This is a genomic window from Rhodopirellula halodulae (assembly GCF_020966775.1).
Taxonomy (GTDB): Bacteria; Planctomycetota; Planctomycetia; order Pirellulales; family Pirellulaceae; genus Rhodopirellula; species Rhodopirellula halodulae.
Map to the genome: position 1 here is coordinate 57,672 of NZ_JAJKFV010000011.1, position 115,343 is coordinate 173,014.

The window sequence follows — 115,343 nt, forward strand, 5'->3', positions numbered from 1 at the left end:
AGCGTGGTCTGCTGATCGCCGATACCAAATTCGAATTCGGCGTGGTGGACGGTGAGTTGATTTTGATCGACGAAGTGTTGACGCCGGACAGCTCGCGTTTCTGGGCAGCGGACGAGTACGAGCCAGGCCACTCCCAGCGTTCGTTTGACAAGCAATTCGTTCGTGAATGGCTTCAAGCGTCCGACTGGGACCGCAACAGTCCACCGCCGCCATTACCCGAATCAATCGCTCGTCAAACCGCGGAACGTTACCGCGAAGGTTACGAACGGTTGACGGGTCAATCATTTGCTTGATCGTCCTCCGTGTTGATCTGCAAACGCTCTCGTCGATTGCCCGCTGCTTTTCCGCCACTCGCTCTTTGATCCTTTTTCCTTCGGTCACGTGACATGAATGCTCCCCCCGTCATCGAACGCATTGTCAATTTATTGGATCCCAACGGCGACATTCTGCTGGGGACATCACGCGAGGACGCGGAAGCGGCGATCCGAAGTGGTGATGCCGAAGCGGTGGGAAAAATCCGAGGTCAGTTTGCGATCTTGCAATCGGAAGGCAAGACCGTCCACATGGCTCGGTCCATTGGTCGTCCCATGCGATACTTCCTCGCGAAACGTGCGGCCGGTCCTTGTTTGATTGTTGCCGAACGCATCGACGAAATCTTTGAGCAACTTCGTACCGAGGGGTTGGAAGATCAATTCCATCCTTCGTACACGCGGATGGTTCCGGCTCATCATTTGATGAAACTGCAACTGACCGGATGCCCCGATCCCAATCCGACATTGCATCGGTTCTTTGACCCGAAGTCCAACACACTGCCGGCCAGCGTCGAAGCGATCGGAACTCGCTACATCGAAACGCTGGTTCGAGTTTGCTCCGATTGGCTGGACACGATTCCATCCGACGCCCCGATCGGCGTCATGTTTAGTGGCGGCATCGACAGCGGTGCGGTGCTGATTTCGATGATCCATGCACTGAAAGAACGCGGACAAACCCCTCAGCGTCTGAAAGCGTTTGTGTTGTCGGTGCAAGAGAACGCGGCTTCGACTGAAACCGATTTTGCTCAGGCGAGCGAGTTCCTGTCGGCGATTGGAATGCCGATGTTGTTGGAAGTGATCTCCGTTCCCAAAGAGCAAATCGATTGGCGTTCAGCGATCGAAGCCACCGAAGACTACAAGCCTTTGGATATCCAAAGCGCGACCATGGGACTTGCACTTTGTCGCGGGATTCGTCAGCGGTATCCCGATTGGAAGTACTTGGTCGATGGTGACGGCGGCGACGAGAATTTCAAGGATTATCCGATCGAGGAGAACCCGGAGCTGACCATTCGCAGCGTGCTGAATAACCAAATGCTGTACCAGGAAGGCTGGGGCGTGGACGCCGTCAAACACTCGCTGGTCTACAGCGGTGGACAGAGTCGTGGCCACGTGCGAACCAGTGCTCCCGCCAGGCAACTGGGCTTCCTTGGTTTCAGCCCGATGGCGCTCCCTGAACTGATCGAAGTCGCGGAGGGAACTCCGTTCATCGAAATGACCGACTGGAGCCACGAAAAACTGTATGACCTAAAGGGTCAGATCGTGGGGGCTGGTGTGGAAGCGGTCACCGGAATGAAGATGCCCATCAACCCGAAACGACGTTTTCAACATGGGGCGGGCGGCACGGATACCTTCGAAGCGTTGTTTCCAACGCACGAAATGGAATACCGTCAGTACTTCAGCGACGCGTTCTCAACCGGCAAATTGTCGGAACGCATCGCGTCGAAGTGAGGTGTCGAATCAGGAGCCAACGCAAACGCGGTTGACGACTTGTCGGCCGCCGGCGACGGGGCGGATGGCTTCTTGTGCCAATTGCTTGTGATAGAAGCTGCGAACGCGGCCGGTCAAACAAATCTCGTGGTCGCTCTCATCGACTCGAAGAAATCGCAACTCGGCAACGTTGCTTTCTGCGAGTGCTTTGATGACTTCGGTCGCTTGGTCGGTGGCATTCATTTGATCCACACGACCGGAAAAATCGGTGTGGACCGAAGCGGAGTGATCAGCGAGCGGTTCTGCGGTGAATGTTGGTTGCGTGGTGGATCGCATAAAGGTCCCAATTCCTTTCAGGTAGTCGTGATGGCCGGGACAGGTTTGCCCTGCTCAAACTCCGTCCCCTCTAATATTTCCGATGTTTGGGAATCGAGCCACGCCAATTTCGACATTTTTTTGGTGTTAGCGGGGCGGCACATGTCAAACCACGAAGACTAGGGCCAATAGGTCGCCACAGAACCTCATTTGGCGGAAACCCCGCAGTTTCACTGAAGTTTGCTTCGTGCGGATGATTCACCCCAATTCGCATCGGCGAAGCTTTGACTCCCCGGCAAGCATTCGCCGACCTCCCAAAAAGGGGGTGTTTCTTTCGGGTTTTCGCTGACCCGCATCAGACATGACCTAGGTTTGAGTCTCGGGAGGTTCGTGAACCAGACGAACCAACACCTTTCCAGGCATCGCCCCAACCAATTTGGAATCACTCCGAACTGGAAAATGGCTCGGATGGAAATTGGAACTCGAGAGGAGGACGCGTGAGGACACGGATCCGGAATCACTCGTCAATCAAAGCAATTCAAACAACCTTTCAGTGTGATTCTCAGCGGGGATGGATACGTGATTCTCGATATCATCATTGCAGCGAGCAGCGGTGGCGCCGGCATGACCTGTGGATGGGTGATGCATGCGATGTACAACCAGCAACAATTGTCGGGCGGTTCCGATACGGTTGCTTCGCCTTCGGGCACTTCAACTCCCGCGGCAAAATCTCAGGCTCCAGACGCATCCGTTGAGACGGTGACCGAGGATGCGCCAGATGCGGACAAGGTCATGGCAGTGGCCGATCGAGTTCGCCAGTTCACACATGGCATCGCAGCAGACGTCGACGCTCACCAAAGCCGCGTTGAGAACTTGAGCACGACGTTGCACGAGAGCGATCTTTCCAACTCCCCACCGGCGATCGTGGATGCCGTGGATCAGATGTTGGCAGCCAACGAAGTGATGCGTAGCCAACTGGCAGAAGCCCAACAGCGCATTCGCGAACAATCGCAACAACTTCAAACAGCTGAACAGAAAGCCCAGACCGACGCCCTCACGCAAATCTACAACCGGGGCGCGTTTGATGAACATCTTCAACGACGTCACTCTTTGGGACCGGCTCGTGCCGGCGTGCTGGCGGTATTGGATGTGGACCACTTCAAGAAGTTCAACGACACGCATGGACACCGTGCGGGAGATGAAGTGCTGCGTGTGGTGGCTCAATTGTTGGAAGCTCGCTTGCAACCGCATGGCATGGTGGCTCGATTTGGTGGCGAGGAATTCGTCATCCTGCTGCATGACAAAACGTTGGCAGAAGCAGTGGAGCTGATCGAACAAACTCGCGTCGCGATCGGAACACGTGAAGTCCGATTCGAAGGCAAGTGCCTGAAGGTTCACGCCAGCATCGGCATTGGTTGCTTGGAAGCGGACCAAGCGTCCAGCGAATGGTTGCAACGCGTTGACGAAGCACTCTACCGTTCGAAAGAAGTCGGACGGGATTGTGCTCACTACATCGAGAACGGACGCTTCGTTCGTGCGGGTCAATCGTCGGAAGACGTCGCCGACGATTCAGCCGAGCCACAAGTGACCGCGAAAGCTCAATCGGAGTCGCCGGCCAAGCAACCCATCCGTCGCAGCAAACCGATCGAGGACAAAGCTCCCGTTCCGATTCAACGATCGACCGAGGAAACATTGGCCAACGAAGTGGAAGAACTGGCACGCGAAACACGTTCCACCGTCGAAGCAGAAGAGGCTCCTTCCCCACGCGAGACCGTGACGCAGGCGACTCCCGAACCCAAGCCAACTTTGGTGGAAGAGGAAGTCCCCGTCGAAGAAGAGTTGGTCACCGAACCACCGAAGGCTCTGAGCTACTTGCCGGATTTGGCAACGATGGTCGACTACGTCGAAGAGATGCAATCCACTCCGAGCCGCAACAATATTCCCAATCAACTGATGAGCATCCGTTTGTCAGGCCAACCCAGCGGTGCAACGATGCGGTCGTTGTTGCAACTGGTTCGGGCCGCGACGCGGAACCAAGATCACATCGGATGCTTGGACCAATCCACCTTGGTGGTTTGCATGCCGCAACTGGACTCCGACGATGCCGTCGAACGAGCCAACCAGATTTGTGCATCCGCGGGATCCATCGGTGTATCACTGGCCGCTGCGGAGAAATCCAATGAGGGCGAAAAGCTCTCGGTCGGTGTGCTGCAAATGACCCAATCGATGAAGTCGATGTCGGTGTGCGAAAAGTCACTCAAACAGGTTTGTGCCATCGCTGGATTGGCCGCTCGCCAGAGTGCGAAAGACAGCCAGTACCCGGTGCTTGCTCACCAATTCGCATCCGCCTGACGAACAACTCGGTCGCCCCGATCCAACGAAGCGACCTGCCGATCAAACGCAACGCCGTCTCGGGTTCCATCGACCTGAGGCGGCGTTTCTTTTTGGTGATGCCAAAGGATCTTTCGATCGCACGAGAGATCTTCGCGGGGCCGCGTCCCAACTTTTTCCGGGGCGGAACAGCGTGAAACGAACTCGGCGAATCGCATGAAACTTTGATCGCCAAGGAATCGGCGAATTCCGCGGAATTTGCCTCAAGAATTGGGCTTGAGATTGCCTCCTCGGATTGCGTAACCCCAAAGGACCGTCGATCGGTTCGGCGGGAACGGAATCACGCCCACGGGAGCCAGCGATCATGCCTTACGGAGTCTATCTGTCGGCTGCGGGTGCGCAAGCTCAAAACCATCGCTTGCAACAAATCAGCCACAACCTGGCCAACGTCGAAACACCGGGATTCAAACCCAAAGCAACCATCCTGCAGGCACGTTTCTCGGAGATGATCGAAGAGGGCATGGTCTCGCCCGGTCTGGGAGGAGCCGACGACATCGGCGGCGGCGTGACCATCCAACCCGAACAGACTCAATTCGAAATCGGTGCGATCCGAACCACCGGTCGAGAAACCGATTTTGCATTGCACGACAAGAAAAGCTTTTTCGTTTTGCAACGCGGTGACGAACAACTGCTCACCCGCGCCGGCGATTTCCTGTTCGACTCCACCGGCACTTTGGTCAACTCAGGCGGTGACGCGGTCGTTGGCAAGAACGGACGTCCGATCCAGATCGATCCGAGGTTGCCATTCAATGTCGGCGCCGAAGGCACCATCACTCAGGCGGGTGCGACACAGCAATTGATGCTTGCACAACCGCGAAGCTATGGCGATCTGGCCAACGTCGGTGGCAATCTATTTCGCCCCTTGGCCGAGTACGACATGGCACCCGATGGTCAACGCAACGTCGTCGCGGGATCTCTCGAACAGTCCGCCGTCAGTCCCACCGGCACGATGATGGAAATGATTGAGACATCCCGAGCCTATGAAGCCAACATCCAAATGATCAAGAACCAAGACAGCGTGCTTGGATCCTTGATCGGTCGCGTTCTGCAGAGCTAATCGCGAATTCGTTCATCGCTCTCCTTGAAGGAAACATTGCATGAGTGTTCAAACGCTGTACACCGCCGCCACCGGCATGGAGGCGATGCAGACCAAGTTGGACGTGATCGCCAACAACCTGGCCAACATCAACACGACCGGGTTCAAGAAAGACCGTGCCAACTTCGAAGACCTGCTGTATCGCACCGAAGTCTATCCGGGTGTCCAAGACGCAACGCAAACCCCCACCGCGGTTGGCACGCAAGTTGGATTGGGCGTTCGTGTGACCAGCACGCAAACCGATCAACGCCAAGGCACATTGCAACAAACCGGACGAGACCTAGACGTTGCGATTCAGGGCGGTGGTTACTTCCGCGTGGTGGATCCATCCAGCCAAGAGACGATGTACACGCGAGCGGGCAACCTCGACATCAATGCCAACGGTCAATTGGTGATGGGCAGTGCCAGCGTGGGACGCTTGCTCGATCCTCCGATCACCATCCCGCAAGACGCCACCGCGGTGGTTATCAACAGCAACGGTGAAGTCATGGTGCGACAGCCAGGTCAAACGGAACTGACCAACCAGGGCCAAATTCAGTTGGCACAGTTCATCAACCCCGACGGTTTGCTGAAGAACGGCGAGAACATGTATTCCGTCACCGACGCATCCGGTCCGGAACAAATCAACAACCCCGGAACGGATGGGATGGGCGTTCTGCGACAGGGCAACCTGGAAGCGTCCAACGTCGAACCGGTCCAAGAATTGATTGACCTGATCACGACCCAACGGGCGTTCGAACTGAATAGCCAAGCCGTCCAGGCGGGCGACCAAGTCATGCAAAACATCTCGCAACTTCGTCGATTCTAGTCAGCCTCTCGCGAACTCTAATCAGTGAACCTGATCACATTGCATTATCGACCGAACGTTTCATCCGCCTCCTTCGCGAGGTGGATGATTGCGTGCGTGGTGTGCACCTGCGTGCTGACAGGTTTCGTTTCAAGTTCACGTTCGCTGGTTGCTCAGGATCATGTCGCGGAAAACGCGGGTTCCATCGCCGGCGCCGCCATGCGAACGCCGCTGTATGGGTCCGATCCAAAGTTCAATCGCAATCCAGACCGCAAGATCCAAACGGCCTCGCACACACAGTCCATCGATGCGGACTCTCGGTGGCAGTTTGTTGTGATCGAAAACGCATTCACTGACTCAACGATCATTCGTTTGGAAGACGTGATTCGTCCGATGCACAACCACACCGCCTCGTGGTCTCGGTTGTCCAAAGCAACCATCGGTTTGATGCCGCTGGATGGATCGCCAGCCAAGATTTCACGGGACCGATTGGCGGATCTGATTGTCTCCGCGGAAGCGACGGCTTCACGCATTCGAATTTTGGGTGACGAAACAATCGTCGTTCGACCAAGCGATCCGGCGACCTCCACCTCGCCCCAAGCGATCCAGACGCATGCCGGATCGTACGATACGGCGTCGGTCAACCGTTTGCCTCAACCCGCCACCACGACCGGCGTTTCGCACGCGGTGCACAGTGTGGGAATGGATTCGGATCAAGGCGTCTTATCAAACACCTTTGGATCCAACGATGCACTCGACATCGAAACTCGCGAGCGCATTGAACAGTGGGTCCGCTGGGCCATTCAAAACCATTATCGCGAATTGGACGCCGCGTTTGTCTTGGAACCCGAACTGAACGTTCATGAAATCGGTTCGCTTTCGGACATGCAAGGCATTCGCGAAGTGCGTTTTGTGGATCCGATTCCGGTGTGGTCACCCACCGACGGAGCCTCGGTGACCTGTCGTTTGCATTTGGACGCGCGAGCAGCCTCGCCCAACTGCCAGGGCGTCGTGCGAGTTAGGTTCACTCCCAAACCTCCCATCGTGATGGCTCGACAACCATTGCAGCGTGGTCACCGAGTCGGTCCGGGAGACGTGCATTTGCAACCTTCACCCGACATGGAACTCAGCAACGACTTGGTAGCTGACCTCAATGAAGTCATCGGAATGGAAGTCGTTGGCCTGATTCGGTCGGGCATTCCGTTGCGGCCTCAAGACTTCGCGGCGCCACGGTTGGTTCGTCGCGGGGATTTGGTGGAGGTCCAAGTCACCGGCGGTGGCATTCGGGTGACGACATCAGCGAAAGCCTTGGGCGATGGAGCACAGAACGAATTGATCGAGATCGAAACGCTGACGCCTAAACGTCGCTTGCTCGCCAAAGTCGTCGAACCTTCCATTGTCGAAATCGTGACGCAGCCCAACCGCGTCCCCACCACCAAGACCACTCGTAAATGGCAGCCCACACGATGACGCAGTGGAACCGCACTCGCCCGAACGTCCGGTTCGCCATCGTGATCGTCGGCTGTTTGTCCTTCGACATGGCCTGCACCGATGCGTTGGCGCAGAACTCGTCGTTGCTACATGGAACACCGGCGTGGATGCCCAATGCACCTTCGCGTCCGATGCCACATGCCGGTGTCGGTCCGATTGCGCCCGTCAACAATGACACGCGATCGGTTCCTGGAGTCGGCCCCAACAACGCGGTCATGCCGCCCGAGTTCCTGCCACCGGGAACTCCCCAGCGCGCCCCCGCCTCCGCTCCGTTTGCCTTTCCAGACCAATCCAACGGTTCGCAACGCGGTGCCGCCGCCAATACAACGGGCCTGGATAACAACGGATCGCCGGACGTCGCTGGCGTGGACGCGTACTCAACACCGATGACTGACCCACCCGCCGTTGGATTGACGGGCGTGAGTTGGACCTATCAACCCGCACCGCCGATGCGTTCTTTTCGTGTGCAAGACATCGTCACCATTCGCGTCGATGAAATCACTCGCATGATGGCCGAGGGCGAAACGGAAAAGCGTCGCGTTTCTTCGTTCCAAGCCACGTTGGCGGAATGGGTGCGTTTGACGAGCGGCGGCTTGATTCCTGACCCGCAAACCGAGGGCGACCCGACCGTGGATGCGCAGAGCACCGCTAATTCGCGAGCGGAGGCATCGGTGGAGGCTCGCGAATCGATGTCGTTCAACATTGCGGCTCGTATCGTCGACATTCGCCCCAACGGCAACCTGGTGCTAGAAGCCCGCAAACACTTTCGCGTGAACGACAACCTTTGGGAAACATCGTTGTCGGGCATCTGCCGGGCTCAAGACATCGCACCAGACAATGTCGTGCTCAGCAGGGATCTGATCGATCTCGAAATCAACAAACAAGATCGGGGCCAGATGCGAGACGGCTACAGTCGTGGATGGTTCCAACGTGCCTTTGATCGGTTGAAACCTTTCTGATGAAATTCGCAATGACCCACCGATCGATTTTCGCAACCGCCGCTTTGCTGCTTGTGAGTTGCTTCGCGCATGCGGCGCCGGTGTACGCTGGCGGTTTGAAACTTGGTGACCTGTGTCGTTTGAAAGGCCAAGAAACCAACACCCTGCAAGGCCTCGGGTTGGTCGTTGGTTTGCAAGGCACCGGCGATGGCGACGCCGCGCCCAAGGGCCGAGCGCTCGCACGCATGATGCAACTGATGGGCGGACCGATGGCCATGGACGCCGCGGGACGTCTGAACATCGAAGACGTGGGCGATGCCAAGAACGTCGCCATGGTGTTTGTGAGCGCGACGATCCCAACCGTGGGTGCTCAGCAGGGTGATGCTCTTGATGTCACGATCAACGCAATCAGTGCCAAGAGCTTAGAAGGCGGTTACTTGATGTTGACGCCGATGCTGGGTCCACGTGCCGACAACCCAACCGTTTACGGCATGGCGGAAGGCCGAATCTCCGTCTCGCCGGACGCTCCGGCAACCACGGCCACCATCCAAGGTGGTTTAAAAATGGAAACCACCGTTCGTGCTTCGTACGTTCAAAACGACCGCATCACGTTGGTGATCGATCGTGATTTCGCAGACTTCAATACGGCACACCGAATCGAAGAAGAAATTAATAGCCTGACCTCATTCGCGATGGGCGATCGCAGTGTGTCTCGGCTGGCGAGTCCCAATCGAGACAACAACCTTTCCTCCAACGCAACCTCGCTCGCTAGGGCAATAGACCAGCTACACGTGGAGGTCATGGTGCCGCCGCTGTACCGGAACAACCCGATTAAGTTCATTGCGTTTTTGCTAGATATTCAAATCCCACTTGCCAAACACGGCAAACGCGTGGTCATCAACGAGGCGGCCGGGGTGGTCGTGATCGGTGAAGACGTTGAAATCGCACCGGTCTTGGTCACCCATCGCAATTTGCGAATCGAAGCGGGTGGCGGGGGCCGATTTGTGGAGGTTGGACCTGATGGCACTCCCGAAGCCGCGAAACTGAAAAGTTTGGCAGATGCTTTGGGAGCCTTGGACGTCCCCACGGAAGATTTGATCGCCATTATCAAAACGCTGAAAGCGAAAGGTGACTTGTACGGCGAAGTCATTTTTCGGTAGAGACCATCGGGTCGTCACGATGACGATCCACGGTCCATCGCCGTCCTCCCCTCAACCCGCTTGCCAAAGTGGGTCCCTTCCCAAGAGGCCGCCCGCCATGTCCGCCCTGTCGTCCCTGCAGTCCTCATCGCTGCCATCGTCTGCGTACCAACCGCCGATGCCATCCGCCACATCGCCGTTGTCCGCAGCGAAGCGGAGCTCCGGACTGTCGAACTTTGAATTGTTGTCGCAGGCATCCGATGCGGAAACGGACACAGGCGAAGAACCACTCAAAGAAGCCTTCAGTGAATTCGTCGGTCAAACCTTGTTTGGCAGTCTGCTATCCACCATGCGTCAGTCCGTCGGAAAACCCGCTTACTTTCACGGCGGGCGAACAGAAGAAGTCTTTCAACAGCAAATGGACCAACACCTGGTTGAATCCATCTCGGAAGCCTCTGCCGAAACCGTCGCCGAACCCATGTTCGAGCTGTTCCAGATGCAACGTCGAGCCTAGTTCGCACATCCCTTTCACACTTTCCTCAAAACAATGACCAACGCCATGTCCGCTCCAAACACCGGGGAACATCCCACCTGGGCACAACGGGTTGCTGATTACGTCGATGAGTTGGTGGAAATCACCGAAGCGATGGATCTGATCTTGGACGAAACCCGCGTCCGCACGGTCAATCTCAAACCTGATGAAGTGGATGAGTCGACCCAGCAGCTCGCTGCGGCCATCACACAACTGGAAGCCATGGTCGAACGTCGCGACACGTTGCTTCGCGATCCAGAAGCACCACCGACGGGTTTGAGCTTGTCCGAGAAGCTATTGTCGTCGCGGCGGATCGAAGACGCTCGGCTGGCACGTCGCTGCGGAGAAGCCGCCGAGATGATCAAAACGACTCACCAGCGTGCCAATGCATTGTTTGTGTGCCAGTACCACCTGACGCAATTCCAATCCGAAATGCTGGATCGCTTGGCGGGAGTCGCCTCGCCCGCGACCTACGGCAACCCCAACGCAAAAACCGGCCAGCAGCCAAAACGCGGCGGTGGCGAATTGTTCAACGAAGCCGCCTGATCTGCGGCATGTGAGCTCAGGTCTGCCGGATTACGAAATTCCGGTGCACGAAAACCCGGCGAACGAATCACTGCGAGCAACCCAAAGCCGCATGGCCAAAATCGCGTCCGCGGTTCGGCCCTGGAAAACCGGTTCTCCGTCGATTCATCCGCTTCCCGGGCATCGAATCGACGCACGGGTTGCCACTTGAACCACAGCGAATTGCCAGATCGAATTGACATGGTGACTCTGCGGAAGCTACACCAGTGACGCAGAATTTCCCAAATAGGTAAAACGATGGTGGTAACGCGATCTTCGCGACCATCACCCCACATTGATTTTTTTGTTGAAAGGATTCCCGCGTGTTTGTTGCTGCTTCGACCCGATGCTGGCCAGACCTTGAATTGCAGGCCTCGATCGAACTGCTTCAGGATTTGGATTTCACTGCCGTTGAAATCGCGATTCATGAGTCGGCGGACCATTGCCGGCCGAGTGATGTGTTGACGGACGAGGACCGCGGCATTCAGTTGCTGCGTCACACTCACCGCTTAGAAATCAGTGGCTACAGCGTTGAACTTGGCTCGACCGGCGATCAGCACTACTCCGATTTCGAAGGCATCTGCCGCATCGCCAAAGCGACCAAGGTCGTCAATATCACCGTGCCTTCCAGCGAAAAAGGCACGCCATTCAACGAAGAAGTCGAACACCTGCGACGATTGGTCGACATCGCCGAGAGCGAAGGCGTGCGGGTCAGCGTGCGTTGCATGCTGGGTTGCTTGAGCGAAGACCCAGACACTTTGTTGGTGTTGTGCAACAACGTGGATGGATTGGGTGTCACACTCGACCCCAGCGTGCCAGTGGTGGCTTCGCATGAGAATCCGACCTCGGGCAAATCCAGCGGCGTCAGCAAGAGCTTCGACCAGATTTTGAAATTCGTCCACAACGTCCATTTGCGTGACACTCGCAAAGACGCCTTTCAAGTCAGCGTCGGTCAAGGCGAGATCGATTACGGCAAATTGGTCACGCAGCTCGAGCGAGAGAAGTACAACCGAGCTTTGACCGTGGACATGACACCGATGACGGAACATGACCATCGCGTCGAACTGCGGAAGCTGCGACGTCTGCTTGAAACGCTGATCTGATTTCACTCAGCATCGTCTCTCGAATCCAAAGCCTCTTGCATCCCAAGCCTTTTTCGTTCAGGGCATCGCCGTTGACTGATTGTGCCATCACGTTGCCGGTCGATGCCGAGAGAATGGCAGAGCGATTGACGGAGCAATTGTTGCCGACGGATTCGCGACCGCTTTCACCCTCGCAGCTTCCCTCGTGGCAACTGCATTCCAAGTGGAATGCAAACGATCAACGGCGATCCAACATGGCGCCGCATTTGGCTTATGGTCGCCATCGGGGCCCCCACCGATTTCGTTCGCGTCACGCGGCGGTCGCGGTTTGCTTGTACCAAGACGCCAATTCGCGTTGGACAACGCCGCTAACCCGTCGTCCCACGACGCTGCGTCATCACGGTGGTCAGATTTGTTTCCCTGGTGGACGGATCGAAAAAGGCGAAACGCCAGCCGACGCGGCGCTGCGAGAGTTCGAAGAGGAACTTGGCGGACGCCCCGAGGTGCACCACTGCTGTGGCAATCTGCCGCGGCAATACGTTTACGCCAGCGACAATCTGGTGACTCCCATCGTGTTTCTGATCCAGCCGCCGCGAAAAGATTGGCAGCCGGATCCAGTGGAGGTGGACGAGGTGATCGCGTTTCCGGTCCAAACCGTTTTGCAACAGCAGCAGCCTCCCATTCGGCAGTCAGCCGCCGAAGAGTCGTGTCAATTTGACATGATCCAGCAAACCAAACGCCTTCATTCGGCAGTTCACCCGGACCAGATTGCCGGCACGCTCCGCTTCGCCGCCCCCGCATTTCGCCAGGGTTCTGTGCGGGTTTGGGGGGCAACCGCCATCATCCTTCAGCAGTTGGCGCAGGCTTTGCGTCCGGCTTTGCGTCCGGGTTATGTGCCCACAAGGGTCTCGTCCGAGTCGCAGTGCAATCCACCAACCACCGGTGGCGAGTGACCTCGCGAAAAAGACATTGAATAGACAGAAGACCTTTGTGAAGCAGATCTTCAAATCCTCCCGCAGGCAAATTGACAGTTTGCCGACGGGTTTTAAAATCACCCCTCCAACAACACCGTAACGTTAAGGACATTGGCCATGGCCTCAGAAGCAGTCAAAGAATTCAACGACGACAATTTCGATTCCGAAGTCCTTCAAAGCGACAGCCCCGTGCTGGTCGACTTCTGGGCTCCATGGTGTGGTCCTTGCCGTCAAATCGCTCCGATGATCGACGAACTGGCCTCGGAAAATCCCGGCGTCAAGATTGGCAAAGTCAACATCGACGATAACCCCGGTGCCGCTCAAAAATTCGGCATCAACAGCATCCCAACTTTGTTGCTGTTCAAGAACGGCGAAATCGCTGACACCTTCGTCGGCGTCCGCCCCAAAGCCGCTTTGCAAGACGCGTTGACCGCCGTCAGCTGAGCCCGCTGAAGTGATGCAGTTGCACCTCGCGTTTCGATGAACCGCGAGGTTTTTTCATGCACCGACGAAAGCTCTCTGAACTCACGCCAAGATGTCGTGCACCAATTCACCGTGCACGTCGGTTAGCCGATAATCACGACCTTGGAATCGATAGGTCAATCGTTTGTGATCAAAACCCAGAAGATGCAAGATCGTGGCGTGCAAATCGTGGACATGCACCGGATTCTCCGCCACATCGAAACCAAGCTCGTCGGTTTGACCATAAGCCAGTCCGGCCTTCAGTCCACCGCCCGCCATCCACATGCTGAATGAATTGGGGTGATGGTCGCGGCCATCGTTGCCACCTTGGACCATGGGTGTCCGGCCAAACTCACCACCCCATATCACCAACGTTTCATCCAGCATGCCTTGTTGCTTGAGATCTTGAACCAGTGCCGCACAAGCTTGATCCGTGTCCGAGCAATTTTGTTTTAGGCCACCAGTGAGCCCACCGTGCTGATCCCATGACTCATGGAACAACTGCACGAATCGCACACCGCGTTGGACCAGCCGACGAGCCAACAGACAGTTGTTTGCGAAAGACATCTTGCCGGGTTCCGCCCCGTACAACTTCAAGATGTGTTCCGGTTCATCGGATAACGACATCGCCTCCGGAGCACTCGACTGCATTCGATAGGCCATTTCATAGCCGTTGATCCGAGTCGCGATTTCCGGATCACCAACCACATCCAAACGTTGGCGATTCAACTCGTTGACGGCCTTCAAGGATTCTCGCTGTGACCAGTCGGTCATTCCGGGAGGGTTGGACAGATACAGCACCGGATCGCCGCTGCTGCGGAACTCAACACCGGAATGCAGAGTCGGCAAAAAACCCGAATTCCAATTTCCGGCACCCGCACTGGGTCCTTTCTTTCCACTGTTGAAAACGACGTACGCGGGCAGATCCTTGGATTCGCTCCCCAGTCCGTAGGTCACCCACGACCCCATGCTGGGACGCCCGAATTGCTGCGAACCCGTGCTCATCATCAATTGAGCAGGCGCGTGATTGAAGGCATCCGTCTTCATCGAACGAATCAAACAAATGTCGTCCAGAACGCCCGCCGTATGAGGCAGCAACTCGCTGATCGGTGTTCCGGCGGATCCCTTTTTCTCGAACTTGAACTTCGGGCCGAGCAACTTTGAATTGGGATTGATGAATGCCGCTCGATACCCGTCCAACAATTCAGATGGCGGCAGCGTTCCATCCAGCCGCTCCAGCTCTGGCTTGTGGTCAAACATTTCAAACTGACTGGGACCGCCACCCATGAACAGCAAGATCACATTCTTGATCTTGGCGGGGAAGTGAGGACTCTTCGGAGCCATCGGATCCACCGACGATCGGTCTTCCGCGAAGCTTAGATCGCCGGCGTCTGCCAACAGCGATGTCAAAGCAATGTGCCCCAAACCAATCCCGCATTGCTGCAAGAACCAGCGGCGTCGAATGAAGTTCATTGCGTTGCTTGGCTGCTGGATCATGGCCGGGTCGATGGGTTTGAGTTGATTGGAAGATCCGAGTGTCTTTTGACGGGATGCTGTTGCTGAGCGAATCATGATTTCGTAATCGTTTCGTCCAAGTTCAACAGCGTGCGAGCCACCGTCATCCAAGCGGCCAACTCCTCAGCGGAATGCCCCGTCAATTGCAAGCAGGCTTTTTGGGGCACACCCAACAACTGCGTCAAATCCATGTTGCCGTCGCCGATGTGTTGACGTTGTTTCCGCAGCAAATCGATCAACACAAGAGACTCGGCTTCGTCGGGAATTCGTCCTGTGCACAACCGAAACGCGAATTGCAACCGACCTTGATCATCCGCGTCCGCCTCTCGCAAAATCCTGGCGGCCAATGCTCGTGCAGCATCCACGAATTGTGGTTCATTCATCAGCACCAACGATTGCAGCGGTGTGTTGCTCCGCTCGCGTCGCACGCAAGCCGCGTCGCCCTTGGGTGCGTCAAAGACCTGCAGCGGTGGATAAGGAATGCTTCGGTATTGATGCACGTACAAACTTCGCCGGTATTGGTCGCTCCCCGTCGAGGTGTCCCAAATTTTGGGGCCGTAGCTGGTCGGTGGTTGAAACAGAAACTCCGGTGCCGGCGGATAAACACTGGGGCCGCCCACGGACGTGTTCAACAAACCGCTGACAAACAGTGCCGTGTCGCGAACCATCTCGGCTTCCATTCGATGACGAGGGCCGCGAGCCAACCGTTCGTTGTCAGGATCGTCCAACCAATCGGATTGCGGCACAACGGACGACTGACGATAAGTCGCGGAATCAACGATCAAGCGATGAATGTGTTTCAAGCTCCAATTGTTCTGCATCAATTCCATGGCGAGGTAATCGAGCAATTGAGGATGGCTGGGGGCAGCGGATTGAAAACCAAAGTCCTCCGGTGTCGACACCAGTCCTCGCCCGAAGTAAGCCTGCCAGATTCGATTGACGATGACGCGTGCTGTGGTCGGTGAGTCCTCCGATACCAACCACTTGGCAAATCGCAAACGGTCCGGGGTGTCGTTTTTCGGCATCGCATGCAGGAACTCGGGAGCGTCCGCTTCCACACGGTCCGTGGGAGATAGAAAGTCGCCACGAGCGAACACGAACGTCTCTCGCGGATGGTTGATCGACTGAGCCACCAACTGTGTGGTGGTTTCTGGAAAACGTTGCCAAGCCGATTCGATCCGCTGGTTGAGGGCGGACAGGTCCTTTGCCCTTGTCGAATCGGGGTTCGCTTTGACAAACGATTGCCGCCACGCGTCGAACGCGATCTGCGATTGTTCCGCCGTCCAATTTGCAGGATCCATCGCCAGGATGGGTTCGGCGGAAGTCGGCACCGTTTCCTTTGGCAATGTCGCCGAATCCGTGATGCTGACCTTGTAGCGTCCAATCAGAAAGTTTTGGTTGTCGTCGCTGTTCCAACCACCATGTTTCTGAACCAACGTGAATGTGATCTCGGCATCGTCTTCGATCACCACCGGTTCGGCGGGCAAGAAGATGATGTGGCGGGCTTGATTGCTGCGGCCTGGTCCCAGGTCCGTCGTCCACGCGGTGGACTCGTCACCATCGATGGCGTATTCCGGTGGCCCGACAACACGCTTGTCTTTTTCCGGTTCACGATTTCGGTATTGTGGTTTCAACAGGCTTTCGGATGCGTTGGCATCGCTGATCGCTCGATGAAACTTCAACTCCACGGCCGGTTTGGGCTTGCCGTCGGCGTCCTTCGAAGTTGGCTGCACGCGAAGCTTGAACTCCGACAAAGCTCCCGTTCCATCGATGCTTCGCCCCGGACCGCCACGAGGAAGTTGCGGATGCATCATCGCGTCCAAACGCACCGCCGTGATGGTCCCGACTCTCATCGACAAGCTGAAATCGTTGCTGGCCTTGGTCGGGGCATAGCTTTCGCTGACCACCGAACCATCCTCGAGGACGTTGAACTTTTGGCCTTCAAACGGAACGGTCGTTGGGTGCAATGTTTGCCAATTGACATCGTTCCCCTCGAACGACATCGCCCAAGTCTGCACCTCGCTCCGCCACTCGGGGTTTTGACGCTGGAACTCCTCTTTGGCTGACTGAATTTCATCCAGCACTTGGTCTCGCAAAGTTGCTTGCTCAGGCGTGAACACCGTGATGCACGCTTCGTGAAAATCATTCAGCGCCGCGAACATCGAATAGTATTCGTGATGGCTGATGGGATCGTATTTGTGAGTGTGACACTGGGCGCACTGCGTGGTGATCCCCAAGATTGATTTGCCGATCGCATCCATCCGATCAAACATTCCTTCGACGCGAAATTGTTCGGGATCCGCGCCGCCTTCTTCGTTGGTCATGGAGTTCCGCAGAAAACCAGTCGCCACGCGTTGGCTCTGGGTGGCTCCTGGTAACAGATCACCGGCGATTTGTTCGATCACAAATTGGTTGTACGGCAGGTCACGATTCATCGCGTCGATCACCCAATCGCGATAGAACCAGACGTTCCGCTGCATGTCTTTTTCATAGCCAGCGGAGTCCGCATAGCGAGCCGCATCCAACCACCAACGTCCCCAACGTTCACCGAAAGCGACGGAACGCATCAACGAATCGACTTGTTGATCAAGCACATGCGCCGGGTTCTCCGCGTGTTCAACCGCGTCCAATGCCGACAACGTTGGCGGCAACCCGGTGAGATCCAAATGCAAGCGGCGAGTCAGCGTTGCTGGATCAGCAACCTTGTTCGGCGAGTCACCGTGGGCTTCCAATCGAGCCAAGACAAACCGGTCAATGTCATTGCGACACCATGGATCGTTTTCGACCTTGGGCACATCGGGAAAGCGAGGTGCCACATAGGCCCAGTGTTCTTCGTATGCGGCGCCTTGCTGGATCCATTGCTCGATGGCGGTTCGCTCTTCATCACTGATTGTTTTGCCGGTTCCGGGAGGTGGCATCACGAGTTCTGGATCGTCGCTGGTGATGCGAGCAATCAATTCGCTCGCGTCCACCTCGCCGGGCACGATCGCTCCTGCGTCCAGTGCGTCCTCTCGACGATCCAAACGCAGTCCGGCTTCACGGGTTGATTCGTCGGGTCCGTGACAGAGAAAGCATTTGTCCGACAGAACGCCTCGTATGTCGCGATTGAACGAAACCTGTTGGGTTGCCGAAGTTTCCTGGGCGTGCAAAACCTCTGCCGGACCAGATAGGAAACAGCCGCACAACAAGACGAGCCATCGCGGAAGCAGCGAGGAACACAGTTCACGAAACAACAAACGATCAGCCATGGGCGTCAGGTGGAGAAAGCAGTCGGATCACAACGATTGTCGCCGCGAGGCACGTTGCAAATCGGAGAGGTGTGATTGGTCGATCCGCATTGCATGGTCGGCCAATGGAAGTGAGGCGAGGGTGCCAATGTCTGCACCGGCAGGACTCTCATTGTATCAGCCCGCCATAGCGGTCGCCAAAACGATCCCCCACGAAACGCAGCGGTCAGACGCATCGGATCCGGTTATGACGTTCCGACATCACGATTGCGAAACGGCCAGATCTCGCAACACTGCAGCGTAGCACCGCCTTCGCCAGGAACACCATTCATGACGCTTTCGTATTCCGGCACCACTCCCACGGACGTCGATCCTGAAGAACTCAGCGTGTTCTTTGTGTACGGGACGCTGTGCCGCGGACAATGCCGCGAGCGTTGCTGGCCAATCGAACCTTTGGCCGTGCATCCGGCGTGGGTGACCGGAACGCTCTACGGCCGCGACGACTACCCGGCGATGACGGCGGGTGACCAGCGGGTGGGCGGCGAATGCTGGTTCTATCACCGGACCGACGCGAATCGGGTAACGAAAGTGCTGGACGAGATCGAGGTGACCAATCAACCCGGCCAACCCAATCTGTATGACCGTGTGCGAGTCACCGCAACGCTGCTTCACTCGGACAAGTTGCTTCACTCGGACATGCGGCTCGCCGGTCAACGTGACTTGCCTGGCCGCCAAGCACCGGGCACTTGGTCGGCATCCACCTACCATTATTCGACCGATCCCATGCGCGACGGGTTCAGCGAGATCTGTCCTGGGGAAACTCCGTGGGGAAATTTGGCGGTTTGGCCGCCAGAAAAATGGCGAATCGAGCGTGACATTTGAACCTCGTTTGGGTTCCAACCGAAGTACATGCGGCGAACTCGGTGGTTTGGGGCGGTCGAACGTCGCCAATGCGTCTTCGACGACCCTCCAAGGCGGTGAAGGCTGCGACGACCACCCCAAGTGGTTGAGGCAGGCTGTGAACCTTTGGAAATCAAGGTTGCCGTTTTTTCGCCACACTCCTACCATCCAACCGGACGGACACGCGCAGCCTCCCTGAATGCCCTATTTTGGTAGGCAAGCATTCCTTCCGCCTCTGTCGGTTTTTCCCTCTACCCGATCGTGCTCTATGTCGTTTCGTCAAAAACTCTCCGTCGCTTTGCTCGCGACGGTTTGCATCGGCTCCCCCCAACTGAACAGCCTCAGCTTCGCCCAAGAACAAGCGGACCGCGCTGCCACCCAGCAATCTCCGCCACCGCAACCCACCTCGCGCGACAAGGTGATCGCGAAGCTGATTTCGAATTTGATGCCGACTCAGCACGTGTCGGGAAAACAACTCAACGACGAGATCAGCCAACGAGCACTCGATCTGTTCTTGGAATCCTTCGACCCGATGAAGCTCTACTTTTTGCAGAGCGACGTCGACGAATTCAAACGTTACTCCAACGTCATCGACGACCAAGTTCGCTTGGGCGATTTGAGTCTGGCTTACTACATCTATGGTCGGTTCACACAACGAGTCGACGAGCGGGTGGCCGTTGTCATGGAGCTCCTCGACGGCGAGTTTGACTTCACCCGTGACGAACAAATCATCATCGACCGCGACGCCACCCAGTACGCACGCAATGCCGACGAAGCACGCGATCGCTGGCGTCGACAAATCAAACTGGCTTTGCTTGACCTCCGGAACGAGAAGTCGGACAAGGACGAAGACGCAGAGAACGCTGAGCCAGAAAAATCGATGGACGACATCATGGCGGAAGCGAAAGACCAACTGCGTCGTCGCTACGCTCGTTACGCTCGCCGTTGGAAGCAAACCAGCTCTGACGATTTGCTGGAGCTGTTTCTGACCTCGGTCACCAACGGCTACGACCCGCACTCAACCTACATGTCGCCGGCAACCCTGGAAGACTTCGCCATCAGCATGCGTTTGAACCTCGATGGCATCGGGGCGTCACTCGGCGAGAAGGATGGCACCACAGTTGTTCGCCAAATCATTCCCGGCGGTGCTGCGGATTCACATGGCAAACTCAAACCCGATGACGTGATCGTCGCCGTCGGCCAAGACCTCGAAGGCCCGATGGTCGACATCATCGAAATGCCACTGAAAGAGGTCGTCAAACTCATTCGTGGTCGTGCGGGCAGCACCGTTCGATTGGCGGTTCGTCCCGGTGGCACCGGCAACGAAGAGATCCTGAAGATCGTTCGCGCCCGAATCGAACTTGAAGACTCGGCCGCTCGTGGCGAAATCATCGAACACGAATTGCCCGGCCAAGGCAAAGTCAAACTGGGTTACATCAACCTGCCCAGTTTCTACATGGACATGGAAGCCGCTCGCCGCAACGAACGCGATTACCGCAGCAGCACCCGTGACGTGGAACGCATTCTGTATGACTTCAAAGAACAAAACGTCGGCGGCGTGGTGTTGGACCTGTCGCGCAACGGCGGTGGCAGCCTCACGGAAGCCATCAGCCTGACCGGTTTGTTCATCGATCGCGGTCCAGTCGTTCAAGTCAAGAACTCGGACGGTTCGGTTCAGCAATACTCGGACGATCAAGGCGGCACCGTTTGGGACGGTCCCTTGGTTGTGGTGACCAGCAAGCTCAGTGCCAGTGCCAGTGAGATCTTCGCCGGTGCAATTCAGGATTATCATCGCGGCATCATCGTCGGTGACCCCGCCACCCACGGCAAAGGCACCGTGCAAACGTTGCGTGATCTCGGCCAGGACTTGTTCGGCAGCAACACCGAGAACTACGGTGCCCTGAAAGTCACCCTGCAGCAGTTCTATCTGCCCGATGGGGAAAGCACCCAGTTGCGTGGTGTGGAAGCGGATCTGGTTTTGCCGAGCATGACCAGCAAGCTTCCCGTCGCTGAAGGTGACTTGGAATACGCCTTGGAATTCGACAAGGTGCCACTGGCGAAACACAACCTGTACGCGATGACGCCCGACAGCCTGATCAATCAGCTTCGAATCAACTCGGCCAATCGCGTTCAGCAAGACAAAGAATTCGCCGAGCTCATGCGTCGCATCGAACTGTACGTTCGCGAAAAAGACCAGAAGAGCATTTCGCTGAATGAAGAGGACTTCCTCCGTCGTCGAGCCGAACGGGAAGCACAAACCGAAGCCGAAGAGGAAGAACTCGACGAGGTGCTCAACAACGACGAGATCTTCCGCGACACGTATTACAACAAAGAGGTCATGAACGTGGCCCACGAGTACGTGAACGGATTGCGATCACAGAACTTGGCTGTTGCAAAATAGCCGAGCTGGTATCCTGGGCCACGCAAGACGAGTGGGCGGGGTGATCGCTGGCACGGTTCGCGGTTCCCGCGTTTCCGGCTGGAGGAAAGTCCGGGCTCCGCAGGGCAGGATGGTCGATAACGTCGACCGGTCGTGAGGCCAGGGAAAGTGCAACAGAGAGCAGACCGCCGAACGGTGGCGTCCACGTGACGCCACGCGTGGTGAGGGTGAAACGGTGCGGTAAGAGCGCACCAGCGATCAAGGTGACTTGATCGGCTCGGTAAACCCCATCCGGAGCTAGACCAAACAGGATGCAATCGAGGCGGCCCGCCTCGTCATCGACATCCGGGTAGGTCGCGGTGGAGGCGACGAGCAATCGTCGTGCACAGATAAATGGTCACCGTCGATGCCTCGCATCGGCACAGAACCCGGCTTACAAGCCCACTCGTTTTGCTCTCCCATGGACGGATCGCTGCCCAGCAAACTCCGTCGTCACCAACTGAATCACAATATCTCCGGGCCAATACGACGGTCGGCTCCACGACCACCCTTGCACGATGGCGATCTCGAATCCCAACGAACGTTACCTGCGTCAGTCCCAGTACGCCGCCATCGGCGATGAAGGCCAATCCAAGATCCAAGCTTCACGAGTTGCGGTGCTCGGGTGCGGTGCTTTGGGTTCGGTTGCGTCCGAGTTGCTCGCGCGAGCGGGCGTTGGTTACCTGCGGCTAATCGATCGTGACTTAATCGAATGGAGCAACCTTCAGCGACAAAGTCTCTACACCGAATCGGATGCCCAACAAGCGTTGGCAAAAGCGGAAGCCGCCGCCTCGCATCTGCGACAGATCAACTCGTCCATCACCATCGAAGAAATCGTCGCCGACGTTCAACCGAACAACATTGATCAGTTGCTCGATGAAGTCGACTTGGTCATCGACGCGGCGGATAACTTCACGCTTCGATTGCTGCTGAACGACTGGTCTCTGTCGAAACGAACCCCCTGGGTCCACGGCGGATGCGTGGGCGCGACCGGGCAAGTTCGATTTTTCAACGGGACATCGCCTTGTTTTCGTTGTTTGGTTCCGGACGCTCCCAATCCCGGCGACGTGGCCACCTGCGACACAGCCGGGGTGATCGGTCCGGCAACGCATTTGATTGCCAGCCTGCAATCCGCCGAAGCACTGAAGTTCCTATCGGGTGCCGCTCAGGCGACCAACAGCAAGGTTCTCTCAGTGGACTTGTGGCGGAATCAATTTCGAGCATTCGCGATTGACGAAGGATTGTCGTCGCAGTGCCCCGCCTGCTACGGTGGTCGATACGACTTTTTAAACTCAGCCGAGGCTGGGACGTCCCAAGGCGAAACACTTTGTGGTCGCAACGCGGTCCAAATTCCCGGCGGAACCAGAAAGATTGACTTAGCGAAAATGGTGGAACGTTGGACCGCGATCGCTCCCGTGCAATCGACGCGTTTTTTCACGCGTTTGAAACTCCCCGACGACCAAACACTCACGCTTTTCCGAGACGGCCGAGCGGTGATCAGCGGTGTTCGAGACATCCCGCACGCACGCTCAATCTACGATCGCTACGTCGGGTCGTAGCCCGCAACGCCCCACACAAATCCCGTAGCGTAATTCGTCAAGAATTTCGTTCGCCACCCGCTCAGCACCGCTCACGCTGGCACACTCGCCTGGCGAGTCCAAGCCTACGATTGTTCGGGAGCGGGGTATTTGATCGCGTTGCGGATCATCTTGGCCTTCAATGTGGTTGCCAAGTCGATGTCCAACTTATTGGCGATCGCAAGCAGATACGCCAAACAATCCGCGACTTCTTCGCCGACGTCGTGACGTTTCTGCGGATCATTCATCACACCGGCGGCTTCTTCAGGAGTCAGCCACTGGAAATGCTCCATCAGCTCCGCAGTCTCGATCGCCAGTGACATCACCAAGTTCTTTGGTTGGTGAAACTCGTGCCAGTTCCGCTCATCCACAAATTGATGAACCACGGCTTTCAGTTCCTCCACCGTGACCACGTCATCGCGTCTCCCCTCATTCGCTTTCGCGCTTTCGGCTGGGCGATCACTCGCTGAGTCGCTCACGCCAACTCCAAACGGTCATCGGCCACGCGAACGACTTTGGCTTGGATCAAATCATCCTCACGCAACGCGTCGGCGTCTTCAGCTCGTTCGGGAATATCAATCGTCGCGGGAGCGTAACGGCAAGTCGTTCCTTGCAATCGCCCGTCCGAGCCGACTTCTTCAACCAACAACTCCAACTGCGAACCGACCAACGAATCGTAGTAGTCACGACGCAGTTCAGATTCGACCTCGCCCAATCGATCGACACGTTCGGAGATCAACGATTTGTCGAGCTGATCATTACGCTCGGCGGCGGGCGTGCCTTTCCGAGCGGAATACGGGAACGCGTGAATTTTGGAAAATCCCGCTTCCCGACAAGTGCGGAGCGTTTGCTCGAACTCTTCTTCGGTTTCCCCCGGGAATCCAGCGATGATGTCGGTCGTGATGGCGGGTCGATCGAGAGATTCACGCAGCAAACGACAACGATCCAAGAACATTTTGGTGCCCCACCGACGTCGCATGCGACGCAGCACCGAATCGCTTCCGGATTGCAAACACAGGTGCAAGTGCGGCACAACCTTTTCCGGATACTCCGCCATTACCCCAATCAGTTCCCGGGTGACTTCGGTGGCTTCGATGCTGCTCATTCGAATTCGGAACTTGCCCGGGATCTCGCACAGATCGCGAACCAAATGAGCCAATCGCACCCATTCTTCGCGAGGTTTATTGCGGTTCCAGTCGACGCCGTAATGTCCAAGGTGAATTCCCGTCAAAACGACTTCGCGGTGACCGGCGTCCACTAAACGAGTCACCTCGTCGACGATTTCCTGGCTGGGTCGTGAATGCAGTTTGGGCCGGACCATGGGAATGATGCAGTAGCTGCAACGGAGCAAACATCCGTCTTGGACTTTCACGTAGGCACGTTTGCGTCCGGCAAAGCCAGACAGTCCCGTCGGCACATCGATGACGCCGAAGCGGCCCATCAAATCACCCAGTTCTCGCTTGTCCGTCAGCACCTCCACCACACCGGGCAAAGCACCAACCTCCTCAGGAGCCCGCGTGGCGTAGCATCCCATCACGACGATACGAGCGTCCGGGTTCTCGCGGTGCAGACGACGCACGACTTGGCGGCTTTTGGAATCACCGGTTTCCGTCACCGTGCACGTATTGACGATGCACAGATCGGCGGACTCGCCTTCGCCGGCGTCCTCGTAGCCAATGGTTTGCAACCCTTGGCGAACCAATTCCGTTTCATATTGGTTGACCTTGCAGCCCAAGGTCCGAGTTCGAAGTTTCGCCGTCATCAGAAAGAAGTGCTCGTGGGGAAATGCCCGTGGGTTTCGAGCAATCCAACTCAATGGGGTGAAAAGGACGGAAACGGCCGAGTCCGAATCGGGCGGAACGACACCGCAACGGGAAGATGCGATGCGACCAACACCGCGGCGATCGCGATCAAGACATCCAAGATCGCGGAGCCTCGCCGCCTCGTCCGAGAATGCGTTTATCCGCGGGCGGGTTCGATGGTTGCTGACATGCTGCCTTTGCAACGATCCAAACGTTCGTCTTTGCCAAAGGCATGAATTTGGTCGCGTTTCAGTTCAGCCAATTCCAACGTGGTGGTCATACAAATCGCTCGGCCGCTTTTGTCAACCTCTTTGGCGATCTGATACCCCTTTTCGATCGGCATCCGAAACAACTGCTTCATCATTGAAATCACGTAGTCATAGCTGTGGTCGGTGTCGTCCCACAAAATGACGTGATAGGGCGGTTGCCGCTTAGGTTTGCGATCGCTGCGTTGTTGTTCTTCCGGAGCAACCTCGGGTTCAGCGACGGCGGCGGAATGGTCGGACATGCTTCCAAAAACTCCTGTGAAAGCTGGGGCAATCGACGGCGATTCTCAACGCCGCTCAGTGGTCCTGTTTTGACTGTTGAAGTGCTATTGTAGAGGCGTCCAGATGGACCTGTTAGTCCTCAAATACGGATTTTTCCGCATTCGACGGCACGCTGAACCTTTCTTTTTCGCAATGCAAATCGATGGCCCAACCCGAACAATCTGCCACCTCGTCCGCCGCTCAACTGCCCTCGGAAGTTCAATCTCACTTGGATGCAAACCGAGAGCGTCATCAGGAGGAATTGGTCGATTGGCTGAAAATCCCCAGCATCAGCAGCGACTCATCACGTCGCGATGACGTGCACGAAGCGGCAGCTTGGCTCCAGCGAAAATTTGAAGACGCTGGCCTGAGCACCGAACTGATCGCCACCGACGGGTTCCCGCTGCTGGTCGCGTCCACGCCGCCGGTCGACGGAGCCCCCGTCGCCCTGGTCTACGGTCACTACGACGTGCAGCCGCCCGAGCCACTGGATCTATGGACCACGCCTCCGTTTGAGCCATCGATCCGCGACGGCAAGATCTTCGCCCGAGGTGCGACGGACGACAAAGGCCAAGTCCTGACACACATCCACAGCGTTTGTGATTGGGTCGCCAGCGGGCAGTCCTTGCCGCTACAGATCAAATTCTTGATCGAAGGCGAGGAAGAGGTCGGCAGCCAGAACCTGGAGGAACGACTGCCGGATCTGGCGGACAAACTGGCGTGCGACGTGGTCGTCATCAGCGACAGCAGCCAATACGCACCGGGTCGCCCCGCGATCACGTGCGGACTGCGCGGAATTGCCACGTACGAATTGTTCTTGGACGGACCGTCACACGACCTGCACAGCGGCAGCTTCGGCGGCGCGGTGGCCAACCCTGCCATGGCGTTGTGCCAGATGCTCGCCAGCATGAAGAACGCCGATGGCAGCATCGCGGTCGAAGGCATCTACGACGACGTTGCGGCCATTCCCGACATTGAACGCGAAGCGTGGAAAAAACTGGGTGCCGATGACGCTGAATTTGCCAACAGTGTCGGAGCATCGGAACTGCATGGCGAAACCGGCTTCACCACCGACGAACGCCGCTGGGCTCGTCCATCGCTGGACATCAACGGCCTGACCTCAGGCCATCAAGGCGAAGGCGTCAAAACCGTTCTGCCGGCGAAAGCGTCGGCGAAGTTCAGTTTCCGATTGGTCCCCGACCAAGATCCCAAACGATTGACCAAGCTTTTGGAATCACACTTCGAGAAACATTGCCCGCCGGGAATCCACTGGACGCTGAAACCAGATCACGGGGCCGGGGCGATGCTGGCCGATGCCAACAGTCGCTTTGCCAAAGCCGCCAGCGTCGCGATCGAGCAAGCCTTCGGAACGGCCCCCGTCATGATCCGCGAAGGAGGCTCGATTCCGATTTTGGCTCGTTTCCAAGAAGTCTTGAAATGCGATTGCTTGCTGCTCGGATGGGGTCAAGGCGACGATGCCGCTCACAGCCCGAACGAAAAGTTCTCGCTCGATGACTTCCATCGCGGCATCCAAGCCTCCGCGTCCCTCTGGCAATCCATCGCGTCGGTTTGACTTGCCGCCAAACCAACGCGAAATGTTCAAAACATGGAATGATTGCGGCCCGGCTCCGCCGGGCGTTGGCCACTGACCGTGACTCGACTGACGAGTCAATCGATCAATAGTCCGTCGCGGCACCACCGGTTTCGGCGATCGAAACCGTGCTGCCTTTGACCGCTTGTCGAACCTCACGCGTCTCGACTTCCTTCTTTAGTCGAGCGATCGCTTCCTTGATCGGCATCGATCCCAAGTCACCTTCGATCCGGTCACGCAGCGCCACCTGTCCGGTCTCGGCTTCCTTGGGACCAACCACGGCCATGTAGTTGACCAGGTCAATTTGGGCGTTGCGAATCTTCGCTTGCACCTTGCCGTCGCTGGCGTCCACCGTGACTTTCAATCCCGCCTCGTCCAGTTCCTTCGCCACCGCGGTCGCGTACTCCAAGGATTTGTCCGACAGCGGCAACACGCGAACTTGCTCGGGTGACAACCACATCGGGAACGCACCCGCGAAATGCTCGATCAGCATCCCGGTGAATCGTTCCAGCGAACCAAACGGAGCCCGGTGAATCATGACCGGACGGTGCGTCGCGTTGTCGTTGCCCTTGTATTCCAATTTGAAACGTTCGGGCAGGTTGTAATCCAACTGGACCGTTCCCAACTGCCACGAACGTCCGATGCAGTCACGGACCATGAAGTCCGCTTTGGGCCCATAGAACGCGGCTTCCCCGGGCTCTTCGTTGAACGACAAACCGGATTGCTGCAACACGCCGCGAAGCGCTCCTTCGGCGTGATCCCAATTCTCTTCACTGCCGACGTACTTGCTGCTGTCCGGATCACGCAGCGACAACTGAACGCGGTAATCGTCCAACCCAACCGACTCCAACACGAACTTGGTCAGCTCGATCGTCGCGCGGAATTCTTCTTCGACCTGATCCGCGGTGCAGAAAATGTGCGCGTCATCTTGCGTCAGACCACGCACCCGCATCATGCCGTTCAGCTCGCCGGTTTGCTCGTGGCGATAAACCGTTCCGAACTCGAACAAACGCAGCGGTAACTGACGATAGGATCGTGGCTGGGCGCCAAAGATTTGACAGTGGTGCGGGCAATTCATCGGCTTGAGCAAATATCGCTCGTGATTCAGCTGCCACTGATGCAGCACATCTTTCTTCGCGTCGTTGGAAGCGGATGGCTTGTAATCGGGAAGCTTGACGCCAAAGACTTCGGCAGCCGCGATCAGTTTGTCTTCATCGTCCTTGGACAATCCGCCTTGATCCAATCGCGTGCTCCACGCATCCAACAGCCCGCCAACTTCGCTACCAAACAGCGGTGCGAATTGACTGTCGCGATAATACGGGAAGTGACCACTGGTTTCGTACATCTCCACACGGCCAATGTGTGGGCTGTAAACCGGATCGTAACCGCGTGACAGCAATTCGCGTCGCAAGAAGTCTTCCAACGTCACACGAACGCGGGCACCTTTGGGGAGCCACAGACACAAGCCTTGTCCGACCTCGGGATTGATTGCAAAAAGACCATGTTGCTTGCCCAGCACACGGTGGTCGCGGCGTTTGGCTTCTTCGAGTTGCTCCAAGTAGCTCGACAGTTCTTTCTTGTCAAAGAACGCAGTGCCGTAGACACGTTGCAACTGACGACCAGATGCGTCGCCTTTCCAGTAGGCACCGGCCACGCTGAGCAGCTTGATCGCTTTGATCATGCCCGCATGTGGGATGTGAGGTCCACGGCAAAGGTCAACAAACTCGCCTTGACGATAGAAGCTGACGGTCGCCTGATCGCCCAAACCGGTTTCGATGTGCTCGACCTTCAGATCTTGGTCGAGGTCATCACATAACTTTCGAGCTTCGTCCCGTTCCAAGATGAAGCGTTCGAAAGGCTCTTTCGCTTTGATGATCTTTTTGATCTCAGCTTCGATCTTCGGGAAATCATCTTCGCTGAGTTTCTCCGGCATATCGAAGTCGTAATAGAACCCGCCCGAGGTCGTCGGACCGAACGCGAGCGACACGCCTTTGTAGAGACGCATGATCGCGCGAGCCATCACGTGAGCAGCGGAGTGTCGCAGGACATCGAGGGCGGACTCGTCTCGCGTGGTCAGCAAACGAAGCGGAACCACATTGTCTTCATCGGCGATTTCGCCGAGAGGACGGAACGAGTCAACAATGGTGCCCTCCACTTCCGCGGCGACCACGCTGCGAGCGAGACCTTCACTGATCTCTTTCGCGACATCCATCGCGGTGGCGTCAGCGGGCTGGGTTTTCAGCGAACCATCCGGCAAACGGACTTGAACTTCTGCGGCTGAGGAAGAAACGGGGGACGGGGTGGAATCAGCGGACATCAGACAATTTTCTTTCTGAACAGAGATGCGTCGCGAGATACGAAGTCGCGAATCAATGCCAAGAATAGCGGTTCAGGGGGGGACAGCAGAAGTTCAGTTCATGTTCGCGAGAACATTCTCTACCCGAGTTTCATAGCCACTTCACGCGGTCCCATTCCGGGTAAACCTCGCGATTTCCGAGGCGAAACGCCGTTCCGTGTTGCATGACGCGAATTCGTTGGCGGGGGATCTCAGTTGCGACGTTGTGGGTGGTCGATCAAAATACAGGTCCCACCGCCGATTCCCGCCTCGCCTTTACGGCACACTCCAGCCTCCCGATGCTTGTGCAACCTTTCTTGTTTCACCGCAGCGATTTTGTCTCGCCCCAAACGCAACTCTCGCAACCCATTGTTGTCGTGGCGGTCTGGATGGCGATCTTGTTTGCCGCAGGATCTTCGGTTTCCGCCGACGAGCTTTCGTTTCAGGAAGACGTTCGGCCGATTTTGTCGAATCACTGCTTCGCCTGCCACGGCCCCGACGAGACCAACAATGCCGCGGGTTTTCGCCTGGATGTGGAAGGCGAAGCCGACCTGGATGAGGTGCTGGTGCGGATCGAAACCGACGATCCGGACATGATCATGCCGCCGGAGGAGATGCACAAACCTTTGAAACCGGAACAAGTCGCGGTTTTGAAACAGTGGATCGAAGCCGGGGCCCCCTACGAAAAACATTGGGCGTTTGTGACTCCCGCGTCGCCGGAGTTTCCCGACAGCTTGCACGAGAACTGGGAACGCCCGATCGACCGATTCGTGCGTTCAAAGATGGAATCGAAAGGACTGTCGCCGCGTCCACGCGCCGATCGCCGAACTCTGATCCGCCGAGTCGCATTGGACCTGACCGGGCTGCCGCCGACGACCGATGAAATCAACGCCTTCCTGAACGACACGTCCGAAACCGCCTACGAAGACTTGGTCGATCGAATGATGGCCAAGCCCGCTTATGGCGAGCACATGGCACGGTATTGGTTGGACTTGGTTCGCTTTGCCGACACGAACGGCATGCACCATGACCACTACCGAGAGATGACGCCCTATCGCGATTGGGTGATCCGATCGTTCAACAAGAACTTGCCCTTCGATCAATTCATCGTCGATCAAATCGCGGGCGACCTGCACGAAGACCCCAGCATCGATCAGTTGATCGCCTCCGGGTTCAATCGTTTGCACTTGATCATCGACCGCGGAACGGCGTTGCCCGAAGAGAGCTTCGTTAAAAATGTGGTCGATCGAGTCAGCGCCGTTGGCACCGCGTTCATGGGGCTGACGCTGCAGTGCGCGGTCTGCCACGACCACAAATACGATCCGATTTCGCAGAAAGATTTTTATTCGCTGTACGCGTTCTTCAACAACTTTGACGGAGCCCCAGAAACGGGCGGCCGGCGAGGCACCGATTTCCGCCGGGGATTGCAAGCTCCTTACATCGAGTTCCCAAACGAAGAACAAGCCGCCGAACTCGAGCGTCTCGACGCGGAACTGGCTCGGTTGCAATCCGAAGTGAACGAACTGAAGCAACCATCGCCCAAGGCTCCTGAGTCCACGCAGGCAGAATCCACCAAGGCCGAAGCAACCGATGCTTCTGCGCAGGAATCCGAATCAGAAAAAACGCTGGCCAACGAACCAACGCTCACCGAGGAAGAACGCAAACAACGTTTGCAGCAGGCTCAAAACCAAATCGCGAAATTGACGAAGCAGCGTGATAGCATTGTGGTGAATGTGCCAGCCACGCTGGTGATGCGAGAACGCTCGGACATTCGTCCCGCTCACATTCTGATTCGCGGTGCCTACGACGCGCCCGGCGAACCGGTCACTCGTGCGACGCCGTCGTTTTTGCCGCCGATGCCCAACGCCGAGGAGGGCCAAAAGGATCGCATGGACCTGGCTCGCTGGATGGTAGATCCATCCAATCCGTTGACGTCGCGTGTTGCCGTCAATCGTTTCTGGCAACAGTTGTTCGGTGTGGGCTTAGTCAAAACATCCGAAGACTTCGGTGCACAGGGACAAACGCCCAGCCACCCCGAATTGCTGGATCACTTGGCGATTCAGTTCATGCAGTCGGGCTGGGACGTCAAAGAACTCATGCGATCCATGGTTTTGTCGCAAACCTACCAACAAACTTCCGTCGCGCCGCAAGAAGCCTATGCCGCCGACCCAGGCAATCGTTGGTTGGCTCGTGGCTCTCGTTACCGACTCGACGCGGAAGTCATCCGCGACCAAGTCCTCTCGGTGTGCGGGCAGCTGAACCCGACGATGTTTGGCAAGAGCGTCAAACCTCCTCAACCCGAAGGATTGTGGAAAATCGTGGCGATGCCCACGTCTTACCCCAACTCCTACGTGGCGGACACGGGTGACAAGGCTTATCGCCGCAGCGTTTACACCTTTTGGAAACGAGGCCTTCCGCCGCCACAGATGACCATCTTCGACGCGCCCAATCGTGACAGTTGCATCGCCCGTCGCGAAAGAACCAACACACCGCTTCAAGCCTTGATGTTGATGAACGAGCCGCAATTCTTTTCAGCGGCGACGGTGCTGGCAAACGACATGCTTGAGGAAGACCGCTTTGCTGGTGAAACAGATGCCGAAGCGGCTCGCTTGATCGCCGCGTTCGAGCACATCACATCACGACCACCCAGCGAGTCCACCTTCGAATCGCTGCAGCATGCTTTGACCGCGTTCCAAAAGCACTTCCAAAGCAAACCCGGCGAGGCCGCCGCGTTGATCAAACGCTGCAACGATCCCGCCGTGCAATCCATCACCGACTCCGCAGAGCAGCAACGCCTTGCCGCTTGGACCATGGTGGTGCACTCGATCCTCAACCTGGACTGCGTTCGCACTCGCGAGTGATGTTCTGATCCTCACTTGCAATCAACAACGACACACAACTTTCCGCCAAAGACATCGTCATGAACGCCACCACCTCGATCGATGCAACACTCGCCAGCCTCGCTGGACGCCGCCAATTCCTGCAACATTCCGCGATGGGGCTGGGCGCCGCGGCGCTCGGTTCCATCGTCGCACGCTCGCAAGCGAGCGCCGCCTCACCCTCGCAAACACCGGCTTCCGACGAAGCCAACGGCCTGCACTTCCCCGCCAAAGCCAAACGGGTGATCTTCCTGTTCATGGCGGGGGCTCCCAGCCAGATGGATTTGTTCGATTACAAACCTGAACTGGTGAAACAATTCAAACAGCCGTTGCCACCCAGCGTCAGCAACGGCCAACGGGTCACCGCGATGACTCGTGGGAAAGAGCAATTGGTCGCGCCGACCATGTTCGAATTTTCGCGTCATGGTGAAAACGGCATTCACCTCAGCGAACTTCTGCCGCATCTCGGCACGGTGATTGACGACATCTGCTTGATTCGTTCGACCCACACCGATGCGATCAATCATGATCCGGGAAAGACGTTGTTTTGCACCGGCTCCGAGATTCCCGGCAAAGCCAGCTTGGGTTCATGGTTGAGCTACGGCCTCGGCCGGATGAACGAGAACCTGCCTGACTTCATTGTTTTGAACTCGGCATTTTGGAGCGGCGACAAAGCCAATATCCAAGCCCTCTACAGCCGCCTTTGGGGATCGGGATATCTCCCCTCGAAACATCAAGGCGTCTCGTTCCAACCCTCCGGCGACCCGGTGCTATTTTTGTCCAACCCCGAGGGCGTCAGCCGCGAAAGTCGACAAGAGATGTTGGATCTCGTCACCGAACTGAATCGCCAACACATGCAGCAAAGTGGTGACCCTGAAATCCTGACGACGATCGCTCAACAGGAGATGGCGTTCCGCATGCAGGCATCGGTGCCCGAACTGACCGATCTCAGCCAAGAAACCGAAGACACGTTGGCGATGTACGGCCCAGAAGTTCACAAGAGCGGATCGTTCGCTCGCAACTGCTTGATGGCTCGGCGAATGGTTGAACGTGATGTTCGTTTCATTCAATTGTTCCATCGCGGATGGGATCACCACTCGCACCTGCCCAAGAAAATTCGTGGGCAAGCGTACGACATCGACCAACCCTGTGCGGCGCTGATTCGCGATCTTCGCCAACGTGGTTTGCTCGACGACACGTTGGTGGTCTTCGCCGGTGAGTTCGGTCGAACGACGTATTGCCAAGGCAAACTCACGCACAAGGATTACGGTCGCGACCATCATCCCCGATGCTTCACCACTTGGATGGCCGGCGGCGGCGTCAAAGGCGGGATCGCTCACGGGGTCACCGATGACTTCAGCTACAACGTGGTCGAAAATCCGGTACATGTCCGTGACTTCAACGCGACCATCTTGCATCAACTGGGGATCGATCACGAGCGTTTGACTTTCCCGTTCATGGGACTGGATCAACGGCTGACCGGCGTGGAAGAGGCCCACGTGATTCACGACATTCTGGCTTGATCGCGTTCCTGGATGGATCACGACAGCACTACAAAACTTGGCGATGATCAACGCGGTGTCCTCGACTCGTGGGACATTCACTTGGCCGCCGGACGTGATAGGATCGTTCCTGCACGTCCCAATGAAATGCGGAATCACGGAGTGAATTCGCGTCCCACGCATCGAACGAGTTCATGGACTTCACGGCGATCGACTTCGAAACCGCAACGCGGCGCTCCGACAGTGCATGTCAATTGGCGGCGGTTCGCGTTCGCAACGGCGAGATTGTCGATTCAGCGTGTTGGTTGATCCGTCCTCGTCCGTTTGTGTTCTCGCCAGCGAACATTCAGATTCATGGCATCACTCCCGCTATGGTTCGCGATGAACCGGAGTTTGGTGAGCTTTGGCCGCAGATCCAATCAACACTTGGCGACGATTGCTTGATCGCTCACAACGCCAGCTTTGACTTGGGCGTTCTGCTTGCTTGTCTGGAGTCGCACGACCATCCGGCCCCTGAGTTCCAATACAGCTGCACTCGGGCGATTGCTCGACGAACTTGGCCGCAACAACCTCGCTTTGGTTTGAAGCCGCTTTCCGATTGGCTGGGCATTCGATTCCGACATCACGACGCACTCGAAGATTCGGTCGCCTGCGCCAAGATTGCGTTGGCCGCCGCGGAAGACAAAGCCGCTAGCAGTTTAGAAGACCTGGAATCCAAGCTCAGTTTGTCGCGAGGGGCGGCTGGCAGTTGGGGCAAGAAAGGTCCCACTTCGCGTCGCAGCACTCGGTCTCGACGAAGATCCGCCTCACCCGGTTCGCCTGCACCCGGTTCGCCTGCACCGCGTGGTTCCGGCAAACGGACTTCCGTGATGATCGCCGGCTCCACTGTGGCGTCTCATCCGATGCAGTCGCCTTCACCCTGCGGCATGGGGGCCAGTGGCGTGGACCTTCAACGGTTGCTGGTTCGCGCCGATTTCATTCGCCCGTTGGAAGGACGCCGCGTTGTGTTCACCGGAGTGCTGCATCGGTTGCAGCGCGAGGAGGCGGAAATGCTGACCTCACGTTGTGGCGGCCAGTGCCAAAGCAGCGTGTCACGCAAAACCGATTTGGTCGTCGTGGGTGAATTGGATTCCAGAACGATCCAAGCGGGACGCTCGATGAGCACCAAAGAAGAGACCGCCCGACAATTGGCGGAGGAGGGAGCCCCCGTCCGCATTCTCAGCGAACAGGAATTTCTCGAAATGATCATCGCGGGAGAAAGCTCCTAGCTCCTCAGCCCTCCCACTTCGACAGAATCGGATTGGATCCGCGGTCGAGACCTCTGCGCCGAAGGCAAACCGTGTTATCCTTCCCGAAATTTTCACGGCCGGCGTCGTTGAAATGAGTGCACCCACACGCGATCGCCCCACGAATAGGCGGGATTTCGTGTGAGTTTGCAGGTCTTCACGTCGGTCATTTGAGCCCCTCCGCCCTCGTTTGGGATCGTTTCCGTGCCGCGTCGCGACGACATCAAGAAGATTCTGCTCATTGGTAGTGGCCCGATTGTTATCGGCCAAGCTTGCGAATTCGATTACTCCGGAACCCAGGCCTGCAAAGCCCTTCGCGAAGAGGGCTACGAGGTGGTGCTGGTCAACAGCAACCCCGCCACGATCATGACCGATCCGGCCACCGCGGATGCGACTTACATCGAGCCGCTGACGTGGCAAATGGTCGAAAAGGTGATCGAAAAAGAACGCCCCGATGCGTTGCTGCCAACGCTGGGTGGACAAACCGGTCTGAACGTCGCCATGGACCTCGATGCCAACGGCGTGCTGGAGAAGTACGGCGTGGAAATGATCGCCGCGAATGCGAAGGTGATCGCCAAAGCCGAAGAACGTGACCAGTTCAAAAAGGCGATGGAAGAGATCGGTCTGGATGTCTGCAAAGGCTTCACCGTCCACACGCTGGCCGAAGCTCGCGAAGCACTGGCCGAAGTCGGCTTGCCGGCCGTTGTGCGTCCGTCGTTCACCATGGGCGGCAGCGGTTCTGCCATCGCCTACAACAAAGACGACTTTGACTCGCTGGTTCAAAACGGCTTGGACCAGTCGCCCGTGACGGAAGTCCTGATCGAAGAATCGATCATCGGGTGGAAAGAGTACGAGATGGAAGTCATGCGTGATCGCGACGACAACGTCGTGATCATCTGTGCGATCGAAAACTTGGACCCGATGGGCGTCCACACGGGTGACTCCATCACTGTCGCCCCCGCACAAACGCTCAGCGACAAAGAATACCAACGCATGCGGGATGCCTCGTTGGCCGTCATCCGAGAAATCGGTGTCGAAACCGGAGGCAGCAACATTCAATTCGCGATCGAGCCTCAAACCGGCCGCATGATCGTGATTGAGATGAACCCTCGCGTCAGCCGCAGTTCGGCGTTGGCGAGTAAGGCAACCGGATTTCCAATCGCAAAAATCGCGGCGAAGCTGGCCGTTGGCTATCGGTTGTGGGAATTGCCCAACGACATCACCAAGAAAACCAAAGCGTGCTTCGAGCCGACGATCGATTACGTCGTCACCAAGATGCCACGATTCGCGTTTGAGAAATTCCCCGAAGCCGACGCGACGCTGACCACGCAGATGAAATCGGTCGGCGAAACGATGTCGATCGGACGCACGTTCCAAGAGTCTTTCCAGAAAGCTCTGAGAGGATTGGAAGTCGGTGCGTTCGGATTAGGTTGCGACCCACGCGACCTATGGGGAACCGAAGATCAACCCGGCCGGGATGAGATTCGTGCCAAGCTCTCTACGCCTGGCTCCGAGCGAATCTTTTACCTGCGGTACGCTTTCAAAGATGGCATGACTGCCAAAGAGATTCATTCTCTAACCCACATCGACCCGTGGTTCCTGGATCACATCCAGCAACTGGTCGAAACGGAAGACAACCTGCGTTCGCTTGGCAAGCTGGACGCGATCGACGCGGACACGATGCGAGACGCAAAACGCCGCGGGTTCTCCGACCGGCAAATCGCGACGATCACTTCCAAGACCGAATCGCAAGTTCGTGCCAAACGTTTGGAACTCGGCATCCGTCCGGTCTTCAAAAGCGTCGACACCTGTGCGGCTGAATTCGAAGCCTTCACGCCGTACTACTACAGCACTTACGAAGCCGAAACGGAATTGCCACCGAAGGGCGACAAAAAACGCGTCGTGATCCTGGGCGGTGGCCCCAACCGAATTGGCCAAGGGATCGAGTTCGATTATTGCTGCTGCCACGCTTCGTTCGCCCTGCAAGAAATGGGCATCGAATCGATCATGGTCAACAGCAACCCGGAAACGGTCAGCACGGATTATGACACGTCCGACATTCTGTTCTTCGAACCACTGACGATCGAAGACGTTCTGAACATTTGCGACTCGGTGCAACCCGACGGCGTGATCGTTCAGTTCGGCGGTCAAACTCCGCTGAACTTGGCTCGTGGTTTGGAACAGGCCGGTGTGCCGATCATTGGAACCAGCGTCGACACGATCGACACCGCCGAAGACCGCGAATTGTTCAGCAGCTTGATCGACGAACTTGGACTGCGTCAGCCGCCATCCGGCATCGCTCGCAACATGGACGAAGCTCGCGTCGAAGCCAAACGCATCGGCTATCCTGCACTTGTGCGTCCCAGCTTCGTGCTCGGCGGCCGAGCCATGGAAATTTGCTACGACCAATCGCAGTTCGCTCGCTACGTGGCGGAAGCCTTCATCGTCGCAGATGGCCAACCGGTTTTGATCGACCGCTTCTTAGAAGACGCCACCGAAGTCGACGTCGATGCGGTCAGCGATGGCAATGATTGTGTGATCATGGGCATCATGGAACACATCGAAGAGGCCGGTGTTCACTCGGGCGATTCGGCCTGCTGCATTCCTCCGTTCAGCCTGCCTCAACCGGTGCTCGCCGAAATTCGCGATGCCACTCAAAAATTGGCGGCTCGCCTGAACGTCGTTGGACTGATGAACATCCAATTCGCGGTGAAGATGGAAGGCACTCAGCCGATCCTTTACATCCTCGAGGTCAATCCTCGAGCCAGCCGCACGGTTCCTTTCGTCGCCAAAGCAACGGGTGTTCCCGTCGCCAACATCGCGACCAAGGTCATGGCGGGCGAAACGTTGAAAAATTTGGGAGTCACCGAAGAACCCATTCCGCGTCACGTTTCGATCAAAGAAAGCGTCCTTCCGTTCCGCAAATTCGCTGGCGTCGACATTGTGCTCGGTCCCGAAATGCGAAGCACGGGCGAAGTCATGGGCGTCAGCGAACTATTCTCGCTCGCGTTTGCCAAAAGCCAGTTGGCGGCCGGCACGGTGTTGCCAGAGTCAGGCAAAATTTTCCTGTCCTTGTCGGCTAATCACAAAGACTCCGCTGAGTCCCTGGGCAAATCGCTGATCGACCTTGGGTTTGAGCTGTTGGCGACCGAAGGCACGGCTTCGCGATTGGAAGCCAGCGGCGTCAGCGTCACGCGAGTGAAGAAGCTCTCCGAAGGTCATCCCAACCTGATCGATTACCTGAAGAACGACGACGTTCAATTGATTTTGAACACTCCGTCGGGCAAGGGTGCTCGCACGGACGAAGGAAAGATTCGTGCCGCCGGCGTGCAACACGGCGTTCCCTGTATCACGACGTTGGCAGCAGCCGAGGCGGCTGTCCGAGCCATGGTCGCGATGCGAGAAACACCGATGCAGGTCGAATCGCTGCAACGCCGCTACGAAATGAACGTTTGATCGTTCGCGGTTGTCATCCAGTGAACGGGAACAGCTTCCCTGCCCGGACTGCTTCCGTTCCCAACGGAAACGCCGGGCCATTAGAATGGGGGTTCATTCCCACCGTCTGAAGGCCCGTTCATGCTTGGCTCATCGCAACCGATTCACTCCCTTCGTCTTTCCTCCAGCGTTCTGATTGGAAAGGTGTTGCTCGCAGCCTGTGCATTGGCTTCGACGACATCATCCGCTGAACCGCCACGTTTCAGCCAACAGGTTGATGCGACGGTCACCTACAAGATCAACTTGCAGATCGGGATGGGCAAAGACGCGGGAAAATATCCGGGCACGCTGACCTATCAAGTCAAATCCGCCACGCCGGAGTTGATTCAACTAACAGTCACGGGCGACCTGCAAGGCAAACCGTCTCGCATGCCGTCCTTCTTCCGCAGCAGCGGAGAGTCATCCCTGCCGACGCTTGAATCCGTCTCTTGCCGAGCTGCGTTGATTGGCATCACCCCACGCGGCGAAGTCGAGGTCTCGCAACGTGACGAGATGATGGGGTTGCTGCTCGGTACCATCGGCCAGCTCGCCATCGCACCGCTGCCGCCGGCCGACGCCAAACCGATCAACGCTCGCGCCGCCCGAGGCGCAGAAAACGGAGCCGACGTGCCTGTGACCTGGGACGTCTCGGACACCACCAACATCGCTCGCGTCAGCACTCCGTTTGGTTTCTCGCCATCGTTTGCAAGCCAAGCGGGAATCCAAAATCGCAAACTCTCCATCGCGACGGAAAAATGGAAATACGTCGCTCATCCGGTGATCCGTAATCGAATGAAAATCGATCACCAATATGAGCTCTCCGCACCGGAGTCAGACCCGCCGATGAAGATGCAGGGTGACGGCATCGCTTTCTTCAACCTGGACGATGGCTTCTATGAACAGTTGCAAATCAACCGCGTGATCTACCAAGTTGACGATGGTGTGGAAGTGAAAGTGCCCATTTCGATCTCACTGACTCGCGAAACCAAACAAGAACGCGATGCGAAAATTGCGGCAGCGAAGGAAGCGGTTTTGAAACGCACGCGGCCGTTCACAGATGCGGAACGCAAACAATGGATCATGGATCTCGCACCGGGAGCTTCCGAAGCCAAAGCCCACCGCGCGATGTCCGAACTGAATTCGCGAAACGCGCGGCAGGACCCAGAAATTGCCAAGGCGTTGTTGCAACGTGCCGACATGACTCAAGGCCATCTGAAGTCGTTCTTCTACTCCGCCGCCGGTCGCTACGACGAATCCATTCGGCAAATGACCGAAGACCGCAGCGACTACAGCCGCAGCCTCGGCACGGTCAAACGAACGGGCAACCCAGTCACCTCCGCCAACCGTCTTGCTGTGGGACAGGTCTTGGCCAAAGCCCGGGAACGTATCGGTGGTTTCGAGGCCGTTGAAGTCACCGAAGTTCACAACAACGTCGAGGTGTCCGTCAAAAAGGTGGGTGGTCACGGGCGGCCGGATCGCGTGAACGTTTCGATGTTGCGATACCCACCGGCAACCGTTCCCCAGCCCTCGCAGACACGAACCCCACGCAGGAACCTTCGCACAGCAGCCCGCCGCACCATCAACCCACGGGCCGTCCCGGCGGCTGAAGAAAAGGAAGCCGCTGAAATGCCCGACCGCGACGCGAACGAGGCCATTCGCACTTGGTCGGACAAGACCGGCAAATACAAAATCAAGGCCGCGTTTCTGGCGATCCAAGAAAAAGTGGTGCGTCTGCGTTCGGCCGACGGCAAAATCATCGAGGTGCCGCTGGCTGCTTTGTCAGACGACGATGCGAAGTTGGCCGAACAACTGCAAAAAGAGGCGGAAACGGACGCCAATCCGTTTCAAGTCGTCAGTGAATGATCGCGTCGCGCTGGACAACCCGACGCAGTGACGGTCGTATGACCCACGGCTTTCCTCGCTGCGGCGATCTCGATGCATTGATATGGTTCCCAGCGAACTCGACGGGCTTAGAATCTAGGGCACGCGATCCCGCGAAAACGTGATTCACCAGCCTTTCTCGTCATCTGCCTGATCTGAATGACCTCCGATTCCCAAGACGCAGCCGACTCACCGGTCGAACCGCCTGATCGCTCAAAGTATCGATTGCTGGTTGTCGACAACGAAGCCGCTCACGCGCGAGCGATGACGGAAAGCCTGGAAAAAGTCGGATACGTTTGTGAGGTCGCCACCAGCGGCCCCGACGCTGCGGCCCTGATCCAACGAGAGACCTTTGACATCATCATCACGGACATGGTGATGAACGACGTCGACGGAATGAAGATCTTGGCAATGGCCAAAGAACGACTTCCCGAGTGCGAAGTGGTGATGGTCACCGGACACGCCACCGTGCCGATCGCCGTGGAAGCAATGCAGCAGGGTGCCTTCAACTTTCTTGAAAAGCCGATCACGCCGAGTCGCCTGCGAGCGATTGTGGAAAAGGCTGCCGAGAATGTCGAACTGAGACGGCAAAACACCGAGCTGATGCAGCGGCTCGACGAACGGTTTGGTTTCGAAGGCATCATTTACACCAGCAAGAAGATGCAAACGGTCATTGATCGATTGCGTCGGATCGCTGCCACCGATGCCACGGTTTTGATCACGGGTGAATCAGGCACCGGAAAAGAAATGGTCGCTCAGGCCATTCATCAAAACAGCCCGCGAAAAAACAAACGCATGGTGGCGCTCAACACCCGTGCCGTTTCGGAAAACTTGGTCGAGAGCGAGCTGTTCGGTCACGTCAAAGGCTCGTTCACCGACGCGGTCTCCGATCGGGAAGGTGCGTTTGAATACGCCAACGGCGGATCGTTGTTCTTGGACGAAGTCGGCGACATGCCGATGAGCACGCAGATCAAATTGCTGCGGGTGTTGGAAGAAAGCCAAATCACTCGCGTCGGTGGCAACAAATCGATCAAGGTCAACGTCCGTCTGATTTCCGCGACGAACCGACCGTTGGAAGAGATGATCGACAATGGCACCTTCCGAAACGATCTGTACTTTCGACTGAAAGTCGTCACGATCGAATTGCCACCTCTGCGTGAACGTCGTGACGATGTGATCCCGCTGATGGATCACTTCCGCAAAATGTTTTTGCGACGGCATGGCAAACCCGCCGCCCATTTCACTCCCGCCGTCACCAAAAAGTTCTTTGCCTACGATTGGCCGGGAAACATTCGTCAACTTCGCAACTTCGTCGAAACGATGGTGGTTTTGGACACCGACGGTTCGCTTGACGATGACGACTTACCACCCGAGTTGATCGATGACGCTCCGGTGGAAGGCGAGGAAATCACGCCACCCGCTTTGACCGATGGTTCGATGAACTTCATTGGTCGACCACTCGCGGAAATCGAACGCTGGGCGATTGAGGAAACACTCAAGCTCACCGGCAACAATCGCGAAGAAGCCGCCAAGCTTCTCAAAATCGGAGCGAGAACATTGTACCGACGATTGGACCAATACAAAAAAGACGACGACGCGGAAGCCAAAGCCAACGCGACAGACTGACTTCCCGGCACCTCGCTTACCCATTCACGCATCTTTCACGGACTTCGAGAGCAACATGCAACCTTTGCCATTTCCAACCCCCAATCTGTCCGCCGCCGCTGAATTGGATGCATCCAACGCGGGTGTCGTGGTGTTGGCCGTTCAACCATCGGGCGAATCATCTGACGATGTCACGACGGTTACTTGCGAGATCCCATCCAGTCTTTCAGATGCCATTCAGTCCGTCATCAAGAATGCCTGTGACTCGGGTGAACTGACTGGCAAACCCGGTGAGATCACTCTGTTCGCAACCGGCGATTCGCAAACTCCATGGGTCCTTTTGGCCGGAGTGGGCACCGCGGATCAACAAAGTCGCGGCAAGGCTTATGAACTGGGTGCGTCCGTGGTGCGTCGCTTGATCGACAAACCTCGCAACCAAATATCGTTTGTCGTTGGACAAGCCATTGAGTCGGACAACCACGATGCGGTGGTCGCAGGCGCCGTCTCGGCTTGTGAAGGACAACACCTTTATCACAGTGCCCCTGCTGTTTCGGTGCCCGAGAACATCGCCTTCGTCGGCTTCAGTGAAAACGCCGTGACTCGCGGTGGAACGCTCGGTCGTTCCATCAATCACACACGTCGATTGGTCAACGAACCACCATCGATCATGAATCCATCGGGCTTCGCTCAGTACGCAGAAAAGCTGGCCTCCGAATGCGGCTTGTCCTGTGAAGTGTGGGATGAGAAGCGACTGGAAGCCGAAAATTGCCGAGCCATCCTCGCGGTCGGACGTGCTTCCACCAGCCCACCACGATTGGTGATGCTGCGGCATGATGGCGGTGGCGATGAAGCCCCGCTGGTCATCGTCGGCAAAGGCGTGACCTTCGATTCCGGTGGTTTGTCGCTGAAACCCAGCGAAGGCATGGTCGACATGAAGTGCGACATGGCCGGTGCCGCCACGGTGGTGGGCGTGATGCATGCGTTAGCGGAACTGAAGGTGCCGCGTAATGTGATTGGGTTGTGCGGACTGGCCGAAAACATGGTCAGCGGCGACAGCTACAAGCTGGGCGATGTGATTGAAACCCGCAGTGGAAAAACGATCGAGATTCTCAACACGGATGCCGAAGGTCGTGTGGTTTTGGCTGACACTCTGGACGTCGCTGTGCAGCACAATCCGGAAGCAATCGTTGACCTGGCAACCTTGACCGGTGCTTGCATGGTTGCCCTGGGAACCGATGTCGCGGGGCTGATGACGAACAGTGAATCGGTTTGTGACGCGGTGGAAAAAGCTGCGAATGCGGAATGCGAACCGGTTTGGGAATTGCCGATGTTTGCGCTGTACGACGAGAAAGTCAAAAGCAAAGTCGCGGACATCAAAAACGTCGGCGAAGGGCGTTGGGGCGGCGCGATCACCGCCGCGAAATTTTTGGAGAACTTTGTGGCTGAAGTCCCGTGGGTTCACATCGACATCGCAGGTCCCGCGTTCATGGATTCGCCCAAACCCCATCGCGATGCGGGTGCCACGGGAGTCATGGTGCGCAGTTTGGTACGTTGGGTCGAAAACGCATCCTGAGTCGCCGTCAAGCTTGCAACCGGATTCACCGGAGTCTGGCTACGATCCTCGTAGGCCATGTCTCACATGGCGCCCATGCCGATGCTTTGGAACAAAGCGAGGCGTCATCGAAATGCTCTTGCGAGAGCAACGTGCACCGGCGAAGAACCATCGCCAGGTGAGACCTGGACTACAGGCTCGATCCGTAGCCGGATTCGCCAGAATTTGGTCCCGATCTCCGTAGGCCATGTCTCGCATGGCGTCCACGCCGATGCTTTGGAACAAAGCGAGGCGTCATCGAAATGCTCTTGCGAGAGCAACGTGCACCGGCAAAGAACCCTCGCCAAGTGAGCCCGGGCCTACAGCAGTCACGATGTTTGGATCAGCGGCTCGATCACTTTGCCACCAAACTGGCTGAGTTGCTTGAAACGGCCGGCGTGGTAATACGTCAGCTTGTTGTCATCCAAACCAAGCAGCCTCAACAACGTGACGTGAAAATCGCGAACGTGGCGAACCTCTTCCACGGCGGTCATCCCGGTTTCATCGGTGGCACCGATCGCGTGTCCTGCTTTCACGCCACCTCCGGCCATCCAAATCGTCATCGCGTTGGCGTTGTGATCCCGTCCATAAGCGGTCCCACCGCGCACGCCGTTGTCCGGTGAACGTCCAAACTCACCGCACCAAACCACCAACGTGATGTCGAGCAACCCGCGTTGTTTCAAATCTTGGATCAATGCTGCGATGGGCTGGTCGACGCCTCGCACCAGATTGCCGTGGGCCCGCTCGATGTAATCGTGGCTGTCCCATGTTCCGTTGTACAACTGAACGAAACGCACGCCTTTCTCGATCATCTTGCGAGCCAACAAACACTTGCGTCCAAACGCGTCGGTCGCTTCGTTCCCAATCCCATACATCGAAAACGTTGATTTGGTTTCGCCTGATAAATCCATCGCCTCAGGAACTTCCGTTTGCATCCGGAACGCCAGCTCATAGCTTTCCAAACGCGCGGACAACTCATCGTGTTCCGGATGCTTCGCCGCATGACGCTGGTTCATTCGCGACAGCAGATCGAGGTTGTACCGTTGCCGCGTGCGACTCACGCCCATGGGCGGTTCAAGGTCCAAGATCGGAGACCCTTTCGCTCTCAGAGGCGTGCCTTGGTAGAAGGCCGGCAGATAGCCGTTGCTCCAATTCGCCGCGCCGCCTTGCGGATACGAGACCTCCGGCAGGACGATGAATCCCGGCAAATTTTGATTTTCAGATCCAAGACCATAGGTCACCCACGCACCAATGCCCGGGTCGCCACCAAATCGATTGCCGCAATTCATTTGATACATCGCGGTCGGATGATTGACGCTGTCGACCTGACACCCGCGGAAGAAACACAGATCATCCGCGACCTTGGGCAGGTGCATCCAATTGTCCGCCATGGGAACACCGCTTTCTCCATGGCGTGAGAAAGAGAACGGACTCTGCACGTAGTAGCGTTTGCCGCTTTCCATCGCCGATTTTTGTTGTCCCTGACGCACAAACTCCTTCAGGTGCAACTGCTTCAATTTCGGTTTGGGATCGAACGTGTCGATGTGGGACGGACCGCCTTCCATCATGAGAAAAATGCAATTCTTCGCCTTCGCTGGCACGTGCACGGGTTTGGGCTGCATCGGCCCCGCGTCGGATTCTTGGCCGCGAGAATCTTCGGCCAGCATCGAAGCCAGTGCGATTCCGCCCAGCGACGTGCCCATACGAAACAAACTTTCGCGGCGTGGCATGACAAACATCACATCCACCTTCTCGTTCGAAGTGCGTTGATCACTCGTTCAATACACATAGACAAACTCATTGCAGTTCAGCAGGACCAAACAAACATCCGCCAAAGCTCGCGTGCGACGATCCACATCCGCCGGTTGCAGGTCCGGTTGGAAATCTTCGTTGGCGTGCAGACGTTCAACGAACTGAAACTTCTCGCCCGTGTTCTCTTCCACCGCTTCCCGCAGGACCTCCAAAGGTGGCTGCGATCGTTGCGGTGCGACCTCTGGCAACACTTGCTCAATCCGTTTCCAGTGTTCAAGCATTTCAGTGACTTCTACCTTCGTCGCTGATCGGCCGATCACCAACTGGAAACACCGCTGGATGGCCTGCAAATCCGTTGACGTTTCCATCGACACGCGATTGGCCAACGTGAGAGCTCGCGAATAAGAACTTTGGCTGTTGAACAGACTGAACACCTGCGGCGTGACCGTCGAAGCGGATCGTCGTTCACACGAAAAATCGGGGGAGGGCACGTTAAAAACTTCCAGGAATGGATCGATCAATCCACGGAGCTTCAACACATAAATCGATCGTCGATGACGGTCCTCGGGTCGAGGATTCGGCACCCAAGCCGCCGCGAAAGTTCCCATGACTTGGCGTGGCTGCAACGCGACCTCGGCATTGATTTCAGGCCGACACGGAATGCCACCCAACGTCGGATTCAGTTCTCCGGTTACCGCCAACATCGAGTCGCGAATTTCTTCTGCACTGAGACGTCGAGGCTGGAACGCGGCATAGGTTTCCTGCGAATTCAAACCGCTGGACCGACAGTACGTGTCCGAGGTCATGATGTGACGATGCATGGCTTTGATCGACCAGTCTTCTTCCACCAACGTCGCCGCCAACCAGTCCAACAACTCAGGATGTGTGGGCGGTTTTCCCGTGGCCCCAAAGTTATTCGGGTTGCCAGCAATCGCGTCTCCAAAATGCCACTGCCACAAACGGTTGACGATCACTCGCGTGGTCAACGGATTGCGTGAATCAGCGACCCATTCCGCAAACGCGTGACGACGACCTTCGATCGAATCGGAAATTTTGGCGTTCACTTGATCTTGAATCACACTCAGCACGCCCGGTGTGACCGCTTCGCCGATCGAAAACGGATCACCACCGGTCAAGATCGCACTCGATTCCAGTTCACCTCGCTTCAGACGATCCCGAGGCATCCGAACGGGGCTGGTTACCGACGTTTTTGGAACGGTCCGTCCGCTGTAGACGGCCAGTGCATAGGGTCGGTAACGATCTTGTTCCCATCGCAAACGTTGCAAGCCTTTTCGAGCCACACGTTCACGCCCAAATTCCTCCGGCGTGAAGCCGACCAGCTTGGGCGGGTACATGTCTTCCGCAACACCGGCGGCCTTCATTGCACCGCGTGTCGCATTGAACAGCGACCGGGATTTGCCCTTGGAACGCAAACGCATCAGCTCCTCGTTCCAACGCGTTGGGTCTTTGTCATTTTCGGCGAACCAAGCTTCCGCGTTCCGCAGCAGGACTTGCTCCAACTCCTCGATGGTTCGTTCATGGATTTGTTTGGACCGATTCAGATAGCGTTGTTCGTCGAATCCCGCTTGGTTCTCATTCGATAGAAAACGGGCTTGTCGTTCCGCGAGTTGTGTCGTCGCGAAAAAGGCTTGGATCGAGTAGTAATCTCGCGTGGGGACTGGATCGAACTTGTGGTCGTGACAACGGGCACATTGCAGTGAATGCCCCAAGAAGGTTTCTCCGACGCTGTTGGTGACATCGTCGAGAAACCGTTGCCGCGCCACTTTGGCGACTTCCATGGACGTCAATTCCCAAGGGCCCATCCGCAGGAAACCGGTGGCCACGATGCACTCGGGATTGTTCGGTTCAATCTCGTCGCCTGCAATTTGCTCACGAATGAATTGGTCATAGGGTTTGTCTTCGTTGAACGATCGAATGACATAGTCGCGATATCGCCACGCGTTGCCTCGTTCGAAATCATTGGCAAAGCCCGAAGAATCGGCGTAGCGAACCACGTCCAACCAATGCTGTGCCATCCGCTCGCCATAGTGCGGCGATGCCAACAAACGATCGACCAGATCAACAAACGCTTCTTTGTCGTTGGCGGGATCGTCAAGGAACTGTTGGATCATTTCCGGAGACGGCGGCAGTCCGGTCAGATCATAAGTCGCTCGCCGAATCAGAGTCCTGCGGTCGGCTCGCGGTGCGACTTGAACCGAAGCGTCCCACTCGGCTTCGATCAAGACATCGATTGGGTTGCCGGCGTCGTCCGCCTCGGGTTTGCGGACGGGTTGGTAAGCCCACAAATCCGCCGGATCATACTTGCGGTTCGTCCAATGCTGATCCAAGCCACCGGACGTCGCGACGATCACGCCATCTTCAACCGACCACTCGTCTTCGTAGGCCGCTTGGATCTCAGCCGCCCGTTCGGCATCAGGCCATTTGGCACCCGTTACGATCCATTCGCGAATCCATTCGAGTTGCTGTTCATTCAGTTGCTCCGCTTCCTTGGGTGGCATCTCTGACCAATCATCACTTGATCGGATCGAAGCCAAATACAGGGGACTTTGAAGAGGCTCCCCCGACACCACGGCGGACTCGCCGCTGTCCCCTCCGGTGTGCAACCCCGCCGCTGACCTCAAGTCCAAAGAACCTTCGATCAGATCGGGATCCTGTCCGTGGCACCCCAGACACTTTTCACGCAGCAACGGAGCGATCCGACGAACGAACAGTCTCTCTGACCTTGCTGCTTTTGATTCGACTTCTTCTGCAACGGCGTGAGCTGACAGGCAGCTCAGTAGCAGCAGGAGAAACGACAAGGTCGTTCGATTCGGATCACAAACTCGCATACGTCGGGTGACACTCCTGACCCAAAGCAAACTCGATCGGCCCCGAACCATTCCGTAGCCGGTGCCTTCTAGGACAACTTGCCATCGAGGGCAACTTGTCACCTAGGGTAACTCATCACACCTTCCGATGCTCTATGGAGCAATCCGATTGCACTGGACCGTTTCAGAAACGGCGACAAACGACGGCCTCAGCTAAGTGCAACGGTGACAAGGGGATAAGCGGAAGCCGCCCAATGCGAGTCGCGAATCGTGGCATGTCCGCTGTCTGAACAGAACCGTCGCCACAGCGTTTGAAATACGATGCTTCGCACCCGCATTCCTACCTCTGCTTCAATCTCACCACCCCCATGCACCTTCGTTCTTGGATCGTTCTAGCGGTCTGCCTCGGCCAATGCATTCTCACTGCTTGGCAGCCTGCTGTCGCCGAACAAACCGACGGGCCTCGGCCCAATGTCATCCTCGTCGTCACAGATGATCAGGGGTATGGCGACATGTCTTGTCATGGCAACCCGTGGGTCAAGACACCTCACTTGGATCAATTGGCGTCGGAGAGTGTTCGCCTCGACAACTTCCACGTCGATCCCGTTTGCACGCCAACTCGTGCCGCCTTGATGACCGGACGCTATTGCACGCGAGTCGGTGCTTGGGCGGTGACAGAAGGACGGCAGTTGCTAGATCCTGACGAGACGACAATGGCGGAGGTCTTTCAACATTCAGGCTATCGCACTGGCATGTTCGGCAAGTGGCACCTTGGCGATCCACCACCATTTGCTCCACGCACCCGTGGCTTCCAAACGGTCACTCGGCACATGGCGGGAGGTGTGGATGAGATCGGCAACCCAACCGAAAACGACTACTTCGACGACACCTATTTTCGTGATGGGGTGGCGGAGAAGTTCGACGGTTACTGCACGGACATTTGGTTCGACGAAACCATCCGTTTTGTGACGCAAGAATCCGACCAACCATTTTTCGTCTATCTGCCAACCAACGCGATGCACAGTCCCTATCGCGTCGCCGACGAGTACTCCGACCCATTCACCAAACTGGGTTTCAAAGAACAGCGTGCCAAGTTCTACGGGATGATCGCGAATTTTGATGAGAATCTTGGAAGACTTCTTTCCGCCATGGATGACAACGAACTGCGAGAGAACACGTTGTTGATCTTTATGAGCGACAATGGGACGGCACAGGGTGCGAGCGAGAACGATCGCGAGGATGGTTTCAACGCCGGAATGCGAGGCAAGAAAGGATCCGTCTATGAGGGCGGGCACCGAGTGGCATGCTTTGCCCGCTGGCCCAATCGTTTCGAGCCAAATCGCCGATTGGACGACCTGACCGTTCACCGCGATTGGCTGCCGACATTGATGGAGTTGTGCAAGCTGGATTCGCCAAGACCGATCGAATTCGATGGGCGTTCGATGGCTTCGTTGTTGCTTGGCCAAAACAACGAATGGCCGGACCGCGAATTGGTGATCGAGCGGCAAAGAGACGACGTGATCTCCGCCACCGAAGCCACCGGACGTCGACAACCCGCCTTTGTCGTGATGAATCAACGTTGGCGTCTTGTTCGCGATGAACTGTATGACATTCAAGAAGACCCCGGGCAGTTCGACGATATCGCTGATCAGCATCCCAAAGTGGTTGAGCGACTTCGTGCTGCCTACAACCGAACCTTTGCAGACATTCAGTCCACGCGAAAAAACTATGTTCGTTTTCCGGTTGGCCGAAACCCTGAATCAACGACGATCACCGTTCGCGATTGGCACCCGACTGTGGGCAATGTGATTTGGAAGCCGACTCAATTGAGCGAAGATGATTTGTTCATCAACGGATTTTGGGAGATCGACGTCGAACGAGCCGGCAGGTACCGGATCGAATTGCAGCGATACCCTGACGATGCATTGGAATCGATGGGCGCGGATCGGGCGCGGTTGAAGTTGGGCACGTTGGAACACACACAATCGCTGACGACTCAAACCTCCGTCGCATCGTACGAATTGGACCTGCCGGCGGGTCCACAACGTCTGCAAACCTGGCTGAGGGACGCCAGAACTCAGCGAGAACGCGGTGCCTATCACGTGAAAATCACTCGCCTACAAGAGTCGACTCCCTAGCCAAACGCTGCAGTCGCCCTGACCAAACAGGTGTGATCCGTTCCGCCGATTCAAAATCTGTTGACATGTCACTCGGTCTGCACATTGGCTCTTTGTGACTGGCTGCTCGCCCTGCGAGCCAAAACATACATGGAATGCAACCAATGGGCTCCGACCAACGTGAAATGATGCAATTGATCGCGGCTCACCAGAGCCGATTGCGTGGTTTTCTTCGCTGCATGTTGGTTCGCTCCAACGATGTGGATGACTTGCTGCAAGAAGTCAACCTTGTGCTTTGGGAAAAGGCGGACCAGTTTGAAACGGGAACCGACTTCTGGGCTTGGTCCAGTCAAATCGCTCGATTCAAAGTCCTCAACCGTATCCGAGCCTATTCGCGGGAGCGGTTGGTGTTTGACGAATCATTTGTCGCCGAATTGGCAGAGGTTGCCAGCGAACGAACCGAATTGTTCGAAGAACGCCAGGAGGCTTTGGAGCAATGCCTCCACGCGCTACCACCCGCTCAACGTCGAATGATTGACCTTCGCTACATCGAATCCAAATCCGCCATCGCGATCGCCGAACAGTTGCAGCGTCCCGTCGGGTCCGTCCGCCAAACGCTGTATCGCATCCGTCAGTCACTATTGGCCTGCATCGAATCCAAGTTGCCGACGGAACCTCAGCCATCCGCTTTAGGAGGCCCCTCATGAACGAGTCATCGCCAACGCCCAACCAAGATGAGATTCGCAATTGGATTTCGGAAGCAATCGATGGCACGATCAGCTCGTCGGATCTGCGCCGACTGCAGGAGGCCCTGAGGTCCGATCGCACGAGCATGCAATCGTTCGTGGATCACTTGCTATTGGATTCGATGTTGACGGAATCGCACCAAGACCAATCGGTCGCCGATTTAGTGGATTGGGTCAGCGATCGTTCGCGTTTGAGCGGAGCTGACGCAGAAGTAAAGACGACCGGCATTGCACAGCCATCCGCGGATTTCGTGCCTGACGCTCATCGAGGCATTCCAAGCTCTTGGTTCTCACTCGCCACCGTCGCGGCGTTGATTGGCTTGGTCGTGTGGGCGGTGACGACACCAGACAATGCGAGGATTCCGGACGGGAACACGATCCATTCCGAATTGGTGGAGTCCGTCTCCAACACGGTCGATCCGTCAGTCGCGATTTTGCTGCAATCATCCGATGCGATCTGGGAAGGTATGGTTGCTTCCAACGCCAGACTGAATCCCGGTCCGCTGAGCCTCCAATCGGGTCTTGCCAAGCTGCAGTTCTACAACGGGGCAACCGTTTTCCTGGAGGGCCCGGTCGAGATGGAACTCCTGGATGTTGACCACGCACGTTTGATTCGCGGCAGTGTGCGAGCCAAGGTGCCTCCACAGGCACAAGGGTTCGTGATCGACACGCAAAAAATTCGTGTCGTCGATCGCGGGACGGAGTTTGGTTTGTCGGTGGACGAAACAGGCGAATCCGACGTTTACGTGTTCGATGGTTTGGTCGAACTGCACGCTCCCCAGCCCGATGGTGTATCTGCCGATGACTTATCGGCTAACGGTGAATCGGTCGACGGCGGTCAACCCATCCGAGAGGTCACGGAAGGGGAAAGCGTTCACGTCAACGACGCTTTGGAATCGGTCGACGCAGAACTGGGCGCGACAAAGTTTCCTTCACCGGAGGCTTTGCGTGATCGCGTTGCGAATCAGTTGCGTGATTGGCAAGCGTGGAAACAAACCATTCGCTCCGATCCATCCATCGTGTTGTACTTCGATTTCGAGAACGTCGACGAACTGGAAGCGACGGTGGACAACCAAGCTTCGCAATCCGACATTCATGCGACTCGCGTGGGATGCGACGCGGTCTCCGGTCGTTGGCCGCAAACGAAAGCCTTGGGCTTCTTTCGGCCCTCGGATCGTTTACGCGTGAAGGTTCCAGGTCGATTCCCGGAAGCAACATTGGCATGTTGGGTTCGCTTGGAACAGATTCGACCAGTCAACCAAGCGTTGCTGCTGACCGATACGTTTGAAGACTGGCAACCTCACTGGCAAATCAGTCGTCTGGGCACGATCAACTTTGGGCTTGGACATCAAGACAAATCCATCCGCCGTCAGATTCGTTCGCTATCCGAACCATTTGTTGACAGAGATCTTCTCGGGCAGTGGTTCCATGTCGCGACGACTTACAACAGTCACGAGCAACGAGTCCGGCATTACGTCAATGGGCAACTCAATTCGCGACACGAGTTGCCGTTTGCCGAGCCACTGCGATTCGGCACCGCTGAATTGGGGAACTGGTTGAAACCTCGCGAAACGGGGGACGAACCGATTCGCAATCTGAGTGGTCGCATCGACGAATTCATGTTGTTTCGCCGAGAACTGTCGGCCGATGAAATCGCGACGATGACAACGATCGGACGCTGAGCGTGCTCGGCGATTAGAATTCAGCCCGACTCGCCAACTCCCCACTCAGGCAGCGCCCCATGTATTGCTTTCGACTGATTCCCGCTTGCCTTTTGGCACTGCTTCTAGGGTGGGTGAACTCACCCGTCCAAGCCCAATCCCCCAACGTTTTGTTCATCGCGGTGGATGACTTGGCATCGACGCTGGGTTGCTATGGCGATCTCGTTGCCAAGACGCCGCACATTGATCGCTTGGCAGCATCCGGTGTTTGTTTTCGCAATGCTTACAACCAACTGCCGCTGTGCAATCCCACACGTGCGTCGGTGATGACCGGGCTGCGTCCCGACCGGATCAAAGTCTACGACCTGGACCGCCACTTTCGCGACGAAATCCCGGATGTGGTGACCTTGTCACAGTCTTTCCGACAGGCCGGTTATTTCGCGGGCCGAGTCGGCAAGATCTATCACTACAACGTTCCGGCATCGATTGGAACCGACGGATTCGATGATCCACCCTCATGGCAGGTGACCGTGAATCCGAAAGGACGCGACAAGGCCGAAGAGCATCTGATCTTTAACGCGGAACCTCATCGCAAGATCAGTGCGGCGTTGAGTTGGTTGGCGGCGGAAGGCGGCGACGAGGAACAAACCGACGGCATGATCGCGACCGAAGCGATTCGCTTGATGCGAGAGAAAAAAGAACAAACGTTCTTTTTGGGCGTCGGCTTCTTTCGCCCTCACACGCCGTACGTCGCACCGAAAAAGTACTTCGACATGTATCCGCTGGAATCAATGCGACTGCCGTACGCACCCGAAGGAGATCGGCAAGACATCCCCACCGCGGCCTTCGCCCACAATTGTCCGATCCCCAACTACGGTCTTGATGAAGCCACGTTGCTGCAAGCCACGCAGGCTTACTACGCCTGTGTCTCGTTCATCGATGCCCAAGTGGGACGCTTGCTCGACGCACTCGATGAACTGGGTCTCGCTGAAAACACGATCGTGGTGTTTTGGAGTGATCACGGGTATCACCTCGGTGAGCACGACGGCATCTGGCAGAAGCGAACTTTGTTTGAGGAAGCCGCACAGGCACCGTTGATCATCCGAGCCCCCCTTTCCGTCACCGAAAATCGATGGGGCCGAGGCGACTGCGATGCGATCGTCGAGTTTGTCGACATCTATCCCACGCTCGCCGATATCGCTGGCGTCGAAGCGCCAAGCAACCTCGACGGAAAGAGTTTGCAACCGCTGCTACAGAACCCACATGCCGAATGGGACGGCGAAGCAATCACCCAGATTCTTCGCCCGGCCGACGATCGATTGGCAGAACCCGTGATGGGATGCAGCATTCGCACTCAACGATATCGCTACACCGAATGGGGCGAAGGCAAACATGGGGTGGAGCTCTACGACCACCACAGCGATCCCAATGAATTCCACAATCTGCGAACCGATCCCGACGCCAAAGTCCAATCCGTGATCCGAGAACTTCGACCGCGGTTGCGTGCGAAAGCATCCGGCAAAACGCCCACCGCGCCAGTCAATCCGGCACGGTTGTGAGTTGCGAGTTCTACAGAACGCGAACCAACGAGCTCATTCGTCGGTGACGCAACCTTCGCTGGCGTTCTTCACACATTTGATGTATTTGTAGAGCGTTCCACGGGTGGATTTCAAAGCTGGCGCGGTCCACTTGGATCGGCGAGCATCCAATTCAGACGGATCAACTTCCAAGTTCAATTCGTTGGTTTCCGCATCGATCGTGATGGTGTCACCGTCTTCGATCAATGCAATCGGTCCGCCGACTTGGGCTTCCGGTGTGATGTGTCCCACGATGAATCCGTGACTACCGCCACTGAAACGACCGTCGGTCAACAGAGCCACGTCGCTCCCCAATCCGGCGCCCATGATGGCGCTGGTGGGCGTCAGCATTTCCGGCATGCCCGGTCCGCCCTTGGGTCCTTCGTAGCGGATCACAACCACATCGCCTTTTTGAATTTTCTTTTGTTCCAGTGCCGCCAACATCAGTTCTTCGCTATCGAAGACGCGTGCCGGACCGCTGAACTGCAAACCTTCTTTGCCGGTGATTTTGGCCACGGCACCTTCGGTAGCCAGCGTGCCTTTCAAGATCCGGATGTGACCTGACTTCTTGATCGGTTCTTCGACCGTCGAGACAATCGATTGTCCGGTTTTCAAACCGGGTAGCTCCGCCAAATTCTCAGCCAACGTCTTGCCGGTGACCGTCATGTGTTCGCCTTTGATCATGCCTTTTTCAAGCAAGTACTTCATGACCGCGGGGGTTCCACCAACGCTGTGCAAATCCTCTTGCACGAACTTGCCGCTGGGTTTGAGGTCCGCCAAGTAAGGCGTGCGGTCACTGACGGCTTGGAAGTCGTCAATCGTCAAAGGCACATCGACGCTGCGAGCCATCGCGATCAAGTGCAACACAGCGTTGGTGCTTCCGCCCAAAGCCATCAACGTCACCATCGCGTCTTCGAATGCGCCGCGAGTCATGATGTCGCGAGGCTTGATGTCTTTTTTCAGCAATTCCAAGATCGCGACGCCGGCGCGTTTGCATTCCTCTTTCTTCTCCGGGTGTTCGGCTGGGATGCTGGCGGAATAGGGCAGTGCCATTCCCAAGGCTTCAATCGCGGTGGCCATCGTGTTGGCCGTGTACATGCCCCCGCACGCTCCTGCGCCCGGACAACTGCGACGAACGATCTCGCTGCGTTCTTCTTCGCTGATTTGGCCGGCGATGAATTGTCCGTAGCACTGAAATGCGCTGACGATGTCCAACTTTTCATCGCGATAGCTGCCGGGTTTGATCGTGCCCCCGTAGACCATGATGGCGGGACGATTCAAACGCCCCATCGCGATCAGACATCCGGGCATGTTCTTGTCACAACCGGGCAGGGCGATCAGTGCGTCGTACCACTGCGCCCCCATGATGGTTTCAATCGAATCCGCGATCAGGTCGCGGCTTTGGAGCGAGAAGCTCATCCCGTCGGTACCCATCGAGATCCCGTCGGAAACACCGATGGTATTGAACCGCATGCCGACCATTCCCGCCTCGGTCACGCCCGCTTTGACGTCCGCCGCCAAGTCCAACAGGTGCATGTTGCAGCTATTGCCCTCGTACCACATGCTGCCGATGCCAACCTGCGGCTTGTTCATATCCTCCGAAGACATGCCCGTCGCGTAGAGCATGGCCTGCGATGCCCCCTGGCTCTTCGGCTGGGTGATGTTGCGGCTGTACTTGTTCAGAGCATTGGAGTCGGAGGACGTCATGGAAATGTTTTGGCAGGAGGGAATTGATCGCGAGAGAAGTCGCCCGAGGCCGTTGCGGACGGGAAAATCTCGGCAACACCGCGGATGGGGCAAAGAGTATGATCGGAGACATGAAAAGTACAAAGACGGGGCAATCTGCCCCACAGAATTGCCTGACAAAATTGCGTCAAAACGCGTTCGGAGCTGGCACCGGTTTCAGTTTCGGAAATCGATATTTGGCGTCGAACTGGTCGCCACAGAAGCCGGCCGGTTGGTTGCCGGCACGGCTGACCCGAGCCATTGGCGGGTTGCTCGCGTTGGCGATCTTGGCGACTGGCGGAGTTTCGACCGGGCAGACTCCCGAGGTCAAAAAATTCGCCTGGGAGGAATCTCTGGACCAGGATCCGGCGAGCAACGATTTTGGTGTGGGCGATCGAGAGTTTGACCTTCGCAGCCGATCCCTCTTCGACGGAGAAATCTTGGCTGGGTTCGAAGGCGACGCGTCGTGGTTTCGCATCGAAGATGGTTGCATCGTTGCAGGACGGTTGGATCAACCGATTCCCAAGAACCAATTCTTGGCGACCACGGAAAAATTCGACAACTTTGAATTGCGGTTAGAAGTCCGCATGCGGGGACAAGGTCGCAACGCCGGCGTTCAATTTCGTTCGCGACGTCCGGGTTCTCGCGACGACGTGCCGGCCCACGAAATGATCGGTTACCAAGCCGATGTCGGTGAGATGCAGACCCGATCGATTTGGGGGGCTCTGTACGACGAATCGCGCCGACGCAGGATGCTGGTCTTGCCCGAACCGCCGTTTGACGTGCCGTGGACGAAACCGAAGAATGCAGACGATGACCAAACCGATGCTCCGGAGGAAACCGAGTGGGTGAAGATGCGAATCGTCTGCTACGGGCCGCGGATTCAGATCAGTCTCAACGGAACACGAACCGTCGACTACCTTGAAACGGATGACAACATCCCCGACGTCGGCGTGATCGGTCTGCAAATCCACTCCGGCAAACCAGCGGAAGCTTGGTACCGCAACCTGCGCATTCTCGGACTCGATTGATGCCCGCCAACATTCGTTTTGTTTACTTCGACCTGGGCAACATCCTGGTCGCCTTCGACCGCAATCGTGCCAACGAGAATGTGGCCGATTTGTTTGGTGGCACCGCGGAAGCATCGGACGAGATCATGCACACCGGTGGTCTGCAAAACCAACTGGAAACGGGGCTGATCACCGACGAAGAATACGCTCAAGCCATTCGCGACGCGTATGCGACCGTGGTCCAACCCGACGGGCACGTGGCGACCGGCGACATCATGCGAGCCATCAGCGACATGTTCACGCCGATTGATTCCATGGTTGCCGTGTTGGAATCATTGCGTCAGGCAAGCATGCCGATTGGAATCCTCAGCAACACCTGTGCGGCTCATTGGGAATGGGTCAACAACCGAGGATGGGAAGTTCTGGATGGCCACTTTCATGCTCAGGTGGTGAGCTACGAAGCGCGAAGCATGAAACCGGACCGCGTCATTTATGAAACCGCGATGAAATTGGCTGCGGAGTGCTTGGCAAATCACCCGGCCCCCACCAACAATGCCCCGCTGCGCCCGGAAGAAATTCTTTTTGTCGACGATCGCGAAGAGAACATTGATGCGGCACGATCCCATGGTTGGACGGCGGAGGTGTGTTTAGGAGGCAAACAGGCCATCGACGTGCTGCGACGTCACGGGCTGAATGTACCGCTCGCGGCCACCGCGAAAGAAAATGCGTGAGGAACATGGAAAACCCACTGACGCCGCGAAGCACCGCAACCGCGCCGCACATCAACACCGCCACTTCGCATATCGCGACGCAACCGGAAAACTCCCCTCGCACCGTGGCGGCCATCGACATCGGAGCCACCAGCATCCGCATGGCGATTGCTGAAATTCGTCCGGATGGATCCGTTCGCACCTTGGAATCGCTGCTGCAGCCGGTCGACCTGGGACGCGATGCGTTTGAGACCCGCCGTTTGTCGCGCAAAGGAATCGAGCGAGCCGCGGCGGTGCTGCGACGATTCCGACGCGTCCTTCGTGAATACGGAATCGATTCGGCCAACGACATTCGCGTCGTTGCAACCAGTGCGGTCCGAGAAGCCAGCAACCGCGTCGCGTTTATCGACCGCGTTTACGTTGCCACGGGATTGGACGTCGAACCGATCGACGAAGCCGAGGTCAATCGCATCACCTACATGGGCATCACGCCGCAGTTGATGGCTTTGGCCGAAACCGCCGAAAGCAAATCGTTGGTGGTGGAAGTCGGTGGTGGTAGCACGGAGTTGCTGGTCATCCGCGGTGGGAATGTTCTGCACAGCGAATCCTTTCGTTTGGGATCGCTGCGTTTGCTGCAAACCCTGGATGCGTCGGGCGCACGTGGATTGCGATGGCGAGAGTTGTTGGAAACGCACATTCGCCGAATCCTGGTACGCATTGGCGACCAAGTCCGCACCGACACGAAACTGCATTTGGTAGCGATCGGCGGCGACATCCGCTTCGCCGCTCATCAGTTGCTAGAAGACTGGGACGAGACGACCTTGGCACGTGTTCCGGTGGACAAACTGGAACGACTCACCCAAGACGTGCTCGAGATGGGTGAAGACGCAGTCGTCAAAAAGTACGGTGCAACGTTTGTGGAGGCCGAAACGCTCGCCCCTGCGTTGCTCGCTTACACCATGTTGGCTCGCCATTTCGATCTGGACCATGTGCTGGTCAGCGACATCAACCTTCGCGACGGTTTGCTGGCCGATGTGGTTCAAGGCGGCAACTGGACCAGCGAATTTCGACAGCAGATCATCCGCTCGGCCGTGTCGCTCGGACGCAAGTACCAAATCGACGAGATCCATTCGCGGGCGGTTGCCGAGTTGGCTCGAAGACTGTTTGAAGAACTCGCCAAAGAACATCAACTCGACGCCCGCTATGAGGTGTTGCTGTATGTGTCGGCACTGCTACACGAAGTCGGGCTGTATGTGAGTTTGCATAGCAACCACAAACACGCGTACTACATCATTCGCAACAGCGAACTGTTTGGGTTGTCTCAACAGGAATTGCTGCTGGTGGCGTTGGTGGCACGCTATCACCGCCGTGCTTCGCCCCAGACCAATCACGAAGGCTATGGTTCGCTGAACCGACACGACCGGGTGGCGGTTGCAAAGATGGCAGCGATTTTGCGGCTTGCGATCGCCTTGGATGACACCCGCAGCGGCCGAATTCGAGAAATCAACGTGTCTCAAGAGGGAAAACGTTTGGTCATCTCGGCTCCTGGTGTGGATGATGTCTCGTTGGAACAACTTGCGATGCGCAACCAATCCGGGCTGTTCCAAGACATCTTTGGTAAACCCGTTCTCTTGCGTCCCGAGGTGAAATGATGTGGGAGCAACCGCTCCAACGGTCCCTCCATCGCCATCTTCCGCTGCCGTCTTTGATGGAGACACCACGTCGTCTCCGTCGCCCCAAGCCGGCGTTTCGTTTCGCGATGATGTTGGCGTTTCTTGCCGGGGCCAGTGTTCTCGGCCCGGCAGTTTCTCCGCTCGCGGCTCAGTCTCCTCTTTTGCTACCGAGCGTTGATTCCTTGGCTCGACCATCCAACATCATTTTGTCGCAAACCGGGTCCTCAGGCATGCGGACCGGAACTCCCGACCGGTACGCCGCGGCTCGTCAGAAATTGGTCGAAACGCGAATTCGCACCGCGGGTGTGACCAACGAAGCGGTTCTGAAGTCAATTGAAACGACACCGCGACACGAGTTCGTGCCGCCCGCCGTCCGAGACAAAGCCTACTTTGACATGGCGCTGCCGATTGGATCGGCACAAACGATCAGCAGTCCCTTCATCGTTGCATCGATGACCGAGACGCTGGATCCACAACCGTCCGACAAGGTGTTGGAAATCGGCACCGGCAGCGGTTATCAAGCCGCCGTGCTCAGCCCCTTGGTCGACCAGGTGTACTCGATCGAAATTGTCGATGAGCTGGGGACACGAGCGGCCGGGGTGCTGCATCGACTCGGTTACGAAAACGTTCACACCCGCATCGGCGATGGTTTCTTGGGTTGGCCCGAGGCGGCGCCGTTCGACAAGATCATCGTGACCTGCAGCCCGGAATCCGTTCCCAAGCCTCTGGTCGAACAACTTCGCGAAGGCGGTTCGATGATCGTCCCCGTCGGCCAGCGTTATCAACAGACGCTGTACCGTATGACCAAACGCGACGGGAAGTTGGTGCGTGAACCACTGCGTCCGACATTGTTCGTTCCCATGACGGGCACCGCCGAGGATGCCCGGCAAGACTTGCCGGATCCCGCCAATCCGAAAGTGATCAACAACGACTTCTCGTCCCCGCCCGGCCCCGAAGATCCCGAGGGCTTCGTTCCCGGTTGGTACTACGGCCGCCAAGTCGAACTGATCAGCGACGACTCAGCGGGCGAAACGGACGCTAGCGAGAACGGTCTGGTACGGTTCGAAAACGAAACGCCGGGATTAGGGTCACACCTTTTGCAGGGCATCGCGATCGATGGCAGCCAAGTCTCGATGGTCCGTCTGTCGGCGCGAGTCCGAACGGACAATGTGACAAAGGGTCCGGATCCGGATTCTTGGCCCATGGTGGCGATCAGCTTCTACGATTCGCTGCGTCGCGATTTAGGAACGTTCACCATGGGCCCGTATCGCGGCACCCGGCCATGGCGAGATGAAAACCGATTGGTACGTGTCCCGGCCCAGGCTCGCGAAGCGATTGTGCGGATTGGTCTGTTTGGCGCGACGGGGGTGGCGGATTTCGATCATGTGACGCTGAAGACGATCGATTGAGCGTGGCAACACCGAATGTCCAAGTAATCGCTCGCGAATCCGGCTTTTGACAGACCTCAAATTCGCCGAGACAGACCAGGCAATTCACACGACGCAGCCCAATTATTTTACCCAGTCTTCTTGATTGGCAACGTCGGGTCGTTATCCTGACGACGGCGACGGGCCCCCAAATCAGATGGCCCGCAGCTCCAAATTGGAAACCAAGCCGTCACGGTCGTCTCGTTGGTGACGACGATCTACCGGCATCAGCAAGAGTCGCGTCAAAAGGATGGAGAATCGTTTATGAGATGCATGCGTTTCATGGCATGCCTCACGCTGGCACTCAGCATGAGCGTCACGGCCGAGGCGGGTGGCTCCTACGGGAGCTACGGCAGTAGCGGAGGTAGCAGCGGCGGCGTTGTCTACGGTAGCAGTGGTGGCAGCAGCGGCGGTGGATTGCTTGCCGGCCTGAAAGCCCGCATTGCAGCCCGTCACGCCGGCTCGTCCGGTGGAGCGTCTTCCGGCGGTTCGTCCGGAGGATCTTCGGGCGGTTACACGGCGGCTTACGCTTCGTCTGGTGGCTCTTCTGGAGGATCGTCCGGCGGTTACTCGCGAGGGTCCTCCGGCGGCGGTCTGGTCGGTCACTTGCGTCAGAAAATTGCCCGTATCAAAGCTCGCCATCACGGCAGCAGCGGTGGCTATGTCATGAAAGCCAACTACAGCAGCGGTGGCGTATCGGCCAGCAGCGGCGGTAGCTCCTCCGGCGGCAGCAGCGGTGGGTACTACACACCACGAGTCACCTACTCTTCGTCGTACTCGGGCGGCAGCAGTGGCGGAAGCTCGGGCGGCGTCAGCTACTCGGCTCCTGTGACCTACGCGGCTCCCGCAGCTTCGTACAGCGCTCCCATGATTGAATCCGCACCGATCTACTCGGCTCCAATGACCGGTGAAACCATCATCGACGGCGGTGCTCCAGTCGGCGAAACCATCATTGATGGCTCGGTCATCGACAGCGGTGCCTCCTACGAAACTCGCAAGCCAACGCTGGATGACGACGCGGCGTTATTGACCGTCGCCGTTCCCGTCGAATCGGCTCGCGTGACAGTCAACGGTCACGAAACCTCCAGCGGTGGCATGGTACGTCAGTTCATGTCGCGTGGCCTGAAAGACGGTTACCTGTACACCTACGAAGTCGTTGTGACTTACGACGTCGAAGGCGAACAACGCACCGACAAGCGAACCATCAAGCTTCGCCCCGGTGACATGGAGCGTTTGGTATTCAACCAGACCGAAGCCCAACCGGAAGAAGAAGCCGAAGAAGACCAATTCAGCGCCGTTGAAACCGAGCAACCTGAAACGGTCGTGCAAGTTCACGTTCCCGCCGAAGCCAAGGTCATCCTGGCTGGCAACGAAACCAATGGATTCGGAACGGTTCGCACCTTCCGCACCACTCAGTTGGCCGCTGGCCAAAACTGGGAAGACTACACCGTTCGCGTCGTGTTGGAAGCCAATGGCCGTCAACTCAGCCAAGAACGTACGATCGATGTTGCCGCTGGTGACACCGTCGAACTGAATTTCGACTTCGATGATCAAGCCGTCGCAATGCGATAGAGTTTGCTCGATTGAACTTTCAAGAACCGCGTTGAAGCCATCCGCTTCGACGCGGTTTTTTCATGCGCACGTGGAAGGCTTCGTCTAAAGTTGGTTCATCGTTTCGGCTCTTGGGTCGGTGCAAACCTGACCGATGAATCATTCGTTCGATGACGAGCAGACTGGCCGTCACTCGAGGACACGGACTACTCGATGCCAACTGTTTTCGCTTGCGATTTACCAGACAACCGTTGATCACTCATTCCGCATCGCTGCGTAGCTCTTTGAACGTAGAAGCCACCTGGCTCGCCACCATGCGCCGCGTGGTTGTGGTGATCGGCTATCTCGCGATCGCAACTGCCACCAACGATGCCAACGCGGATGGCTGGAGTCTCTTCTCTGGCCAATTGCGACGCGCAGAAAAGCAACTGCTCAGCGAGACACAGGAGCTGGACTCGATGGGGCGGGTGATCCTTCGCAACACAACGCCGCAGGTCGGTGCGCAGTCGCAGATGAAGCCGACACCGCCACCTCAACCATTGTGGTTGCAGATTGATCTTGGCGAAGTCCAGTCATTTGATCGCATCGTGATCGTCCCAACCATCATCGGAACCGCTAGCGAACTGCTCAAGCCGTATGCGTTTCCGAAACGCTTTCGCATCGACGCGTCGAATTCGAAGGAATTCGATACGTTTCAACTGATCTACGAATCGGATCGTCATTCGCTGGACACGGACAGTCCCCTCCCCGTGGTGATTCAAACACCAAATGCAAAAGCCCGGTTCCTTCGAATGACGGTCACCGAACTTGCCAATGTCACGGGACGTTGGACGTTTTCGCTGTCGGAGATCATGGTGCTCGATGGCAACCGAAATCTGGCTTTGCAAGCCAAACCAGAGATGATTGACACAATCAATCTGGCCCCGGTTTGGGACGAACGGTATCTGGTTGATGGTTTGACTCCACTCGGCCCGCCCATCATCCCACCCAGCACCGTCGAACAGTTGCCCGAATTTGATGGCGTGTTCTTCCAAACCACCGACGGCGACGCGGAAACTTGGTTTGAAATCGACTTTGGGCAAGCCCGCCCCTTTGACGAACTCCGACTGTTCCCGGTGCACGCCCGGCAAGGTGCGGACTATCCGGGCTACGCGTTCCCTTCCGAATTTCGCATCGAATTGTATTCTGGCGAAGGCGATGATCGACGAGTGATCTTCCAAACAACGGAGCCATTCCCCAATCCCGGTAGCAATCCGGTATTCCTTTCCACCGGCGACATGGAAGCCACACGTATCCGGTTCGTTTGCGAACGAGCCTCATTGAAAAGCATCAACAAGATGGGGCTGTCTGAGTTTCAAGTTCTCTACAAAGGCCGTAACATCGCTCTGAACCAAACCCTGAGCGCCCATCATTGGCGGGACGACCGGCCACTGGAACTCTTGATCGATAACGACTCCAGCTACGGAAAGATTTTGACGCTCACCGAATGGGCGGACCGCTGGGAACGACTTCGACATTTACGACGGGCCATCCGCAGCTCCGAAGACAAAATCTCATCGCTGACCACGACCGCCAAACAGCGTGCCGCCATTTGGACCGGAGCGGCAACGTTGCTGATCGGAATCGCGGTCTTGGGTTCGGTTTGGCTGAACCGCATCCGTTCCCAACGTCATCGCGCGGAGTTTCGAATGCAATTGGCTCAAGACCTTCACGACGAAATCGGCAGCAATCTCGCGGCGATTGCTCGGATCGGTGAAGTCGGCGAAGCGATCGATCCCAACGCGGAAACCCAAGAAGATTGGCGATCCGTGCGAGAATTAGCGAGTGAGTGCACAGAATCCATCCGAGAAACCCTGTGGCTGCTTGGGGGTCCTGACCGCATGCCCGACGCGTTCGCGGAACAACTGCGTTGCATCGCTCAACGAATGCTGCCCGGCATGCGAGTTGAGTGGATCATCGATTCTGAGTTTGACACGTACCACCCCAACGAACATGTCAAACGCGAATGGGTGATGGCTTTCAAAGCAATCCTCGCCAACGTGGCACAATGTTCCCGTGCCACCGAAGTCAACGTTACCGCCAAACCGGAAGGACGCGGCTGGAATTTTAGCGTCGAAGACAACGGACAAGGTTTCGATGCGACACGATGGCGTGAACGGATGCCAAGACGCGGCATGGGACTGGACGGGATGAGCAAACGCATCCAACAGTTGGGCGGCTCCGTGGAAGTGGAATCCAAACCAAACCATGGAAGCCGCGTGACCATCCACATCCGCTAAATTGCCACTTGGCGATCAGCAGGACTTCTGCATTAAGCACCGCACGCTCCTTCGCAACACAATCACCATGTTGGAAATTTGGATCATCGAAGACAACGAAAAGTTCCGACGCGCCACGGCGCGTGGGCTGAGCGTGTTGGCGGAAGGAACTCGGGCTCGCGAATTTGGCAATTGCGAAGAAGCCATCGCGGCAATTGACGCGGGTGAATCACCGGATGTCTTCTTGATGGACATCGATCTGCCCGGAATGGACGGAATCGAAGGCATCAGCGAAATCAAACAGCGATTGCCAGACGCCGCGGCCATGATTTTGACGGTATTCGAAGACGATGAGAAAATCTTTCGAGCGCTCAAAGCAGGTGCGTCGGGCTATTGCCTGAAATCAGATTCCATTTCGAAGATTCGCGAAGCGGTGGAGCAGGTGCTTCAGGGCGCCGCCCCCATTCACCCCCGAATCGCCGGCCGAGTGCTCAAGCTCTTTTCGCAACTGACGCCGGAACAACCGGACTACGGACTGAATGATCGAGAACAGGCCGTTTTGGAAGCCATGACGCGCGGGCTGGTTCGAAAACAAATCGCAGCAGAGATGAAATTGAACCTGCACACGCTCGACTATGTGACCCGCTGCATCTACCGTAAATTGCATGTCAATGGAGCAACCGCCGCGGTGGCCTTGGCCATTCGGGAACGCTTGGTGGCCCCGCCGCCGGAATGACAATGCATTCTTCGCGTGCGATTCACCGCGTGGCTTACGAACATTCGTAAATTGTTTCGCGAGTCGGATCCACTAAGCTGGCTTTTATGAGCCATCTTCAACCATTGGCATTTGCCATCGCCTGCTGTTTGTCGCTGACCAGCCTTTCTTGTTGGGCCGAAGACGAGATCTCGTTCAACCGAGACATCCGGCCAATTTTGTCAGACCGGTGCTACTTCTGCCACGGCTTCGATGAGAATCATCGGGCCGCCGACCTGCGTTTAGACATCCGCGAGGAAGCGGAATACGTCTGGGACGTTGACTCGCCAGAAAATTCTGAATTGCTGCTTCGAATCACGAGCGACGATCCCGACATGGTGATGCCGCCACCGAGCGCTCACAAGAAAGCGATCACCGAAGACGAAGTCGCGTTGATCCGCCGGTGGATCGAGCAGGGTGCTCCCTATGAAGCACATTGGTCGTTTGTCGCCCCTGAGAAGGTTGCGACGAAGTCAACCAACCCATCCGACGTGATCGACGAATTGGTGGAGCAGAAACAAAAAGCCCACGATCTTCAGTTCGCTGCCTCGGCAACTCCCGCGAAATGGTTGCGCCGCGTGTCGTTGGACCTGACAGCCACGCCGCCAACGACCGATGAAATGCATGCATTTGAAACAGCGGTAGCGGAACAAGGCGAATCGGCCTACTCGGACGCGGTTGATCGGCTCTTCGCCTCGCCCGCCTACGGTGAACGCATGGCACTCGAATGGCTCGACGTCGCCCGGTACGCCGACACGAACGGTTTCCAGGCCGATGCCTATCGCATGAATTGGCCATGGCGAGATTGGGTTATCCGCGCATTCAATGAGAACATGCCCTACGACCAATTCACGGTGGAACAACTGGCGGGCGATTTGCTTCCGGAACCTACCGAAGATCAGTTGATCGCAACGGCATTCAACCGCAACCACATGATTCAAGCCGAAGGCGGCTCGATCTCCGAAGAAAACATCGCCAAGAACAACTTCGATCGAGTCGAAACCACCGGCACGGCTTGGATGGGACTGACCATCAACTGCTGTCAGTGCCACGATCACAAGTTCGATCCGCTGAAACAGAGCGACTACTACTCAATGATGTCGTTCTTCAATCAAATCAGCGAAACGGGAATGACCAGCAAGAAGCTGAACGTCAAACGCCCCGGCAAACGGTACGACATCAAGTACTGGGTCGACAAACCCTTCATCACCGTGGGGTCCGATGAAGTGAAAGAGCAGCTTGCCGCTGCCCGCGAAGAGGTGAAAGCGGTTCAGGCTGAACTGGATGCCAAACGAGACGAGTATGTTGCCGCAGCACGCAAATGGGTCCAAGAAATTCGCGACGATCCAGAAGAAGGTGCCAAACGCATCAAACCGGGTGAGTACGTGGCGAGGTTCATCTACAACGCCGATCTGAACAACCCGAACAGCAATGCGTTTGGACAGTTGATCAACACCTACTTGGGTCGAAACGAACCGTGGAAGTCCATGAAAGGGCGAATTGCGGAAGCCGAAGCCAAGGCAAACCGACTGCAGGAACAATTGCCGTTGGTGATGGTGATGCGAGACGACAAACCCCGCGAAACGTTTGTGCTGCTGCGAGGCAACTACGAAACACCGGGCGACAAGGTGTCTCCGACCACACCCGAATTCCTTCCTCCCATCGACATCGCCGACGGACGTGGAAAACCGAATCGTTTGGACTTCGCCCGGTGGCTGATGTCACCCGAACATCCGTTGACCTCGCGGGTCACCGTCAATCGATATTGGCAACTGATGTTTGGTCGCGGGTTGGTCGCAACGCCGGACGACTTTGGACTGCAGGGCGAACTACCGACGCATCCTAAACTACTTGATTGGCTGTCAGTCGATTTTCGCGAAAGCGGTTGGGATGTTCAGGCACTGGTCAAGGCAATCGCGCTTTCAAAGACTTATCGGCAATCGGCGGTTGTGGACGCCGAAACGATTGCGAAAGACCCCGAGAACAAATGGCTGGCCCGCGGTGCCCGACAACGTTTGGACTCTCGGATCCTTCGCGACCAAGCCTTGGCTTTGTCCGGTTTGTTGAATTCGGAAATGGGAGGTCTTCCCGTGGCCCCTTACCAGCCCGGAGGAATCTGGGAATCAATGAGTCTGAACAAGAACCACTACATGCGAGACGATGGAAACGATTTGTATCGCCGCAGTCTCTACACCGTATGGCGACGGGTGGTGGCTCCCGCGAACTTCTTCGACGTTCCGAGTCGTCAATCGTGTTCCGTCAAAGTGACCCGAACCAGCACGCCGCTGCACGCGTTGACCACGCTGAATGACACGACCTATGTCGAAGCCGCCAGGGTTTGGGCGGAACGATTGCTGGAAACGGAGGGAGACCAACAACGGCTCACCCAAGCGTTCTTCGCCGCCACAGCAAGGCAACCCAATGACGACGAATTGCAAACGCTTCAGCAAACGTTGCAGCGCAGTCGTCAACACTTTGAATCCGCCACGGAAGAAGCTGCGGAGTTACTTGAAAACGGGGAAGCCCCCGTGACCTCGGACGCGTCGCCGCCCGAGATCGCGGCATGGACATCCGTTTGTTTGCTGATGCTGAATCTCGACGAAACGCTCTGCAAGTAACCTCCGGCACAGCTCACCACTCCATCCCAACCAGGCCCATTTCAACGTTGATCCCATGACCCCACTCGCACTGAATCGTCGATCGTTTCTCGGCGGCATGTCTTTGTCGATTGGCATGCCTGCTTTGCAATCCCTGATGGCCGCCGAAACCTCGGCGTTGCCACACTTTCCCGCCAAGGCTAAACGGGTGATCTACCTGATGCAGTCCGGCGGCCCGTCGCATGTGGACTTGTTTGATGACAAAGAAACGCTTCGCCAGCGGCAGGGTGAGGAGCTTCCCGATAGCATTCTGCAGGGCCTTCGCCAGACGACAATGACGGCGGGACAAAAGTCCAAACCCTGCTTGGCCGCAGCTTGGAACGGAAGCCGTCGTGGAGAGTCCGGCATGTGGGTGAGCGACTTGCTTCCGTACACAGCGGAAATCGTGGACGACCTGTGTTTCGTTCGCAGTCTGCACGGCGAGCAGATCAACCACGCACCCGCCATGACTCAAATGTTGACCGGTCATAACTTGCCGGGTCGCCCCAGCATCGGAGCTTGGTTGACGTACGGTCTTGGTTCCATCGCGGAAGACTTGCCATCGTTTGTGGTCATGACCTCGCAAGACAAAGGCGGGTCCTGCGGGCAATTGTTTTTCGATTACTACTGGGGATCGGGGTTCCTGCCCAGCAAGCATCAAGGTGTGCCGTTCCGAAGCGCCGGTGACCCCGTGTTGTACCTCAGCAATCCAAAAGGAATCTCAAAAAATTCGCGTCGAGACATGCTGGACGCGCTGGCGGAAATGAATCAACACGCCCATCAGCGTTACGCTGATCCTGAGATTGAGACTCGCATCTCGCAGTACGAGATGGCTTTCCAAATGCAAGCCAGCGTTCCCGAGCTGACGGATTTTTCAGATGAGCCGCAGAGCGTCCTGGACATGTACGGCCCCGATGTGAAACGGAAGGGAAGCTATGCTTACAACTGTTTGATCGCTCGCCGGTTGGCCGAACGGGGCACACGATTCGTTCAGTTGATGCACGCCGGATGGGATCAACACGGCAACTTGCCCAATCAGCTTCCGATCCAGTGCCAAGACACGGACCAACCCAGCGCCGCATTGATCAAGGATTTGAAAGCTCGCGGAATGCTGGAGGACACGCTGGTCATTTGGGGCGGCGAGTTCGGCCGCACTCCGTTTGTCCAAGGCGACATCAACAATCCCAAAGCCCACGGTCGAGACCACCACCCGCGAGCCTTCACCATGTGGATGGCGGGCGGAGGCATCCGGCCGGGCACCATCCACGGCAGCAGCGACGAATTCGCTTTTCACGTGGCGGAAGATCCGGTCCACATTCGCGATTTGCAAGCGACATTGATGCATCTGTGCGGTGTCGACCACGAACGATTCACGTTCCGCCACCAGGGATTGGATTTCAAGCTGACAGGAACGGAACCCGCCCGGGTCGTGAACGAAATAATCAACGTTTAGTTGAGCGATTTGCCGGTCCGAACGAATCGCGAGCCGTGGCCAGCCAAGATTCGCGACAGGTGACGACGCAGCAGGTAAACTGACGGAAAATCAATCTGTTTCCCTCAATCGCAATCTCCATATGTCTGATCAACCTACTGTCTCGCCACTCAACCGGCGTGGCATGCTGACCCAAGCCGCCGCCATCGCCGCAGGAACCGCCGCACTCTCCGCATCGTCATCCACGGCGGAAGAAACCTCCACGTCGGCCGCCACGGTGGACGCCAAACAAGGCCGACTGAACCAATCGGTCTGCAAATGGTGTTTCCCCAAGATCTCGCTGGAGGAGATGGCTCGCGAAGTCGCCGCGATGGGAATGATTGGCATTGACCTGCTCGACCCGAAAGACTTCCCTACGCTGAAGAAGCACGGTCTCGTTTGCACCATGGTGCAGTCGCACTCGTTGACCAACGGTCTGTGCGATCCCAAGTTCCATGATGAGTGCTTGGAAAAGATGAACACGGCCATCGAAGCCACCGCGGCGGAAGGCTGGAAGAATGTGATCTGCTTCAGCGGCAATGCTCGCGGAATGGATCGCGAAACCGGCATGAAGAATTGCGTGGACGCACTGAAGAAAATCACGCCGGTTGCTGAAAAGGCCGGAGTGACTTTGCAAATGGAATTGCTCAACAGCAAGGTCGACCACAACGATTACATGTGCGACAACAGCACGTGGGGTGTGGAATTGGTCAAACGTGTTGGCAGCGACAACTTCAAGTTGCTCTACGACATCTACCACATGCAAATCATGGAAGGTGACATCATTCGCACCATCCAACAAAACCATGAGTACTTCGGCCACTATCACACGGCGGGTAACCCGGGCCGGCATGAATTGGATGACAACCAAGAATTGCTATATTCACCGATCGCGAAAGCCATCGCCGACACGGGCTACCAAGGTTTCTTCGCACACGAATTTTTGCCTGTCCGCGACCCCATGACGGGTTTGCGAAACGCGGTGCAGCAGTGCATCGTTTGATCCTGCAATATTCAGTTCGTTGATCCTTCAGCAACGATCGGACGAGCGCGACTGTTCAAAAAAGAAAGGCCCGCTTTGTAGCGGGCCTTTTTCGTTTTCAGGAGCCGATCCCACGCGGAACTAGAACGGCGGCGTGGCCAACGGTGATGAGGCGGTCATTCCCGATGGAACGGTCACTGGTGGTGCTTGCCTGCGTTGAGCCGATGCGTGCTTGGGTGCAGCCACCTTGGTCGTTCCGGGATCGACTTGTTGCTGCAAGACCTTGCTCTCGTCGGGAATGATTCGCAGTTCCAACCGTCCGAAATCTTTGCTTTGCATTTCTTTGATCATGCGAGCCAAAGCGATTCGGTCGCGGCGGGTGGGCTCAAACGATCGCGAAATGATCTTCTTGGGTGCTCGGCCGCCGCGTTCGTACAGTGCAATCCGCAGACGTCCATCGGTCATGAACTCTTTGCTCGAGCCTGGATAGAACTGCCGCCATGATTTGGCGTCTTTGTCGTAGGCCGTCAGCAAGTATCTCGAACGTTGCGTCAGTGGGCGACGCAGAAACTCCTCCGGTGTCAGAGGGTCCTCAATCAAATCACGCACTTCGCGGATCTGGAGGTGACGTCGTCGATAGATCGGACTGGACTCCACCAACGTTGATTCGGGGTAGGTCAGTTCGATTTCCGTGTCAGGGTGAAAGCGGTTCATGGTGTCTCCTTTTGGGCCTGGAATTGGTTGGCTCGAAGACGGACGGCTCGCCCATGGGCGGCCTCGTTTTACGGCTCTTTGTGATTGGGTGTCGAAACGCACTCAGGTCACATTGCATTGTTCGCGAATGGGTGGACACGTTTGGTCAAAAGGGCACGAATCACGGTCTGTTTCGCGGTGAGACGCGAATTTCGGTCCGGTTTACAAGGCTGAACGAAACTTTGCGGCCTCCCGCGAATCGTTTTGCTAAAATGCGAGCGTCCCGCCTTCCTTCCCACCCGAGCCGCTTCATGGTTTGCCACCTCCCGCCCCACCAACTGTCTCGTGCCGTCACATTCTCGGGCGATCGGCAGTTATCGGTCTTCCACCACCATCTGTTTCTTTCCGCGACCGCGTTGATCGGCTGCGCGACATTGCTCGTATGTGTCCCAACGCCCGGTCAAGCCGCTGATTCGTGGCCCGAATTTCGCGGCCCCCGCGGTGACGGCATCGTTCCCAACAGCCACCCACCCATTCAGTTCGGTGAAGAAGACAAGCTGACCTGGAAAACGAAGCTGGAGGGCAAAGCTTGGTCGTCGCCAGTCATTGCGGATGGAACGATTTGGCTGACCTCGGCGGTAGAGATCATGCCGACGGATGAGGAGCGGGTCGCACTGCTGAAGAACACCGACAACGATGAACGCAAGTTCAAACAGTTGGCGATTGCGAAGGCAATCGAATTGAAAGCTTTGGAAGTCGACTTCGAGACCGGTCAGTTGAAGCGAACGATCGAACTCACCACGGTTGAACAACCCGATGCCATCCATTCATTGAACAGCTACGCATCGCCGACACCCGTGATTGATGGCAATCGGTTGGTTTGCCACTTCGGAACCTTTGGCACGTTTTGCTTGGACCGCAGCAGCGGCGAACGAATATGGGAACGCACGCTGCCACTGAAGCACGCCGTCGGACCAGGAAGTTCACCCATCATTCACGACGGCAAGGTGATTCTGATTCAAGACGGGATGGAACGTCAGTACGTGGCCGCGCTCGATCTCGAGACGGGATCGACGTTGTGGGAAACCGATCGTCCACCGATGGAAGCGCCGACGGGTGATCAAAAGAAAGCGTACTGCACTCCGATCGTGATCACGGACGCGAATGGTCGCGAACAACTTCTCTGCATGGGATCGCAGTGGATGGTTTCCTACGACGCGAAAACGGGAAATGAGTTTTGGCGTCTTTACCACGGCAAAGGTTTCTCCGTGGTCCCACGTCCGATCTTTGACGGCAAGACCGTTTACTTTGCGACGGGATTTGGAAAGCCGCAGTTGTGGGCCGTGACGGTGGACGGAAACGGTGACGTCACGGACACGCATGTCTCATGGACGCTGAAGAAGAGCATTCCAGCCAAACCTTCGCCAGTGATTGCCGACGGCTCGATCTACATCGTTGATGACAACGGCGTCGCTTCCTGCATCGACAGCGAGGATGGTTCGAACGTGTGGTCAGAAAGACTGGGCGGTAAATTTTCCGCCTCGCCGATTTTGGCCGGGGGTCACATTTACTTCTGCAACCACAGCGGCGAAGTGTTTGTGATCAAACCGGGCGAAGAGTGCGACATTGTGCAGACGAACCAAGTGGACGGCCAAATCATGGCGTCACCGGCGGTGATCAACGATGCAATGATCTTGCGGACCGACACCGCACTCTACCGTTTCGATCGCTGAAGCGGTCCAGCGAGCACGCCAGTCGGCTCAGCTTGATTTTGGGCCGACGGGAACTCGTTTGGCTTTGCGGTTGTTTTCTTCTAATCGCCGGGCGGTCTCGTCGCGATACAACTGAGTCGTGGTCTCGGCTGCCTCGTTCTGATCTTCCTGGGCTCGCTTCAGCAATTTGCTGGCGATGATGGGGTGGGTGAATCCGTGAACGGTTTGGATGAAAGCGGGGTTCATGGCAATGCGTCGCTGTTTTGGGTAGCGGTGATAGCGTGAGCAAAAATTCGCGATGACCTCCGTGGCCTCGCGATGATGCTTTTTCAAAAATGCAACTCCTGTACCGAAAGCCGGCGGACGCTTTGGAAGGAAGGCGAATTCGCCGCATTTGCCCCAAAGACACGCCTTTCCGCGAAGAAAGTCGAGCCGCCGGTTTTCCGCGGAGCCCGGATGTAGCGATCAAACGGATCACAACGCAACGCCGTCAATTTCGCGACATCGATTTGGTTCGGATCACTAGCAAACGAGGGGGCGAGCAAACATCCTCTGGCCATCCCTGCGATCGATCCCAAATTTCCCAGATCGAAGATCGATCGCTTTTTTGCAGCGGCCAGTCATTGGCCTCCCGTTGGACAGCCCCACCAACAACATGAACGACGAACGAAAATTTTCTCGCGAAGCCGGCGACCATCGCACTCCGCGCCCGAAGAGTCACATCACCGCGAATCCGCAACCGGGTGCCTGCGAACTTGGATCACCTGAGCAACGAGCCACCAATCTGCTGGATCAAATTGGCTGGCGAATGGACGCGGCCAAGCAACCTCCGAAGCCGGACACCCGATGCGAGCACGGCGACGAGCCGGCGTCGGTCGACGATTCGCAGTCAGGCCCGCTCGCGGACAGTGACACCGCGGACAGTGACACCGCGGAGCCCCCGGCCGACATCTGAAGCCGGGAACCCAAAACGAGTTCAATCCTGAAAGCTTGTCAGGCTTTCGTTTCTTAACACGAGCTTTGACAACGCGACCAAATTGTTTTCGTTTGCAAGTGTTTTGCGGGGCGAACCTCCAGCCGTCACCCTCTAGCGGGCCTTCGCGGGACAATCCGCGGCAATCGTCCACGGGCGTCTCCACTGCCGCTTCCGAAAACCGTCCATCACGGTATGATTTTCGGACATGACTAAACACATTTTTGTTACCGGCGGCGTGGTCAGTTCCCTCGGAAAAGGGTTGACCAGTGCATCGATCGGCATGGTGCTCGAACGACGTGGCTTGCGAGTTCGAATGCAGAAACTGGATCCGTACATCAACGTCGATCCGGGAACGATGAGCCCCTACCAACACGGCGAGGTTTACGTGTTGGACGATGGGTCGGAAACCGATCTCGACCTGGGCCACTACGAACGATTCACCTCCGGCAAATTGAATCGCGACTGCAACTACACCACGGGCCAGATCTATCTGTCGGTGATCGAAAAGGAACGTCGCGGACAGTTCCTGGGAAAAACCGTTCAGGTCATTCCTCACGTGACCAACGAGATCAAACGCGTGATCAAACGCATGGGCGGCGATGACGTCGATGTGGTGATCACCGAAATCGGTGGCACGGTTGGCGACATCGAAAGCCTGCCTTTCTTGGAAGCCATCCGACAATTTTCGTTGGATGCCGGTCGCGAGAACTGTTTGTACATGCACCTGACTTTGGTGCCGTACCTAAAAGCGGCAGACGAACTGAAAACCAAACCCACGCAACACTCCGTTGGGCAACTGCGTGAAATCGGGATCCAACCCGACGTTTTGGTTTGTCGTTGCGAGCAATCCATCAGCCGCGAAGACCGCGACAAGATCGCTTTGTTCTGCAACGTCGAACCCGAAGCGGTGATCGAAGAGAAGGACAAAGACTTCTCCATCTACGAGGTGCCACTGTCGCTGGTCGACAACAAGCTGGACGAGTTGATTGTCAAAAAACTGGGCCTGACCTCGGCGGGCAGTTTGGACATGACCCCCTGGAACGATTTGCTGCATCGGCTTCGCAACCCACGACACGAGTTGTCGATCGCGGTGGTTGGCAAGTACGCCGAGCACAAGGATGCCTACAAGTCGATCTACGAATCACTCGATCACGCGGGGATGCACCACGACGCTCAGATTCGAATCGGTCGCATCCAAAGCAGCGATATCGAACGCGAAGGGGCGGAACGTCTGCTAAGTGGATATCACGGCATTTTGGTCCCTGGCGGTTTTGGGGAACGCGGCGTTGAGGGCAAGGTGCAAGCGATCCAGTTTGCACGCGAACGCAACATTCCATTCTTTGGGATCTGCTTGGGCATGCAGACGGCTGTGATCGAGTACGGCCGAAACGTGTTGGGACTGGACAAAGCTCACTCGACCGAATTCGACAAAGACACTCCTCATCCGGTGATCTGCTTGCTGGATGAACAGCTCAACGTGACCGACATGGGCGGCACCATGCGGCTGGGAAGTCAGCCGACTCATTTGGCCGCTGAGTCCAAGGCAATTGCCGCGTACGGGTCCGAAGAGATCGCCGAACGCCATCGCCATCGTTACGAATTCAACAACGATTACCGCAAAGCGTTTGAAGAAGCGGGCATGCGATTTTCCGGACTCAGCCCCGATGGCGGGTTGGTGGAGATCGTCGAAATTGAATCGCACCCTTGGTTCTTGGCGGCTCAATTCCACCCTGAATTCAAAAGCAAACCACTGAAGGCTCACCCGTTATTCGCGGACTTTATCGAAGCGGCGATCACACGCCGGAAGCAACGTGTCGCGGAAGAGATCGCAACCGACTCGAAGTAAGACTTTGACGAAGCGGAAAATGGCGACGGCTGAGAGCCGGCGGCCGGCCGCTCACTTCATCCTCTTTTACCTGATTTGCCATGACAAACTCTGATCCTCAACCAAACGAAACAGACGAGTCGCCTCAAATCGTGGTGGACTCGGACTGGAAAGAACAAGTCGCCAAGGAAAAAGAAGCCTTGGCTGAGAACGCGGATTCGACCGGCGAAACGAAATCCGCCGAAACGACGCCGGCGGATTCCAGTGCGTCGCAGTTGCCGCCCGCCAGTTTCGAAGTGCTCGTGTCGATGCTTTTCACCCAGGGCATGAGTGCTTTGGGACAAATTCCGATGCCTGGCCAGGACGAGCCCCAAGTCGACAAACCGATGGCAAAGCATTCGATCGACACGTTGGAAGTCTTGTCCGAAAAGACCCAAGGCAATTTGTCGGACACCGAATCGAAGATGCTCGCCGAGGCCACGCACGCATTGAGGATGGCCTACGTCAGCACACGCGGGTAGAGTGAACCCTCGGGTTTTTGGATTCGCTTCTCGCACTCGCCAAACGCTGTCATGCCATCCTTCGTTCGATCTTTGTTGCGTGACCCTTCGGGATTTTCACGCATCGTGGCATCCCTTTTCGCGATTGTCCTTTCGGTCGGGCTCTTTTTGCCAACCGTCCGAGCACAAGACGACGCGAATGCGGCAACCGCTGACAAGGATTCGGCGGCGGTGGCGATGTACGCCGACGCGGCCAACTTCCAAACCAATGGCGCGATCGATCTGGCGATCGACACCTGGCAAAAGTTTCTGAAGCAATTCCCCGAAAGCCCGCTAGCGTCAAAAGCATCGCACTATCTGGGCGTGTGCTACATGCAGCGTGACACGCCGGATCTCAAAGCCGCCGCGGACGCTTTCGCCGTGGCGCTCAAGGACAAGAAGTACGAACTTCGCGAAGAAAGTCTTTCCAATCGCGGATGGTGCCTCTACGCAGCCACCGGTTCGGATGACGCTGCCGACGAAAAATTACTACGTGAGGCAGTCGACACTTACAACATGTTGACGCGGGAGTTCCCCGACTCGCGACTGCTCGATCGTGCATATTTCTACCGTGGTGAATCCCAGTACTCGCTGGGTGACTTGGACGCGGCCGTGAAGTCCTATGACGCCATGCTGCAATTGGACGATGTGGGCGATTCTCCTTTGCGATGCGATGCGTTGTACGCACGCGGCGTCGCTTTGGAAGAACTTGAGCGTTTTGATCAGGCTCAATCTTCCTACCAACAACTCTTGGATGCGTGTGCCGGATCGGAATTGATCGTCGACGTCCAGATCCGCATGGGCGACATGGATTTATTGCAGGGGAAACTTGACTCCGCCATCAAGCAATTCGCCGCCGTTACATCCAACACGTCCGCCACCGAAGATGATCGGGCTTACAGCTTCTTTCGCCAAGGATTCGCACACGCACAAAATGGCTCACCGGGGGACGCTTCCAAGTCTTACGAAGCCTTGCTCTCGGAATACCCCGAATCACCCTACGCAGCGGCGGCAACACTCGCGTCGGCACAGACGTTGTATCAGGCCGGCGACTTGGACGCCGCCGCGAAACGCTTTCGTGATGTGCTGGAGGGAAGCGATCCGGAAGCCGCGACAGAATCCGCTCACTGGCTGGCTCGCATTGAACTCGGCAAAGCCAACCGTGATCCGGCGCAGGCAACCGAACCCGCAAAGACCGCTCTCAAGGTGGCTTCGAGCCGAATCGAGAAAGGCCCCCAAGGCAAATTCGCGGTCGCATTGAAGCTGGATGCAGCCGAGGCGTTGTCATTGCTACCAGAAAGACTCGATGAAGCCTTCGAACGTTACCGACAAATCTCTCAGGAACACGCCGACCATCCACTCGCGCCACGTGCTCTTTACAACGCAGCGTTTGTGGCGTTGAAGCTTGGAAAGGCGAACGACGCGATTCAGCTAGCCAACGAGTTTGAACAAAAGCACGCCAACGATCCGCTGGCTCCGGACGCTTCGTTCGTGGGCGCGGAGGCATTGCTTGCGAATAGCAAACCTGCGGAAGCAGCAGCTCAATATCAGGAACTGATCAACAACACGCAGCATCGAAATCATCCGGAACGATCCACCTGGATTTTGCGTGCTGCGACCGCTTGGAAAGCAGCGGATCAACCCGAGAAGACCATCTCACTGGTTCGCGAAAATCTTGATGGGTTGAAATCGCCCGACCAGAAAGCCGAGGCTTTGATGCTCGCGGGGCAATCGGAGCTGGTACTTGGAAAGGCGGACGAGGCAGCCGCGACCTTCCAACAGAGCCGCGAAGTGTCGCCGGAGTGGTCGCGTTCGGATGAAGCGTTCCTGATGGCCGGCCAGTCTCAACTGAAGGCGGGCAAACGCGATGCGGCCGAAGGGATTTGGAAGGAGCTCGTTCGCACGGCACCCGAGACACGCGCCGCGGACCAAGCCCGTTACAAACTGGGGCAATTGGCCAGCGGCGACAAGAACTTCGCTCAGGCCATCGAATACTTCCAGCCGGTATTGGATGCCAAACGTGACACTGCGTTGCTGCCCTTCGCCCGCTACGCGATGGGCATGGCCCAACTGCAATCGCAGCAGTACGACTCGGCCGCAGCCAGTTTGACCGACGTCATCACAGAATCGCCCGATCACTCGTTGATGGACGATGCCTTGCTGGCTCGCGGGATCGCGCGGCGAAACCTGAATGAGGATGCGGCCGCGCGAGCCGATTTGCAGGCTTACTTGAACACGGAACCAACGGGTAACAATCTGGGACACGCGTTGTACGAACTAGCGTTGCTCGATCAAAACGCTTCCCAAACGCAAACCGCTGCGGAAACGTTGCAACGCATTGTGACGGAGGTTCCCAACTATCCGGACATGGACAAGGTGCTCTACGAGTTGGGCTGGTCGCTTCGCGAGAGCGGGCAAGAAGACCAAGCTCTGCAACGCTTTGAAGAATTGATCCAGCGTTTCCCCGAAAACGAACTGGTGGCGGATGCGGCTTACTTCGTTGGACAAAACCACTACCAAAACGAGCGGTGGTCCGAAGCAGCCAAAGCGTTTCAAATCGCGGCGGACAAGAGCAACGACTTGGATGCCAAAGAGAAGTCGCTTTATCGACTCGGGTGGTGCTTTTACAAGCAAGGGCAGTACGCGGACGCCGAAGCCGCATTCAAACGTCAGTATGTGGAGGTCCAGCAAGGCAAACTGTTGTTGGACTCAATGATGATGATCGGCGAATCGCGTTTCAAACAGGAGAACTTTGAGACCGCTTTGCGAGCGTATTCCAAAGCACGCGAAAAGATCCAAGCCGATGATGATTCGGCCAAAACACTCCGCGATGCTGCCGAACGGCAAGTGCGTGAGTTGATCTTGCTCCACGGCGGTCAGAGTGCGGCGCAGCTGAGTCAATTCGAAGACGCAATCGGATGGTATGACGAACTGCGTGAACGTTTTCCAGCAACGGCCTATCTTCCCCAAGTGTTCTATGAACTCGGATATGCCGCCCAAAATGTGGGGGATGACGAAAAGGCATTGAATTTCTATTCGCAAGTCGCGGACAATTATCGCAACGAAATCGCGGCGCGAGCCAGGTTCATGATGGGCGAGATTCACTTCGCTCAGAAAGCGTTCGACAAAGCGATTCCAGAATTCCAACGGGTGATGTTTGGATTTGGCGCCGACAAAGCGGACCCCGTCATCAAGAATTGGCAAGCAAAGAGCGGTTTTGAGGCGGGACGCTGTGCTGAGTTGCTGATGCAGTCAGCGCAAACCAGCACCGCCAAGGCGAAAGCCGCTCAATTCGCCAAGGACTTCTATCAGTACGTGATCGACCAACATCCCGGACATGAATTGGCTGCAAAGGCCAAGCAACGGGCGGAGGCACTGAAAGCATCGTGAGATTCCTATCCAACGCCCGTCGCAAGCAGCGTTTCCAACTGAGCATCGCGTTGCTTTGGTCGATGACATTGGTGTTCGCCGCTCCCGCCTTGCTGCCAGATCAACGCCTGTTGGCTCAGGATTCGGCTGAACCAGCCGGTACACCGGGGAGCATCGTCGACGCGGCTGATATTCAGTCGGTGATGAACGACGAACCGACTCAGCAACCTGGATCGGACCAGCCATCCGGCATCGACCTGCTGTCGCTGATTGCTCGTGGTGGACGCTTCATGATCCCCATTGGCTTGATGAGCATGTTAGTGGTGACGCTTTCCGTTGAAAGAATGCTTTCCTTGCGAACGGAGAAAATTCTCCCACGCTCGCTGGTCAATCAGATCACGGACTTGGCAGCGAAACATGAGTCATTCCCGCCCAGCACGGCACAAGAGATTTGCATTGAAAATCCGTCGCCAGCAGCTCGCGTGGTGTCAGCGATGCTGATGCGAACGGGCCAACCTCTGGGCGACATCGAACGCGCGGCGGGGGAGGCATTGCAACGCGAAGCGGATCGCTACGCGGGTCCAGTTCGTTGGCTGACACTGGCCGCTGCGGCGACTCCATTGATGGGATTGCTGGGAACTGTTTGGGGCATGATCGTTGCTTTCCATGAATCCAGCACGCTGACCGCCGACCGCAGCCGCAGCGAACAACTCTCCGAAGGCATCTACACCGCGTTGGTCACCACGTTGGCGGGTTTGGCCGTCGCCATTCCCGCGGCCATTTTGGCTCAATACCTTGAGAACCGAATCGCGAAATTGTTCCATCGGATCGAAGAACTGGCGTTCGTGATCGCTCCTGGATTGGTGCGATTCGTTGGCCGTTCACGGATGGATGAGGAGGGTCAATTGCGACCGCTGGACAACGGCACGCCACCACCGATGGCCATTCATTCACCGCCTCCCGTCGCTTCGTCGTGATCGATCATGGCAGTTCAACTTAAACGATCCAACGTCGCTGGGACGCTGAGCCTGACACCATTGATTGATGTGGTGTTCTTGCTGCTCATCTTCTTTTTGGTGACCAGCGAATTTGAAGACGAGGAACGTCAACTCGACATTGTGCTCCCATCGGCGACCAGTGCCGTCCCGATGACCAGCAAACCACGCGAGGTGGTGGTCGACATCGATGCCGACGGCACCGTGTATTTGCGAGGTGAGGCAACGCCTTTGGAGGAACTGGAAAAACTGCTTCAGAAAGCGGTGGCTAGCAACCCAACCAATCAGACGGTCGTGATTCGAGCGGACCAGAACGCCAGCTTCCAACCGGTGGTCAACGTGATGGATGTTTGCAATCGCACGGGAGTGAGCGATTACTCGGTGTCCACCAAAGATGGTCCGGCGGGCTGAACCGGTGAATCAAGATCCCCAACTGTTCGATGAAATGACGGATCCCGACGACGAGCGCATGTGGCCGCTCGACGTCGCGTTGGTCTCGTTGATCGGGCTGATCCTTTACATGATCCTGGGGTACCTTTCGTTCGATGACCCGCGGCCGCTGTACAACGCTTGGACCTACGTCGTGGCGGTGCCGTTGATCGGCGTCGGTTTTGGTTTTGCACTGCACCAATTCGCATCCAAGTACGTTCAGAAATCATTCCAACTTGGTTTTCTGTTCAGTGTTTTCGTCCACCTGCTGTTGGTGATTTTGGCGGTTCGCTGGGTCATCTTTCCGCACTACTTTCCGGAAGCTTTCGCGGGGGTGAAGCCCGACCGTTCACCCATCCGCAAAACGGTGCCGGAATATCTTTTTCAAAAGCCAGAAGAAACCAACGCGGTGACGCCGGATTGGTCGCAACCCGTGGATGCGGAAACGACTTCACAGGTGATACCGCTCGAGCAACGACAAATGCCGCCGGTCAAACGCTCGGCTCCGCGAATGGAAATCCCTCAACCGGATCAAGAACAACCCCGTGAACCGGAAAAGTTCTTGATGAAGCGAGTTCAACCGGAAATGGCTCAACCACAACCCGCGGAATCACCATCCCGTTTGGCACGACGACGCCAGCCGACCGAGCCTTTGCCACAATCGCAATCGTCGCCACAAGCACCGGAGATTCAGACCGCTGTGAAGCCAGCTCCGGCGGAATCGCCCGCGGAGCGCGCAGCCGAACCTGCTGCACGTGAACCACAACGACAACGAAGTGGAGCCTCGATTGCGGCGGCCGCCGATGCGGCTCCAATGCAATCCAACGAAACGTCCGCCACACCCATGCCATCGCCTCGGTCCATGGCGGAATCCATGCCGACTGTTGGTTCGGCGGGTTTGGCCCGTCAACGCAGCCAGCGCCAGCGTCCGACGCGACAAGCCGCTGCGGGAGCTGCCCCCACGCCGCCAACCGTTTCCATCGCGAAGATCGAAGTCGATGCGGAACGCATGTTGACTCCGGAACTCACCCCCATTCAACGAACCAGTTCCGCCGTCGGTGCCAACGTGACGTTGTCTCCTGGTGAAGCCGCCACGGCCGCGGTGGATTCACTCCCGACAACAGGGCAGGGCGATTTACCTCAAGCCGCGAAACTGGCCACCATGGCTGGCCTCCCGGATGCGATCGCAAGCTCGTTCAGCCGTCCACGATCCGCGAAAAGGCGTGCCGTCGGACGTCGAGGATCTACCGAAACGGCCTCGCCCGATTCCGGGGCCATCGCACAGATGTTGGCGGAGGCCGATGGAGCGGACTCCGGTGCATCGGGAACCAATCCCAACGAAGCCGCCGCGGAACGTGCGTTGGAAAATGCGACTCGCTCGACGGGTACAAAGGCGGATGCGTCGTCTGTCGCTGACCTGAGCCAGGCGGCCGATCCTCTGTTTGACCTGAACGCCCCGGATGGCCCGGCGGGCTTGGCGATGCAACCAGCAGAAAAAGCCGGCATCGTTCCGTCGGATGGGCCAGTGGAAATCGCTGCTCTGGACCTGACTCGCGGAACCAGAAAACGACAAAAGGTCGGTGGTCCAGTCACGCCAGCGGGCCTGTCCATCGCCGCGGTCGAGCAATTCAGTCGACGCGTCAAACGAACCAATGGTGGTGCGGCCCCGGCTCCCGCGGGCATGGTCGGACCGGCAACCGAAGAAGCGATTGAATTGGGGCTGGCTTACCTGGCCACGCTGCAAAAAGAGGATGGAAGCTGGTCGCTACAGGGACACGGCGATGATGTGATCTTGCAATCGGACACGGCCGCAACCGGTTTGTGCCTGCTGGCTTATCAAGGTGCCGGCTACACCCATCGCCAACACCAATACGCGTCGACCGTTGCCAAAGGATTGAAATTTCTGATCGACAACCAACGCACCAATGGTGATTTGTACCGACGGGAAAATCTGCTCAGCGATCAAAACGTCGCGTTCTATTCCCATGGCATTGCCTCGTTGGCGCTTTGCGAAGCCTACGGCATGACACAGGATCCCGAACTCCGCGAACCCGCGCAGATGTGCTTGAACTACGTCGAAGCAACCCAGCATAAGCAGCGTGGCGGATGGCGATACACTCCCCAGGTCAGCAGCGACACCAGCGTGACAGGCTGGATGATGATGGCTCTTAAGAGCGGCGAACTGTCTGGATTGACCGTGTCACCGAACACCTACGCTGGCATCGACCGCTGGTTGGAATTGGCCAAAGCCAGTCCGACCGAGCGAGACCGTTACCGGTACAACCCATTTGCTCCCAACACACCCGCGCAGGCCCACGGTCGCCGTCCGACTCCGACCATGACTGCCGTCGGCATTCTGATGCGTATGTACTCGGGATGGAGTCGCGAAAACGAGGACATGCAGTCCGCCGCCGCATACATCGCGAAATTCCCACCAAGCGTTGGCACCAGCCGCGCTCCACAACGCGACACCTACTATTGGTACTACGCGACTCAGGTCATGTTCCACATGGGCGGAGAATACTGGGACGAATGGAACCAGTACCTCAATCCGGTGTTGATCGAGAGCCAGATCAAACGCGGCCCCGAAGCGGGAAGCTGGGACCCAGAATTGCCGGTGCCGGATCGTTGGAGCGCTCATGGTGGACGACTGTACGTCACCACAATGAACTTGCTGAATCTCGAAGTCTATTACCGCCACCTGCCGATCTACGAAGAGACCGGCGCGCAGCCGACGCCCTAGTCACGAGACAATTCGCGGTCCGACAATCACACGTGTTGATCGTCAGGACGAGGAGCCTCGATTGCGAGAGCGTCGTTTTTTGCCACCGCCCTGTGATTTACCCGCCTCTTTCGCGGCCGACTTTCGCCCGACGGTGCTGCCCCTTCGCGAAACACTGCCTTCCGCTCGCCCGCGTCGTCGCCGTCCACCGCTTTTCGCGCCACCAGGTTTCGCCGTCCCATCAGCGTTCCGACCGGCTCCCGATCCCGAAGCCCGACGCTGACCACCGGATGCGCCCGAGCGACGATTGCCAGATGATTTCGAAGAGTCGGTGCCTGGATCAGCCAAAGGACGAGCCTGACATCCAGGCAAACCTTTCATCACCGGGATGTCTCGTTTAATGTGACGCTGGATCGCCAGGAACAACTTGGTTTCGTGGCCGGCACAGAACATCACCGTTTGTCCTTCGCGGCCCGCTCGCCCGGTTCGGCCGATGCGGTGCACGTAGGCTTCCGGTGTGTTGGGCGTGTCGTAATTGATGACCGTTTGAATGCCATCAATGTCAATTCCTCGCGCGGCGACGTCGGTTGCGACCAAGACATCGAGTTCTTCGTTCTTGAACTTGTTCAAGGTACGGACTCGGTTGGCCTGAGTTTTATTGCCGTGGATCGCCGCGGCCTTCAGCCCCGCTTTGACCAATCGGCGAGCCACCGCGTCGGCCCCGTGTTTGGTGCGAGTGAACACCAAGGTGGAACCGGTCGCTTGGCTATGAAAGTACTCTTTCAACAACGATGGCTTGTCTGCCTGTGCCACAAAACAAACGGCTTGATCAATGCGTTCAACCGTCGGCTTTTGCGGTGCGATCCGTATCGTCACCGGTTCCACCAGGATCTCATCCGCCAACTTGCGAATGGGACCGGGCATCGTGGCTGAGAACAGCAGGTTTTGTCGCTCGGATGGCAACAACTTCAGGATGCGTTTGACATCGGGAAGGAATCCCATGTCCAGCATGTGGTCGGCCTCATCCAGCACCAGAATCTCGACGTCTTTCAAATCGACGAAACCCTGGCTGACCAAATCCAACAAACGCCCCGGAGTCGCCACCAACGTGTCCACGCCGGACTGCAATTCACGGACTTGCGGGTTTTGGTTGACCCCGCCAAAGATCACGGTGCTACGGAGTTTTGTTTTCTTTCCGTAGATGCGAAAGTTCGATTCAATTTGCGCCGACAATTCGCGAGTCGGTGACAACACGAGGGCGCGGATCGGCCGTCGACCGGGGCGTTTGCGTCCCCGAGGTTGCGATCGGTTTTCTTGGTCGTCTTCCCACAGCAATTGCAATATTGGCAATGCGAACGCTGCCGTCTTTCCCGTGCCGGTCTGTGCGGCACCGAGAACGTCATAACCGTCCAGGATTTCGGGGATCGACTGAGCTTGAATGGGGGTGGGAGTCTTGTAGCCGGCCTTTTCCAGGCCATCCAACAACGGGGCGGCAAGCCCCAAATCTTCAAAGGTTTTCAAAACAGGGTCCAAAGTTGGAAACGAATCACGCTCAACGTGAAGTTTGCAATCAGCGAGCCGTCGAATTCCGTCCGGTTTCCGTCCCCGGTATCCATCGCGTGCTCGCCCCAGGACCAAGATGGTGTTCCCTGAATCACAGCCATGTGACACGTCGGAGACCCAATGAACCCGGATGCATCGGCCGAAAGTTCGCTCATTTCATTGCGGCGGCCGGTCGACAAAGACTATCTATCTTCCAGCAAAAGTCCATTGCAAATCGTGCTACCGCCGGACGAATGCTCGCCTATTCCCCACTACTTCGGCTCTGCGGGGACACTGCAGAAGTGGTGAAAGATGGGCTAGGCCATCCGGCCGAGAACCGATTTGGCTCGTCGGCTGGCACCTTGCAGATCGTCAGCGGAACATTCCGCGAGCATTTGCAATGATTCGCGAGAGCTTTCGCTGATCGCATCCATCCGCCCCAGCATCGTGGCGCACCAATAAAGCTGATCCGCCTCAACGGCCGACCACGACTGACTCGCCGCTCCGTTGGTAAAAGTTGACTGCATCACCGAGGCAATCTCCGCTTCTTCCTCCGTCGACGGCTCCGCGGGTCCCGACAGAACCTCCGTTGCCCAAGTGCGAATTTCTTCGTCGTCGGATTGCAAGGCGACCAAGCAGCCGACCGTCTTGCCCGTCACTTTCTCTTCGCGTGCCAACGCCTCCAGCTCGGCCAAAGTCAATTCGTTTCGCTTCATTGCTTCGTTCGTTTCTATGTGGGAAGGGTACCGGGCTACTCAAACCTCAATCGTCCAAGCACTCTCTTAAGAATTCCATGGTGTGCATCACTCGTGGAACCGGATGCCCCGCACTTGCCGACTGTTGCAAATGCGTTTGCAGTTGCGTCAGACACCCAATGTTCCCACTGACAACGACCGGAGCTCCCGTTGCCAATACCGCCTTGGCCTTTCGCCGCCCGAGTTCACTTGCAACTTCGGGTTGATCGATGTTGTACGTTCCCGCCGACCCACAGCACAAATGCGATTCGCTCACATCGACCAGTTCCACGCCGGGGATCCGGCACAACAATTCGCGTGGTTGCAAACGGACTCCCTGTGCATTGGCCAGGTGACAGGCATCTTGATAAGCCACACGCAGCATGGATTCACCATCTCGCAAGGATGGCGGCCGTCTCAATCGCAACCGATCAGCGTGCTCGGAGACCACCAAGGAAACATCACGCACCAAACTGGCGAACTCAGCAGCCCTCGTCTCCATGTCAGTCCCGCGGAGAATCATTTCGTACTCTTGCATGCCGGATCCACACCCAGCCGCATTGGTCACGATCGCATCGAACGTTTGCTCCCTTGCAAGAAACGCAGCGATGTTGTGTCGAGCAAACGCAGAGGCCCGTTTTCCGTCTCCCACATGCCACGTCAACGAACCGCAACAACCTTGCTCAGGCGGAACGATCACTTCCAAACCAATGTGAGTGAGAACTGCGATCGTGGCGTCGTTGATCTGCGGAGCCAAAACCTGCTGAGCACACCCTGCCAACAAGGCAACTCGTCCGACCGATTCTCCCAATGCCGGATAGCTTGGCTGAAGCGTGCTGCGACTGGGCAGTTCGCTTGGCAGCAACTCCAGCATCGGCCGCAGCGACGACGGCACGAGCTTGACAAGCGATCGCGTCATGATGCCCAACTTGGCGGCCAATCGAAATCGTCCGGGGTAGGGAAGCGTTTGGGCCGCCAACCAGCGACGCAACCGTTGAGGCCATGCCGTTCGCACACGATCATGAACCAACGCTCGATACGGACTGAGCAAGTGCCGGTAGGACACACCCGAAGGACACGCTGGCTCACATGCCAAACATCCCAAACAAGCGTCCAGATGCGGCGCGGCCTGCTCGGCCGGCATCGATCCTTCCAGCACCTCTTTCATCAGGATGATGCGTCCGCGCGGCGTGTCCGATTCACGCTGCAGCACGTCGTAGGTGGGACAGGCCGACAAACAAAAACCACATCGGATGCAAGTGTTCACAGCCTCCGACATGGAATCGGCGTTGGGACCAGACGTGGCAATGGGAATCTCATGTTGCATTCGCGATCAACCTTTCACCTTCGGCATCAAATGCCTATGGGTCGATGTGTGCTGGTGCATCGGTTTCCCAAAAACAAACGGCGCGAAACGCTGGTGGGGATCGATACCTCTCGCCACCCGAAGCACAACCTCGTCATGTCTCCAGATTCCAATCCCGCATCCCGTGCGTTCGCTGCCTTCGCACGTTTCATCGACGTTCAGGAGCGTCCCCGCGAGCCCATGTCGGCACAACCAATCGTGCAATTCTTGAACCGTTCCGCTGCCTCGGATGAACATCACGTTGCCCGCCAAACCAAAGTGAACGTGCCATGAGTTGTCATTCAAAGACTTGGGAAAATCCTCCTGCAACACGTTCATCTGACGCGGCGTGATCGGCACGCGGACTGAGACCGCTGCTTGATGATTCAGCAACAAGTCCCAAACCGACGCTGCGGCTTCTTCTGGCAATTGCTGGGGAGCAGGACCATCGACGGTGGACTGAATTCGTTCCACAGTGGCTCGCACCACGGATTGGGGGCCCGGTATTCGCAGGACGATCGCCCACCCCTTCGCCCCAATGTCCTCGCCTGTTTGGGAAGTCAAGGCGGAAAATGTGCCGGGTGAACACAACTCGATCGCATCGATCTCGATTGGCATTCGAGTGAGCGACTGCATGTACTCGGCGGCTTCACCCAGCGATTCAAAATGGATCGCCCAAGTTTGCGGTGATTCAGATTGAGGAAAAACCTTGAACGTCAAACGCGTCAGCACCCCCAATCGCCCAAGGCTGCCGACCATCAACTTTGGGAAGTCGAACCCAGCCGCATTCTTCACGACGGGAGCCCCCGTGTGCACCTCGTTGCCCAAACCATCGAGAAACGATGCTGCCAGGATGAAGTCTCGCAGCCCACCATAACGCCAACGTCCGGGACCGCTCCATCCAGATGCGACGCAACCACCGATCGTTGCATTTGCATTCGCTCGCGGTGGGTCAAAGGGCAACGTTTGTCCGTGCTGAGCCAACGCTTGCATCACGTCACGGACCGGAGTGCCCGACGCGACCGAGATCGTGAACTCCGATGGGTCGTACTGAATGATGCCAGACAAGCATCGCGCCGAAAAGCGTTTCGGCGCGGACGTCGACGGCGCATCGAGAAACGGTTTTGACAATCCCGGTTTGCTACAGCTGCCAACCGGAATCAATCTCGCATCGTCCGCACCGGCTTCCCAATCGCGAATCAGTTGTGACCAGTGCGTCACTGATTCGGGGGCTTCGACGGATGGCAACGGATCGAGATCGCCGGATGACTTTGGCTCAGTCACGAAAGATCACCCCCGCTTTTTCCAACGGGTGCAAACCGGACGTCGTCAACGCGGGTGCCAATGCATCGGGAAACATCTTGCCAGGATTGCAGATTCGGTGAGGGTCCATCTCAGCTCGGACACGATGCATCAGATCGATCGTCGCCTCATCAAACATTTCCGAAAAGACTTCGCGTTTCTCGATGCCCACGCCGTGCTCGCCAGTGATGGATCCTCCCATCTCGATGCACAATCGAAGGATCTTCTGAGCAAACGCGTTCGCCTTGTCAAAGGCCCCGGCGATCTTGCCGTCATACATGATCAACGGATGCAAATTGCCATCGCCCGCGTGAAAGACATTCGCCACGGGAACTCCACATTCTTGGCTCAACGCTTCGATCCGTTCCAAGGCTTCGCCCAATCGACGTCGCGGAACCACGCCGTCCTGAACAATGAAGTCGGGACTCAAACGACCGGCGGCCGAAAAGACGGACTTGCGTCCTTTCCAAATGGCTAACCGCTCGGCATCGTTCTTAGCGATCTCCACCGCGGATGGTTGAGTCGATTGAATGACGTCCGTCAGGATTTGCTTTTCAACTTCCACACGTTGAGCGGAACCTTCCAACTCAACAATTAGCACACTGTTGGCGTTCTTGGGGTAACCACATGCCACGGCGGCTTCGGCGGCGCGAATCGACATCGCATCCATGATTTCCATCGCCCCCGGAAGCAAATTCGCGGCGATGATCTCGCCCACGGCATTGCCGGCTTCGCGAATGGTGTCGTAGCCAATCAGAACCGTGTGAAAGGTTTCCGGCAGCGGTAGCAAGCGTAACGTCGCCTGCAACGCGATGCCCAGCATTCCTTCGTTGCCGCAAAAGAATCCGGTTGAATCCGGCCCGGTATGTTCCAGCGATGCTCCGCCAAGACTGGTCACCGTGCCGTCGCCGAGAACGACATCCATCGCCAAAGTGTGTCCGGCCGTCATGCCGTACTTCAAGCAATGAGCCCCGCCTGAATTGAAGGCGATATTGCCGCCAATCGTGCACACGGATTGGCTGGACGGATCGGGGGCAAAGTACAAACCGTGTGGGCGTGCGGCTTGCGACACGGCCAGGTTCACCACGCCGCACTGGACCGTTGCCGTGCGTTCAAGAGGATCCACGTGCAGAACGCGATTCAGTCGATTCAGCGCGATCACAACCCCATCACGATGGGGCATCGCGCCGCCGGAGAGGCCCGTGCCGCTGCCTCGAGCAACCAAGGGCACCGAATGTTCGTGACACCACCGGACCGTTGAGATGACCTCGTCGGCGGTCTCCGGAAAGACCACGCCGCGAGGTCGAGTGGTGTACGCGAGCAACCCGTCTGATTCGAACGCCGCTTGAGCCGCCGGATCGGTCCGAAACCGATCGGCGGGAAACAGCTCTGCCAAACCAGTCAGGTCGTCAGGTTTCACTTCACGTCTTTCCAACTGCGCGTGGCGGCACTGTCCAGGACCGCATCGCAAACGCGTTGGGTTTCCAAGGCGTCGCGGAAGGTTGGACCGGCGGGCTGATCCGATTCCAACGACTTCAAGAAGTCAGCGACTTGGTGCACGAAGGTGTGCTCGTATCCAATTTGCAATCCTGGCACCCACCAGTTGCCCATGTAAGGCTGATCGCCGTCGGTCACGTGCACGCTGCGCCAGCCACGGACAATTCCGTCGTCGCTGTGATCGAAGTACTCGAGACGGTGCAGGTCATGCAAATCCCAACGGATCGAAGCATGCTCACCGTTGATTTCCAACGTGTAGAGCGCCTTGTGACCACGAGCGTAACGCGTTGAGTCGAACAGTCCCAACGATCCATTTTTGAAGTGGCAGTGGAATGCACACGCATCGTCGATCTTGACGGGTGTCTTCTCACCGGTCTCGGCGTGGACGCGTTCTTTCACGAACGTTTCGGTGACAGCCGAGACGTCTTCGATGCTTCCGTTCAGCCACAACGCGGTGTCGATGCAGTGGGCCAGCAAGTCACCGGTCACGCCGCTACCAGCCGCTTCCGCATCCAAACGCCAAGTCGCCGCTCCTCCCTGAGGAACGTCCGCGTTGATGGTCCAGTCCTGCAGGAAGTTGGCACGGTAATGGAAGATTCGTCCCAAGCGACCTTCGTCAATCAATTGCTTGGCCAACGTGACGGCCGGAACGCGACGGTAGTTGTACCAAACCATGTTGCGAACACCGGCCTTTTCGACCGCTTCGCACATCTCGATGCCTTCCTCGGTATTCATTGCCAATGGTTTCTCACAGAGAACCATTTTGCCGGCTTCGGCGGCAGCGATCGAAATTTCTTTGTGCAGGTTGTTGGGCGTGCAAACATCGACCGCGTCGATGTCGTCGCGTTTCAGCAATTCACGCCAATCGGTTTCGACCGACTCGTAACCTTGCTGTTCCGCGAATTGTTTCGCCTTCTCTTCGTTGCGCGCACAAACCGCTTTCAAAACGGGATGATATTCCAAGTCGAAAAATCGCGGTGCTTGACGGTACCCGTTGGTGTGCGTGCGGCCCATGAAGCCGTAGCCAATCAGGCCAATGTTCAGAGGTTTCATTCGTATTGATCAGGGGAAAGAAAGGGAAGGTGAAAGATGAGAAGGCCACACGGAGGGTGAGTGCGGCCACTTCGATCGGTGCATCCGTCTCTCAACGAACGCTTGGGCGGAATCGCATTCTTTCAGCACGCCGGTTCGCGGAGAACCAATCGCGACTGATGGAAGCCGGGACTGCTCACTCGTTCCAACCGTGAGCGTCTTGCACGCTGAGCATGGCTTCGAGAATGTCGTTCCAGGTTTCTGGTTTGTGCATGACGTCGTTGGGGAACATGCAACCGTCCCAACAAATGTGCTTGCAGGTTTGCAAGACATCGCCGTGTTCGTCTCGCAACCAGTAACCCGCGTCCTTGGCGATTTCCAGTTTGCCGTTGGGGTCTTTGGGCAAGCAGTGACGACCGGTCTTGTCGTGGCTGCCGGTTCCGTGGACGGTCGCATCGTTTTGGGCGACATGAAAATCGATGGTCCATGGACGCAGTGCATGCGTCAACTCTTTCAACGCAGCCGCTTTCTTGTCCGCATCGGACCAGTCGAAGTCTTGCGGCAGAATCGCGTCTTCGGGTGCGTTGTAGCCGAGCAAGTACAACAAGGTGTGTGCCATGTCGGCTTGGAAACCAAATCGCTCGGGATGGCCAACTCGCTCCAACAGATCAACCATCTTTTTCCAAGAGTGCATGCCGCCCCAGCAGATCTCACCCTCGGCAGCCAAACGCTCGTCGTATTCCTCTGCGATGTCCGAAGCCGCTTTGAAGGTGTCCGCGATTCGACTTTGCGATGCATCGGGGTCTTTCACCCAATCGGCAACCCCCATGGCGCTATCCAAACGAACGCTGCCGTAAGGTCGCACGCCCAGTTCCCGCAGCTTCTTTCCAATCTCGCAGCCTTTGCGAACCTGCTTCAGAAACGCCTCGACCTCTTCGGGTCCGCCGCCCGCACTTCCGCCGCCGGTGGGCTCCCAAACCGGAGCCACGACGGTTCCGATCACCAAGTTTCGACTACGAACCTTTTCGGCCAACGCTTCCAATTCGGCGTCGTCCGCATCGATCGAAACGTGCGGCGAGAACAGGAACAAATCGACTCCGTCGAACTTGCGACCGTCGACTTCCGCAGCCGCGGTCAGGTCCAGCATTTCATCCAACGGGATCACTGGATTCTCATCGTCGTCGCCTTTGCCGACCACACCAGGCCAAGCAGCGTTGTGCAATTTAGGATACGAATTCGGGTGTTCGCTCATCGTCGGGAAACGCCATTCTCAGGAAGGAAGCACTCAGTTTAGACGGGAAGTATCGACCGAATCACCAATCAGCTTGACCAGCCAACGGCTGAATGCGGCGTAGAAATCACTGTTCCCGAGCCACTAGGGTGGGCATTGCGTCCGCTCGTTGCAAGAACCCTTGAGCGGTCCGCGCAGAATTGTCAGCAAGGATTCGCGCCGTGAAGCGGCCAACCGGAGAATCAACCTCGAATCATCCGGCGAACTGAAAGCGGTTTCGAGGCAACTCAGCGTCCCAGATAACTCAGCGCCCCAGATAGGCGTCGAGCTGCTCGGCTTTCCGCATCAGATACGGCACGTGCTCATCGGTCACCTGAACCAATCGCTGCAACTGGCGAAGCTGGTCCTGAAATTCTTGATTGAATTTTCTTTGTTGCTCGTCCCGCCAAGTTTGCTCCAACTGGTTCATCTGCGCGGACAGCCCCGTTCCTCGCTGTCGCAATTCTTCTGCAAACCGAGCCAACTGCGACGCGAATTGACGAATCTGATCGGGGTCACCAATGGCTTGATTCATTTGATCGTTTCCAAGGATTGTCGATAAATTTCCAAGCTCGCATCCAACCCGTGACGCTCGGCCAGATCAACCAGCAACGTCAACGCGGCAACGCGAGTCTTTTGAGGTCCCACCACGGACCGTCGGATGGATGCTTGCCGCAGGGACTTCATCGCGGCCATGTCCTGACTGAGCAACAACTGACACCGACCGGTCAGCAGATATGCCCCCGGTGAATGCGATTCGCAATCCAGCAGTGGCTCCAGCTCGTCCATCGCTTCGTCGTAGCGTTCCAAATCATACAGGGCTTCGCCAATGACCATCCGCAGATAAGTCAGCGACGGATCACGACCCAGCCGCGCACGACAAACTTTGAGTCGGCAGTTTGCCCAATCCGTGGTCGCGCGTTCCAGGTCTTGGTCCATGGACGAATTGCCCAGACGCGACGCCAAGTCACGCACTTCGACCAACTGCTGAACGGATCGAGCCAGTCGTGCTTCTTCCAGCTCCCAGATCACTTTGGAATCGTCGGGAAAGATCTCATGAGCCTGCTCCAAAATTTTCGCGGCTTGCAGCGGGCGGTTTTCTTCTCGGTAGATCGACGCCAGTTCCAGATAGCTGTCGATGTCCGTTGGACAGGTCTTCAGGTGATGCTCGAGATGCTGCCGACGCGTGGGCGCGGCCGATGATCCGGTGGCGGTGGCATCGCCTTCATCGTTCGTTGAAGTTGCGGTCATGAAGCACACACACGTGAGATGGACTCAATGGCGATGGAAGAAACCATCGCGCGAAACCGAACGTGACATCGGTTTCCAGAGAAGACTTCCAGTATGGATGAACGCCGACACGATTGCAAAATCGCCCCGCACAACGTTCTCCTTCCCAACCAGGGGGAAGAACTTCCCGCCGGAGTCACGAAACACGGCGAGCAAACTCGTTTTCGGCTATGATTGGACGTCACGAACGAAGCGAATCTCGCTTGGAGATCCCAACCGCTTGGTTCGCCCGCCGCGGTTCCCGCACCCACCATTTTCGCGTTCCCTCCTTCCCTCAACGCGTGCATGTCTGTCCCTCGAATTTTCCTCCTGCTCCTTGCGAGCATTGGAGGCGTTAGCGTTTTTGGTGACGACCCGTTGGAGTCCACCTTCCAACAGACCGTCCAGCCGTTTCTACGCACTCACTGTGTCGAGTGCCATGACTCGGATTCGGCTCAAGGCGACTTGGACCTGACGACCGATCAAAATGTCGACGATGTGGTGGGTCGATTTCGTCACTGGGCAGTGGTGCTGGAGCGATTAAGAGCGGGTGACATGCCGCCGGAAGATGCGGGCTCTCAACCCAGCGACGAACAGCGACAAGCAATGATCCGCTGGATCGAAACTCTGAAGCAGGCGGAGGCAAAACGCACGGCCGGCGATCCCGGGTTGGTGCTGGCGAGACGGCTTAGCAGCGCCGAATACAACCGCACGATTCGAGACCTGACGGGTGTCGACATTCAACCCGCGGCGGATTTCCCGATCGACCCTGCCAATGAGGCGGGCTTCGATAACTCGGGTGAATCACTGACGATGTCGCCCGCGTTGTTGAAGAAATACTTGCAAGCCGCTCGCCGTGTTGCCGATCACCTTGCGATCACGCCTTCGGGACTGGAGTTCGCTCCACATCCAGTGATCACCGAAACCGACCGTGACAAGTTCTGCGTCAACCGCATCATCGCTTTCTATCGTCAGCAGAATGTTCGCTTGGAAGACCACCTGTTCGTCGTTTGGAAAGCCCATACCGACGACGATCAATCGATCTCCCAACTGGCCAATACACATCGCGTCAGCCAGCGCTACTGCCACACACTCCACGACGCACTGGCAAACGGTTCACGCTCGCCCGCGGATGATGAGACCCTCGAATCAGGCCCCATGACTGCGCTGCGTGCAATGTGGTCGGAGGTCATCGAGTCCTCCTCCAACGAGACCGAAGCACGAGAATCCTGCCAACAAATGGCAACGTTCATCGAAGGGTTTCGAGAACAACTGGTGCCGGAGATCCCAAACCTCACCGCACCCCAAATGAATCCAGGGTCACAACCGCTGGTGCTTTGGAAGAACCGACAGTTTGCCGCGAATCGACGTCGTTTGGCCACCAAGCGTTTGCAACCGCTTCAGGAAAGAATCGGATCGTTTGATGCTTCGGACTTGAGTGTGCCGGCTGCAGATCAAGTCGCCAACCTACTCTCGTTCCCCGAAACCGAGAAGCCGCAAGAATCCTATGTTGAAGAGCTCAAGCGGTTCTGCAATCTGTTTCCCGACCGCTTCTTTGTCTCTGAGCGAGCCCGAGTGTATTTGGACGCCAAAGACGAAAAGAAGAGGGGACGCACGGGACGCTACCTCAGCGCTGGCTTCCACAGTCAAATGGGATACTACCGCGATGACGCACCTCTGTATGACTTGATGCTCACCGACGAAGAACGCACGACCTTGGATCGTCTTTGGGTGGAACTGGACTTCGTCACCTCAGCGCCGATGCGTCAGTACGCTGGCTTCATCTGGTTCGACCGAACGGATTCGAAATTCATGCGTGACCGCGTGTTCGACCGATACCGCGCGGAAGACAAGGATTGCATCGCGGAGGACAAAGTGCGTGGGCTCTGCGATGCTTACGTCGCCAAGGCCGAAAAAGTGGGTGCCAGCGATAAAGCTCTCGCGGCGATTCGCAGGTACTTCGACGACATGTCGAAAACCTTCCGCTCGCTTGAAACGCTGAAGCAGCAATCGCAACCGGTGCAGCTCGAAGCCGTGCTGGAGTTTGCCGAGCGAGCCTACCGACGACCTTTAACGAATTCGGATCGCGAGGAAATCCTTTCGTTCTACCAGCATCTGCGAACGGAAGGCGAACTGGATCACGACGAATCCATTCGCGATTGTGTGGTTCGCATCCTGATGTCGCCGCACTTCTGCTATCGCATCGACCCGGCATCCTCGAGTCAGGATGGCCAGGTCCAACCGCTCGATGGTCACTCGCTCGCAAATCGGTTGAGCTACTTTTTGTGGTCCAGCATGCCCGACGAGCCACTCATGGAATTGGCGGCGCAGAATGCCTTGCAAGATGCACAAACCATCGCTCGCGAAAGTCGCCGGATGCTTCGGGATCCCAAGAGCCACGACTTCATTCGCGAATTCATGGGCAACTGGCTGAACTTCCGGCGATTCGACCAGCACAACGGTGTGGATCGAGAACGGTTCCCTCAGTTCACGGACAGCTTGCGTTTGGCGATGCTGGAGGAACCGCTTCGTTTCTTTGCCGACGTGGTTTCAAATGATCGGTCGATTCTCGATTTCCTGTACGCGAATCACACCTTCGTCAATCGCGAACTTGCTGAGCACTACGGCGTCACCGACGCGGAGTGGGACACTTTGGTTTCGGAAGCCGGTGCGAGCGAAGTGGCTGAAAAGGACCGATGGACCCTACTGCCGGAGGCCGGACGATGGAATCGAGGCGGATTGCTTCCGATGGGTGTTTTCCTCACGCGCAATTCACCCGGGCTTCGGACCAGTCCGGTTCAACGCGGCAACTGGGTCGTGCAGCGGGTGCTCGGCGAGCACGTTCCAGCTCCGCCGGCGGAGGTTCCCGAATTGCCCGAAGACGAAAGCAAACTCGGCGACTTAACGATCCGCGAAGCCCTGGCTCGTCACCGCGAGCACCCAAGTTGTGCGGGATGCCATGAACGAATTGACTCGATGGGATTGGTGTTCGAAGAATTCGGCCCCATCGGTGAACTGCGCGACCGAGATTTGGGCGGGCGCAAGATCGACGCGAAGGTGGTGTTTCCCGACGGCAGCCACGGTGATGGCATCGACGGGCTGAAGGACTACATCCGACGGCAACGAGAAAATGACTTTGTCGATCATTTCTGCCGAAAGCTGCTCGCCTTCGCCCTCGGACGTTCCCTGCAACTTTCCGATGAATCCTTGATCGCCGACATGAAGACCAACTTGCGAGCCAATCAACATCGTTTTGACGCAATGGTCGACACGATTGTGACCAGCCCCGCATTCCGAAACAAACGGGTTCAAATGCTCGCAATCGACTCAGCGAGTCCCCACCACCCACCTGCCAATCAGCAACCTGCCACCGAAACGGAGCCTTCGCCATGAATCCAGCACTCAATCGACGAACGTTGTTACGCGGTGCCGGTGTCGCGATGGCGCTGCCATGGATGGAATCGATCCCCGTATGGGGACGTGAAACCATGGTCGGTAACGACGCGGCGGAAACGCCGCAAAGGTTTGCCGCCTTGTTCATGGGATGCGGTATCAATGCGGATCACTGGTGGGCCAAGGGCGAGGGCACCGACATGGAATTGGGCAAGAGCCTGACTCCCATGGAACCTCTCAAACACAAGATGAATTTCATCACCGGTCTGTTCAATGAAAACGCGACCGGTGTTGGGATTCACCCAGGTCAAACCGGAAACATTCTCTCCGGTGCGTCGCTCAAAAAGGGTTCCGAACTTCGAGGCGACATCAGCATGGACCAAGTCCTTGCCAACCATTTCCAGGACGAAACCGCGGTCCCCAGTTTGGTGCTCGGTTGCGAACAACCGGTGACGGGTTACCACGAAACCAATTTTTCGATGGCGTACAGCTCGCACATCTCGTGGCAGAACGCAACGTCGCCGGTGCCGATGGAAGTTTATCCATCGCTGGCCTTCGACGCGCTGTTCGACAACCAAGGCAGCCGCCGCAATGAAAGCATTCTGGATCGCGTTGGCGAAGACGCCGAATCATTGCGTCGTCGGGTGAGCGTTGCCGACCGAGCCAAGCTGGAAGAATTTCTAAGCAGCGTTCGCGAAGTGGAGAAACGAGCCGCTTCGATGCGAGCCGCTCACTCCAAGGCCAGTTCAAGAGCCAAGGACCAGGGCAAACCCATTCAAGCGATGAAGCGTCCTGACGATGGTCTGCCGGAAGACATCCGTGAACACATGCGATTGATGTGCGACATCGTTGCCTTGGGATTCCAAACCGACAAAGCCCGCGTGGCAACGTTGCTCCTCAACCGCGACCTTTCCGGTCTGTTCTATCCCTTCCTCGATGTGAAGTCGACTCACCATTCGGCCTCGCACAACGATCGCTCCGATGAGTACGAACGGATCTCCAGGTACTACTGCAGCCAGTACGCTTACTTGGCAGGGAAGCTGGAAGCGATGCCGGAAGGCGACGCGACCGTCCTGGACCATTCGTGTTTGTTGTTCCTGTCCAGCATGTGGTCCGGTAACGCTCATGATTCCAGCAAACTGCCGGTGCTGCTGACGGGAGGCCTTTCCGGCAAGCTTCCAACCGGCCGCGTGCTGGACTACCTCGACCAAGACGACTCGGACCGCAAACTTTGCAGCCTCTATCTCTCCATCATGGATCGAATGGGGGTTCAACTCGATGCCTTCGGAGACGCCACGGAGCGTCTCGCGGGACTCTAGCAACGCGTCTCACTTCCCGGCATACCAAACGCCTCGTCGCCATTGGTGAAGTTGCAGTCGTTGCAGGAATTCGGCGGGCAGTGGCGGCAAGGCTTCGGTGGCGACGTTGAGATCAACCTGTTGTGGATTTCGCATGCCGACGATGACGGTGTCGACCGCGGTGGGTGACATGGCGAATTGAATCGCAGTCGCCGCGAGCGAGTAGTGTTCCTCCAACCCGAACTCTTTGAGCTCGTCCTGGATCGCGGACACGCGATGGGCGGTTCGCTCCATCCGATCGCCCGCGAAGAAACCGGATCGGAAATCTTCTTCGGGAAACTCATGGTCCGCCGCATACTTCCCGGTCAACGATCCTTCATCGAGCGACACACGAACGATAACGCCGGTGCCAGTTTCTTCCGCGACGGGAAACAACTGAGCGGCGGGTTCCTGTTCAAAGATGTTGAACACGACTTGAACAACATCCACCAAGCCATCACGCATCAACTGAATCACGCAGTTTTGATCTTGCTCGGGAGTGCACAGGCCGATGCGGTTGATTTTGCCTTCCTGTCGAAGTTTCTGAAGCACGAGCAACGGTTGCGGGTCGTCGTTCCACGCCGCGGTCCAAGAGTGCAGTTGCAAGAGATCCAAACACTCGACGCCCAGGTTCTTCAAACGCTCCTCCACATTGGCGCGGATGTAAGCCGCACCGTAGCGATCCTTCCACTGGCAATAGGGGCTTGGCGGCCAGGGGCCTTCGGACGGTGGCGTTTTCGTCGCCACATGAATGCGTTCCCGCAAGGACGTGGGCAGTGTTTTGAGGAATTCGCCGATCACCTGTTCGCTGCGTCCGTCACCGTAACCCGGTGCGGTGTCGATGAACGTGATCCCATGCTCGATCGCCTGTTTGAGAGCCGCCAAGGATTTGGAGTCGTCCTGCATTCCCCACTGACCGCCAAGTGCCCATCCACCGAAACCGAGCCGGGAAACCGAGAAACCATCGTGGCCAAGGGAGACTTGTTTCATAGCAATCGTTTCACGTGGAAGGGTTTCGCGGGTGAAGAAATTCGGGTTTGGAAAGCCGTGACGATAATCGGGCCGGTTCGTTCGACTCAAAAGGAACTTGTCCGCTTTCGAGATGAACCAAACTGATCGTCTCAACTGGAATCACGCTACCGTCCGAAATCCTTTCTCAGCGGCGAACCGAGGGTCTTGGTTGGTCCGGTAAGTAGAATCCCAGGCAGGTGCAGTGGTGCGAAATTTGTCTAACATCCCGCGTTTGTCGATCGTCGTTCCTCATGGCGGAAACGACGCGGCTTTCGAATCCTCGCTCGTAAGTGTCTTGCAACATCGACCAGATGGCTGCGAAGTGATTGTGCCCCATGACGGGAGCTATGACGACCCGTTTGAATTGGGCGATGAAGTCCGCTTCGTGGACAGCGCGTCGACGAGTGTCTTGCGTCAAATCGCAGAAGCCGCCGAGTTGTCGATCGGTCGTTTCATTCACGTGGTGGCTGATGGACACACCGCCACCGAGAACTGGACCGAAGCCGCGCTCGCGCAATTCGAGGGCCATGAGACCGGCGTCGTCGTTCCCGTGGTGCGCGACACGGACTCCCAACGCATTGAACATGCGGGTTGGCGGAGCACCGCAACGACCGCCTGCGAGATGATCGGTTTCGATGAGAAGCAGGTATCCCAAAAGACGATCGTTCGCGTGGAAGGTGCGTTCTTGGCGACCTCGTTCTGGCGGCGCGATTTGTTGCGATCTCTGACAGCCACCTACCGAGGCAACGACACCATCGAAGCCTCGCTGGTTTATGGCCTGGCAACATCGGACGCGGGTTGGCGATGCGTGGTGGCAACCGACAGCGAAATGGGCCTCGACTTAGAAGCCGATCTCGTTGACTACGACTTGCGGATTCAACAGAACCAACGTCGACTGCAAGCCATCGTTGATCACTATCGATCGGGCGGATCCGCAGGCTGGGCTCGCGGAATCCAGCGTCTGATTACGACTTCATTGGCGGGCGCGTTTCGTCCATCCAGCATCACTGCGGGAATTCGTCGCCTGTCGACACCTTTGGCGGCCAAAGCGATCGCTCGAACGCTGCACACCGAAGGCGTGTTGTCGGTCGACGACAATCCGGAAACGCTACCGATGCCATCCATGCATCAAGAACCACTGCGTCGCGCCGCTTGAGTGCCTCTTGTCAAACACGCAGGATATTTCGCGTCGGGTAGTTCATTCGAGGCGACACGGCTGCACTCCGAGCGTCGGCGATCAACCATCGACGTTCCGCCGTTGCTACTCCGGAACGACTCGCAACACCAAGTTGTTGCGGTGGATGACGTTCTCGTAGGGCCGATGACCGAGAATCCATTCGATTTGCTCGCTTGGTTTGCCAGCGATGCGAGCAACTTCGTGACTGCGGTAGTTGGACAAACCACGCCCGAATTCGACGCCGTCCGGACCGACCAATCGCACCACGTTGCCATGAGCGAAGGTCCCTTCCACGCGCACGATGCCGATTGCCAGCAAGCTACGGCCTTTTTTCTGCAACGCATGCACGGCACCGGCATCCAGATGCAGCGTTCCCGCCACGTTGGCCGAACTGCCAATCCAGCGACGACGACCTTTGAGTGACCGCTTGGGCGGTACGAACAAGGTTCCAACGGCTTCGCCCGCGAAAATCCGATCGAGCACCGTGTCGTCTTTACCGGGGCCGATGATGGTGGGATGCCCGTGTGAGTTCGCCAGCTTGGACGCGCGAAGCTTACCGCCCATGCCTCCTTTGCTGACGGTTGAAACCTCGTCATCCACCATCGCCATCACGCCGTCGTTGAGTTCGTGAACCACGTCGATGCGTTGGCTGTCGGTTTCGTCGGGATGCCCGTCGTAAAGACCTTCGACATCGGTCAATAAAATCAGCAATGCATCGTTGAACAACCCCGCGACTTGGGCAGCCAATCGATCATTGTCGCCGAACGTCGTTTTCAGTTCCGCGACCGCGACCGAATCGTTCTCGTTGACGACGGCAATCGCATCCAGCTCATTGATCCCCGACAGCGCGTTCCGCACGTGCAGGTATCCACTGCGACGCCGCAAGTCGTTGCGTGTCAGCAAGACCTGAGCCGCATGCCGGCCGCGTTTTTGCAACGACTTTTCGTAGGCCCCGATCAAGTCCGCTTGGCCGATCGCGGCAATCGCTTGCAGGGATTTCAGATCGGTTGGACGTTGGGACAGCCCCAACTTGGCCACACCGGCACCGACCGCACCGCTGCTGACCATGATGGTTTGCCGACCACTGTCGGCGATTCGGCAGAGTTGTTCCGCGAGTCGATCGACACGCTGCAGGTCAAGTTTTCCATCGGAAGTGGTGAGTACCCGAGTGCCGACTTTCACCACAACACACTGGGTGGAGTCGATGACTTGCTGCCGGATCACTCGGTCGTCGAAATCGGAGGATTGATTCAAGGTGTTGATTGCAATTCAGCCAGTTGGTGCATGTCGTCTTTCAAGCTGCCGTACAACGATTGGTAGACAGGAAAGAGCTTGTCATAAGTTTTCTTCGCGGATCGATCCGCTTTGGTTTCCGCTGCCACTTCGATCGTGGCTTGGCACGCCTGAGCGATATTCTTGTACGCTCCATCGCCCACGGCGGCTAGGAGCGCGACGCCAAAGGCGGGCCCCTGTTCGACCTTCAGGGTCGTGATTTTTTTGCCAAAGACGTCCGCCTGCATTTGACGCCAGAAAACGTTCTTGCTTCCGCCGCCGCTGGCACGAATTTGACGCACGGGAACACCGAGAGACTCGATAATTTCCAGACTGTCACGCAGTGCAAACGTGATGCCTTCCATCACCGATCGCGTCATCGCCGCTCGATCATGGGTCAAATTCATGCCCACAAAGGCGCCGCGTGCGTTGGGGTCGGCGTGGGGTGTGCGTTCGCCATTCAGGTAGGGCAGGAACAACATTCCGCCGCTTCCCGCAACGGCCTTTTCGGCTTCCTGGGTTGCCGCACCGAAACGCTTCGCGGCAGGAATCCCCGCCAACCCTTGGACCACCTGATCCACCCACCACTGGAGCGATCCGCCACTGGTCAGGTTGACGCCCATCATGTGCCACTTACCACGCACAGCATGACAGAAAGTGTGCAGTCGACCGGATGCATCGACGCTGGGTTCGTCACTGTGCACGAACATCACGCCGCTCGTGCCAATCGATGTGCTCAACAGGCCTTTCTTCACGATGCCATTGCCGATCGCTCCCGCGGCACAGTCACCCGCACCACCAACGACCTTGCAGTCCGTCGTCAGCCCCAGTGCTTTGGCGGCTTCGCTGGTCAGCGTTCCGGTCACGTCTTCGGATTCGACCACGCGAGGCAGCAAGTCTTCGGACAGATCCAGTTTGCTGAGCAAGGACTTGGACCAGTTGCGATTTTTGACGTCCAACAACAAGGTGCCGCTGGCGTCACTGACTTCGGTGACGTAGTCGCCAATCAAACGACGTCGGATGTCATCCTTCGGCAGCAAGACCTTTGCTAAGTTTCCGAAGTTGCGTTTCTCGTTGTCACGCATCCAAAGGATCTTGGGTGCCTGAAATCCGGTCAGTGCTGGATTGGCGACCATGCTGATCAATTTTTCACGCGACCCGGCGGCGGACGTGATCTGCTCGCATTGCTCCGCGGTGCGTTGATCGTTCCACAGAATTGCGGGGCGAATGACTTTGTCGTCGCGATCCAGGAACACCGAACCGTGCATTTGGCCCGACAAACCGATCGCTTTCACATCGGACTTGTCCACGCCAGATTTCTTCATCACGGCGCGAACGGTTTTCTTGGTTGCTGTCCACCAATCTTCCGGATCCTGCTGCGTCCACCCCGGCTTGGGCTGTTCCATGGGATACTCGGCATTGGCTTCGGCGATCACGTTGCCAGTCTCATCAATCAGCAACGTTTTTGTGCCGCTGGTGCCAACATCAATTCCGAGATAGTGAGCCATGGGGATTGCTTCAGTGCAGTAGAAATCAGAGGAGGTGAAAAGAGCCGCCGCGATCATGCGAACTGGCGAGCAGTATACAACGTACTTGCGTTTTCAACTACGCAACGTTGCCATCTCAGTTGCCTTCCCCTCTCTTCGCTGACGCACCACGGGTCCCCAGATGCCTGCAAACCACGGCTCGACCAACCACACATCGTCCACCGTGGACGCTCCCCGTCGCGACACGCAAACTCGGGAAACGCAACAGGCAATAAAGCAACAGATACAACCAACCAAAGAGGGTCCGCCGACGCTTCCAACCCCGGGGTGGCCTCGTCGACATTTCCTGACACTTGCCGCCGTCTCCGGAGTCGCCGCCGCGACCGGTTGCCGTCCGAAAAATGCCGCTGACGTTCAGCAGGCGAAGTCCAGCGTTCGGACGGATGTGCCATTGCGTTTGGTTTGGACGGGCACCGACGACGAAGCCGAAATCGTTCGCCGCACCTGGCAATCGATCAGCGAGCAACCGCTGAAGATCACCGTTGCGAAAACGGATCCGGGTGACAAGGCGGACTTTTGGGAACAAGCCTCCAAAACCGATGTGCTGGTTTATCCTCTCGCGCAGATGGGCGAACTCGTTTCTCGTGAATTGGTGATGGCGAACTTGGGCTCGTCCACTGGCTCGGGCTCGCTTACCGGCTCATCGTCAAACAGCGCGAGCGATGAGGACGCATCGACCCAAGCGGCGGCAGCACCTCCCGCGATTCGAGTCGCCATGAACTTCGGCAACGAGTCCATCGGCAAGTGCCTGGGTGGTGCGTTGCCGGCCTTGCTGCTCGGCGAACAAGCAAGTAGCGACGTCGCAGGTGCGAACTCGATGACGTGGAGCCAACTGCAACAACTCGCCGCCGACAGGCCTGGTAAAGTCGCCGAGCCAACGGCGCCCGGTTGGGCTGGCATCGCTTACCTATGGCGTTTGGCCAGCGTCATCCAAGCCACGTGGCTGTTTGACCGAGAAACCTTGGAACCGTTGCTGACCGAATCCGACTACGTGGACGTCCTGCAGCAGATGGCCGACATGGCCAAGCACGCCCCCGAGTCTGCCATGACCCCCGGCCAAATCTTCCAAGCGGTCAGCACGGGTGAGTTGGTGGCGGGCATTGGATTCCCAGAACTCGCCCCGCAACAAGACGCGGATGCGGAAACCTCGGGATCACCCGCTGGCATCGGGAATGTGCAAGTCAAAGCCATGCCAATCGCCGACGCCTCCAACCTGGAATCTGACACGCTCCAACTGGAACGCACCGGACGCGTGATGTTCGCTCCCCAAACGCTGGTCGGTTCATTGGCGGAGTCGTGCCGGCAAACCGCTGCGGCCAACCAGTTTCTGAACTGGCTGGCCGGTGGAGAAGGAAGCGAACCGTTGTATCGCTCGGTCGGAGGCTTGCTCGCACCATCCGCTGCGACTGGCCCGGATGACGCCGCCGGTGGCAACTATCAACCTTGGCTGAAATCTGCCTGGCAGAATCCCAATGTGATGCCACCGCTCAATCTTGTTGGATCGGATCGTTACCTGCAGGTGCTGGACGCCCAGGTGCGTCAATGCTTGACAGGCCAGCAAACTGCACAGGACGCCTGTGAAGCGATTTCGCAATCATGGTCCCAGCTGCACGACGAACTCGGCGTTAAAAAACAGAAACGGTCGTGGCAGAAGGCACTGGGACTGATCTAATCCCACCTTCCCACGACTGACTCATGGCCACCGCATTGGTTTGGTTTCGCAAAGATCTCCGAACCGTGGATCACGAACCATTGCTGCGTGCCGCTCGCTCGGATCGTTGCTTCGGTGTCTACTGCTTTGATCCACGCGAATTTTCAATGGCGTCGGCTGGACATCCACGAACCGGTGCCCACCGCGCGCGGTTCTTGATCCAGTCCGTCGCCGATCTACGAGAACGCTTGCGAGCTTTGAGCGGCGAGCTGATCGTGCGTGTTGGCAATCCAGAAGAGGTCCTAGCCGAACTGCTGCAGGATCTGGAAATCGATGCCCTGCATTTCCACCATGAAGCGGGCACCGAAGAGTCCGCGACGGCCAAAGCGGTCGAAAAAGTTTGCAACGATCATTCGATCAACGTGCATGCGGTTTGGGGAGACACATTGATCCACCGAGACGATCTTCCCTTCGATGTGCGAGACACCCCTGAACAATTCACGCAGTGCCGCAAGCAGATCGAACGCCGCTGCCATTCTCGACAACCAATCGATGCACCCGAGAAAATAGGCGGTCATTTGCCCAGCCATGTCCCTGCGGGCGAACTTCCGACACTCGCGACGATTGGCTTGACCGCTCCACCGTCAGACGCTCGCGACTTGAATCAGTTCCAAGGTGGTGAAACGGCCGCTCACAAGCGTTTGCAATCCTACCTTTGGGAAGACGACCGGCTGCGCGTCTACAAAGAGACTCGCAACGGGATGCTCAGCCCCAACGACTCGTCGAAGCTTTCACCCTGGCTCGCCCATGGTTGCCTTTCGCCGCGCACCATCGCGTCGGAAGTTCGCCGGTACGAGAAAGAACGGGTCCAAAACGATTCGACGTATTGGCTGATCTTCGAGCTGCTCTGGAGAGACTACTTTCGGTGGATGTCGGCCAAGCACGGTGCCAAACTCTTTCGCAAAGGTGGCCTACGAGAATTTGAATTGCCGTGGAGTCGTGACCGCGAAGCTTTCCATCGTTGGCAGACGGGAACCACCGGGTACCCGTTGGTGGATGCGAACATGCGTGAACTATCCGCCACCGGATTCATGTCCAATCGCGGGCGTCAGAACGTCGCCAGTTTTCTGACGAAAAACCTGGGCATCGATTGGCGTTGGGGCGCCAGTTGGTTTGAATCGCAACTGATCGATTACGACGTCGCCAGCAATTACGGAAACTGGAACTATGCGGCGGGCATTGGCAACGACTCACGCGGCTTTCGGTTCTTCCACATCACCAAACAAGCCGAGCAGTACGATCCCAATGGCGAGTACGTCAAACACTGGCTGCCTGAACTGAGAGGCCTGACCGCGGCCGAGATTCATGAACCATGGAAGCTTTCAGAGGAGCGCCAAGCGGACGCCGATGTCGTGCTGGACATCGACTACCCGCGACCGATGGTGGACCTCCATGAATCAGCCGACCGAACTCAAATGGCCTATCGTCGGGCAAACAAGTCTCACCGATCCCAGCGAAAGGCATCTTGATTGCCGCCTGAGTTCCTGTGCTCACAAGCGACCCAAACGCGTCGTTGAAATCACACGTGTCAATCAACGAGCACGGGTCAATAAACAAAGCGTTCCAGTTTCGGGAACATGGCTTTTAACTCCATCGCTTTGTCTTCTTCCAAGCCGAGGTCGTTGACAAACAAAGTCTGCATTTCTTGCAGCACCTTCAACTCGGGCAAGGCTTCCGGGGCGACTTTGGATTTCCCCAAGTGCAACAAAGTCAGCTTGGGCAATGACGTGATCACGGGGATCGAACCTTCCGTGATGAACGAACAATTGTCTAAGTTCAAAACCGTCAACGAAGTCTTTCCTTCGATTGCTTTCATCGACTCATCGTCGACCTTAGTCAGCCAAAGATTCAGCTTCTGCAAACCTTCGATCTCGGAAATGGCTTGCATGCCCGCCGGGCCAAAATCTGTTTCCGCTAGTTCCAAGTCCACCAACGGCAATTTCGCGATGGGACCAAATGCTTCTCCGGTGATTTTGGTGCCACGTAGTTTCAGCTTGGTCAATTTCGGCAGCGTGGAGATTGATTTCAGCACCTGATCCGTCACTGGTGAATTCATCAACGACACGTCCACCAACTCGTTCAGTTCCGCCAGCACCGCCGCACCCTCGTCCGTCACCGAGGTGTCTTGGAAAGTAACCGCAACCAGAGCGGGCAATCCGGACATGGTCTTTGCTTTCGCGTCGTCGAACTCTTTGCCGTAGACTCGCACGCGACGGAGTTTGGGCAGCGCCGCCAAACGCAACACGGTTCCATCGCCCCAAGCCGCACCGGGCATGAACAACTCCGCCACGTCATTGCTTCGCGAAAGCAATTTTTTCGCGGCGTCGTAGTCACCTTCGCTCACTTCACGAAGATCAACCACGACAACAGCGTCGCCACGCTGTTTCGTTTTGGCTCCGGGGATTTCGTTCCAAGCTTCCGCCAAAGTTGGCGACGAAGCGTTGGCATCCACCGATGTTGTGCTGGATTCGACGGGATCGGCTTCGGGCACCGCACGTGAACCGCAACCGGGCAAGACGGCCAAAGTCGCCATTGCCAATGCGATAGAAAGCTTGAAAGGTTGCATTGATTCTCCTGAGGAACCGACGTGTGGCGTGAAGCGAAGGGGAAGGTGAGAATGGCAACAGTGTAAAGAATTTTCATGGAGCCGATCATGCAACCAATCGATTACGGATTCGACGACGACATGGATGAGGAAGAACCGTTGTCCAACACGTCGCTCGATGGCACCTACGTTTGCGATAATTGCGGCGAAGAAATCGTCATTCCATTGGACATCGCCGCTGGACGGGACCAGGAGTATGTCGAAGATTGTCCGGTGTGCTGCAGCCCCAGCGTGATCCACGTCCAGATCGACAACGATGATGACGTCCAAGTCTGGGCCGAGGCGGAACAAGACCGATACTGAGCAAGCCGCGATAGCGATACGATTCGGGTGCTTGAATCGCGGCGTCTCGAACCGGGCTCCATTGATCGTTGCTCCGCAGCATTCCCATTCTTCAACTGCATCTCCATTCAACGACACATGAAAATCGAAACCTGGTTGACCCCCAACGCAGCGGGCGAATCCGAACGTGCACCCGCATCGGTCGCGATTGTCATTGATGTCTTGCGAGCAACCACCGTCGCAACAACAGCTCTGTCGGCGGGAGCCAAGTCCATCACGACTTGCGGCACCGTTGAAGAAGCCTTTTCTATGAAGTCCGAAGCTTCTTCGGACAACGTGCCGATGCTGTGCGGCGAGCGTGGATGCCAACCGATCGTCGGTTTTGATTTTGGCAACTCGCCGGGTGAGTACTCACCCGCTGGGGTTGGCGAACGAGAATTGATTTTGACAACCACCAACGGAACGGCGGCCATCCTGGCGGCGGAGCAGTGCGAGCACATGTGGCTGGCATGCTTCGCCAATCTGTCCGCCGTGATTGATCGGCTGGTACGTTGGCACACGGCGAACAAAGACAACGAATCAGCGTTTGCTCGCATCGTCTGCGCGGGCACCAACGGATGCGTGACCGCCGAGGACGTGTTGCTGGCGGGTGCCATCATCGCGATGTGCCATCAAAGGCTCGCGGATTCGCCTCGTTTTTACGACGGGCCGATCGAATTGCTGAATGATTCCGGTGCGATTGCTTTGTCCGCTTGGCAGCACTGCATCACGCACGACGGTGTCAACAGTTCCGAGACGCTGGCCGAACGGCTGACCCTCACCCAGGGGGGCAAGAATTTGATCGCGGCCAACTACGCCAACGATCTGGTCGACTGTGGAAGCATCGACGTCTTTGACCTGGTACCAACGCGGGACCAACGCTCACCGGCCCGTTTCGTGGCCGGTTGAGGCTTCTTCGACAAACCATCGCGTGAGCAGAACGCGATCAGGAAGTTGGCGGGAGTGCAAGAACGCTTTCAAATTTCGCCGGGAGTGGAGTAAACTGGTTGATCGTCGAATCGACCTCCAAATTTCACTCTCTTGAACCAATTGTCATCCCATGACGTTTGATTTGAAACGCTCCCTCCGCCCTCTGGGGATCGCGGCAGCCTGCACTTTCGCGGCTGGCCCGTTCCTTCCCGCCGATTTGCTTCCGAATGCTCACGCCGTTGAATCCACGGCCGGTGCCACCGAAGCCGCCACGCTCGGTTTCGCGAAAGAAAAACCTGCTGATGGCCCCTCGGTCGATCTGGGCGATGGTCGCTTCATGGTGCCCTACACCGAAAAAATCCCCGGCACCGACATCACGTTTGAGATGATTCCCGTGCCCGGTGGCACGTTCAACTTCGGCAGCCCCGAAGACGCGGATCCACGCGAAGAAGACGAGGGACCGACCGTCGAGTTGAAAGTGGCTCCGATGTGGGTCGCCAAGACCGAAACGACATGGAAGATGTACAAGGAGTACATGCGAATGTACGCCGTCTTCAAATCGTTCGAGTCCGAAGGCGTCCGAGTCGTCGATGATTCCAATCGCGCCGACGCGATCACCGCCCCGACGGAACTTTACGATCCATCGTTCACCTACGAGTACGGCGAGGACGATGAACAACCCGCCGTGACGATGACCCAGTACGCGGCGCAGCAATACACCAAGTGGTTGAGCTTGATCACCGATCGTCAGTACCGATTGCCCACCGAAGCCGAGTGGGAATACGCCGCTCGCGGTGGAACGGACACGGCTTACAGTTGGGGCGATGATCCCGAAGCCGTCGAAGATTACGCATGGTACTTTGACAACTCGTTCGAAGGTCCCTCTCACGTCGGCACAAAGAAACCCAACCCGTTCGGTTTGCATGACATGCATGGCAACGCCGCCGAGTGGACCGTCAATGAATACACGGAAGAGGGTTATCAGTGGATCATCGATGGTGAGATCAAAGACGCGTTTAACGCCGTCCGCTGGCCCGAAAACCCATGGCCGCACGTCGCACGCGGCGGCAGTTGGGAAAGTGATCCACCTGAACTCCGCAGCGCTTCGCGTTTGGCATCCAACGACGAAGACTGGAAGTACGAAGATCCGAACTTCCCAAAGAGCCCTTGGTGGTTCACCGACGATCCATCGCGTGGCGTCGGTTTCCGCTTGTTCCGCTCGCTGGAACCTTTGACCCGAGACCAGTTGAAGAACTTCTGGGAGCCAACGGCTCTGGAAACCGTCGACGACGTGGACAGCCGCATCTCGGGCGGTCGCGGTGGATGGGGATTGGTTGACAAAGACCTTCCCGAAGCCGCCGCCGAGTGAGCCTCACCCGCAGCAATCGTTCATCCAAACGGCCCGATACTCTCGGGCCGTTTTTTTGTGTCACGATTGAAAGAGGATCAAACGAACAGACGCGATTGTGGGCGTTCGCGTTGTCTCTTATTTCGCCTGGATGCGTAACTGATCCGCGGCTTCGCGAGCTTTGTAGATCGCGGTGGCAGTCGGCCAATGGCTTTTCCCATCGGATTGAACTGAATCAGTCAGGGTCAATGCATAGGGTGCTCGCCATGCTGCCAAGGCATCAACGTCCCCGTACTTCACGATACCGGGAATGAAATGCTCGTGATCCTGATGAAACAAATTCGCGAATTGGAATCCAGCCAACTCCACGTTCGCTTCATCGACAAATGGCCCCGCCAACGCGGCCGCCGGCAAGGCGTAGGCTGCGGTTCCTTCGGGTGCGACCAGCGTGACGTTGCCAGGTGATTGCTGGAAGGCTGCAATCACCGCCAACACGTCGGCACATCGAGTCACGACCAAAGGCCGGTTGTACCCAAACGTGAATGCCGCCGAAGCACGTCGTGGCTGCGGATTAATGCGTTGCTTTCCTTCCGCGGCATCCGTTGGCATGGCCCCAATGTCAATCACCACCACCGAACCATGCGTTTGCAACAACGACTGCAATTCCGCTGATCCCTCGAGGGAAACAGATGCTTCTTCTGGATCAAATTCGGCAGATTGAATCCACAACACCGTGGCTTCATCCGAGTTGCGTTTCCCCTGTTCCCCGGTCGTCCAACGACGAATCGGAATTTCGCGACGACGAGTTGAATCAACCACTTTCCCGTTGGACCAATACACGCCTGATCCATGTTGCATCGGATCATTCAACTGCAAAGAGACATCAGATGAGGTGGGCATTGACGAATCAAACAGGGTCGAAAGGGCAGGACGGACGTTTTGGTCAAATCCTTTCAATGTCGCCTTCTCACCCAAGCCATCCGCCAATGCTTTTTCGTTTTGTTCGGTCCACCACGACAACACCTGTTGCTCGTGATCCGGTCCACGAACGTCGGGAGCGGGATGCTGTTCGTTCCACACCGCACCTTCTTCCTCCGTCAACGCGGGAAAGTCGGTCTCGACAATCGGCGTTTCCAATCCAAGTCGCAAGTGTTCGTTCATCCAGCCGTACATGATTCGGCGAGTCACATAGTTGTAGTTGTGTTTGAACTGAACCAATGATTCGCAAAGAACGTTTTCAGGTTCGCCCAACATAGTGTAGAGCTGACGCAGCTCGGGATAGCCATCATGCATCATGTCCACCGTCCAGTCGTCGGCGGCGGTCATTCCCATCGGCTTGGGAGCCATCAACGCGGCCAATTCGACGTTGCCCGTGTCGATCCGCAGCAGACATGCGTTTTCGCAAGCACATCCGCCCTGCATGGAAGTGGACACCATGCCGTTGGGAAAGCTGACCGCCACGCGTGGTTCCAGAGCACCAAGCATGATCGTTTGAGTCCCACCGCCGCTGCCGCCGGTCACCGCCAATCGATTCAGATCAATGTCCTCCATCGACGCCAAGAAATCGAACGAGCGCAGTGCGTTGTAGGTCTGAAGTCCGTAAATCGATTGCAGCCGAGCATCCGCGGCCGTGCTGAAGAACAATTCCGGTTCCGTCCCCGCCGCAACCACTTCTTCCTCTCTCGTTTCGTGCCTTCGGTGGGCAAAGGAATGGCTCAGTTGCACCGAGTCGGCGTAGCCAACCATGTCGAAGATGAAACTGACGCAGCCCATGCGTGCCAACGTCGCACACCGAGCGATCTTCGGCATACTTCCAGATTCCAGATGCATTTCATCGCCGGATTCGATCAAACGATTCATGGTGTCTGAATCGTTTCGCATCATGCGTCCACCGTGGCCATGCGGGCAGAGCACGGCGGGACGCTTGCCGTCTTCGTTCAACCCCTTGGCCAGATTTTCCCCTGTCGGTCGAAACAACAGCCCGGTCACAAAGTGTCCCGGGACGCTTTCGAAATACACTTTCTCGATTTGAAAGCCATCGCGATCCACGGGTGAATGAATGGTCGCGTCGACGGGGCCTCGCGGAAGCATTGGATGCAACCCCGTTGCCATCGCGACTCGTGTCCGCAGCCGACGCGCTCGTTGTTCCCAATCATCCAGCGTCGGCGGAACTTCAAACGGGAAATGTCCGTCCAGTGTTTTCAGTTCCGGCAAAGCTTGGTCAGCGACAACCGCGGTTTCTGCTGAAGACTCAATTTCCGATGTGGAGTCTTGGGCAAAGACGGCCCCCTCCATCGCAATATCAAGCAGAATGAGGCAGCTCACCATCGTGAGGAGTCGCCCCACCGAACGAAAACGGGCTTTCGTCACTGATTGCATTTTCATCGTCAAGTCTTTCATGTGGGGCTGGATCGGAGGACAGCAGCGTGGGTTCATTCACTCTTTCAACGCGGACTCGATCCGCGCACGCATTCCGCTGATCGTTGGAAACATCGCGAGCACGCCGACCAGAGCGACCAATGCACACAGCAGATTCACCGCCGATTGCGTGAGAAACATCATGACGAAGTTGATGATGGCGGTGCCTTCCAGTAACGCTTGACCAATCAACCTTGCGGTTTGATCGGTCTGACAGAATCGAATCAACGGCAATGGCAACGTCTCTCGTTCAGGCCAATCCGACCACAACCGAACCGATGCAGCGGCGTTGTCAGCCGTCTTCAAACGCAACGCGCCGGCGGACCGAATGATGTGTGGAACCAAAAAGGCCATGACGCAATTAATCACCAAGGCTACCGCGCCGATGGCAACGAAGATGATCTCGGTGGTGTCGTCGCCTTGCGGGTCCGCCTCGGCGGGCGGTGCGGGTTGATCACTGATCATCCAAAAGATGCTTCCCATCACGACGCATCCGGTCACCAATCCGATCGTGATGATGCGTCCTTGGAATGCCCAACCTGCCAACGTGGTTGCATGGGGCCCCGACGGCAGCTCCGTGTTGGGGTCAGGCATCGGCGTGACAGGCTGTTCAGGCTGCATGGATCTTGTCCGCTAAGCTATGGTGATTCACCGAGAAAGAATTTGCGGACGCAATCGTCCTCCGTCCGCTGTTGCCAATGATCGAAGTTTAGCCGCCCGCCAGAACGTTTGCATTGCGTCTGTACTACACCGACCATTTCGAGTTGCCTCTGCCGGAGACACATCGTTTCCCGATGTCCAAGTACCGCTTGCTTCGGCAGCGTGTCGTGGAATCAGAACACCATCGTGACGATGCGTTGATCGTTCCGTTGGCGGCAACAGATGAGCAACTGCAAACGTGTCACACGCTCGATTACGTTTCGCGAGTCCAGTCCGGAGATCTAACATCCCAAGAAATCCGGCGGATTGGTTTTCCGTGGTCTTCCAAGATGGTCGAACGTTCGCGGCGGAGCACCGGCGCCACGATCGCAGCCGCTCGAGCAGCGATGGACGACGGAGTCTCTGCCAATCTCGCCGGCGGCACGCATCACGCCTTCGCGGACGCAGGCGAGGGCTATTGCGTCTTCAACGACGCCGCGGTCGCGATTCGCACCTTGCAATCCGAAGGCCTGATCCAGCGTGCGGTGGTGATCGACTTGGACGTTCATCAAGGCAACGGCACCGCATCGATCCTGACGGGGGACGACTCGGCTTTCACTTGCTCCGTCCACGGCGTGAAAAACTTTCCGCTTCGGAAGGTCCCCAGCGACCTTGATGTCAGCTTGCCAGATGGAACCGGAGATGACGGCTACATGGTCGCGTTGGACGAGGTGCTCAGGACGCTGGATCATCACCAAGACTCACATGGCCGGTTTGACCTGGCAATCTATTTAGCAGGAGCCGATCCGTTTCAAAACGACCGTCTGGGACGCCTTTCGCTGACCATGAACGGGCTCGCACGCCGCGACGAAGCGGTCTTGCAATGGTGTCGTCACAATGATTTGCCAGTGGCAATTGCGATGGCCGGGGGTTACTCTAAAGAAGTCACAGAGATCGTCGATATCCATGCCCAAACCCTGCGTTTGGCGAAGATTTGGTCTCTGGCCCGCTGAGCTACTTGGCCTTGAGCTTCCTTGATGTCGTCGATCACTCAAATTTTGCAGAGCAGTCAGAAAGGCGACAGCGCCAAAACGGACCAGATGTTCTCGTTTCTGTACGACGATCTGCGACGGATGGCGGGCCGGTTTCTGCAGTCAGAACCGCAACGCGAACGTTTGAGCAGTTCCTCTTTGGTGCACCAAGCCTATGTGCGAATGGTGGATCAGGACCACGTCGACTGGCAGGGCAAGACTCACTTTTTCGCGATTGGAGCGACTGTGATGCGTCGCATCCTGGTCGATCACGCTCGCCGAACCCAGGCTCAGAAACGCGGGGGCGGTTGGATCCGACGTCAACTCGACGACGAAGTCACCTTCTTGCTGGACCAAGACGACGACGTCGTTGCGTTGGATGAATTGCTGCAACAGTTGGCTGCGCTGAGTCCACGGCAAGCCCGCGTGGTGGAGCTGCGATTCTTTGGCGGCCTAGGAATGAAAGAGATCGCGGCTGAGCTGAAGTTGGGTTTGCGAACCGTCGAGAAAGAATGGGCAATGGCCCGTGCTTGGATGCGAAGAGAACTTCGCGACCCAACCGACGAGCGTGACGCAGCTGACGAGCCGATCGAAGAAACCAACGGTTCCGAATCGCACGACGAAAAACGTTCCTCATGATGGACGCGGATCGTTACCAACGCGTCCGCGACCTTTTCTGGGAAGCCGAAGAAATCGACAGCGACGCTCGGGAGGATTTCATCCGATCCCAAGCCGGCGGCGACGAGGAACTGGTTCGCGAGGTGCTGTCGCTGCTTGCTGAACACAATCCCGAAGCCGCTCACGAAGAGGGCAAGGCCGCCCGAAGACGAGCCACCGGGTTTGGCAACTTGCC

Annotated in this window: 85 protein-coding genes and 1 other RNA gene (2 of these 86 cut by a window edge); 58 read left to right on the forward strand and 28 right to left on the reverse strand. The window is 57.0% G+C overall.

Translation table 11 applies throughout. The annotated features are described in order from the left end of the window. Positions 1 to 293: the 3' portion of a phosphoribosylaminoimidazolesuccinocarboxamide synthase gene (locus LOC70_RS08810; protein WP_230253242.1), read on the forward strand. 628 nt of this gene lie to the left of the window's left edge; 293 of the gene's 921 nt are visible here — the last part of the coding sequence; its start codon lies off the left edge, out of view; its stop codon occupies positions 291 to 293. Between the two features lie 93 nt (positions 294 to 386). Then, complete coding sequence (locus tag LOC70_RS08815) at positions 387 to 1,760, forward strand: asparagine synthase-related protein (protein ID WP_230253243.1); 1,374 nt, start codon at positions 387 to 389, stop codon at positions 1,758 to 1,760. A gap of 9 nt (positions 1,761 to 1,769) precedes the next feature. Here LOC70_RS08815 and LOC70_RS08820 read toward each other — a convergent pair whose 3' ends face one another. Further along, positions 1,770 to 2,075, reverse strand: coding sequence for a BON domain-containing protein (locus tag LOC70_RS08820; RefSeq protein WP_230253244.1), 306 nt, complete (start codon positions 2,073 to 2,075; stop codon positions 1,770 to 1,772). Positions 2,076 to 2,633: 558 nt separating this feature from the next. Here LOC70_RS08820 and LOC70_RS08825 point away from each other — a divergent pair. The 11 genes from LOC70_RS08825 to trxA all read left to right on the forward strand — a co-directional run bounded on the left by LOC70_RS08825 (position 2,634) and on the right by trxA (position 13,492). After that, positions 2,634 to 4,406 carry a GGDEF domain-containing protein gene (locus LOC70_RS08825; protein ID WP_230253245.1) on the forward strand — a complete coding sequence of 591 codons (1,773 nt, stop codon included), beginning with the start codon at positions 2,634 to 2,636 and terminating at the stop codon, positions 4,404 to 4,406. A gap of 274 nt (positions 4,407 to 4,680) precedes the next feature. Further along, positions 4,681 to 5,502, forward strand: a complete 822-nt coding sequence (locus LOC70_RS08830; RefSeq protein ID WP_315857226.1) for a flagellar hook-basal body protein — start codon at positions 4,681 to 4,683, stop codon at positions 5,500 to 5,502. 40 nt (positions 5,503 to 5,542) lie between these two features. Then, positions 5,543 to 6,349, forward strand: a complete 807-nt coding sequence (flgG, locus tag LOC70_RS08835) for a flagellar basal-body rod protein FlgG (protein WP_230253247.1) — start codon at positions 5,543 to 5,545, stop codon at positions 6,347 to 6,349. Positions 6,350 to 6,445: 96 nt separating this feature from the next. After that, positions 6,446 to 7,798, forward strand: coding sequence for a flagellar basal body P-ring formation chaperone FlgA (gene flgA, locus LOC70_RS08840; RefSeq protein ID WP_230253248.1), 1,353 nt, complete (start codon positions 6,446 to 6,448; stop codon positions 7,796 to 7,798). Positions 7,799 to 7,866: 68 nt separating this feature from the next. Further along, entirely contained in the window at positions 7,867 to 8,778 is a 912-nt protein-coding gene (locus LOC70_RS08845) for a flagellar basal body L-ring protein FlgH (RefSeq protein ID WP_230253634.1), read from the forward strand. Then, the gene (locus LOC70_RS08850) at positions 8,778 to 9,917 is read left to right on the forward strand and encodes a flagellar basal body P-ring protein FlgI (RefSeq protein ID WP_230253249.1); all 1,140 of its coding nucleotides are present in this window, start codon (positions 8,778 to 8,780) and stop codon (positions 9,915 to 9,917) included. The genes LOC70_RS08845 and LOC70_RS08850 overlap by 1 nt, the downstream gene beginning before the upstream one ends. Before the next feature lie 97 nt (positions 9,918 to 10,014). Continuing rightward, positions 10,015 to 10,410, forward strand: a complete 396-nt coding sequence (locus LOC70_RS08855; protein ID WP_230253250.1) for a rod-binding protein — start codon at positions 10,015 to 10,017, stop codon at positions 10,408 to 10,410. 45 nt (positions 10,411 to 10,455) lie between these two features. After that, a complete protein-coding gene (locus LOC70_RS08860; RefSeq protein ID WP_230253251.1) occupies positions 10,456 to 10,974 on the forward strand; it encodes a hypothetical protein in 519 nt (172 codons plus the stop codon). 341 nt (positions 10,975 to 11,315) lie between these two features. Then, complete coding sequence (locus LOC70_RS08865; RefSeq protein WP_230253252.1) at positions 11,316 to 12,095, forward strand: sugar phosphate isomerase/epimerase family protein; 780 nt, start codon at positions 11,316 to 11,318, stop codon at positions 12,093 to 12,095. A gap of 113 nt (positions 12,096 to 12,208) precedes the next feature. Then, positions 12,209 to 13,027: an NUDIX hydrolase gene (locus LOC70_RS08870; RefSeq protein ID WP_230253253.1), complete on the forward strand. Its 819-nt coding sequence runs from the start codon at positions 12,209 to 12,211 to the stop codon at positions 13,025 to 13,027. Between the two features lie 138 nt (positions 13,028 to 13,165). Further along, the gene (gene trxA, locus LOC70_RS08875) at positions 13,166 to 13,492 is read left to right on the forward strand and encodes a thioredoxin (RefSeq protein ID WP_230253254.1); all 327 of its coding nucleotides are present in this window, start codon (positions 13,166 to 13,168) and stop codon (positions 13,490 to 13,492) included. An 81-nt stretch (positions 13,493 to 13,573) separates the two neighbouring features. Here trxA and LOC70_RS08880 read toward each other — a convergent pair whose 3' ends face one another. Together LOC70_RS08880 and LOC70_RS08885 are read right to left on the reverse strand one after the other, a co-directional pair. After that, a complete protein-coding gene (locus LOC70_RS08880; RefSeq protein WP_230253635.1) occupies positions 13,574 to 15,007 on the reverse strand; it encodes a DUF1501 domain-containing protein in 1,434 nt (477 codons plus the stop codon). Between the two features lie 71 nt (positions 15,008 to 15,078). Then, positions 15,079 to 18,273 (reverse strand): PSD1 and planctomycete cytochrome C domain-containing protein, encoded by a 3,195-nt coding sequence (locus LOC70_RS08885; protein ID WP_230253255.1) that lies wholly within the window; start codon positions 18,271 to 18,273, stop codon positions 15,079 to 15,081. Positions 18,274 to 18,582: 309 nt separating this feature from the next. On the opposite strand from LOC70_RS08885, the gene LOC70_RS08890 reads away from it, so the two are divergent. The 4 genes from LOC70_RS08890 (at position 18,583) to LOC70_RS08905 (ending at position 23,130) form a co-directional block, all read left to right on the forward strand. Further along, positions 18,583 to 19,134 (forward strand): gamma-glutamylcyclotransferase family protein, encoded by a 552-nt coding sequence (locus LOC70_RS08890; RefSeq protein WP_230253256.1) that lies wholly within the window; start codon positions 18,583 to 18,585, stop codon positions 19,132 to 19,134. Between the two features lie 286 nt (positions 19,135 to 19,420). Further along, a complete protein-coding gene (locus LOC70_RS08895; RefSeq protein WP_230253257.1) occupies positions 19,421 to 21,553 on the forward strand; it encodes a carboxy terminal-processing peptidase in 2,133 nt (710 codons plus the stop codon). Between the two features lie 28 nt (positions 21,554 to 21,581). After that, an RNA gene (gene rnpB / locus LOC70_RS08900) (RNase P RNA component class A) lies at positions 21,582 to 21,984 on the forward strand. Between the two features lie 105 nt (positions 21,985 to 22,089). Continuing rightward, entirely contained in the window at positions 22,090 to 23,130 is a 1,041-nt protein-coding gene (locus LOC70_RS08905; RefSeq protein WP_230253258.1) for a ThiF family adenylyltransferase, read from the forward strand. 104 nt (positions 23,131 to 23,234) lie between these two features. Here the strand turns inward: LOC70_RS08905 and LOC70_RS08910 are convergent, their stop codons facing one another. The 3 genes from LOC70_RS08910 to LOC70_RS08920 form a co-directional block, all read right to left on the reverse strand. Beyond that, complete coding sequence (locus LOC70_RS08910) at positions 23,235 to 23,627, reverse strand: nucleotide pyrophosphohydrolase (RefSeq protein WP_230253259.1); 393 nt, start codon at positions 23,625 to 23,627, stop codon at positions 23,235 to 23,237. Further along, the gene (gene mtaB / locus LOC70_RS08915) at positions 23,624 to 24,910 is read right to left on the reverse strand and encodes a tRNA (N(6)-L-threonylcarbamoyladenosine(37)-C(2))-methylthiotransferase MtaB (RefSeq protein WP_230253260.1); all 1,287 of its coding nucleotides are present in this window, start codon (positions 24,908 to 24,910) and stop codon (positions 23,624 to 23,626) included. The genes LOC70_RS08910 and mtaB overlap by 4 nt, the downstream gene beginning before the upstream one ends. A gap of 197 nt (positions 24,911 to 25,107) precedes the next feature. Next, positions 25,108 to 25,458, reverse strand: a complete 351-nt coding sequence (locus LOC70_RS08920; RefSeq protein ID WP_230253261.1) for an ATP-dependent Clp protease adaptor ClpS — start codon at positions 25,456 to 25,458, stop codon at positions 25,108 to 25,110. 182 nt (positions 25,459 to 25,640) lie between these two features. Between LOC70_RS08920 and LOC70_RS08925 the strand changes: the two genes are divergently transcribed. Beyond that, positions 25,641 to 27,050, forward strand: a complete 1,410-nt coding sequence (locus LOC70_RS08925; RefSeq protein ID WP_230253262.1) for a dipeptidase — start codon at positions 25,641 to 25,643, stop codon at positions 27,048 to 27,050. 103 nt (positions 27,051 to 27,153) lie between these two features. Here the strand turns inward: LOC70_RS08925 and thrS are convergent, their stop codons facing one another. Next, the gene (thrS, locus tag LOC70_RS08930) at positions 27,154 to 29,385 is read right to left on the reverse strand and encodes a threonine--tRNA ligase (RefSeq protein ID WP_230253263.1); all 2,232 of its coding nucleotides are present in this window, start codon (positions 29,383 to 29,385) and stop codon (positions 27,154 to 27,156) included. Between the two features lie 407 nt (positions 29,386 to 29,792). Here thrS and LOC70_RS08935 point away from each other — a divergent pair, with 407 nt between their 5' ends. The 7 genes from LOC70_RS08935 (at position 29,793) to LOC70_RS08965 (ending at position 43,603) form a co-directional block, all read left to right on the forward strand. Then, positions 29,793 to 32,264 carry a DUF1553 domain-containing protein gene (locus tag LOC70_RS08935; RefSeq protein ID WP_315857239.1) on the forward strand — a complete coding sequence of 824 codons (2,472 nt, stop codon included), beginning with the start codon at positions 29,793 to 29,795 and terminating at the stop codon, positions 32,262 to 32,264. Between the two features lie 59 nt (positions 32,265 to 32,323). Next, complete coding sequence (locus tag LOC70_RS08940) at positions 32,324 to 33,805, forward strand: DUF1501 domain-containing protein (protein ID WP_230253265.1); 1,482 nt, start codon at positions 32,324 to 32,326, stop codon at positions 33,803 to 33,805. A gap of 173 nt (positions 33,806 to 33,978) precedes the next feature. Next, the gene (locus LOC70_RS08945) at positions 33,979 to 35,052 is read left to right on the forward strand and encodes an exonuclease domain-containing protein (protein ID WP_230253266.1); all 1,074 of its coding nucleotides are present in this window, start codon (positions 33,979 to 33,981) and stop codon (positions 35,050 to 35,052) included. 222 nt (positions 35,053 to 35,274) lie between these two features. Then, the gene (carB, locus tag LOC70_RS08950; RefSeq protein WP_230253267.1) at positions 35,275 to 38,526 is read left to right on the forward strand and encodes a carbamoyl-phosphate synthase large subunit; all 3,252 of its coding nucleotides are present in this window, start codon (positions 35,275 to 35,277) and stop codon (positions 38,524 to 38,526) included. A gap of 120 nt (positions 38,527 to 38,646) precedes the next feature. Continuing rightward, a complete protein-coding gene (locus tag LOC70_RS08955) occupies positions 38,647 to 40,407 on the forward strand; it encodes an SHD1 domain-containing protein (RefSeq protein ID WP_230253268.1) in 1,761 nt (586 codons plus the stop codon). Positions 40,408 to 40,584: 177 nt separating this feature from the next. Then, positions 40,585 to 42,051, forward strand: coding sequence for a sigma-54-dependent transcriptional regulator (locus tag LOC70_RS08960; RefSeq protein WP_230253269.1), 1,467 nt, complete (start codon positions 40,585 to 40,587; stop codon positions 42,049 to 42,051). Positions 42,052 to 42,106: 55 nt separating this feature from the next. Then, a complete protein-coding gene (locus LOC70_RS08965) occupies positions 42,107 to 43,603 on the forward strand; it encodes a leucyl aminopeptidase (protein ID WP_230253270.1) in 1,497 nt (498 codons plus the stop codon). A 347-nt stretch (positions 43,604 to 43,950) separates the two neighbouring features. Here LOC70_RS08965 and LOC70_RS08970 read toward each other — a convergent pair whose 3' ends face one another. Both LOC70_RS08970 and LOC70_RS08975 read right to left on the reverse strand, forming a co-directional pair. Beyond that, positions 43,951 to 45,369 carry a DUF1501 domain-containing protein gene (locus LOC70_RS08970; protein ID WP_230253271.1) on the reverse strand — a complete coding sequence of 473 codons (1,419 nt, stop codon included), beginning with the start codon at positions 45,367 to 45,369 and terminating at the stop codon, positions 43,951 to 43,953. Between the two features lie 30 nt (positions 45,370 to 45,399). Beyond that, positions 45,400 to 48,192, reverse strand: coding sequence for a PSD1 and planctomycete cytochrome C domain-containing protein (locus LOC70_RS08975; protein ID WP_230253272.1), 2,793 nt, complete (start codon positions 48,190 to 48,192; stop codon positions 45,400 to 45,402). A 377-nt stretch (positions 48,193 to 48,569) separates the two neighbouring features. Between LOC70_RS08975 and LOC70_RS08980 the strand changes: the two genes are divergently transcribed. From LOC70_RS08980 to LOC70_RS08995, 4 genes are all read left to right on the forward strand, one after another. Beyond that, the gene (locus LOC70_RS08980) at positions 48,570 to 50,339 is read left to right on the forward strand and encodes an arylsulfatase (RefSeq protein WP_230253273.1); all 1,770 of its coding nucleotides are present in this window, start codon (positions 48,570 to 48,572) and stop codon (positions 50,337 to 50,339) included. A gap of 143 nt (positions 50,340 to 50,482) precedes the next feature. Next, positions 50,483 to 51,025, forward strand: coding sequence for a sigma-70 family RNA polymerase sigma factor (locus tag LOC70_RS08985; RefSeq protein ID WP_230253274.1), 543 nt, complete (start codon positions 50,483 to 50,485; stop codon positions 51,023 to 51,025). Further along, on the forward strand, positions 51,022 to 52,746 hold the full coding sequence (locus tag LOC70_RS08990; RefSeq protein WP_230253275.1) for a LamG-like jellyroll fold domain-containing protein: 1,725 nt from the start codon (positions 51,022 to 51,024) through the stop codon (positions 52,744 to 52,746). Before LOC70_RS08985 ends, LOC70_RS08990 begins: the two co-directional genes overlap by 4 nt. Positions 52,747 to 52,805: 59 nt before the next feature. Then, a complete protein-coding gene (locus LOC70_RS08995; protein WP_230253276.1) occupies positions 52,806 to 54,284 on the forward strand; it encodes a sulfatase in 1,479 nt (492 codons plus the stop codon). Positions 54,285 to 54,317: 33 nt separating this feature from the next. Here the strand turns inward: LOC70_RS08995 and ilvD are convergent, their stop codons facing one another. Beyond that, entirely contained in the window at positions 54,318 to 56,009 is a 1,692-nt protein-coding gene (ilvD, locus tag LOC70_RS09000; protein ID WP_230253277.1) for a dihydroxy-acid dehydratase, read from the reverse strand. 110 nt (positions 56,010 to 56,119) lie between these two features. Here ilvD and LOC70_RS09005 point away from each other — a divergent pair, with 110 nt between their 5' ends. The 10 genes from LOC70_RS09005 (at position 56,120) to LOC70_RS09050 (ending at position 70,520) form a co-directional block, all read left to right on the forward strand. Further along, entirely contained in the window at positions 56,120 to 57,058 is a 939-nt protein-coding gene (locus tag LOC70_RS09005; protein ID WP_230253278.1) for a 3-keto-disaccharide hydrolase, read from the forward strand. Then, the gene (locus LOC70_RS09010; protein WP_230253279.1) at positions 57,058 to 57,768 is read left to right on the forward strand and encodes an HAD family hydrolase; all 711 of its coding nucleotides are present in this window, start codon (positions 57,058 to 57,060) and stop codon (positions 57,766 to 57,768) included. The genes LOC70_RS09005 and LOC70_RS09010 overlap by 1 nt, the downstream gene beginning before the upstream one ends. 5 nt (positions 57,769 to 57,773) lie before the next feature. Continuing rightward, a complete protein-coding gene (locus LOC70_RS09015; RefSeq protein WP_230253280.1) occupies positions 57,774 to 59,399 on the forward strand; it encodes a Ppx/GppA phosphatase family protein in 1,626 nt (541 codons plus the stop codon). Positions 59,400 to 59,650: 251 nt separating this feature from the next. Then, entirely contained in the window at positions 59,651 to 60,829 is a 1,179-nt protein-coding gene (locus tag LOC70_RS09020; protein ID WP_390889026.1) for a protein-L-isoaspartate(D-aspartate) O-methyltransferase, read from the forward strand. A gap of 291 nt (positions 60,830 to 61,120) precedes the next feature. Further along, positions 61,121 to 62,419 (forward strand): TIGR03000 domain-containing protein, encoded by a 1,299-nt coding sequence (locus tag LOC70_RS09025; RefSeq protein WP_306796862.1) that lies wholly within the window; start codon positions 61,121 to 61,123, stop codon positions 62,417 to 62,419. 149 nt (positions 62,420 to 62,568) lie between these two features. Then, positions 62,569 to 64,677 carry an ATP-binding protein gene (locus LOC70_RS09030; RefSeq protein ID WP_230253282.1) on the forward strand — a complete coding sequence of 703 codons (2,109 nt, stop codon included), beginning with the start codon at positions 62,569 to 62,571 and terminating at the stop codon, positions 64,675 to 64,677. Positions 64,678 to 64,744: 67 nt separating this feature from the next. Then, complete coding sequence (locus tag LOC70_RS09035; protein ID WP_230253283.1) at positions 64,745 to 65,392, forward strand: response regulator transcription factor; 648 nt, start codon at positions 64,745 to 64,747, stop codon at positions 65,390 to 65,392. A gap of 86 nt (positions 65,393 to 65,478) precedes the next feature. After that, complete coding sequence (locus LOC70_RS09040; protein ID WP_230253284.1) at positions 65,479 to 68,028, forward strand: PSD1 and planctomycete cytochrome C domain-containing protein; 2,550 nt, start codon at positions 65,479 to 65,481, stop codon at positions 68,026 to 68,028. A gap of 55 nt (positions 68,029 to 68,083) precedes the next feature. Continuing rightward, complete coding sequence (locus LOC70_RS09045; RefSeq protein ID WP_230253285.1) at positions 68,084 to 69,499, forward strand: DUF1501 domain-containing protein; 1,416 nt, start codon at positions 68,084 to 68,086, stop codon at positions 69,497 to 69,499. Between the two features lie 121 nt (positions 69,500 to 69,620). After that, on the forward strand, positions 69,621 to 70,520 hold the full coding sequence (locus LOC70_RS09050) for a hydroxypyruvate isomerase family protein (RefSeq protein WP_230253286.1): 900 nt from the start codon (positions 69,621 to 69,623) through the stop codon (positions 70,518 to 70,520). Positions 70,521 to 70,640: 120 nt separating this feature from the next. Here LOC70_RS09050 and LOC70_RS09055 read toward each other — a convergent pair whose 3' ends face one another. Further along, positions 70,641 to 71,213: a hypothetical protein gene (locus LOC70_RS09055; RefSeq protein WP_230253287.1), complete on the reverse strand. Its 573-nt coding sequence runs from the start codon at positions 71,211 to 71,213 to the stop codon at positions 70,641 to 70,643. 290 nt (positions 71,214 to 71,503) lie between these two features. Here LOC70_RS09055 and LOC70_RS09060 point away from each other — a divergent pair, with 290 nt between their 5' ends. Continuing rightward, positions 71,504 to 72,925: an outer membrane protein assembly factor BamB family protein gene (locus LOC70_RS09060; protein ID WP_230253288.1), complete on the forward strand. Its 1,422-nt coding sequence runs from the start codon at positions 71,504 to 71,506 to the stop codon at positions 72,923 to 72,925. Between the two features lie 27 nt (positions 72,926 to 72,952). Here LOC70_RS09060 and LOC70_RS09065 read toward each other — a convergent pair whose 3' ends face one another. Beyond that, the gene (locus LOC70_RS09065) at positions 72,953 to 73,150 is read right to left on the reverse strand and encodes a hypothetical protein (RefSeq protein ID WP_230253289.1); all 198 of its coding nucleotides are present in this window, start codon (positions 73,148 to 73,150) and stop codon (positions 72,953 to 72,955) included. 409 nt (positions 73,151 to 73,559) lie between these two features. On the opposite strand from LOC70_RS09065, the gene LOC70_RS09070 reads away from it, so the two are divergent. The 7 genes from LOC70_RS09070 to LOC70_RS09100 all read left to right on the forward strand — a co-directional run bounded on the left by LOC70_RS09070 (position 73,560) and on the right by LOC70_RS09100 (position 83,780). After that, complete coding sequence (locus LOC70_RS09070) at positions 73,560 to 73,859, forward strand: hypothetical protein (RefSeq protein WP_230253290.1); 300 nt, start codon at positions 73,560 to 73,562, stop codon at positions 73,857 to 73,859. A 226-nt stretch (positions 73,860 to 74,085) separates the two neighbouring features. Then, entirely contained in the window at positions 74,086 to 75,726 is a 1,641-nt protein-coding gene (locus LOC70_RS09075; RefSeq protein ID WP_230253291.1) for a CTP synthase, read from the forward strand. 80 nt (positions 75,727 to 75,806) lie between these two features. Next, on the forward strand, positions 75,807 to 76,226 hold the full coding sequence (locus tag LOC70_RS09080) for a DUF1844 domain-containing protein (RefSeq protein WP_230253292.1): 420 nt from the start codon (positions 75,807 to 75,809) through the stop codon (positions 76,224 to 76,226). A gap of 51 nt (positions 76,227 to 76,277) precedes the next feature. After that, entirely contained in the window at positions 76,278 to 79,634 is a 3,357-nt protein-coding gene (locus LOC70_RS09085) for a tetratricopeptide repeat protein (protein ID WP_230253293.1), read from the forward strand. Positions 79,635 to 79,672: 38 nt separating this feature from the next. Beyond that, the gene (locus LOC70_RS09090; protein ID WP_315857240.1) at positions 79,673 to 80,590 is read left to right on the forward strand and encodes a MotA/TolQ/ExbB proton channel family protein; all 918 of its coding nucleotides are present in this window, start codon (positions 79,673 to 79,675) and stop codon (positions 80,588 to 80,590) included. Between the two features lie 6 nt (positions 80,591 to 80,596). Next, entirely contained in the window at positions 80,597 to 81,019 is a 423-nt protein-coding gene (locus tag LOC70_RS09095; RefSeq protein WP_230253295.1) for an ExbD/TolR family protein, read from the forward strand. 58 nt (positions 81,020 to 81,077) lie between these two features. Continuing rightward, positions 81,078 to 83,780 (forward strand): hypothetical protein, encoded by a 2,703-nt coding sequence (locus LOC70_RS09100; protein WP_390889027.1) that lies wholly within the window; start codon positions 81,078 to 81,080, stop codon positions 83,778 to 83,780. Positions 83,781 to 83,822: 42 nt separating this feature from the next. Here the strand turns inward: LOC70_RS09100 and LOC70_RS09105 are convergent, their stop codons facing one another. The 10 genes from LOC70_RS09105 to LOC70_RS09150 form a co-directional block, all read right to left on the reverse strand. Then, entirely contained in the window at positions 83,823 to 85,292 is a 1,470-nt protein-coding gene (locus LOC70_RS09105) for a DEAD/DEAH box helicase (protein ID WP_390889028.1), read from the reverse strand. Next, the gene (locus LOC70_RS09110) at positions 85,277 to 85,477 is read right to left on the reverse strand and encodes a hypothetical protein (protein WP_230253298.1); all 201 of its coding nucleotides are present in this window, start codon (positions 85,475 to 85,477) and stop codon (positions 85,277 to 85,279) included. The genes LOC70_RS09105 and LOC70_RS09110 overlap by 16 nt, the downstream gene beginning before the upstream one ends. A 141-nt stretch (positions 85,478 to 85,618) precedes the next feature. Further along, a complete protein-coding gene (locus tag LOC70_RS09115; protein ID WP_230253299.1) occupies positions 85,619 to 86,017 on the reverse strand; it encodes a hypothetical protein in 399 nt (132 codons plus the stop codon). A 46-nt stretch (positions 86,018 to 86,063) separates the two neighbouring features. Then, entirely contained in the window at positions 86,064 to 87,362 is a 1,299-nt protein-coding gene (locus tag LOC70_RS09120) for a heterodisulfide reductase-related iron-sulfur binding cluster (protein ID WP_230253300.1), read from the reverse strand. Positions 87,363 to 87,368: 6 nt separating this feature from the next. Next, the gene (locus LOC70_RS09125; RefSeq protein WP_230253301.1) at positions 87,369 to 88,664 is read right to left on the reverse strand and encodes an FAD-binding protein; all 1,296 of its coding nucleotides are present in this window, start codon (positions 88,662 to 88,664) and stop codon (positions 87,369 to 87,371) included. Further along, complete coding sequence (locus tag LOC70_RS09130) at positions 88,657 to 90,102, reverse strand: FAD-binding oxidoreductase (protein ID WP_230253302.1); 1,446 nt, start codon at positions 90,100 to 90,102, stop codon at positions 88,657 to 88,659. Before LOC70_RS09130 ends, LOC70_RS09125 begins: the two co-directional genes overlap by 8 nt. Further along, a complete protein-coding gene (locus LOC70_RS09135) occupies positions 90,099 to 91,232 on the reverse strand; it encodes a Gfo/Idh/MocA family protein (RefSeq protein ID WP_230253303.1) in 1,134 nt (377 codons plus the stop codon). Before LOC70_RS09135 ends, LOC70_RS09130 begins: the two co-directional genes overlap by 4 nt. A gap of 175 nt (positions 91,233 to 91,407) precedes the next feature. Then, positions 91,408 to 92,463: a sugar phosphate isomerase/epimerase family protein gene (locus LOC70_RS09140; RefSeq protein ID WP_230253304.1), complete on the reverse strand. Its 1,056-nt coding sequence runs from the start codon at positions 92,461 to 92,463 to the stop codon at positions 91,408 to 91,410. 283 nt (positions 92,464 to 92,746) lie between these two features. Beyond that, on the reverse strand, positions 92,747 to 93,016 hold the full coding sequence (locus tag LOC70_RS09145; RefSeq protein WP_230253305.1) for a WXG100 family type VII secretion target: 270 nt from the start codon (positions 93,014 to 93,016) through the stop codon (positions 92,747 to 92,749). Next, positions 93,013 to 93,732, reverse strand: a complete 720-nt coding sequence (locus tag LOC70_RS09150; protein ID WP_230253306.1) for a tetratricopeptide repeat protein — start codon at positions 93,730 to 93,732, stop codon at positions 93,013 to 93,015. The genes LOC70_RS09145 and LOC70_RS09150 overlap by 4 nt, the downstream gene beginning before the upstream one ends. Before the next feature lie 324 nt (positions 93,733 to 94,056). Between LOC70_RS09150 and LOC70_RS09155 the strand changes: the two genes are divergently transcribed. Together LOC70_RS09155 and LOC70_RS09160 are read left to right on the forward strand one after the other, a co-directional pair. Continuing rightward, positions 94,057 to 97,143, forward strand: a complete 3,087-nt coding sequence (locus LOC70_RS09155; protein ID WP_230253307.1) for a DUF1592 domain-containing protein — start codon at positions 94,057 to 94,059, stop codon at positions 97,141 to 97,143. Further along, on the forward strand, positions 97,140 to 98,462 hold the full coding sequence (locus tag LOC70_RS09160; protein WP_230253308.1) for a DUF1552 domain-containing protein: 1,323 nt from the start codon (positions 97,140 to 97,142) through the stop codon (positions 98,460 to 98,462). Before LOC70_RS09155 ends, LOC70_RS09160 begins: the two co-directional genes overlap by 4 nt. 9 nt (positions 98,463 to 98,471) lie before the next feature. Here LOC70_RS09160 and LOC70_RS09165 read toward each other — a convergent pair whose 3' ends face one another. Next, the gene (locus LOC70_RS09165) at positions 98,472 to 99,470 is read right to left on the reverse strand and encodes an aldo/keto reductase (RefSeq protein WP_230253309.1); all 999 of its coding nucleotides are present in this window, start codon (positions 99,468 to 99,470) and stop codon (positions 98,472 to 98,474) included. A 226-nt stretch (positions 99,471 to 99,696) separates the two neighbouring features. Between LOC70_RS09165 and LOC70_RS09170 the strand changes: the two genes are divergently transcribed. After that, entirely contained in the window at positions 99,697 to 100,647 is a 951-nt protein-coding gene (locus LOC70_RS09170; RefSeq protein WP_230253310.1) for a glycosyltransferase family A protein, read from the forward strand. Positions 100,648 to 100,752: 105 nt separating this feature from the next. On the opposite strand, the gene proB is transcribed toward LOC70_RS09170, so the two are convergent. Further along, positions 100,753 to 101,922 (reverse strand): glutamate 5-kinase, encoded by a 1,170-nt coding sequence (gene proB / locus LOC70_RS09175; RefSeq protein WP_230253311.1) that lies wholly within the window; start codon positions 101,920 to 101,922, stop codon positions 100,753 to 100,755. Next, positions 101,919 to 103,448 carry a xylulokinase gene (xylB, locus tag LOC70_RS09180; RefSeq protein ID WP_230253312.1) on the reverse strand — a complete coding sequence of 510 codons (1,530 nt, stop codon included), beginning with the start codon at positions 103,446 to 103,448 and terminating at the stop codon, positions 101,919 to 101,921. Before xylB ends, proB begins: the two co-directional genes overlap by 4 nt. A gap of 160 nt (positions 103,449 to 103,608) precedes the next feature. Here xylB and LOC70_RS09185 point away from each other — a divergent pair, with 160 nt between their 5' ends. Both LOC70_RS09185 and LOC70_RS09190 read left to right on the forward strand, forming a co-directional pair. Continuing rightward, positions 103,609 to 105,159 carry an ABC transporter substrate-binding protein gene (locus LOC70_RS09185; RefSeq protein ID WP_230253313.1) on the forward strand — a complete coding sequence of 517 codons (1,551 nt, stop codon included), beginning with the start codon at positions 103,609 to 103,611 and terminating at the stop codon, positions 105,157 to 105,159. A 23-nt stretch (positions 105,160 to 105,182) separates the two neighbouring features. After that, positions 105,183 to 106,667, forward strand: a complete 1,485-nt coding sequence (locus LOC70_RS09190) for a DASH family cryptochrome (RefSeq protein WP_230253314.1) — start codon at positions 105,183 to 105,185, stop codon at positions 106,665 to 106,667. A 77-nt stretch (positions 106,668 to 106,744) separates the two neighbouring features. Here LOC70_RS09190 and LOC70_RS09195 read toward each other — a convergent pair whose 3' ends face one another. Beyond that, on the reverse strand, positions 106,745 to 107,764 hold the full coding sequence (locus tag LOC70_RS09195; RefSeq protein WP_230253315.1) for a leucine-rich repeat domain-containing protein: 1,020 nt from the start codon (positions 107,762 to 107,764) through the stop codon (positions 106,745 to 106,747). An 87-nt stretch (positions 107,765 to 107,851) separates the two neighbouring features. Here LOC70_RS09195 and LOC70_RS09200 point away from each other — a divergent pair, with 87 nt between their 5' ends. The 3 genes from LOC70_RS09200 (at position 107,852) to LOC70_RS09210 (ending at position 110,423) form a co-directional block, all read left to right on the forward strand. After that, positions 107,852 to 108,106: a CPXCG motif-containing cysteine-rich protein gene (locus LOC70_RS09200; protein ID WP_230253316.1), complete on the forward strand. Its 255-nt coding sequence runs from the start codon at positions 107,852 to 107,854 to the stop codon at positions 108,104 to 108,106. 117 nt (positions 108,107 to 108,223) lie between these two features. Next, positions 108,224 to 109,033 (forward strand): 2-phosphosulfolactate phosphatase, encoded by an 810-nt coding sequence (locus LOC70_RS09205; RefSeq protein ID WP_230253317.1) that lies wholly within the window; start codon positions 108,224 to 108,226, stop codon positions 109,031 to 109,033. A 151-nt stretch (positions 109,034 to 109,184) separates the two neighbouring features. Next, positions 109,185 to 110,423 carry a formylglycine-generating enzyme family protein gene (locus LOC70_RS09210; protein WP_230253318.1) on the forward strand — a complete coding sequence of 413 codons (1,239 nt, stop codon included), beginning with the start codon at positions 109,185 to 109,187 and terminating at the stop codon, positions 110,421 to 110,423. Between the two features lie 117 nt (positions 110,424 to 110,540). Here LOC70_RS09210 and LOC70_RS09215 read toward each other — a convergent pair whose 3' ends face one another. Continuing rightward, the gene (locus LOC70_RS09215; protein ID WP_230253319.1) at positions 110,541 to 112,787 is read right to left on the reverse strand and encodes an acetylxylan esterase; all 2,247 of its coding nucleotides are present in this window, start codon (positions 112,785 to 112,787) and stop codon (positions 110,541 to 110,543) included. Positions 112,788 to 112,838: 51 nt separating this feature from the next. Beyond that, on the reverse strand, positions 112,839 to 113,441 hold the full coding sequence (locus tag LOC70_RS09220) for a hypothetical protein (RefSeq protein WP_230253320.1): 603 nt from the start codon (positions 113,439 to 113,441) through the stop codon (positions 112,839 to 112,841). A gap of 173 nt (positions 113,442 to 113,614) precedes the next feature. Between LOC70_RS09220 and LOC70_RS09225 the strand changes: the two genes are divergently transcribed. The 3 genes in view from LOC70_RS09225 to LOC70_RS09235 are tightly spaced (at most 24 nt apart) and all read left to right on the forward strand, a layout consistent with a single transcriptional unit that may run on beyond the window. Further along, the gene (locus tag LOC70_RS09225) at positions 113,615 to 114,472 is read left to right on the forward strand and encodes a histone deacetylase family protein (RefSeq protein ID WP_230253321.1); all 858 of its coding nucleotides are present in this window, start codon (positions 113,615 to 113,617) and stop codon (positions 114,470 to 114,472) included. 24 nt (positions 114,473 to 114,496) lie between these two features. Continuing rightward, entirely contained in the window at positions 114,497 to 115,129 is a 633-nt protein-coding gene (locus LOC70_RS09230; protein ID WP_230253322.1) for an ECF-type sigma factor, read from the forward strand. Beyond that, positions 115,126 to 115,343: the beginning of a protein kinase domain-containing protein gene (locus LOC70_RS09235; protein WP_230253323.1), read on the forward strand. The gene runs 2,470 nt beyond the window's last position; only the first 218 of its 2,688 coding nucleotides appear in the window; the start codon lies at positions 115,126 to 115,128; the stop codon falls past the right edge of the window. The genes LOC70_RS09230 and LOC70_RS09235 overlap by 4 nt, the downstream gene beginning before the upstream one ends.

Bases quoted from the DNA above. Each gene is read 5' to 3' on its own strand.
- LOC70_RS08815 (WP_230253243.1), top strand. From the start codon at position 387: ATGAATGCTCCCCCCGTCATCGAACGCATTGTCAATTTATTGGATCCC.
- LOC70_RS08820 (WP_230253244.1), bottom strand. From the start codon at position 2,075: ATGCGATCCACCACGCAACCAACATTCACCGCAGAACCGCTCGCTGAT.
- flgG (WP_230253247.1), top strand. From the start codon at position 5,543: ATGAGTGTTCAAACGCTGTACACCGCCGCCACCGGCATGGAGGCGATG.
- LOC70_RS08845 (WP_230253634.1), top strand. From the start codon at position 7,867: ATGGCCTGCACCGATGCGTTGGCGCAGAACTCGTCGTTGCTACATGGA.
- LOC70_RS08850 (WP_230253249.1), top strand. From the start codon at position 8,778: ATGAAATTCGCAATGACCCACCGATCGATTTTCGCAACCGCCGCTTTG.
- LOC70_RS08855 (WP_230253250.1), top strand. From the start codon at position 10,015: ATGTCCGCCCTGTCGTCCCTGCAGTCCTCATCGCTGCCATCGTCTGCG.
- LOC70_RS08860 (WP_230253251.1), top strand. From the start codon at position 10,456: ATGTCCGCTCCAAACACCGGGGAACATCCCACCTGGGCACAACGGGTT.
- LOC70_RS08870 (WP_230253253.1), top strand. From the start codon at position 12,209: ATGGCAGAGCGATTGACGGAGCAATTGTTGCCGACGGATTCGCGACCG.
- trxA (WP_230253254.1), top strand. From the start codon at position 13,166: ATGGCCTCAGAAGCAGTCAAAGAATTCAACGACGACAATTTCGATTCC.
- LOC70_RS08880 (WP_230253635.1), bottom strand. From the start codon at position 15,007: ATGATCCAGCAGCCAAGCAACGCAATGAACTTCATTCGACGCCGCTGG.
- LOC70_RS08885 (WP_230253255.1), bottom strand. From the start codon at position 18,273: ATGGCTGATCGTTTGTTGTTTCGTGAACTGTGTTCCTCGCTGCTTCCG.
- LOC70_RS08890 (WP_230253256.1), top strand. From the start codon at position 18,583: ATGACGCTTTCGTATTCCGGCACCACTCCCACGGACGTCGATCCTGAA.
- LOC70_RS08895 (WP_230253257.1), top strand. From the start codon at position 19,421: ATGTCGTTTCGTCAAAAACTCTCCGTCGCTTTGCTCGCGACGGTTTGC.
- LOC70_RS08905 (WP_230253258.1), top strand. From the start codon at position 22,090: ATGGCGATCTCGAATCCCAACGAACGTTACCTGCGTCAGTCCCAGTAC.
- mtaB (WP_230253260.1), bottom strand. From the start codon at position 24,910: ATGACGGCGAAACTTCGAACTCGGACCTTGGGCTGCAAGGTCAACCAA.
- LOC70_RS08920 (WP_230253261.1), bottom strand. From the start codon at position 25,458: ATGTCCGACCATTCCGCCGCCGTCGCTGAACCCGAGGTTGCTCCGGAA.
- LOC70_RS08925 (WP_230253262.1), top strand. From the start codon at position 25,641: ATGGCCCAACCCGAACAATCTGCCACCTCGTCCGCCGCTCAACTGCCC.
- thrS (WP_230253263.1), bottom strand. From the start codon at position 29,385: ATGTCCGCTGATTCCACCCCGTCCCCCGTTTCTTCCTCAGCCGCAGAA.
- LOC70_RS08935 (WP_315857239.1), top strand. From the start codon at position 29,793: ATGGCGATCTTGTTTGCCGCAGGATCTTCGGTTTCCGCCGACGAGCTT.
- LOC70_RS08940 (WP_230253265.1), top strand. From the start codon at position 32,324: ATGAACGCCACCACCTCGATCGATGCAACACTCGCCAGCCTCGCTGGA.
- LOC70_RS08945 (WP_230253266.1), top strand. From the start codon at position 33,979: ATGGACTTCACGGCGATCGACTTCGAAACCGCAACGCGGCGCTCCGAC.
- LOC70_RS08955 (WP_230253268.1), top strand. From the start codon at position 38,647: ATGCTTGGCTCATCGCAACCGATTCACTCCCTTCGTCTTTCCTCCAGC.
- LOC70_RS08960 (WP_230253269.1), top strand. From the start codon at position 40,585: ATGACCTCCGATTCCCAAGACGCAGCCGACTCACCGGTCGAACCGCCT.
- LOC70_RS08965 (WP_230253270.1), top strand. From the start codon at position 42,107: ATGCAACCTTTGCCATTTCCAACCCCCAATCTGTCCGCCGCCGCTGAA.
- LOC70_RS08980 (WP_230253273.1), top strand. From the start codon at position 48,570: ATGCACCTTCGTTCTTGGATCGTTCTAGCGGTCTGCCTCGGCCAATGC.
- LOC70_RS08985 (WP_230253274.1), top strand. From the start codon at position 50,483: ATGGGCTCCGACCAACGTGAAATGATGCAATTGATCGCGGCTCACCAG.
- LOC70_RS08990 (WP_230253275.1), top strand. From the start codon at position 51,022: ATGAACGAGTCATCGCCAACGCCCAACCAAGATGAGATTCGCAATTGG.
- LOC70_RS08995 (WP_230253276.1), top strand. From the start codon at position 52,806: ATGTATTGCTTTCGACTGATTCCCGCTTGCCTTTTGGCACTGCTTCTA.
- ilvD (WP_230253277.1), bottom strand. From the start codon at position 56,009: ATGACGTCCTCCGACTCCAATGCTCTGAACAAGTACAGCCGCAACATC.
- LOC70_RS09005 (WP_230253278.1), top strand. From the start codon at position 56,120: ATGAAAAGTACAAAGACGGGGCAATCTGCCCCACAGAATTGCCTGACA.
- LOC70_RS09010 (WP_230253279.1), top strand. From the start codon at position 57,058: ATGCCCGCCAACATTCGTTTTGTTTACTTCGACCTGGGCAACATCCTG.
- LOC70_RS09015 (WP_230253280.1), top strand. From the start codon at position 57,774: ATGGAAAACCCACTGACGCCGCGAAGCACCGCAACCGCGCCGCACATC.
- LOC70_RS09020 (WP_390889026.1), top strand. From the start codon at position 59,651: ATGCGGACCGGAACTCCCGACCGGTACGCCGCGGCTCGTCAGAAATTG.
- LOC70_RS09025 (WP_306796862.1), top strand. From the start codon at position 61,121: ATGCGTTTCATGGCATGCCTCACGCTGGCACTCAGCATGAGCGTCACG.
- LOC70_RS09030 (WP_230253282.1), top strand. From the start codon at position 62,569: ATGACGAGCAGACTGGCCGTCACTCGAGGACACGGACTACTCGATGCC.
- LOC70_RS09035 (WP_230253283.1), top strand. From the start codon at position 64,745: ATGTTGGAAATTTGGATCATCGAAGACAACGAAAAGTTCCGACGCGCC.
- LOC70_RS09040 (WP_230253284.1), top strand. From the start codon at position 65,479: ATGAGCCATCTTCAACCATTGGCATTTGCCATCGCCTGCTGTTTGTCG.
- LOC70_RS09045 (WP_230253285.1), top strand. From the start codon at position 68,084: ATGACCCCACTCGCACTGAATCGTCGATCGTTTCTCGGCGGCATGTCT.
- LOC70_RS09050 (WP_230253286.1), top strand. From the start codon at position 69,621: ATGTCTGATCAACCTACTGTCTCGCCACTCAACCGGCGTGGCATGCTG.
- LOC70_RS09055 (WP_230253287.1), bottom strand. From the start codon at position 71,213: ATGAACCGCTTTCACCCTGACACGGAAATCGAACTGACCTACCCCGAA.
- LOC70_RS09060 (WP_230253288.1), top strand. From the start codon at position 71,504: ATGGTTTGCCACCTCCCGCCCCACCAACTGTCTCGTGCCGTCACATTC.
- LOC70_RS09065 (WP_230253289.1), bottom strand. From the start codon at position 73,150: ATGAACCCCGCTTTCATCCAAACCGTTCACGGATTCACCCACCCCATC.
- LOC70_RS09070 (WP_230253290.1), top strand. From the start codon at position 73,560: ATGAACGACGAACGAAAATTTTCTCGCGAAGCCGGCGACCATCGCACT.
- LOC70_RS09075 (WP_230253291.1), top strand. From the start codon at position 74,086: ATGACTAAACACATTTTTGTTACCGGCGGCGTGGTCAGTTCCCTCGGA.
- LOC70_RS09080 (WP_230253292.1), top strand. From the start codon at position 75,807: ATGACAAACTCTGATCCTCAACCAAACGAAACAGACGAGTCGCCTCAA.
- LOC70_RS09085 (WP_230253293.1), top strand. From the start codon at position 76,278: ATGCCATCCTTCGTTCGATCTTTGTTGCGTGACCCTTCGGGATTTTCA.
- LOC70_RS09095 (WP_230253295.1), top strand. From the start codon at position 80,597: ATGGCAGTTCAACTTAAACGATCCAACGTCGCTGGGACGCTGAGCCTG.
- LOC70_RS09100 (WP_390889027.1), top strand. From the start codon at position 81,078: ATGTGGCCGCTCGACGTCGCGTTGGTCTCGTTGATCGGGCTGATCCTT.
- LOC70_RS09110 (WP_230253298.1), bottom strand. From the start codon at position 85,477: ATGAGCGAACTTTCGGCCGATGCATCCGGGTTCATTGGGTCTCCGACG.
- LOC70_RS09115 (WP_230253299.1), bottom strand. From the start codon at position 86,017: ATGAAGCGAAACGAATTGACTTTGGCCGAGCTGGAGGCGTTGGCACGC.
- LOC70_RS09120 (WP_230253300.1), bottom strand. From the start codon at position 87,362: ATGCAACATGAGATTCCCATTGCCACGTCTGGTCCCAACGCCGATTCC.
- LOC70_RS09135 (WP_230253303.1), bottom strand. From the start codon at position 91,232: ATGAAACCTCTGAACATTGGCCTGATTGGCTACGGCTTCATGGGCCGC.
- LOC70_RS09140 (WP_230253304.1), bottom strand. From the start codon at position 92,463: ATGAGCGAACACCCGAATTCGTATCCTAAATTGCACAACGCTGCTTGG.
- LOC70_RS09145 (WP_230253305.1), bottom strand. From the start codon at position 93,016: ATGAATCAAGCCATTGGTGACCCCGATCAGATTCGTCAATTCGCGTCG.
- LOC70_RS09150 (WP_230253306.1), bottom strand. From the start codon at position 93,732: ATGACCGCAACTTCAACGAACGATGAAGGCGATGCCACCGCCACCGGA.
- LOC70_RS09155 (WP_230253307.1), top strand. From the start codon at position 94,057: ATGTCTGTCCCTCGAATTTTCCTCCTGCTCCTTGCGAGCATTGGAGGC.
- LOC70_RS09160 (WP_230253308.1), top strand. From the start codon at position 97,140: ATGAATCCAGCACTCAATCGACGAACGTTGTTACGCGGTGCCGGTGTC.
- LOC70_RS09165 (WP_230253309.1), bottom strand. From the start codon at position 99,470: ATGAAACAAGTCTCCCTTGGCCACGATGGTTTCTCGGTTTCCCGGCTC.
- xylB (WP_230253312.1), bottom strand. From the start codon at position 103,448: ATGGCTCACTATCTCGGAATTGATGTTGGCACCAGCGGCACAAAAACG.
- LOC70_RS09185 (WP_230253313.1), top strand. From the start codon at position 103,609: ATGCCTGCAAACCACGGCTCGACCAACCACACATCGTCCACCGTGGAC.
- LOC70_RS09190 (WP_230253314.1), top strand. From the start codon at position 105,183: ATGGCCACCGCATTGGTTTGGTTTCGCAAAGATCTCCGAACCGTGGAT.
- LOC70_RS09195 (WP_230253315.1), bottom strand. From the start codon at position 107,764: ATGCAACCTTTCAAGCTTTCTATCGCATTGGCAATGGCGACTTTGGCC.
- LOC70_RS09200 (WP_230253316.1), top strand. From the start codon at position 107,852: ATGCAACCAATCGATTACGGATTCGACGACGACATGGATGAGGAAGAA.
- LOC70_RS09205 (WP_230253317.1), top strand. From the start codon at position 108,224: ATGAAAATCGAAACCTGGTTGACCCCCAACGCAGCGGGCGAATCCGAA.
- LOC70_RS09210 (WP_230253318.1), top strand. From the start codon at position 109,185: ATGACGTTTGATTTGAAACGCTCCCTCCGCCCTCTGGGGATCGCGGCA.
- LOC70_RS09215 (WP_230253319.1), bottom strand. From the start codon at position 112,787: ATGAAAATGCAATCAGTGACGAAAGCCCGTTTTCGTTCGGTGGGGCGA.
- LOC70_RS09220 (WP_230253320.1), bottom strand. From the start codon at position 113,441: ATGCAGCCTGAACAGCCTGTCACGCCGATGCCTGACCCCAACACGGAG.
- LOC70_RS09225 (WP_230253321.1), top strand. From the start codon at position 113,615: ATGTCCAAGTACCGCTTGCTTCGGCAGCGTGTCGTGGAATCAGAACAC.
- LOC70_RS09230 (WP_230253322.1), top strand. From the start codon at position 114,497: ATGTCGTCGATCACTCAAATTTTGCAGAGCAGTCAGAAAGGCGACAGC.